The sequence below is a fragment of the Cryobacterium sp. Hz9 genome, assembly GCF_004402825.1.
Lineage (GTDB): Bacteria > Actinomycetota > Actinomycetes > Actinomycetales > Microbacteriaceae > Cryobacterium > Cryobacterium gelidum.
This window is the reverse complement of the sequence record NZ_SOFC01000011.1, coordinates 286,311-391,859: the sequence shown is the minus strand read 5'-3', so window position 1 is coordinate 391,859 and position 105,549 is coordinate 286,311. Positions and strand designations below refer to the sequence as shown.

General features: G+C 65.2%; 95 protein-coding genes, 2 tRNA genes and 1 riboswitch (1 of these 98 cut by a window edge). Of the genes, 51 read left to right on the top strand and 46 right to left on the bottom strand.

Translation table 11 applies throughout. The features are described 5' to 3' along the window. The 10 genes from E3N85_RS06095 to E3N85_RS06050 all read right to left on the bottom strand — a co-directional run. Positions 1–710, bottom strand: a 710-nt coding sequence (locus E3N85_RS06095) for a hypothetical protein (protein ID WP_134460705.1), incomplete at its 3' end; no start/stop codon positions are given. A gap of 237 nt (positions 711–947) precedes the next feature. Further along, complete coding sequence (locus tag E3N85_RS06090; RefSeq protein WP_134460702.1) at positions 948–1,964, bottom strand: glycosyltransferase; 1,017 nt, start codon at positions 1,962–1,964, stop codon at positions 948–950. Then, entirely contained in the window at positions 1,961–3,010 is a 1,050-nt protein-coding gene (locus tag E3N85_RS06085; RefSeq protein WP_134460699.1) for a polysaccharide pyruvyl transferase family protein, read from the bottom strand. Before E3N85_RS06085 ends, E3N85_RS06090 begins: the two co-directional genes overlap by 4 nt. Further along, positions 3,007–4,224: a glycosyltransferase gene (locus E3N85_RS06080; protein ID WP_134460696.1), complete on the bottom strand. Its 1,218-nt coding sequence runs from the start codon at positions 4,222–4,224 to the stop codon at positions 3,007–3,009. The genes E3N85_RS06085 and E3N85_RS06080 overlap by 4 nt, the downstream gene beginning before the upstream one ends. Beyond that, positions 4,221–7,148 (bottom strand): oligosaccharide flippase family protein, encoded by a 2,928-nt coding sequence (locus E3N85_RS06075; RefSeq protein WP_134460694.1) that lies wholly within the window; start codon positions 7,146–7,148, stop codon positions 4,221–4,223. Before E3N85_RS06075 ends, E3N85_RS06080 begins: the two co-directional genes overlap by 4 nt. Further along, complete coding sequence (locus tag E3N85_RS06070; protein WP_198412059.1) at positions 7,145–8,182, bottom strand: glycosyl transferase; 1,038 nt, start codon at positions 8,180–8,182, stop codon at positions 7,145–7,147. The genes E3N85_RS06075 and E3N85_RS06070 overlap by 4 nt, the downstream gene beginning before the upstream one ends. Positions 8,183–8,278: 96 nt before the next feature. Beyond that, positions 8,279–9,709, bottom strand: coding sequence for an O-antigen ligase (locus tag E3N85_RS06065; protein WP_134460688.1), 1,431 nt, complete (start codon positions 9,707–9,709; stop codon positions 8,279–8,281). Between the two features lie 214 nt (positions 9,710–9,923). Beyond that, the gene (locus tag E3N85_RS06060; RefSeq protein WP_166783876.1) at positions 9,924–10,505 is read right to left on the bottom strand and encodes a YdcF family protein; all 582 of its coding nucleotides are present in this window, start codon (positions 10,503–10,505) and stop codon (positions 9,924–9,926) included. Continuing rightward, positions 10,502–11,635 (bottom strand): acyltransferase family protein, encoded by a 1,134-nt coding sequence (locus E3N85_RS06055; protein ID WP_134460682.1) that lies wholly within the window; start codon positions 11,633–11,635, stop codon positions 10,502–10,504. The genes E3N85_RS06060 and E3N85_RS06055 overlap by 4 nt, the downstream gene beginning before the upstream one ends. Before the next feature lie 14 nt (positions 11,636–11,649). After that, positions 11,650–12,528, bottom strand: a complete 879-nt coding sequence (locus E3N85_RS06050) for a hypothetical protein (RefSeq protein ID WP_134460679.1) — start codon at positions 12,526–12,528, stop codon at positions 11,650–11,652. A gap of 240 nt (positions 12,529–12,768) precedes the next feature. On the opposite strand from E3N85_RS06050, the gene E3N85_RS06045 reads away from it, so the two are divergent. Further along, complete coding sequence (locus E3N85_RS06045; RefSeq protein WP_134460676.1) at positions 12,769–13,245, top strand: hypothetical protein; 477 nt, start codon at positions 12,769–12,771, stop codon at positions 13,243–13,245. Here E3N85_RS06045 and E3N85_RS06040 read toward each other — a convergent pair. The 4 genes from E3N85_RS06040 to E3N85_RS06025 form a co-directional block, all read right to left on the bottom strand. Further along, positions 13,229–14,770, bottom strand: coding sequence for an MFS transporter (locus E3N85_RS06040; protein ID WP_134460673.1), 1,542 nt, complete (start codon positions 14,768–14,770; stop codon positions 13,229–13,231). The two genes, E3N85_RS06045 and E3N85_RS06040, sit on opposite strands and share 17 nt — an antisense overlap. A gap of 126 nt (positions 14,771–14,896) precedes the next feature. Next, positions 14,897–14,970: transfer RNA gene (locus E3N85_RS06035), tRNA-Pro, on the bottom strand. Between the two features lie 63 nt (positions 14,971–15,033). Next, positions 15,034–16,023, bottom strand: coding sequence for a metallophosphoesterase (locus E3N85_RS06030; protein ID WP_134460670.1), 990 nt, complete (start codon positions 16,021–16,023; stop codon positions 15,034–15,036). Continuing rightward, the gene (locus tag E3N85_RS06025) at positions 16,020–18,611 is read right to left on the bottom strand and encodes a transglycosylase domain-containing protein (protein WP_241978325.1); all 2,592 of its coding nucleotides are present in this window, start codon (positions 18,609–18,611) and stop codon (positions 16,020–16,022) included. Before E3N85_RS06025 ends, E3N85_RS06030 begins: the two co-directional genes overlap by 4 nt. Positions 18,612–18,682: 71 nt before the next feature. Between E3N85_RS06025 and E3N85_RS16255 the strand changes: the two genes are divergently transcribed. After that, positions 18,683–18,850, top strand: coding sequence for a hypothetical protein (locus tag E3N85_RS16255; RefSeq protein ID WP_166783875.1), 168 nt, complete (start codon positions 18,683–18,685; stop codon positions 18,848–18,850). A gap of 2 nt (positions 18,851–18,852) precedes the next feature. Then, the gene (locus E3N85_RS06020; protein WP_134460665.1) at positions 18,853–19,323 is read left to right on the top strand and encodes a RidA family protein; all 471 of its coding nucleotides are present in this window, start codon (positions 18,853–18,855) and stop codon (positions 19,321–19,323) included. Positions 19,324–19,338: 15 nt separating this feature from the next. On the opposite strand, the gene E3N85_RS16250 is transcribed toward E3N85_RS06020, so the two are convergent. From E3N85_RS16250 to acs, 3 genes are all read right to left on the bottom strand, one after another. Next, positions 19,339–19,485 carry a hypothetical protein gene (locus E3N85_RS16250; RefSeq protein ID WP_166783874.1) on the bottom strand — a complete coding sequence of 49 codons (147 nt, stop codon included), beginning with the start codon at positions 19,483–19,485 and terminating at the stop codon, positions 19,339–19,341. A gap of 190 nt (positions 19,486–19,675) precedes the next feature. Next, positions 19,676–19,828 carry a hypothetical protein gene (locus tag E3N85_RS16245; protein ID WP_166783873.1) on the bottom strand — a complete coding sequence of 51 codons (153 nt, stop codon included), beginning with the start codon at positions 19,826–19,828 and terminating at the stop codon, positions 19,676–19,678. A gap of 102 nt (positions 19,829–19,930) precedes the next feature. Then, positions 19,931–21,904 (bottom strand): acetate--CoA ligase, encoded by a 1,974-nt coding sequence (acs, locus tag E3N85_RS06015; protein WP_134460662.1) that lies wholly within the window; start codon positions 21,902–21,904, stop codon positions 19,931–19,933. A 566-nt stretch (positions 21,905–22,470) separates the two neighbouring features. Here acs and E3N85_RS06010 point away from each other — a divergent pair. The 5 genes from E3N85_RS06010 (at position 22,471) to E3N85_RS05990 (ending at position 25,888) form a co-directional block, all read left to right on the top strand. After that, positions 22,471–23,556, top strand: a complete 1,086-nt coding sequence (locus E3N85_RS06010) for a TadA family conjugal transfer-associated ATPase (RefSeq protein ID WP_255453863.1) — start codon at positions 22,471–22,473, stop codon at positions 23,554–23,556. A 57-nt stretch (positions 23,557–23,613) separates the two neighbouring features. Further along, the gene (locus E3N85_RS06005; protein WP_241978324.1) at positions 23,614–24,720 is read left to right on the top strand and encodes a type II secretion system F family protein; all 1,107 of its coding nucleotides are present in this window, start codon (positions 23,614–23,616) and stop codon (positions 24,718–24,720) included. Between the two features lie 127 nt (positions 24,721–24,847). Beyond that, positions 24,848–25,045, top strand: coding sequence for a DUF4244 domain-containing protein (locus tag E3N85_RS06000; protein WP_241978334.1), 198 nt, complete (start codon positions 24,848–24,850; stop codon positions 25,043–25,045). Further along, positions 25,026–25,421, top strand: a complete 396-nt coding sequence (locus E3N85_RS16935; protein ID WP_255453862.1) for a TadE family type IV pilus minor pilin — start codon at positions 25,026–25,028, stop codon at positions 25,419–25,421. The genes E3N85_RS06000 and E3N85_RS16935 overlap by 20 nt, the downstream gene beginning before the upstream one ends. Then, positions 25,418–25,888: an Rv3654c family TadE-like protein gene (locus tag E3N85_RS05990; RefSeq protein WP_241978323.1), complete on the top strand. Its 471-nt coding sequence runs from the start codon at positions 25,418–25,420 to the stop codon at positions 25,886–25,888. The genes E3N85_RS16935 and E3N85_RS05990 overlap by 4 nt, the downstream gene beginning before the upstream one ends. Before the next feature lie 55 nt (positions 25,889–25,943). Here the strand turns inward: E3N85_RS05990 and E3N85_RS05985 are convergent, their stop codons facing one another. After that, on the bottom strand, positions 25,944–26,180 hold the full coding sequence (locus E3N85_RS05985) for a hypothetical protein (RefSeq protein WP_134460651.1): 237 nt from the start codon (positions 26,178–26,180) through the stop codon (positions 25,944–25,946). Between the two features lie 207 nt (positions 26,181–26,387). Here E3N85_RS05985 and topA point away from each other — a divergent pair, with 207 nt between their 5' ends. The 5 genes from topA (at position 26,388) to E3N85_RS05960 (ending at position 33,427) form a co-directional block, all read left to right on the top strand. Next, positions 26,388–29,444 (top strand): type I DNA topoisomerase, encoded by a 3,057-nt coding sequence (gene topA / locus E3N85_RS05980; RefSeq protein ID WP_134460648.1) that lies wholly within the window; start codon positions 26,388–26,390, stop codon positions 29,442–29,444. Beyond that, a complete protein-coding gene (gene tmk / locus E3N85_RS05975; protein ID WP_134460645.1) occupies positions 29,441–30,058 on the top strand; it encodes a dTMP kinase in 618 nt (205 codons plus the stop codon). The genes topA and tmk overlap by 4 nt, the downstream gene beginning before the upstream one ends. Positions 30,059–30,106: 48 nt before the next feature. Beyond that, positions 30,107–31,315: a DNA polymerase III subunit delta' gene (locus E3N85_RS05970; RefSeq protein WP_134460642.1), complete on the top strand. Its 1,209-nt coding sequence runs from the start codon at positions 30,107–30,109 to the stop codon at positions 31,313–31,315. A 63-nt stretch (positions 31,316–31,378) separates the two neighbouring features. Continuing rightward, a complete protein-coding gene (locus E3N85_RS05965; protein WP_134460638.1) occupies positions 31,379–32,914 on the top strand; it encodes an alpha/beta hydrolase in 1,536 nt (511 codons plus the stop codon). A 437-nt stretch (positions 32,915–33,351) separates the two neighbouring features. Further along, positions 33,352–33,427: transfer RNA gene (locus E3N85_RS05960), tRNA-Thr, on the top strand. Here the strand turns inward: E3N85_RS05960 and E3N85_RS05955 are convergent. Beyond that, positions 33,428–34,276 carry a site-specific integrase gene (locus tag E3N85_RS05955; protein WP_134460635.1) on the bottom strand — a complete coding sequence of 283 codons (849 nt, stop codon included), beginning with the start codon at positions 34,274–34,276 and terminating at the stop codon, positions 33,428–33,430. 606 nt (positions 34,277–34,882) lie between these two features. Between E3N85_RS05955 and E3N85_RS16930 the strand changes: the two genes are divergently transcribed. Beyond that, a complete protein-coding gene (locus E3N85_RS16930; protein WP_255453861.1) occupies positions 34,883–35,014 on the top strand; it encodes a hypothetical protein in 132 nt (43 codons plus the stop codon). Positions 35,015–35,295: 281 nt separating this feature from the next. Continuing rightward, positions 35,296–35,499, top strand: coding sequence for a hypothetical protein (locus tag E3N85_RS16525; protein WP_198412058.1), 204 nt, complete (start codon positions 35,296–35,298; stop codon positions 35,497–35,499). Between the two features lie 126 nt (positions 35,500–35,625). Here E3N85_RS16525 and E3N85_RS05940 read toward each other — a convergent pair whose 3' ends face one another. Together E3N85_RS05940 and E3N85_RS05935 are read right to left on the bottom strand one after the other, a co-directional pair. Next, complete coding sequence (locus E3N85_RS05940; RefSeq protein ID WP_166783872.1) at positions 35,626–36,027, bottom strand: AI-2E family transporter; 402 nt, start codon at positions 36,025–36,027, stop codon at positions 35,626–35,628. A 70-nt stretch (positions 36,028–36,097) separates the two neighbouring features. Further along, the gene (locus E3N85_RS05935) at positions 36,098–37,105 is read right to left on the bottom strand and encodes a universal stress protein (protein ID WP_134460626.1); all 1,008 of its coding nucleotides are present in this window, start codon (positions 37,103–37,105) and stop codon (positions 36,098–36,100) included. Between the two features lie 320 nt (positions 37,106–37,425). On the opposite strand from E3N85_RS05935, the gene E3N85_RS05930 reads away from it, so the two are divergent. The 4 genes from E3N85_RS05930 (at position 37,426) to istB (ending at position 43,791) form a co-directional block, all read left to right on the top strand. Continuing rightward, a complete protein-coding gene (locus E3N85_RS05930) occupies positions 37,426–38,307 on the top strand; it encodes a universal stress protein (protein ID WP_166783871.1) in 882 nt (293 codons plus the stop codon). Positions 38,308–38,397: 90 nt separating this feature from the next. Continuing rightward, the gene (locus tag E3N85_RS05925; RefSeq protein WP_134460620.1) at positions 38,398–41,115 is read left to right on the top strand and encodes an HAD-IC family P-type ATPase; all 2,718 of its coding nucleotides are present in this window, start codon (positions 38,398–38,400) and stop codon (positions 41,113–41,115) included. 673 nt (positions 41,116–41,788) lie between these two features. Next, positions 41,789–43,030 (top strand): helix-turn-helix domain-containing protein, encoded by a 1,242-nt coding sequence (locus tag E3N85_RS05920; protein ID WP_134460617.1) that lies wholly within the window; start codon positions 41,789–41,791, stop codon positions 43,028–43,030. Continuing rightward, on the top strand, positions 43,027–43,791 hold the full coding sequence (gene istB / locus E3N85_RS05915) for an IS21-like element helper ATPase IstB (RefSeq protein ID WP_134460614.1): 765 nt from the start codon (positions 43,027–43,029) through the stop codon (positions 43,789–43,791). Before E3N85_RS05920 ends, istB begins: the two co-directional genes overlap by 4 nt. Before the next feature lie 781 nt (positions 43,792–44,572). Here istB and E3N85_RS05910 read toward each other — a convergent pair. The 3 genes from E3N85_RS05910 to E3N85_RS05900 form a co-directional block, all read right to left on the bottom strand. Then, a complete protein-coding gene (locus E3N85_RS05910; RefSeq protein ID WP_134460612.1) occupies positions 44,573–44,833 on the bottom strand; it encodes a hypothetical protein in 261 nt (86 codons plus the stop codon). 135 nt (positions 44,834–44,968) lie between these two features. Further along, positions 44,969–45,373: a VOC family protein gene (locus E3N85_RS05905; RefSeq protein WP_134460610.1), complete on the bottom strand. Its 405-nt coding sequence runs from the start codon at positions 45,371–45,373 to the stop codon at positions 44,969–44,971. A 40-nt stretch (positions 45,374–45,413) separates the two neighbouring features. Then, entirely contained in the window at positions 45,414–47,315 is a 1,902-nt protein-coding gene (locus E3N85_RS05900; protein WP_134460608.1) for a transketolase, read from the bottom strand. Positions 47,316–48,178: 863 nt separating this feature from the next. Between E3N85_RS05900 and gap the strand changes: the two genes are divergently transcribed. Continuing rightward, positions 48,179–49,198 (top strand): type I glyceraldehyde-3-phosphate dehydrogenase, encoded by a 1,020-nt coding sequence (gap, locus tag E3N85_RS05895; RefSeq protein WP_134460605.1) that lies wholly within the window; start codon positions 48,179–48,181, stop codon positions 49,196–49,198. A 217-nt stretch (positions 49,199–49,415) separates the two neighbouring features. Here gap and E3N85_RS05890 read toward each other — a convergent pair whose 3' ends face one another. Next, positions 49,416–50,177, bottom strand: coding sequence for a dienelactone hydrolase family protein (locus E3N85_RS05890; protein ID WP_134460602.1), 762 nt, complete (start codon positions 50,175–50,177; stop codon positions 49,416–49,418). Positions 50,178–50,389: 212 nt separating this feature from the next. Here E3N85_RS05890 and E3N85_RS05885 point away from each other — a divergent pair, with 212 nt between their 5' ends. The 8 genes from E3N85_RS05885 to E3N85_RS05860 all read left to right on the top strand — a co-directional run bounded on the left by E3N85_RS05885 (position 50,390) and on the right by E3N85_RS05860 (position 55,422). Continuing rightward, a complete protein-coding gene (locus E3N85_RS05885; protein ID WP_370289095.1) occupies positions 50,390–50,956 on the top strand; it encodes a DUF488 family protein in 567 nt (188 codons plus the stop codon). Positions 50,957–51,049: 93 nt separating this feature from the next. After that, positions 51,050–51,259 (top strand): DUF2945 domain-containing protein, encoded by a 210-nt coding sequence (locus E3N85_RS05880; protein ID WP_134460596.1) that lies wholly within the window; start codon positions 51,050–51,052, stop codon positions 51,257–51,259. Positions 51,260–51,522: 263 nt separating this feature from the next. Then, on the top strand, positions 51,523–52,425 hold the full coding sequence (locus E3N85_RS05875; protein ID WP_134460593.1) for an alpha/beta fold hydrolase: 903 nt from the start codon (positions 51,523–51,525) through the stop codon (positions 52,423–52,425). Positions 52,426–52,894: 469 nt separating this feature from the next. Beyond that, positions 52,895–53,035 carry a hypothetical protein gene (locus tag E3N85_RS16235; RefSeq protein WP_166783869.1) on the top strand — a complete coding sequence of 47 codons (141 nt, stop codon included), beginning with the start codon at positions 52,895–52,897 and terminating at the stop codon, positions 53,033–53,035. A gap of 4 nt (positions 53,036–53,039) precedes the next feature. Continuing rightward, the gene (locus E3N85_RS05870) at positions 53,040–53,588 is read left to right on the top strand and encodes a hypothetical protein (protein WP_134460590.1); all 549 of its coding nucleotides are present in this window, start codon (positions 53,040–53,042) and stop codon (positions 53,586–53,588) included. A gap of 318 nt (positions 53,589–53,906) precedes the next feature. Continuing rightward, positions 53,907–54,038, top strand: coding sequence for a hypothetical protein (locus E3N85_RS16925; RefSeq protein ID WP_255453860.1), 132 nt, complete (start codon positions 53,907–53,909; stop codon positions 54,036–54,038). A gap of 253 nt (positions 54,039–54,291) precedes the next feature. Further along, positions 54,292–54,825 carry a DUF488 family protein gene (locus E3N85_RS05865; RefSeq protein WP_134460587.1) on the top strand — a complete coding sequence of 178 codons (534 nt, stop codon included), beginning with the start codon at positions 54,292–54,294 and terminating at the stop codon, positions 54,823–54,825. A 288-nt stretch (positions 54,826–55,113) separates the two neighbouring features. After that, complete coding sequence (locus E3N85_RS05860; protein ID WP_134460584.1) at positions 55,114–55,422, top strand: thioredoxin family protein; 309 nt, start codon at positions 55,114–55,116, stop codon at positions 55,420–55,422. 165 nt (positions 55,423–55,587) lie between these two features. Here the strand turns inward: E3N85_RS05860 and E3N85_RS05855 are convergent, their stop codons facing one another. Beyond that, on the bottom strand, positions 55,588–55,857 hold the full coding sequence (locus tag E3N85_RS05855; protein ID WP_134460581.1) for a hypothetical protein: 270 nt from the start codon (positions 55,855–55,857) through the stop codon (positions 55,588–55,590). 58 nt (positions 55,858–55,915) lie between these two features. Here E3N85_RS05855 and E3N85_RS05850 point away from each other — a divergent pair, with 58 nt between their 5' ends. Genes E3N85_RS05850 through E3N85_RS05830 form a run of 5 tightly spaced genes read left to right on the top strand, consistent with a single transcriptional unit; the run spans position 55,916 to position 61,207 of the window. Next, positions 55,916–57,298, top strand: a complete 1,383-nt coding sequence (locus tag E3N85_RS05850; RefSeq protein ID WP_134460578.1) for a DHA2 family efflux MFS transporter permease subunit — start codon at positions 55,916–55,918, stop codon at positions 57,296–57,298. Further along, positions 57,295–58,281, top strand: coding sequence for a Gfo/Idh/MocA family protein (locus E3N85_RS05845; RefSeq protein ID WP_134460575.1), 987 nt, complete (start codon positions 57,295–57,297; stop codon positions 58,279–58,281). The genes E3N85_RS05850 and E3N85_RS05845 overlap by 4 nt, the downstream gene beginning before the upstream one ends. Before the next feature lie 33 nt (positions 58,282–58,314). Beyond that, positions 58,315–59,787: a D-alanyl-D-alanine carboxypeptidase/D-alanyl-D-alanine-endopeptidase gene (locus tag E3N85_RS05840; protein ID WP_134460572.1), complete on the top strand. Its 1,473-nt coding sequence runs from the start codon at positions 58,315–58,317 to the stop codon at positions 59,785–59,787. A gap of 39 nt (positions 59,788–59,826) precedes the next feature. Next, on the top strand, positions 59,827–60,417 hold the full coding sequence (locus tag E3N85_RS05835; protein ID WP_134460569.1) for an isochorismatase family protein: 591 nt from the start codon (positions 59,827–59,829) through the stop codon (positions 60,415–60,417). A 58-nt stretch (positions 60,418–60,475) separates the two neighbouring features. Next, the gene (locus tag E3N85_RS05830) at positions 60,476–61,207 is read left to right on the top strand and encodes an alpha/beta fold hydrolase (RefSeq protein WP_241978321.1); all 732 of its coding nucleotides are present in this window, start codon (positions 60,476–60,478) and stop codon (positions 61,205–61,207) included. Between the two features lie 168 nt (positions 61,208–61,375). Here the strand turns inward: E3N85_RS05830 and hpaD are convergent, their stop codons facing one another. The 7 genes from hpaD to E3N85_RS05795 all read right to left on the bottom strand — a co-directional run bounded on the left by hpaD (position 61,376) and on the right by E3N85_RS05795 (position 69,557). Then, the gene (hpaD, locus tag E3N85_RS05825) at positions 61,376–62,449 is read right to left on the bottom strand and encodes a 3,4-dihydroxyphenylacetate 2,3-dioxygenase (protein ID WP_134460566.1); all 1,074 of its coding nucleotides are present in this window, start codon (positions 62,447–62,449) and stop codon (positions 61,376–61,378) included. Between the two features lie 43 nt (positions 62,450–62,492). Then, positions 62,493–64,016: a 5-carboxymethyl-2-hydroxymuconate semialdehyde dehydrogenase gene (gene hpaE / locus E3N85_RS05820; protein ID WP_134460564.1), complete on the bottom strand. Its 1,524-nt coding sequence runs from the start codon at positions 64,014–64,016 to the stop codon at positions 62,493–62,495. Further along, positions 64,013–64,963: a 4-hydroxy-tetrahydrodipicolinate synthase gene (dapA, locus tag E3N85_RS05815; protein ID WP_134460561.1), complete on the bottom strand. Its 951-nt coding sequence runs from the start codon at positions 64,961–64,963 to the stop codon at positions 64,013–64,015. Before dapA ends, hpaE begins: the two co-directional genes overlap by 4 nt. Then, entirely contained in the window at positions 64,960–65,685 is a 726-nt protein-coding gene (locus E3N85_RS05810) for a GntR family transcriptional regulator (protein WP_134460558.1), read from the bottom strand. Before E3N85_RS05810 ends, dapA begins: the two co-directional genes overlap by 4 nt. Further along, complete coding sequence (locus tag E3N85_RS05805; RefSeq protein WP_174722465.1) at positions 65,667–67,133, bottom strand: fumarylacetoacetate hydrolase family protein; 1,467 nt, start codon at positions 67,131–67,133, stop codon at positions 65,667–65,669. The genes E3N85_RS05810 and E3N85_RS05805 overlap by 19 nt, the downstream gene beginning before the upstream one ends. Positions 67,134–67,218: 85 nt before the next feature. Then, positions 67,219–68,565, bottom strand: coding sequence for an MFS transporter (locus E3N85_RS05800; RefSeq protein ID WP_134460555.1), 1,347 nt, complete (start codon positions 68,563–68,565; stop codon positions 67,219–67,221). Between the two features lie 224 nt (positions 68,566–68,789). Then, positions 68,790–69,557 (bottom strand): IclR family transcriptional regulator, encoded by a 768-nt coding sequence (locus tag E3N85_RS05795; RefSeq protein ID WP_370289091.1) that lies wholly within the window; start codon positions 69,555–69,557, stop codon positions 68,790–68,792. Between the two features lie 156 nt (positions 69,558–69,713). On the opposite strand from E3N85_RS05795, the gene E3N85_RS05790 reads away from it, so the two are divergent. The 8 genes from E3N85_RS05790 (at position 69,714) to E3N85_RS05755 (ending at position 77,749) form a co-directional block, all read left to right on the top strand. Next, on the top strand, positions 69,714–71,195 hold the full coding sequence (locus E3N85_RS05790; RefSeq protein WP_134460552.1) for an NAD-dependent succinate-semialdehyde dehydrogenase: 1,482 nt from the start codon (positions 69,714–69,716) through the stop codon (positions 71,193–71,195). 251 nt (positions 71,196–71,446) lie between these two features. Next, positions 71,447–72,001: an RNA polymerase sigma factor gene (locus E3N85_RS05785; RefSeq protein ID WP_241978320.1), complete on the top strand. Its 555-nt coding sequence runs from the start codon at positions 71,447–71,449 to the stop codon at positions 71,999–72,001. Next, entirely contained in the window at positions 71,988–72,869 is an 882-nt protein-coding gene (locus tag E3N85_RS05780; protein WP_134460547.1) for an anti-sigma factor, read from the top strand. The genes E3N85_RS05785 and E3N85_RS05780 overlap by 14 nt, the downstream gene beginning before the upstream one ends. Before the next feature lie 110 nt (positions 72,870–72,979). Further along, a complete protein-coding gene (locus E3N85_RS05775; RefSeq protein WP_134460544.1) occupies positions 72,980–74,290 on the top strand; it encodes a DUF4397 domain-containing protein in 1,311 nt (436 codons plus the stop codon). A 208-nt stretch (positions 74,291–74,498) separates the two neighbouring features. Next, positions 74,499–75,305: an RNA methyltransferase gene (locus E3N85_RS05770; RefSeq protein ID WP_134460541.1), complete on the top strand. Its 807-nt coding sequence runs from the start codon at positions 74,499–74,501 to the stop codon at positions 75,303–75,305. Positions 75,306–75,356: 51 nt separating this feature from the next. Further along, a complete protein-coding gene (locus E3N85_RS05765; protein ID WP_134460538.1) occupies positions 75,357–76,541 on the top strand; it encodes a thiolase family protein in 1,185 nt (394 codons plus the stop codon). Between the two features lie 82 nt (positions 76,542–76,623). Then, the gene (locus E3N85_RS05760) at positions 76,624–77,406 is read left to right on the top strand and encodes a 3-hydroxyacyl-CoA dehydrogenase (protein ID WP_134460535.1); all 783 of its coding nucleotides are present in this window, start codon (positions 76,624–76,626) and stop codon (positions 77,404–77,406) included. A gap of 43 nt (positions 77,407–77,449) precedes the next feature. Next, entirely contained in the window at positions 77,450–77,749 is a 300-nt protein-coding gene (locus E3N85_RS05755) for a hypothetical protein (protein WP_134460532.1), read from the top strand. A 4-nt stretch (positions 77,750–77,753) separates the two neighbouring features. Here the strand turns inward: E3N85_RS05755 and E3N85_RS05750 are convergent, their stop codons facing one another. Further along, positions 77,754–78,782 (bottom strand): agmatine/peptidylarginine deiminase, encoded by a 1,029-nt coding sequence (locus tag E3N85_RS05750; RefSeq protein WP_134460529.1) that lies wholly within the window; start codon positions 78,780–78,782, stop codon positions 77,754–77,756. After that, the gene (locus E3N85_RS05745) at positions 78,779–79,762 is read right to left on the bottom strand and encodes a nitrilase-related carbon-nitrogen hydrolase (RefSeq protein WP_134460526.1); all 984 of its coding nucleotides are present in this window, start codon (positions 79,760–79,762) and stop codon (positions 78,779–78,781) included. The genes E3N85_RS05750 and E3N85_RS05745 overlap by 4 nt, the downstream gene beginning before the upstream one ends. 72 nt (positions 79,763–79,834) lie before the next feature. Between E3N85_RS05745 and E3N85_RS05740 the strand changes: the two genes are divergently transcribed. Continuing rightward, positions 79,835–80,464, top strand: a complete 630-nt coding sequence (locus E3N85_RS05740; RefSeq protein ID WP_134460523.1) for a TetR/AcrR family transcriptional regulator — start codon at positions 79,835–79,837, stop codon at positions 80,462–80,464. Positions 80,465–80,555: 91 nt separating this feature from the next. Here E3N85_RS05740 and E3N85_RS05735 read toward each other — a convergent pair whose 3' ends face one another. Next, entirely contained in the window at positions 80,556–81,998 is a 1,443-nt protein-coding gene (locus tag E3N85_RS05735; RefSeq protein ID WP_134460520.1) for an XRE family transcriptional regulator, read from the bottom strand. A 194-nt stretch (positions 81,999–82,192) separates the two neighbouring features. On the opposite strand from E3N85_RS05735, the gene E3N85_RS05730 reads away from it, so the two are divergent. Then, positions 82,193–84,043 carry a phosphoenolpyruvate carboxykinase (GTP) gene (locus E3N85_RS05730; RefSeq protein ID WP_134460517.1) on the top strand — a complete coding sequence of 617 codons (1,851 nt, stop codon included), beginning with the start codon at positions 82,193–82,195 and terminating at the stop codon, positions 84,041–84,043. A gap of 87 nt (positions 84,044–84,130) precedes the next feature. Further along, a complete protein-coding gene (locus tag E3N85_RS05725; protein WP_134460514.1) occupies positions 84,131–87,295 on the top strand; it encodes a glycoside hydrolase family 38 C-terminal domain-containing protein in 3,165 nt (1,054 codons plus the stop codon). On the opposite strand, the gene E3N85_RS05720 is transcribed toward E3N85_RS05725, so the two are convergent. Then, positions 87,292–89,343, bottom strand: coding sequence for an ABC transporter ATP-binding protein (locus tag E3N85_RS05720; protein WP_134460808.1), 2,052 nt, complete (start codon positions 89,341–89,343; stop codon positions 87,292–87,294). The two genes, E3N85_RS05725 and E3N85_RS05720, sit on opposite strands and share 4 nt — an antisense overlap. A 126-nt stretch (positions 89,344–89,469) precedes the next feature. Between E3N85_RS05720 and E3N85_RS05715 the strand changes: the two genes are divergently transcribed. From E3N85_RS05715 to E3N85_RS05705, 3 genes are read left to right on the top strand one after another with little or no spacing between them, the layout of a single operon-like run. Continuing rightward, positions 89,470–90,396 carry an ABC transporter ATP-binding protein gene (locus E3N85_RS05715; protein WP_134460511.1) on the top strand — a complete coding sequence of 309 codons (927 nt, stop codon included), beginning with the start codon at positions 89,470–89,472 and terminating at the stop codon, positions 90,394–90,396. A gap of 25 nt (positions 90,397–90,421) precedes the next feature. Then, positions 90,422–91,306, top strand: coding sequence for an ABC transporter permease (locus E3N85_RS05710; protein ID WP_241978319.1), 885 nt, complete (start codon positions 90,422–90,424; stop codon positions 91,304–91,306). 28 nt (positions 91,307–91,334) lie between these two features. Then, positions 91,335–92,159 carry an ABC transporter permease gene (locus tag E3N85_RS05705; protein ID WP_241978332.1) on the top strand — a complete coding sequence of 275 codons (825 nt, stop codon included), beginning with the start codon at positions 91,335–91,337 and terminating at the stop codon, positions 92,157–92,159. A gap of 56 nt (positions 92,160–92,215) precedes the next feature. Here E3N85_RS05705 and E3N85_RS05700 read toward each other — a convergent pair whose 3' ends face one another. From E3N85_RS05700 to E3N85_RS05670, 7 genes are all read right to left on the bottom strand, one after another. Continuing rightward, positions 92,216–93,568, bottom strand: a complete 1,353-nt coding sequence (locus tag E3N85_RS05700; protein WP_134460508.1) for an MFS transporter — start codon at positions 93,566–93,568, stop codon at positions 92,216–92,218. Between the two features lie 219 nt (positions 93,569–93,787). Next, entirely contained in the window at positions 93,788–94,141 is a 354-nt protein-coding gene (locus E3N85_RS05695; RefSeq protein ID WP_134460505.1) for a hypothetical protein, read from the bottom strand. 32 nt (positions 94,142–94,173) lie between these two features. Then, positions 94,174–94,650, bottom strand: a complete 477-nt coding sequence (gene ribH, locus E3N85_RS05690) for a 6,7-dimethyl-8-ribityllumazine synthase (protein WP_134460502.1) — start codon at positions 94,648–94,650, stop codon at positions 94,174–94,176. Then, positions 94,650–95,909 carry a GTP cyclohydrolase II gene (gene ribA, locus E3N85_RS05685; protein ID WP_134460498.1) on the bottom strand — a complete coding sequence of 420 codons (1,260 nt, stop codon included), beginning with the start codon at positions 95,907–95,909 and terminating at the stop codon, positions 94,650–94,652. The genes ribH and ribA overlap by 1 nt, the downstream gene beginning before the upstream one ends. Then, positions 95,906–96,580: a riboflavin synthase gene (locus tag E3N85_RS05680; RefSeq protein WP_134460495.1), complete on the bottom strand. Its 675-nt coding sequence runs from the start codon at positions 96,578–96,580 to the stop codon at positions 95,906–95,908. The genes ribA and E3N85_RS05680 overlap by 4 nt, the downstream gene beginning before the upstream one ends. A gap of 9 nt (positions 96,581–96,589) precedes the next feature. Then, on the bottom strand, positions 96,590–97,645 hold the full coding sequence (gene ribD, locus E3N85_RS05675; RefSeq protein WP_241978318.1) for a bifunctional diaminohydroxyphosphoribosylaminopyrimidine deaminase/5-amino-6-(5-phosphoribosylamino)uracil reductase RibD: 1,056 nt from the start codon (positions 97,643–97,645) through the stop codon (positions 96,590–96,592). 99 nt (positions 97,646–97,744) lie between these two features. Continuing rightward, positions 97,745–97,888: riboswitch (FMN riboswitch) on the bottom strand. 84 nt (positions 97,889–97,972) lie between these two features. After that, on the bottom strand, positions 97,973–98,938 hold the full coding sequence (locus E3N85_RS05670; protein ID WP_134460796.1) for a sugar-binding transcriptional regulator: 966 nt from the start codon (positions 98,936–98,938) through the stop codon (positions 97,973–97,975). Between the two features lie 160 nt (positions 98,939–99,098). Here E3N85_RS05670 and E3N85_RS05665 point away from each other — a divergent pair, with 160 nt between their 5' ends. From E3N85_RS05665 to E3N85_RS05650, 4 genes are all read left to right on the top strand, one after another. Continuing rightward, on the top strand, positions 99,099–100,841 hold the full coding sequence (locus tag E3N85_RS05665; RefSeq protein ID WP_134460492.1) for a glycerol-3-phosphate dehydrogenase/oxidase: 1,743 nt from the start codon (positions 99,099–99,101) through the stop codon (positions 100,839–100,841). Between the two features lie 175 nt (positions 100,842–101,016). After that, a complete protein-coding gene (locus E3N85_RS05660) occupies positions 101,017–101,751 on the top strand; it encodes an MIP/aquaporin family protein (RefSeq protein ID WP_134460793.1) in 735 nt (244 codons plus the stop codon). Positions 101,752–101,828: 77 nt separating this feature from the next. Further along, complete coding sequence (gene glpK / locus E3N85_RS05655; protein ID WP_134460490.1) at positions 101,829–103,343, top strand: glycerol kinase GlpK; 1,515 nt, start codon at positions 101,829–101,831, stop codon at positions 103,341–103,343. 447 nt (positions 103,344–103,790) lie between these two features. Further along, positions 103,791–104,714, top strand: a complete 924-nt coding sequence (locus tag E3N85_RS05650) for an endonuclease domain-containing protein (protein ID WP_166783868.1) — start codon at positions 103,791–103,793, stop codon at positions 104,712–104,714. Positions 104,715–104,793: 79 nt separating this feature from the next. On the opposite strand, the gene E3N85_RS05645 is transcribed toward E3N85_RS05650, so the two are convergent. Continuing rightward, positions 104,794–105,543 carry an HAD family hydrolase gene (locus E3N85_RS05645; RefSeq protein WP_134460485.1) on the bottom strand — a complete coding sequence of 250 codons (750 nt, stop codon included), beginning with the start codon at positions 105,541–105,543 and terminating at the stop codon, positions 104,794–104,796. Beyond that, a protein-coding gene (locus E3N85_RS05640; RefSeq protein ID WP_134460482.1) for a GNAT family N-acetyltransferase crosses the window boundary here: on the bottom strand, positions 105,540–105,549 show its final stretch. The gene runs 596 nt beyond the window's last position; only the last 10 of its 606 coding nucleotides appear in the window; the start codon falls outside the window, past its right edge; its stop codon occupies positions 105,540–105,542. Before E3N85_RS05640 ends, E3N85_RS05645 begins: the two co-directional genes overlap by 4 nt.

Genomic DNA, 105,549 nt, shown 5'->3' with positions numbered 1-105,549 from the left:
ACGGTGCCGGGGCCGGACTGATCGACAGCCGCCATGAGCTCCCTGGCCGTCGTCACGGTGACCGTGGCGGCCGGGCAGTCAGCGTAGCGGTGGGTGTCGGATGCGGGTACGCGCACCGGTGCCGGGGGACGCGGGGACGCTGGAGCCGGAGCGGGGCTCGCCGCAGCATTCACGACGAAAGCGTCGACGATGCTGTTGGTACCGCTCGAGCGAACGTCTCGTTTGCCGGTGCGGCTGATCGTGATGGTGTGAGAGCCGCTCGTCAGGTTCGTCGTACTGAAGGCGGTCTTCTGATGCACGGAGGTGGCGGAATACCCGTTCACACTGGTGACCACCTTGCCATCGATGGAGACGTTGCTCTTGCCGGAGTCCTTCGTGGTGCGGGTGATATAGGCGACGCTGGTCCCTTCAAACGTCATCGACGCGCTGCCGGCACTGGATTGAAACCGCACAGATCCACCGCGATCGGCGGTGCTGCGCGTACTACGCCAGGTGCCGCTATAGCTGATCCTGGGCGAGGAACTGTCAATGACGGTGCGCGCGGTCACGGCGGCTGCCTCCGTACTGCCCGGGTTCGGCATGGTCGCGGGAGCGCCTACCGCGCTGATTATGGCGGCACAGGCCATGGCGGCGATCAGGGCGTGGCGGACGAATTTCCTGCGCCGACGGAGGATGATCTTGCGGGAAAGGGCTCTGCGGGGGATGGTCACGATGGAATCCTCCAGAGAGTCGGCTTCGCGGATGGCCAGCGGGTGAGCGGACCGGGGCGGGTGCTGGTGGAGCCGTGCCAGGCAATTCAACTGGCCGTTTGGTGCTGAGCCTACCGAGAGGCAAAGTCGAATCCGATTCACTTTCCTGTGAAAATGCTCAGAATGGCGGGCCCAGCAACATCGACAGCGGCATCCTCTTCTGCTGGTACCGCGGGTTAGATACGACTCACTACCGACTCAGGCTGCACCCTTCTCCGCTGCGAGCCGCAGCACACGGCGGTGCAGCCCGATGTTCACCTTCGCCGTACCGGCCAGCGCGAGCCGCTTCCAGTCGCGGCGGCGTGCCGCGAGCAGTACGAGGCGCCAGGTCAATCGGGATCGCAACTCGGCGACGATTGCGTCGCGTTCCTCGTCATCGTACGGGCCGTTCAGTGCGTCCTTCAGCCCGGAGAGCAGCACGTAGCGGAGCCGAAAGTAGCCGTACGAGTTTGAGCTGATGATGCGGGTGTCGAGGGTGATGGCTGCCGTCGTGATGGCCTGTTCAACCAGTAGCAGAGACTCGGCCCGGCGCGACCCCGAGCGGATGATCGACCCACCGCGCACGACATAGGAGTACAGCACGTCGCTGATGAATGCCACCCGATCCGCCGCAGCGATCAGCTGGGCGACCATGGCCAGGTCCGAGTGCACACGGGCCGGTGTGAACTCAATTTCTTGGGTGAGGGAATGCCGGAACAGCTTGTTCCAGAGGTGACCGGTGAGCTCGCCGTCGAGCAGCAGGCCGAATGCTTCCGCGCCGGTGATCGGACCGGTCAGGGCCGGCGCGGCCAGCGGGCGCCGCTGACCGGGGTAGACATACTCTGCACCGCAGACGACCACGTCGGCGCCGGTGGACCGGGCCGCCGCGACGAGTTTCTCGAGGGCGAAGTCAGCCCAGTCATCGTCACAATCAACGAACCACAGAAAGTCGCCCCGGCTCTCGGCCACCGCGCGGGCCCGGGCGAGCGCGACACCGCCGTTGCGCTCCTGCTGAAAAAAGTGCACGGAGGCGTGCTCGGTGGCCGCCCGCGCGCCGATCGTGGCCGTCGCATCCGTTGAACCGTCGTCGACCACGATAATCTCAATCGCCGCAGAATCCACGGCCAGGGTCTGTTGCAGCAGTCGCTCGATGGCACCGTGTAGAAACTCGGCGGCGTTGTAAGCCGGCACGATGACGCTCACGACCGGCCGGCCGGCGGCGTGCGCCCCGTTCATGCGGTGAGCTTTCGAATGGAGCCGGTCAGCTCGTGCAATGCGGCGCGGGCCTCGACGACGTGGCGCAGAATCGGCTCCCGGCGGCTGACGACATCATTTGCCCGGCGCTCCAGCGCCGCCGGGTCCGGCAGCGTCCAGCCGATCGTCGTGCCCTTGATTCCGACCGCGTCGAGCGTGCGGGCCGCCTTCGACGGCCCCGCGTCGGCGATCACGAGGGGGAGGGCGCCCTCGGTCAGTCCGATCACGGCGGCGTGCAGCCGGTCGCTCACCACGAGCAGCGAACGCTGGTAGATGCCGCGCAGTTTCTGTTCCTGCGCGAAATGGTCGGGACTGTCCCAGACAAGGGCCGTGCCGCCGACTTTCGCGGCTAATTCTTCGGCGAGCGGCCCGTCGCGTTCGATCTGCGACACGGCTACGATGTCGAGCCCGCGGCTGTCAGCCAGACCCCGCAGTGCTTCGAGCCACGCGTCGGCGGGACGGCGCCCGTTATAGCGCACCGAGACGGCGAGGAATGGCCGGTCGGGCGTTGACGCCAGCAGGTCGGCATCCGCTGCCCCGGTTGCGAAAGCCCAGTCGGGAGCGATACGGCCGAGCCCCATCGTGCCGCGGCTGTACGCGTCGCGCCAGGACACGAGGTCGCACAGGCGCAGCGTCGCCGCAACCGGAAAGCGCCATCCGCTCTTCTGCCGCACGCCGAACCCGGCGTGCACGGCGTGCCCGCCGCGCAGCCGGTTGAGAGCGAGGTGCGGAGCAATGCGCAGATAGCGCAGCGCGTAGGCGCGTTGCAGCTCCATCTCCCCGGCGTTGAAGGCATAAACGGATGCCTCCCGCAGCGTCGACCGCGCAATCTCACGTCGCCATTCGGCGCTGGTGCGGTACACCCGGTCTTCGTCGTGCAGGCCGAGCCCGCTCAGGTACGAATCCGCTCTGGCTCCGACGAACACCTGCAGTTCGCCGGCACCCCGCAGCGCATCCAGAAAGGCTCGCCGCAGCACGGTATCGCCGACATTGTCGATTTGGCCCATGGCCGATGTGAAGATTCTCATGCGCGCTCCGCGACCCGCAGGAGTACGCGTTCCAAGTCGCCGCCGCTCGCGTCCTCCGAGAACCGGGCGAGCCAGGGTTCGATGTGTTCGAGCGACAGGTCGGCTGCCCGCAGAATGGCATCGGCGAGGTCGACCGGATTCGCGGACAGCGCGAGCTCGCCCGTGATGCCGGGCACGATCGCATCGGCTACCCCGAGCGCCCCCGACACGGCGACCGCCGGATACCCGGCCGCGGCCGCCTCGACTAGTACGTTGCCAAAGCCCTCACGGCTGGATGTCAGCAGCGCCACAGCATTGTCACCACAGTGGTCGAACCAGTTCTCGACCCAGCCGCGATGGTGAAAGACCACGTCCTCCTGCCGGGCCGCGGCCTGCACGTCGCCCAGAAGCGGGCCGCCGCCGAACGACACGACCTCCACGGCGATGCCGCGACGGGCGAGCTCAGCGGCGGCCGCGATGGCGAGCAGCGGACGCTTCTGCGCCACCAGCCGGCAAGCCAACACAATCTGAATGCCGTTGGCCGATCCGGCGCGGCGTTCCGATCGCGTCACGATCGTGTCGATACCGCCCAGCTCACTGCCCCCCACCTGTGCGTGCGTCCCCGTCGTGCCCTGCCCGCGCGGCGTGCCACGCAGTTTCGCCGTCGCCGGGTTGGCCACGACAGTGATGCGGTCGCCGCGCACCCCAAAAGCGGCCACCATTTCGGCGGCCACCGGATGCGAAATGGCGATCACGTGGTCCGCCCACCGATACAGACGTTTGGCAAACCAGATTTTCACCCGGTGTGCACGATTCGATCCCGGCAGTCCGAGCGAAACCAGGTTGCGCTCGCTGACCAGGACACGGGGGCGCAGTCGGGCTGGCACCAGTCGGGCCGCGGTCAGCAGCACCAGATTCGGGTGCGCCTGCAGGGCGATCGCGACGTCGGGCTGCCAGTCGAGCAGGCGGCGGCGCAGCGTGGTGGCCTTCCGCACGTGGCCGTGCTGCCCGGCGAGGGAGTAGGCGTCGACCCCGTTTGGCAGGTATTCCGGTCGCACCTCGGCGGCGGTGAGCACGACGCTCACCTCGTAGCCGTGGTCGGCGAGCCAGCCCATCCAGGTGCGGGCCACGAATTCCGCCCCGCCACCGTGCAGCGAGGGAATCACAAAGAGGATGCGGCGCAGCGCGGGCCGCCCGCGCGTGAAGTCGGGCGGCGGTGCTGAGGAGGGTGTCATGCGGGGCCTTGTCTGTGAGAAGTCGGGCTCTGACGCTGAGCAGGGGGTCTGGAACGCGCTGCGCTTGGCAGCACCGAGAAGTTGAGGGCGGCCAGGCGTTGAATCTCGGGCAGTCGCGCGGCCAAACGGTGCCGATAGCTCTCTCGGTCGGCCAGCACCGCGAGCGCCACGGGAACCATGCGCTCCGCCAGTCCGACCCCCGGCTCGACACACAGCTCCGGCATGTCGAAGAGTCGCATCATGCCGGCGACCTTGCCCTGGGTCGATAGTGCAACGGCCGGCACTCGATGGAACATGGCCTGCACGGCGAGGTGCATGCGCCCGGACAGCACGACCTCGGCGCCGGCGCACAGCCCGCGCACTTCGGCCGGGCTGAGAAGTCGGTTCACCAGAACAACTCGGGAATCGGTGCCCTCACCCTCGGACAATCGTTCGTACACGGCCCGGCAGGCGGCCGCGTCATCGCCACTCGTGCGCACCACGTGCGGCAGCAAAACCACTCTGAGCCCCGCCTGCAGCAGCGCGGTGACGATGCGGACATACTCCAGGGTCTGGTCGAAACGGCGGCCGACCAGCGCGCTCGCGTTCACAACGGCATAGGGCGTTGGCGTGGGTCCGAGGTATTCCGTCGCGGCGACACCGGAGCTAGTGCGGGCTGCGAACACGGCGTCGGCGACATCGACGACGTTGTGAAAGCGATCGGCTCGGGCTCTGGCGCTTGAGATCGGGTCGCGCAGCTGCAACCGGGTCCCCAGCCGGCCGGCCCGGGCGAGCGACCGGCGCACCCCGACGTTGGCGTGGCCGTTCCAGCTGAAGCCGAGGATGCGCGCATCGACACCGACGCTGCGGGCCAGGCTGGCGACATCCGCTCGCCGCGAGGAAGCGCGCACGCTGTAGGCGCCGTCCATGATGTCGGCGCCGACGACGGTCAGCGACAGGGCGCCGTCGAGCACGGAGGCCAACGCGACCATGGCCTCCAGGTGCACTCGCCCCGTTCCGTAGATCAGGTGCGGAATCGGAACGAGCTGGGCTCGCCCGGCATGCTGTGACGGGATATGCAGGTCGCCCGCCCGCCGCACGAGCACCTGCACCGGTCCAGGAACGTTTTCGAGGAATGCTTCGACCATGGCCTGATCGCCGATATTACCCTCGCCGGGCGGGGCAACGAGCACGTGCCAGCGCTCGCTGCGCACATCGCACGGAGTCAGCTGATCGGTTGCTCGTTTTAGCGCGGCGCGATCGCGCAGATAGGGCAGAGCCGATGCCGCGGCGAACCCGTGCACGACCCGGTCCAGCCGGCGAATGAGGCGGAGCCGGATACGACCCACGGTTCGAGCGCGGGCGGGGGCACGGGAGGGCGCCAGCTGATCGGTACCCATGGCCGGGTTTGTCGTGCCCGACTTCGACGATCTCGACGACTTCGCGGAGCGCAGAAAGCTGCGGGCCTGGGTGATCGAGCGTAGATCGCGGCGAAAGCGCGGCCAGATCAGGGTGACGACACCGATCGCCGCGAGCAAGGCGACCCCGCCGAGGGCAACGCGTGCGAACGGCAGGTCGATGGGAATCCACTGCACGGCAGCCCAACTGACCGCCGCCGCGAAACCGTAACCGAGAATGGCGCGCACGCCGGCCAGGAACATGGCGCGGGCTGGGGCATTCGTTACCCGGCTGATCCACCATAGGCCCATCGGCCAGATCAGTGCGACACCGAGCGAGTACCCGGCGGCGACGCCGTAGACGCCCCAGAGGGAGCCGAGCAGCACGAACGCGACGAGCAGCGGCCGGGTCGTGAGGGCAAAATACAGGTTCTGCTTGGTGGCGCCCTTCGACAGGAACACCCAGTAGGTGGCGTAGGCGGCCGCTTCGAAGAACCCGGCGATGGCGAGAATCTGAAAAATCGGGGCCGAGCCGAGCCAGGTATTGCCGAGGGCGATGCTAATAATGGGCAGGGCCTGCGCGCAGGAGAATGCAAGCACAATGGTGACCGCATGCAGCATGATGGTCTGCCCCAGCAAAATGAATCGGTCGTATCTGGGTGGGTCGTCTTGCAGACGGGCCAGGACCGGCAGGGCCACCCGGGTGGACGGGCCGTTGATCTGGTTGAGCGGCAACAGCAGTAGCTGGAATGCCCGGTTGTACAGGCCGAGCGGGCCAGCGCCGAGCGTCGCGCCGATCACGATCGTGTCGGTATTGCGGCTGGCATAGCCGAGCAGCTGGGTGCCGGCGAGATTCGATCCGAACATGATCAGGTGCCGCATGGGCGCTTTGCGGTGGTACCAGCCGGGAAACCAGTGGGTGACCGGGATGAGAATGATGATGGTGAGAAGGCCCTGGCTGATCTGCTGTCCGGCCAGAGCCCAGTATCCGAAGCCGTTCAGCGCCATCGCGATGCCGATGACCAGGCTGCCGACCTGCGCTCCGATCTCCGACCCGGCCAGGGCGACGAAGTGAAAGTTGCGGTTGAGGTGCGCGCGAAACTGCGTCGCGAGGCCGTTGAGCAGAAATGAGCCGGCGAGCACCTGGGTGAGGAGGACGAGCCGATCGTCGCCGTACAGGGTCGCGATCAGCGGGCTGCAGAGCACCGCGAGAAGCATGAGCGCGAGCCCGATCAAACTGTTGATCCAGAACAGGTTGTCCTTCTGGTGGCGGCTCAAGTCACGCACCTGTATGGCGGCCGACGACAACCCGAAGTTGCGCAGCACCTCGCCGACGCCGATGATCGCGGCGACTGACGCGACCAGCCCGTAGTCGCTCGGAGTGAGCAGCCGCGCGAGCACGACGATACCGCCGAGCTGCACCCCGATGCGAATGAGCTGGCCGACCAGGGTGGTTGACGCGCCCCGCCCGGCAGTGCGGCCGAGGCCTGCCGTCGAGCGGGGTTTCTCGGGGATGTCGGGGGAGGGAGGCGGAATCGTCGCGGTCATCGGATACTCCGCACGGCGCGCACCGTGCGCCCGGTCAACTGCAGGGCCTGCAGGTAGGTTCGATAGCTCTGCAGGCCGAGCGTTTTCCAATCCCGCCCGGAGAGCCGCGGTTGCGGGTGGGAGCAGGCTGCGCGCGTCCGTTCGAGGGTGTCGCGCAGAATTTCGGCCGTGAGCTCGCCCTCGTAGAGATAGATCCAGTCGGCGCCGACCTCGTCGGCCAGGGCCCGGTTCGACGGTGTCGATGGCACGAGCGCCGGCCGATCAAGCGAGAGCGTTACGAGCAGAACGCCGGAATTGTGCATTTCGCGATACGGCAGCACGACCAGTTCGGCTTCGCCGACCTCGACCACCAGTTCGTCATCGGAAACGAAGCGCAGCACCGAGCTGATGCGTGCGTCCCGCGCGGCTTCGGTGGTGATGATCTCGCCGAGCCCGCTCGATGGTCGACCCACAATGCGCAGCGACAGGTCGTGGCCGGGCAGCGCCTGAAAAACCTGCAACAGCGTTTCGATACCCTTGTACGGCCGGATCAACCCGAAATAGAGGATGCGCCCTGGCACGGTATCCGGCCGGCGCATGCCACTGAAACGGTCACGATAGTGGCCATGCAAAATGGTGACCGCTCGGGACTCGGGTTCCACCGGTGTGGTCGGGTTGAGGCGAATGACGAGCGCCGTGTGGGCATCGAGCGCGTCGAGCGCACGGGTCTCGGCGTCGTGGCCGGCTTCGTGTGGAGTCAGGTTGTGTGCGGTGCGCACGATGGGAATGCGCTGCAGTCGGGCGCGCAGCAGCAGTGCGTAGAGCGCTCCGCGGCGCAGCCGGGCCTTCAGCGGTCGCGGCGCGCGAATGAGCAACTCGGGCCAGTGCACGTGAAAAATGTCATAGTGACCGAGCAGTGCCGTGCGCCAGGAGAAGAAACGCATGGTCACCGCATCGGGTGCGCCCTCGACCACCTGGTTGACGTACCGCGTGGTGCCGTCGGGCGCACTGAGTGATTGCAACACGGTGATACTTGTCGCGCTGATTTTCGTCACGCCAATACTCCTCACGGGCCGGTTGTAATGTTCGGCGAGAAACTGAGAATCTGTCGGTTTAGCGTAGCGTAGCGTAGCGTGCGAGCTGCGAACGCATTAGAGCCGCGCATGCCCCCGTTTGGGGCGTGCGGATAACGCGTGACGCACGGCCGGTTCGAGTGGCGGGGCGGCATCTTCTCGCGTCGGATTCAGGGCGAGAATGAGCAGGCAGCCGAGCAGCAGGTGCATCGGGCGTAGGGCGTCGATCGCGTTGAATCCGGCGATGCACACCGAGTATGCCACCAGGGCAGCTGCCGCTCCGACCACCCGACGTGACAGCGCGTGCGCGATGGCCGAGGCGATCATGAGCAAGAACAGCGCCAGTCCGGGCAAACCGATGCTGATGAGCAACTGCAGCATCGAGTTCTCGATGGTGACGTCGTCGAACAGGCGCCCGGTGATGCCCGAGGTGCCAGGGCCTGACCCGATCCAGCCAGTCAGATTCGCGGCCTGCAGCGACACCCAGACGCCCAGGTCGCGCGCTTGCGACGACAACTCGGCCTCGAGGGAGTTGTTGCGGGCGGTGAAGGCGTCGAATTGAAACAGCCCCAGGACGGCGGCGACGATGAATACGGCGAGCAGGGCGAATTTGCCCCAACGCTTGTCACCTCGCAAGACGAGCGACACCGTGTAGGCGAAGCCGATCGCGATGGCCGCGGAGAGAAGCGCCCCGCGGGAGACGGTAGCGACGAGGCCGAGCCCGCTGAACACGGCCGCGGCGAGGGCCGGTTTCGAGCTCTCCTGCAGCCAGATGCCAACGGCGAGGGCGCAGGCCACGGCAAAGAACAAAGCCGCGAAGAGCGGATGCCCAAATGACGCGTCCGCCCGATACACCGACCAGTGCTGATGGTCGGTGAGACCGAGCGCCGTGAAGAAGCCGCCCCAGATCGGGTTGAAGCGCAGTAAGCCCTCGAGGAGGGCATAGGCGCCGAGCCAGGCGCCGAGCAGTAGCCAGGCCCGGCGAATCCAGTAGGCCTCGCGGGTACTGGCACCGATACAGAGCGGCAGTAGCACGGCCGCGCTGAAACTGATCATCCAGCCGAGGCTCGCCTGCAGATCGGTCGTGCGCGCGATGGTGAACAGTGTCCAGATTAGAAAGAGCAGCGCAAAGTAGCGGGTGGCCGATCGGAAGGGGGCGGGTGGGGTCGCGGTGCGGGCATCCTTTTTCGCCGGCAGCAGTCGCCGCAATGCCCAGATGACGATGATCATGGTGGTGATCGGCAAGGCGCCGATCGGACCGTCCTGCGGTAGAAGACGGGACGGAATCAGCGCGAACGCGACGAGAGCGACCGCAGGAAGGATGTGCACCGGAAGCAGAAACAGAATCAGCACCGCGGCACCGCCGAGCAGCGCGAGCAAAATCACGGTGATGCCCAGAGTAGGAATAAATCGCGGCAGCACAGCGCTCGCCACAAGCACGAACATGGCGGCGAGCACGACAATAACGACCGGCGTGCTGCGCAATCGGCGCTGGGTAGAATCGAACATCGGCCGCCTCTTCGGGGGTGATGGCGCAGTCGGATGGTGCAGTGGATGAAGCGATAACGCAGCACGCTGCGAATAGCCGCAACGATAACACGTGATTTTTCCTCAGCGCCAGCCTGGCGCTGGAAAACGATTATTTGGGCGGATCGTTGCACAGCTGCAGGCAGTCGAAACGGGAATCTTCCATGCCGGTCGACTCGTTCGCCGCCGGGCAGGGTCAACAGGCGGGCGCGATCCGGGCCTTCACGAATCCGGCATCCTGGTAGACGAACTGGTAGGCCCACTTCAGCGGATCCATCGGCTGCCGGGCGCCGATCACTACGAGCGTGCCCGCGTAGCACTGGCCGATCTGCACCCGGGCCCGGCTCACGTGATAGCTCGAGGTGACCACGATCACCCGGTTCCAGCCGCGTTCGATCGCGAACGCGGCAATCGCTTCGCCCTCGCCGCTGGTCGACGTGGGGTGCGGGCGGAAGCACTCCACTTGGATCGCCGTGCCCGGCACCGGCACCGGGCGTGCACACAGATGCGCCGGGCGGGTATCGCTGCCGAAGGCGTCCGAGATCAGGATGCGCCCGCTGTAGCCGGCTTCGGCGAGAGCTACGGCTTTCTGCACAACAGCGGCGCTTCCGAGCCCACCGAGCACTACGATGACATCGACGGGGATCGGTTGGTCTTCCCGCGGAAACATGACGGTTCGAGTGGTGACGGCCAGCAGGCCGACGGTCAGCAGTACCAGGCCGGTGACCACCACGAGTGCGCGCTGCTGACGCCGGGCAGATCGGTGGGGCGATGTCACTCGTTGCGCGGCAGCATCGGCTCTGCTGTATCTGTTGACGCCGCTGAAACGGATGCTGCGGTCTCCGCCGCCACCTCCCTCGCCGGCGCACGACCAGAGAACCAGGTCGGCACGGCGAACCCGTAGCGCAGCACCGGCAGGTCGCGCACGAGGCGCCAGACCAGCAGCGAGGCGGCGACCGCGCCACCGGCCACGAGCAAGGGGAGCGCTGGGCCGAGGCGGTCGAGCCACGTCTGGCCGCGCGCGAGCAGCAGCAGGCTGGTCAGGGCAGAGACGAACAGAACATGAACGACGTAGATCGGCAGAGTGTTGCGGCCGACGTAGGACAGCCAGGTCATTGCCCGATAACCGACCAGAAATCGTGCCACAAGAAGGCCAGCGCCCAGGGCGAGCAGGCTCACCAGCACCAGTGTGCCGGTGATGAACGGCATCCCCGCGTCGACGGTGAGAATGACGCCGGCCAGCACGAGGAACGCCACGCCGAAACCGAGGCCGAGCCCGAGGGCGCCGAAGCGGCTGGGCCGGTTGATGAAGGAGAGGATCCACTCCCGCAGATAGCAGCCGAGCAGAAAGAACAAGAAGTAGCGACCGATACCGTTCCAGGCGATGTTGCCGGTGTCGGCGCGGGCGAAGAACAATACCGACAGCATGGCAGCGCCGCCGATTTGCACCCGCCAGTCGACGCGGTTGCTCATGAGTTTGGCGGCGACGAAGAACAGGGCGAGGGCGTAGAGAAACCAGAGGCCGTTGCTGGGCCGCACCGGGGCGAGCAGCAGGTCGATCGGGTTGGTCTCGTCGAAGCCGGCAGGGTTTGCGAACAGGGAGAAATAGCCGAAGCGGATGAGCGTCCAGAGGAGCAGCGCCCAGACCAGGAGGCTCAGCCGGGTGCGCCAGAGTGTGGGCCAGGTGCGTCTGATGATCGAGGCGGCGAACAGACCGGAGGCCAGGAAGAACAACGGCATGCGAAACACGATGAAGACCAGGTTGATCTTGTTCCACAGCTCAGGGGCGAGGCCGGAAAGCACCGTCCACTGCACCGCGTGCGCGAGGGCGACGAGCAGAATGGCGATGCCCTTCGCGCCGTCGACCCAATCGACCCGGGTTCGCTCGACCGCTGCCCCTGTGCTCACTCAGTACCTCCCGGCTAGACCGACCACTGCGAGAAGGTTTTGATCATGTCGGTGTGGGCAAAGCCCGGAGTCTCGTGTCCGAGCGTGTGGTACATGACCTGGGTGTCGGCGGCCACCGGCGCGATCTTGGCGATCAACGCCAGGCCGTTCTTGCTGGGCACGACAACGTCGTCGGGGTGGGCGCTATCGGAAACGAGCACCTTGACCCGGCTGTTGGTCCACGGTGTAGCGCTGATGCGTGCCGGGTTGGTGCCCTTGATCAAAGTGAGATCGTTGCCGTAGGCATCACCCACGCGCGCCTGGTTCTTGGTGTCGTAGGCGTAGAGCCACTCGTTGTCGTAGAGTCCGTTCACCATGTACAGGCCGCGAATGTACGGTATGAGCTTTTTGCCGTAGGTGTAGCAGCCGAGAGATCCGCCAAAGGAGGTGGCTCGGAGAAAGTTGCGGCGCACGGTGTAGAGCGAGTTCAGGTACGTCCAAGCGTTCTTCTGGGCGGTCGTGGCGATGGAATTTGTGTATTGGGTGCCGCCAGCGTTGATGCAGATGGCAATGGTGTTCTGGTCGACGACAAGTTCGCCGGGGTACTTGAAGCCGCCGTTGAGCGCGTTGTGCGAGCTGGAGGCCGCGTGATAGAACCACACCGCACCTACCGAGGCTGCCGACTTCATCGAGATCGACTGCGGGATGAACAGACGTGCTCGATCGCCGCCGATGTCCACTTCGACATTGTCGTAGAGGTTCCTGCCCTTCTGGGTGAGCACATTTGACAGGCGCGACACCTCTCCGGGTAGCTTCGGAGCGGTGGCAGCGAAAGCGGCGGGCGCACCGAACGCACCGAAACCGAGCGTGGCTGCGCCAGCAGTTGACAACGTGAGAAACCCTCGACGATCCATGCTGCAGAAGATAGCAGACAGAATCGATGACGTCCAACTCGGGTATTGTCTTGGCTCGATCGTGCGCGGGGAAGGCTACGGCGTGGGCCAGACTGCGCTCAGTCTGAGGATGACGACCTGCCAAGATTGTGCCGGCCAACTCCCGGTCTATGCCATCAGGGGGTGGACGGCGCCGGCGAGCGCATGTTTCATTACAACTCGACCGGGGGTTTTCTGCTCCTGTCCCGAAAGAGGGCTGTCGTGGTCAGAGCAGTGCACCGTGCATTTCAGCGTCGGCTCGTCGGCATCGTGGCGATAATCGGCCTCGCCGTCAGCACCGTGTTGTCGTTCGCGATCGTTGCTGGCATGCCCAGCATTACCGCGGCGGAGACGACCGGGGTGGCACCCGTCGACCACTCCGCGGTCGTCTGGACCGCCGGGTGGCAGGGCGAGATCGACGCCTGTCGGGGTGCGGTCGACGTTGGCCACCACTACGGAACCCCGGTCATTGCCGAGCATTGGTTCTGTGGTGGTTCCCTTTTTCCCGGGGAAGGCAGCACGATCACCCTCACCGGCGCCGTCACCGGGACTTTTCGGGTTGGGCCGGTCGCCGTCGTGCTGAACGCGGCCACCGATAACGCCGCGTCCATTCCGCACGGCTTCGATCTGCTCTACCAGACCTGTCGTGACGGCTCGAGTGCCACCATGTCGTTCACGGAGCTCAATCGGATCGGGTAGCCGGAATCGGGTCGCCTGCTCCCGGCATCCGCTCCTCGGCCGCTAGAACCGAACCGTTACCGGCGACGCGCCTGGGCAGGGCGAACACGAGCGCGAGAGCGAGAATGGCGAAACCGGCGCTCACCGCCATGGCCATCGTGGCGCTGTGCGTGAAGGCCGTGGCCAGGGCATCCGCTCCGGGGCCGGTCACGGTCAGCGTGCCGAAGAACACACTGCCGATCACGGCAATACCGACCGCGCTGCCGACGCGCTGCATCACGCCGACCACGCCGCTTGCGCCGCCGGCCTCGGATCGGTCGACGGTCGCGACGATGAACGACACGTTGGGGGCGATGAAGAATCCGCTGCCGAGGCCCGCGAGGAACAGCGGTGGAAGCAGATGCCAGTTGGTCAGGTCACCCGGAGTGGTCAGCAGCATGACCAGCCAGATCCAGATCAGGCCGATCGTGACGAGGGCCACGCCGACGACGAGGATGGTGCGTCCGAGGCGTTTGGCTAGTCGGTCGCTCTGCGACGCGCCAAGAATCGTGCCGATAGCGAAAGGAATGGAGACGAGGCCCGACTCGAGCGCACTGCGCCCAAGACCCGCCTGCCAGAGAATGGAAATCGTAAAGAAAATGCTGGTGAATGCTGCAAAATAGACCAGCGCGAGAACGACGCCGCCGGTGAATGCCGGGTGCGAGAAGAGGTGAGGGGGAACGAGCGGGTTGCCGTCACGTTTGGCCACGGACACTTCCCAAGCGCCGAAAGCAACCACGAGGAGCACTCCGGCCGCGAGAGTGAACACGGTCCAGAGTGGCCAGCCCTGGTCCTGGCCCTCGATCAGCGGTACCAAAAGCGCCACCAGGCCGGCCGAGATGAGCACGAGTCCGAGCCAGTCGACGCCCGTGCGCGAGACCTGCGTCGTTTGGGGGAGCGCCGCACCGCCGGGCAGGAGAAAGACCGTGGCGATCAGGGCGAGGATGCCGATTGGCAGGTTCACCCAGAACACCAGACGCCAGCCGTTCTCGACGCCGAAGGCCTCGATGATGAGGCCGCCGACGATCGGGCCGAGTGCGGTGGAGACACCGATGACCGAGCCCATGATCGCGTAGGCCTTGCCGCGGACTGCCGGCGGGAACATCAGCTGAATGACGGCGGTCACCGCGGGCACGAACATGCCCCCAGCCAAACCCTGCACAACGCGGGCGATGATGAGTTGCAGGTCGTTCTGGGAGAGGCCGCAGGCGAGGCTCGCGAGCGTGAACAGAGCCAGGCCGGTGAAGAACACCCATTTGTGGCCGAAACGATCGCCGACCCGGCCGGCCGGAATGAGCGCGAGGCCGAAGGCGAGGGCGTAGCCGGAGATGATCCACGACAGCGTCGCCTCGCTGGCGTCGAGGCTCGTGCGGATACTCGGCAGCGCCACGTTCACGATCGTGGTGTCGAGCAGTGCCATGAACATGCCGGCGAGTAGCACTATCAGTGCCTGCCAAGCCCGGCGTGGAGCGCCGGGAGAAGCGCCGGGAACGGGGGTAGAAGTCATGCGCGGGATCCATTCGCGCCGGTCTCCCGGCGATCCTCGGCAGGAGCAACGCTGATGCCGACAGGCGATCCTACAACACAACCCCCCACTCCAATGGAGTGGGGGGTTGTGTGATATCTACTGCTGTCGGGGTAACAGGATTTGAACCTGCGACCTCGTCGTCCCGAACGACGCGCGCTACCAAGCTGCGCCATACCCCGATGGCCCGTGGGCCTCAATCAGTATAGGCGCACTACGCCTCCCGCAACGAATTGAGGGAGCAGTTAGCTGGCAGTCAGGGTGAGCAGGGTCGCCTCGGGCGGACAGGCGAAGCGAACCGGCGCGTAAATCGAGGTGCCGAGGCCCGCCGAGACGTTCAGGAACGCAGTGCGCAAGCCGTGGTTCCAGGTGCTCAAACCCTTCACCTGGCGCCGCGGAATATCGCAATTGGTCACGAGCGCACCAAAACCGGGCACGCAAACTTGGCCGCCGTGGGTGTGGCCGGCCAGAATCAGCTGTGCGCCGTGATTCACGAAGGAGTTCAACACACGTTGGTACGGTGCGTGCGCGACACCAACCGTGAGCGTGGACCGCGGGGCCGCGGCTTCTTCCGGGTCGGGCCAGACGTCGTCGCCGAGCGGATCGTTGGCCCGAAGATCGTCGATCGCGCGCGTGATCAAATCGAGCCGGTCACGCCCGATGTGCGGGTCGTCGACGCCGAAGAACTCCACGTGGGTGTCTTTGAGATCAAGAGACTCAGCCGCATTATTGATGTCGGTCCAGCCGAGATCGGTAAACACCCGGCGTAAGGCGTCGGTGTCGAGCTCCTCCCGACGCACGCGCAGGCTCGACGGGCCGCCGAAGTAGGTAAACGGGTTCTTCAACTGCGGCGCGACGTAGTCGTTGGAACCGTTGACGAACACACCGGGGATGCCCCGGAACGGCGCGAGGGCATACTCGATGCCACTGACGCCGTCTTTATGCCCGAGATTGTCGCCGGTGTCGACTACGAGGTCGGGCTCCAGCGCGGCGAGGCTGCGCACCCACTCCTGCTTGTTTTTCTGCCACGGAGCCATGTGCAGGTCGGAGAGGTGCAGCACCCGGATGGGAGCCGAACCCGGTGCGAGCACCGGAACGCTCACCTCACGCAGCGTGAACCGGGTGCGCTCCACGAGCGCACCCCAGGCGAAGGCGGCGAGGCCGACGGCGCCAACAGCCGCGAGCGTCGCGCCGACGAGCTGTCCGCCGTCGCCGAGGCGACGATGCGCGGTCATCCGTTCTCGCCGTTGTTGTTGCCCTTGTCGGGCGCGGCCGGGGCGGGCGCGGTGAACTTGCCGATGACTATGGTCACGGTGTCCCCAGGGCGGCTGGCCGTTCCCGCTCCGGGCTGAATCGCAAGCACCTTGCCATCCTGGGCTTTGTCGGTGGTCGGCTGTTCGGTCTTGGCCACGGTGAAGGTGTACGGAGCCCCGGCGAGTGTGCCGCGGGCATCCGTTTCACTCTTACCGATGACGTCGGGAACGGTCACGCCGGTGCCGTCGCTCGAGAATGCCGTGACGGTGGCACCGCGAGTGGATGCCGAGCCGCCGGCCGGGTCCGTACTGGCCACCGTGCCGGCGGGCAATGCTGAGCTGGTCACGCCGCCGTTGACGAACAGGAATCCGGCCGCCTCGATGGTGCTCTTGGCTCGGGCCATTGACTCGCCGCGCACGTCGGGAACCGGAACGGCCACCGCGTTGATCACGCTGGACGAGGCTTCGGGAAAGGCCTCGCCGCCGTACTTGGCGTTGGCGACACTCATGACGTCGGGCCAGACGTAGTGGCGGATCTCGGACGCGCGGACGCCGTTGAGGGTAGTGAAGCGCTGATTCTTGAACGGGCCGCTCACGTTGACCACGCCGACGACGGTGGCAACCTTGCTGCTGGCACCGCTCATCCAAGTGTCTTTGGCCTTGTCGGTGGTTCCGGTCTTACCGATGATCGGTTCCCGGGGCGAGGTGCGCCGGCCCGAGGCGGCGGCTGTGCCATTGCCGGTTGTCGTGGTCTGCATGGCGTACTGCATTCCAGCGGCCACCTCCGGTGACACCGACTGCGTGCACGTCGACTTGGGGATCGGCAGCTCGGCTCCGTCGGAACTGATCATGCTGCGAATAACGACAGGGGTGCAGGTCATGCCGTTGTTGGCGATGCCGGCGAACGCGACCGCCATGGAAAGCGGGGCGATGTAGTTCGTGCCGATTACCGATGAGGCGTTCTGGCCGAGTTCGCCGCCACTTGCCGCGTGCACATCGAAGGCCTCAGCGGTCTTACGAATTCCGCAGAGGTCGAGCTTTTTAGCCATACCGATGAAGCCGGTGTTGATCGACCGGGTGGTCGAGTTCAGCGCCGATTCATTGGGGCCACCCTCGCCGCCGTCATTGCGCGGGCTGAACCCTTGGGCGTCATAGTTCTGCGGCCCGAGGCAGCTGTCCTGGAACGTTCCCCAGTTTGACTTGACTCGAGAGTTGACCCGTTCGGTGAGGGCATGCCCCTCCTTGAGCCACTCGGCCAGTGTGAAGACCTTGTAGGTTGAACCGGGTTGAAAGCCCCCGGAACCGCCCGTGGCGCGGTCTGTGTTGTAGTTGATGCTGGTGAAGGTGCTGCCGGCGGGCTGCTCCATCTGGCTGTAGTCCTTGTTCTGCGCCATGGCGAGCACCTCGCCGGTGCCCACCTTGACGCTCGAAACCACCCCGCCGACATCCCAGCCGGGAAACGTCTTGGGGACGTACTTGTTGAGGGAAGTCTCCGCGGCAGCCTGCAGGTCGAGGTCGAGCGTGGTGTACACGTCAAAGCCGCCGCGCTGGAAATTCGCGAGGCGCGTGTCAGCATCCTCGCCGAAGGTGGGATCGGACTTCAGGATCTTGGTGACGTAGTCACAGAAGTAGGCGCTGCCTCCGGCCGTCTGGCAGCCGGTGCTCGGCACGGTGATGACCGGCTCGATCGGCGCTGCGATGGCGGCGTCGTAGTCGACCTGGGCGATCTTGTCGTACTTGAGCATCTCATCGAGGATGTAGTCGCGACGCCCCTTATTGGCGGCATATCCGTTGGCCGCGCCGTTGGTTTCGCTATCCGGGCGATCGAGCTGGAACTTTACCGGGTTGTTCACGATCGCCACCAGGCTGGCCGCCTGCGGCAGCGTCAGGTTCAGCGCGGTGGTGTTGAAGTAATAGCTCGCGGCGGCTTCGATGCCGTAGACCGATCCGCCGAAGCCGGCGATGTTCAGGTAGCCGCGAAGGATGTCGGCCTTCTCGTACTTCTTCTCGATGCCGATGGCCAGACGCATCTCGCGCAACTTGCGGTCAGCCGTCGTTTTGGTGGCATCGTCATAGCAGGCCTTGGCCGCGTCGACATCGGTCATGACCTCGCACTTTTGAACGAGCACGTTCTTGACATATTGCTGGGTGATCGACGAGCCACCGCGGGTTCCGCCGCCGGCCAGGGTTTGCACGGCGCCGTTGAAGCTGGACTGAATGTCTACGCCGCCGTGCTCCATGAAACGGGGATCTTCGCCAGCAATCGCCGCATCCTTGGCGAACTGGCTGATCGCGTCGGACGCCACGTCGACCCGGTTCTGCTCGTAGAACGAGGCGAGGAGCACGCGAGAACCCACCGGATCCTCGGCGTTGGTCGACGCGTAGATGTTGCTTTTCTGAGAGAGCCGATCGATGGAGAGATACTCGGGCAGGCTGTCGAACACGTTGATGGTGTTCGTAGCAGCCATGCCAGAGAGGGCAACGGCTGGGGCGACGGCGGCGGTCACGAGAATGCCGGCGACGGCACTCATCCCGACGAGACCCAGGAAACCCCCCAGAGCCCCGCTCACGGTTCGATTTTTGGCAGACATAGAATTGAGCTTAAGCGACAAATCTGAATGCCCGCCTCAATAGGAGTCACATGCCCACCTGGGAATACCTCACAACGCCGTTGATGATCCACAATACGGCCGCCATTTTGAACAACTGGGGCTCTGATGGGTGGGAACTCGTACAGGTCGTAGCCGGCCCAGAGGGCGGCCTGGTTGCCTACCTGAAGCGCCCGCTGGCGCCCAGGCAAGAGGCATAAGCGTGTCACACATCGAAGCACGCCTGGCCGAATTGGGCATTGAGCTGCCGAGCGTCGTGCCTCCAGTGGCCGCCTACCTGCCCGCCGTGATCAGCAACGGGTTCGTCTACACCGCCGGTCAGTTGCCTATGGTCGCGGGGGCGTTGCCCGCCACCGGCAAGGTCGGCGACGGCCACGGCCTCGTTCCCGCCCCTGACGCACAGGACTATGCCCGCACCTGCGCGCTCAACGGCCTCGCCGCCATCAAGAGCGTGATCGGATCGCTCGACCGCATCACCCAGGTGGTCAAGGTCACCGGCTTCGTCGCCTCCGATCCGTCGTTCACCGGCCAGCCGACCGTCGTCAACGGCGCCTCCGATGTACTCGTCGAGATCTTCGGCGACATCGGTCGGCACGCGCGGTCCGCCGTCGGCGTTGCGGTGCTTCCGCTCGACGCCCCGGTCGAAGTCGAGCTCGTCGTCGCGTTCGCTTAACGCCTCAGGGGGCGTTTAGACGCGCGTCGGCCGCGCGGGCCGGGGCATCCGCCATGAAACGGATACCCCGGCCCGCGTGCCGTATTTCTGCGCCGGCTGTTCGACCCACATGGTGATCAGCTGGGCGAGCAGCGCGCCCGCCACCACGATGGGGAAATGCACGAGATACAGACTGAAGCTGACCGAGCCGAGCCAGGCTACTAGGTGCCCTCTCGCTGGATAGCTGGAAATTTGGGCGTGCGCGCACGCGGCCAGAAGGCGACCGTAGCCACAATCACAGAGGCGCCGGCCACCCGCAGCGACAGGCGAGCAGAACCTGCAACGGGGACAGCGTGGCCCACCAGCCAACGGATTACAGCCTCACGCCGCCACTCGACTCGTAGGCTGTGGCGATCTGCGGCACCGTCATAGACACGTGGTGTACCAGCACAATGATGGCGGCCACCCCGCGCAGAGTATCGAGCCGGCCGGGGCGACCTCGCACGGGTACCGCTGCTCGAGTCATGCCCGCACAGTAGGGCGGAAAGCTCAGTCTCGGGGGTGCGCCGCACGACTGAGGCCGCCGTCCGGGTGGATAGCGGCCTCAGTTTTTTGCGGGTGGTGCGCGCTACTTTCTAATCTGCGCTGCGATGGTGTTCATCACCATGGTGTCGGCGAGGGTCGTCGTGTCGCCGACCTCGCGGCCCTCGGCCACATCGCGCAGCAGGCGCCGCATGATCTTGCCCGACCGGGTCTTCGGCAGCTCGTCGACGATGAAGATGTCACGCGGGCGGGCGATCGCACCGATCTGTTGGGCGACGTGGGCCCGCAGAATGCCGGCGATGTCCTCGTGGGAAGCGATCTCAGCCTGGCTGAACTTGATCACGACGAACGCGACGACGGCTTGGCCGGTCGTCTCGTCGGCTGCACCGACCACGGCGGCTTCAGCCGTGAGCGAGTGCGCCACCAGGGACGACTCGATCTCGGCGGTGGACAGGCGGTGGCCCGACACGTTCATCACGTCGTCGACGCGGCCGAGCAACCAGATGTCACCGTCGTGGTCGAGACGGGCGCCGTCGCCGGCGAAGTACAGCGGGCCGTCCTTCGCGCCGGTCGTACCCTCGAATTTGTCCCAGTAGGTCTCCTTGAAGCGTTCCGGATCGCCCCAGATGCCGCGGAGCATGGCCGGCCAGGGCTGCGTGACCACCAGGAGCCCGCCATTGCCATGGCCAACATGCACGCCGTCATCATCGAGCACGTCAACGGTGATACCCGGAACTGGAACCTGGGCAGCGCCCGGCTTGGTCTGCGTGAGGCCCGCGAGAGCCGAGACCATGATCGATCCGGTCTCGGTCTGCCACCAGGTGTCCACGATCGGCGTGAGGTTGTTGCCGATGACTTCGCGGTACCACATCCAGGCCTCGGGGTTGATGGGCTCGCCCACCGAACCGAGCACGCGCAGGCTCGACAGGTCGAACTTCTGCGGAATCTGACGGCCGAGTTTCATGAACGTACGGATAGCCGTCGGCGCTGTATACAGAATCGAGACCTTGTACTTCTCAATGATTTCCCACCAACGGCCGGTGTGGGGGGAGTCGGGGGTCCCCTCATAGAGCACCTGGGTTGCGCCGTTGGCAAGTGGTCCGTAGACCACGTAGCTGTGTCCGGTGATCCAGCCGACGTCGGCGGTGCACCAGTAAATGTCTGTTTCGGGCTTGAGATCAAACACAGTCTGGTGGGTGAACGCGTTTTGCGTCAGGTAGCCGCCGCTGGTGTGCAGAATACCCTTGGGCGCGCCGGTCGTGCCGGATGTATACAGGATGAACAGCGGGTTCTCGGCCGGAAAGCTTTGCGCTTCATGGTCGGGGGAGGCGCTTTCCATGGCATCGGACCACCAGGTGTCGCGGTCGTTCCACTGCACGTCCTGGCCGGTGCGCTTGACGACGAGCACGTTCTTCACCGAGGAGTCATTGGTCTGCAGGGCGGCGTCGACGGCGGGTTTGAGCGCACTGATCTTGCCCTTGCGGTAGCCGCCATCGGCAGTGATGACGAGCACGGCGTTGGCGTCGTCGATGCGCGAGCGCAGGCTTTCGGCGCTGAATCCGCCGAAGATGACGGAGTGCACGGCGCCGATGCGGGCGACGGCGAGCATGGAGATGACGGCCTCGGGAATCATTGGAAGGTAGACGGCGACGCGGTCGCCAGCCGTGACGCCGAGCCCGAGCAGGACGTTCGCGGCCTTTTTGACCTCGGTGGTCAGCTCGGCGTAGGTGTAGCTGCGAGAATCGCCCGGCTCGCCCTCGAAATAGAGCGCGACACGATCGCCGTTGCCGGCGAGAACGTGACGGTCGAGGCAGTTATAGGCGACGTTGAGTTCGCCATCTTCAAACCACTTGGCGAACGGTGGGTTGGTCCAATCGAGGGTCTTGGTGAACGGCTTATGCCAGTGCAGCAGATTACGGGCCTGATCAGCCCAAAACATGGCAGGGTCCTTCTGTGCCTCGGTATACAGGTCTGGTGTCGCCGCTGTCTGTGCGGCGAACTCCGGGGTGGGCGCGAATCGACGCGTTTCGTGCAGAAGGGTATCAATTTTAACCGTCATATGTGTAGTTCGCTCCTTTGCGGTACGTGCATGCGGGACATTGCCAGCTCAACTGAACCCTACCGGTTCGCGGCCAATCTCTGTATACAGAGCAAAAAAAATGGGGAATCCGCCTTCGCGGGAAGGTGATTTCATACCCCCCAGGCGAGGGTCCTCTCAAATGAGGACATTGGACTTGCATTTTGTCGCGGGCTGCGTAAACTAATCAACGTCTGAACGAAAGTTTTGACCGGCATCGCGTACGGTTCCCCCCAATCTGCGCGGTGCTAGGCGGCACCTGTTCCCCCCAATAGGTGCCGCCCCTTCTGTTTAAGCGTGCGCTCACAAGGTCGCGCAGTCACGGCTCGCACACCGCATCTGTTTTGTCCCTCCCCAGTCCCATCGGGCGGCACGCTCTCCACAGATTCTGCAGGGCGAGTCGGTGCGGCGCTGGCTGGCTCTAGCGTCGGAGCATGGGTCAGCCCTTCGTCGCCGTTCCGTCTTACACAGTTGATTCCCCTTCCCCTTTCCCTTCGGCTTCGGCAGGAGCGGTAGCACCGTGGGTTGCGCCGTCGGTGCGACCGGCTGTGGCGCGTCCGTTCGATGCCCGGCCGGTATCGACACCATTGCCGCAGAAGTTCCCTCGGCATCGCACGGTCACAACGGATGCCGCTGGCGCCGTGCCGCACACCGGAGCACCGGGCGCAGTCCCGGCCGCAGGCGGGAGCGTGCGCCTCGACGTACGCGCGCTCGGCCCACTGGCCGGCTATGCCGCGAACCCTGAAACCACAGACCTGTTCGTCAATGGGGGGTCCGGGCTCTGGATCGATGCCGGGCACGGCCTCACCTTCGCGCCGGCCTGGCGGGTCGGTGAATCCGAGGTGCGCGAGTTGGCGGTGCGGCTGATCGCGCTGGGTGGGCGGCACATCGACGAGGCGAGCCCCTGCGTCGACGTGCGTCTGGCCGACGGCATCAGAGTGCACGCCGTGCTACCGCCAGTGTCGAGCACGGGAACGCTGCTCTCCATTCGGCTGCCGCACGCGGCGAATCGAAGTCTCGGTGCGCTCGCTGACGCCGGTCTATTCGGCGTGGGGGAGGCATCCGCTGCCCGCGTGAATCGACTGCGTGCTGCGGTGCTCGGGCGCCAGAATCTGCTCATCACCGGTGCCGCCGGCAGCGGAAAGACCACCTTGCTAGCCGCGTTGCTCGGCGAGGCGCCGGCCGACGAGCGCATTGTCGCGATCGAAGACGTCGCGGAGCTGCGCATTCGGCATCCGCACGTGGTCGCCCTGGAGGCCCGGCAGGCCAATCTGGAGGGGGCCGGCCGCATCGGCCTCGAGGCGCTGCTGCGGGAGGCGTTGCGCATGCGCCCGGACCGGCTTGTGCTCGGCGAGTGCCGCGGGTCGGAGATTCGGGAGCTGCTTGCCGCCCTCAATACCGGGCACGACGGGGGAGCTGGCACGCTGCACGCCAATTCGCTCGATGATGTGCCCGCCAGGCTGGAGGCGCTCGGAGCTCTCGCTGGAATGAGCGCCGCGGCCGTGGCTCGGCAGACGGTGAGCGCGATTGGGCTCGTGCTGCATCTGGAGCGTACCGCCGGGGTGCGCCGGCTCGAGGCGGTCGGACGGTTCACCCTCAGCGACCGAGACCGACTCTCGATCGAGGAGGTCTGATGCGACCCGGGTCGACAGCCTCGATCGGCCACTATTTTGCGGGGGGAGCCTCCGGCCATGCGGCGCGGTGACGTGGTGCCGCCGATCGAGGAGGTCGCGGCGGTGACGCAGCGACTTGCCGTGCTGCTCTCGGCCGGCGTCTCCCCGGTGTCGGCGTGGGGGTATCTCATGCCGGCGCGGGCCGTGGCGGTGATGCCGGCTGTTGCGCCGAGCGCCGCTGGAAGCGGAGTCGGGTCGCCGCAGGCTTCGGCGACGACCCGAATTCTGCGGGCTGCGGCCAGGGCTGCGGCCCGTGGTGACAGCGTGGCCGACGCGATCGCTGGGCAGGCACATCGACAGGCTCGAGAGAAGCAGGTGGCGGGCGGCTCCGCGCGCGCGGCAGTTGCAGGCCGCGCCCGGCGGCGGGGCGACGCGGCCGTTCAGGCCGAGCGCGCCTGGCTCGGACTTGCCGCGGCCTGGCAGGTGGCCACTCAGGCCGGTGCACCGTTGGCCGGGTGCTTGCGTGAGCTTGCCGCGTCGCTGCGCGAACTCGCCCAGGTACAGCGTGATCTCGAGGTGGCGCTGGCCGCCCCGCGGGCGACGGCCCGACTGGTTATGGTGCTGCCGGTGATCGGAGTCGTCTTCGGCAGCCTCATGGGATTCGATTCCCTACACACCCTGTTCGCAACCCTGCCGGGACTGGTCTGCCTGGGCGGTGGCGCACTGTTGATGCTCGCCGCCGCAAGCTGGAACCGCGCGCTGGTGCGCCGAGCGGCCCCGACCGACCTGACCCCGGGGCTGCGACTCGAACTCATGGCTATTGCCATGTCCGGCGGCGGGTCCATCGACCGTTCGCGAGCCCTGGTGCGTGCAGCAACCGAGCGCTTTGGTATTGCGCCCGGTGCAGATGCAGATGCAGATGCAGCCGCCCGTGCCGACGGCGACGACCCGGTTGACCGGGTGCTTGACCTGTCGTCACGGGCGGGCGTTCCGGCGGCGGAACTGCTCCGCAGCGAGGCTGAACAGTTGCGGCGCGATGCTCGCAGTGCCGGGCAGCGCCGTGCCGCGACGCTGTCGGTGACGCTGATGCTACCGCTCGGGCTGTGTGTGCTGCCCGCGTTCATGCTCGTCGGCGTGGTGCCGCTGCTGATCAGCGTGCTCTCCTCCACACTGACGACCTTCTGAATCTATCGACTGATGAGCGGTTGCCGCGGCGTGCGCCGCCAGGTCCGGGCAGAGTGAACCTGCTCGTGCCGCCCAACCCGCGTCAATGGACGCAGAAGGAGACGAGTCTGTGAATACAAAGATCTCGGTGACCACGAAAACTGAAGTACCAAAAACAACTGCACTGCGACGGCTGGCGGACGAGGCCGGAGCGGCGACGGCGGAATATGTGGTGGCCACGATGGCCGCGGTCGGGTTCGCCGGACTGCTCATCGTCATTCTGCGCAGCGACGAGGTGCGCGGAATGCTCACCGATCTGGTGCGACGTGCCCTCAGCGTGGGGTAACCGGGCGGACCGATCGTTTTTTGCGAATTGGACGAGTGCGCGGCGTCTCGGCAGCAGGGGGAGCACGACCGCCGAATTCGCCACGGCGCTGCCAGCGGTCGTACTCATTCTGGCCTGTTGCCTAGGTGCCGTGCAGGTCGTCGGAGTTCAGGTGCGGTTGACGGATGCTGCCGCAACCGCCGCGCGGGCGCTCGCCCGCGGCGACAACGCGGGGCGTGCCGCGATGCTCGTGCAGCAGGCGGTATCGGGGGCCAGCCTGTCCCCGGAAGGGCGCGGCGAGTTCGTCTGTGCCCGAGTCACTGCCCCCGGCCTGACCGGCATATTCGCGGGTCTGACCCTCGAAGCGCGCTCCTGCGCCCTGGCCGGTGGATTGTGAGCGCGCACGACGATAATCCCGCGATCGGGGCTACCGCGATCGGAACCGCCGTTATCGGAACCGCCGCTATCGGGGCTACCGCTATCGGGGCTTCCGGGATCGGGGCCGCCGGGATCGGAACCGCCGAGACCAGGCGCAGCGAGCGGGGAGCGGGGTCGATCCTCGCCCTGGCGGTGCTCGCTGCGACCGTGCTGTTGACGAGCCTCGTCGTGTCGGTCCTCGCCCTGTTTGCCGATGCACGGTCTGTTGCAAACGCGGCCGACGCCGCCGCCCTCGCTGCTGCCGATACCGCCTCCGGCGCAATCGCCGGCTTCCCCTGCGAAGCGGCGGAAGCCGTGGCGACGCTGAACGAGACGGCCGTCACGCAGTGCACGGTGATCGGGCTGGTCGCATCCGTTTCGGTCCGGCGCCGGGTGCACGGCATCGATATCTCCGCGAGTGCCCGGGCCGGGCCGCCGGCCGGTTAGCGCGAGCCCGAGCGCGGTCGGTTGACGCACCGCAGCGAACTCGTGGACGAACGATTTAGGGGAGGAGCGCCTCGAGGTAGCGGTACTCGACCGCGCTCGGACGACCGGGGGAATCGGAACCCTCGAACTCCAGGCCGGCTCCGCGCGCATAGAGATAGCGCTTGCCGGAGTCGGCCGGAATCTCGATTCGGGGCTGAGGATCACCCGAGTCGAGGAAAGTCGTCGTGATTGTCTTGCCCTGAAGGGGCCCGTCCGTCAACTTCGCGGTGTATGTGGCCGTCATTGTACCCATAGGACTATTCTGCACTCGGTCAGGCAAACATCAAGGGTTTGGGATTGTGGTGGTGAGCACCGAAAGCGAACTGAGCAATGGCTGGGAGTGACGTGTATGCGAGCGGGACGCGCCGAGACGCGCCCGTCGATTAGGCGGGCACTCCATTCCGGTGTGTATGGTGTGCCTTGGCCCATGATTCGGTCACTACGTATAAAGAGGAGTCTGGTGCCAGGCACTAAGAAGCTGGTCATTGTTGAATCACCGACCAAGATGAAGTCGATCGCCGCGTATCTCGGCGACGGCTACGAGGTTTTGTCTTCGGTCGGTCACATTCGCGATCTGATCGAGCCGAAAAACCTGCCCCCCGAGCTGAAAAAGGGCGCACTCGGCCGCTTTTCGGTCGACGTCGAAAACGGCTTTGAACCGTACTACGTGGTGAGCGACGCCAAGAAGAAGACCGTCAGCGAACTCAAGCGGGCACTCAAGAATGCGAACGAACTCTTGCTCGCAACTGATGAGGACCGCGAGGGCGAGGCAATCGCCTGGCACCTGCTGCAGGTGCTGCAGCCCAAGGTTCCGGTGAAGCGGATGGTGTTTCACGAGATCACCAAGGACGCCATCCTCGCCGCCAAGGACAACACCCGCGAACTCGACACCGCCCTCGTCGACGCGCAGGAGACCCGGCGCATCCTGGACCGCATCTACGGCTACGAGATTTCCCCGGTGCTCTGGCGCAAGGTCGGCCCCGGCCTGTCCGCCGGACGCGTGCAGAGCGCCGCGACCCGCCTCGTCGTCGACCGGGAGAAGGAGCGCCTCGCATTCGTCTCCGCCGGCTACTGGGACCTGCTGGCGCGACTGGCAGCATCCGCTTCAGAAACTGACCAGGCGTTCGACGCGAAGCTCGTGCGTCTGAACGGTGAGCGCATTGCCACCGGTGGCGACTTCGATGACTCCGGTGCACTCAAACCCGCCGTGAAGGCCGTCACCCTCGACGCTTCCGCTGCCCAGGCGTTGACGATCGCGCTGCGGACCCCCGGCGTCAAGCTCGAGGTCAGCAAGGTCACCTCGAAGCCCTACCGGCGCAGCCCGGCCGCACCGTTTACCACCTCGACCCTGCAGCAGGAAGCGGCGCGCAAGCTGCGCTTCACCGCCCGGCAGACCATGAGCGTCGCCCAGTCGCTGTACGAAAATGGGTACATCACATATATGCGTACCGACTCCCCGTCGCTCGGTCAGCAGGCCCTCACAGCCGCCCGCACCCAGGCGGCTGCGCTGTACGGCGCCGAGACCGTTCCGGATGCTCCGCGCGCCTACAAGGGCAAGAGCAAGAATGCGCAGGAGGCGCACGAAGCCATTCGCCCCTCCGGCGACACCTTCCGCACCCCGGCTTCACTCGCCTCGAGCCTGCGCGGCAACGACTTCAAGCTCTACGACCTGATCTGGAAGCGCACCGTCGCTTCACAGATGAAGGACGCCACCGGCTCGACCGCTTCAGTGACTATCGCGGCCGGTCCGACCGGCACGACGGAGCACCCCTCCGCGTCGGGTGCGCTCGCCGAATTCGGAGCCAGCGGAACGGTCATCACCTTCCGCGGCTTCATGCTCGCCTACGAGGAGTCGAAGGACGAGGAACGCAACGCGTCGACCGACGCGACCGAGTCGAAGCTGCCGCCGCTCGAAGAGGGCCAGACGCTGACCCTGCTCGATCTTGAGGCCAAGGGCCACGAGACGACCCCGGCTGCTCGCTACACCGAGGCCAGCCTGGTCAAGAAGCTCGAAGAGCTCGGCATCGGCCGCCCCTCGACGTTTGCGTCGATCATCTCGACCATCACCGAGCGCGGCTATGTCACGCCGCGCGGCCAGTCGCTCGTTCCCAACTGGATCGCCTTCTCGGTGGTGCGCCTGCTCGAAGAGTTCTTTAGCGACCTGGTCGAATACGACTTCACCGCCGAGATGGAGGACGACCTCGACCGCATCGCCGGCGGCGAAGCCAACCGCCTCGACTGGCTCAACAGCTTCTATTTCGGCAGCGACAAGCATCGCGGCCTGCGACAGGTCATCGACAACCTCGGTGAGATCGACCCGCGCGTGATCAACTCGGTCACCATCAGCGACGACATCACCCTGCGCATCGGCAAGTACGGTCCCTACCTCGAGGTCGTCGACCCCGACGCCGCAGCGGATGCCCCGCCTCGCCGCGTAAACATTCCGCCGGAACTCGCCCCCGACGAACTGACGGCGACCAAAGCCCGCGAGCTCATCGACGCCCCGATCGTCACCGATCGCGTCATCGGACTCAACCCGGAGAACGGTAAGGAGATCGTTGCGAAGGACGGCCGGTTCGGACCGTACATCACCGAGCTCGCGCCAGCTCCGGCCGAGCCCGATGTTCCGGCCATCGCCGCACCGGTCGAAACTATCGATCCCTCCACCGGCGAGGTCACCGTGCCCAAGCCGAAGCGCAAGCCGGCCGCGAAAAAGGTGGCTGCCGCGGACAAACCGCGTACAGCATCCATTTTCAAATCGATGGATCTGGCCACGGTCGACCTGGACACGGCCTTGCGGCTGCTGGCCCTGCCGCGCACGGTCGGGCTCGACCCGGAAACCGGCACCGAGATTCTGGCCCAGAACGGCAAGTTCGGTCCGTACCTGAAGAAGGGGATCGACACCCGGTCGCTCACGAGCGAAGACCAGATCTTCGAAATCGACCTGCCGGGCGCGATCGAGCTCTACGCCCAGCCCAAGTACGGCGCACGCCGTGCGTCGAGCGCCCTAAAGGAATTCGAAGCGCCTGATCCCGAGAGCGGCAAGGCGATCAAGATCAAGGACGGTCGGTTCGGTGCCTATGTGACCGATGGAGTCACCAACGCGACCATTCCCAAGTCGGAGGACATCGAGGAGATCGACTTCGACCGGGCCGTGGAGCTGCTCGCCGACAAGCGGGCCAAGGGTCCGGCCGCGCCGCGCACGAAAGCACCGGCCAAGAAGGCCACGGTCAAGAAGCCAGCCGTGAAGAAGCCGGCCGTGAAGAAGGCGCCGACTGCGGCCGCAAAGGCGGCTACCGCCAAGAAGGCGGCCGCTACCCGAGCCGCGAACGCGGCGGCCAAGGCCGCGTTGAACGGCACGGTCGCACCTGTGACCGCGGCCAAAAAGACTGCGGTCAAGAAGCCCGCTGCCAAGAAGACACCGGTAAAGAAGGCACCGGTGAAAACGGCAGCCAGTTCGGTCGCTGAATCCGCCGCGACGACGACGGTCGCGTCAAAGGCTGCGCGCCCGGAGTGACCGGCCTTTTCATCACCCTCGAGGGCGGCGACGGATCCGGAAAGACCACGCAGGCGCAGTTGCTCACCGACTGGCTCAAGGAACGGGGGCGCACCGTCGTGCGCACCCGCGAGCCCGGGGGAACAGATGTCGGGGTGGAGATTCGGCAGATCGTGCTGCACCACCGCGGGGAGGTCGACCCGCGCGCCGAGGCTCTGCTGTACGCCGCCGACCGTGCCCAGCACGTGGGTACCAAGCTGCGGCCGGCGCTCGCCCGCGGGGATGTGATCGTGCAGGACCGCTACCTGGACTCCTCCGTCGCCTACCAGGGTGCCGGGCGTGTGCTCGGCGCCACCGAGGTGCGCAACCTGTCACTGTGGGCGGCGGAAGGATTGCTGCCCGACCTGACCGTGCTGCTCGATCTGGACGAGGTAATCGCGCGGGCTCGGCTCGACGCCGATGACAAGGTCTTCGACCGGCTCGAAGCCGAGAAGAACGACTTCCATGCCCGGGTGCGCGCTGCGTTCCTCGAGCTCGCCGAGGCAGAACCCGACCGTTTTCTCGTCGTCGACGCCGCCGCCCCCGCCGCCGAGATCGCGGCCACCATCCGAGCCCGAGTGTCCCCCCTCCTGTAGCGGCCCCGGAGCGCATGCGGTGTCGGTGGCGCGGGTTACCCTTGACTCATGGCAGTGTGGGACAACCTAACGGGACAGGCCGACGCGATCGCCATCTTCCGGGCAGCGGCGCAACGGGTACCCTCCGGCGTCGATACCGGCAAGGCGGATACCGGCGCGATTGGTAGCAGCGCCTCCACCGTCGAGTCGACCTCGATGACGCATGCCTGGCTCATCACCGGGCCACCCGGTTCCGGCCGCTCCAACCTCGCCTTCGCCTTCGCGGCGGCCCTGCTCAGCCCGGGCACTCCCGACGGTGACCGCGCGGCCGCTCGTCAGGTCGACGCGCGCACCCACCCCGACCTCAGCGTGCTCACCACCGAGGGCGTCATCATCAAGATGGAATCCGTCAAGGAGGCCGTCGCCCGCTCGCAGTATTCGCCGTCGGTCGGTCGCTACCGGGTCGTCGTCGTGGAAGACGCCGACCGCATGGTCGAGCGCACCTCCAACGTGCTGCTCAAAGCCCTTGAAGAACCGCCGGAACGCACCGTGTGGATACTGTGCGCGCCGAGCGAAGCCGACCTGCTCCCCACCATCCGCTCGCGCGTACGGACCGTGCGCCTGCGCGTACCGAGCGTCGCCGATGTCGCCGACCTGCTCGTGCGGCGCAACGGCGTCGACCCGATCATCGCCGAACTGAGCGCCCGCCTGGCCCAAAGCCACATCGGTATGGCCCGGCGGCTCGCGACCAGTGCCGAGGCGCGGGCACGGCGCGAGGAGACCCTGCGCACGGCCCTCGGCATCCGTTCGGTATCATCGGCCGTCAACGCGGCGGCGCGACTGCTCGCGATCGCCGGCGACGACGCCAAGGCGATCACCCTCGAACTCGACGCAGCGGAGCGCGACGGCATGCTGCGCTCACTCGGCGTCGAGGCCGGGCAGTCCGTGCCGCCGGGGCTGCGCAGCCAGATCAAGGCCCTCGAAGATGACCAGAAACGCCGGGCCGTGCGCAGCCTGCGCGACGGGATCGACCGAATCCTGGTCGACCTCGCATCGCTCTACCGCGACGTGATCATGGTGCAGCTCGGGCGCGAACGGACCGTGATCAACCTCGAACTGCTCGCCGAACTGCGCGCCGCGAGTGCGGCCGGCCCGCCCGCCGCGACGGTCGCCACGATAGACGCGATTGCCGTTGCCCGCCAGCGCATCCAATCCAACGTGGCACCGGCGCTCGCCCTCGAGGCGATGCTCGTGTCGGCGATCCGTCGTCCACAGTGATTCCCAGCCGCTGTCGGTAGCCTGAAGCGCAGCATCCGCTTCGCGCCATGAAAGAGGAACCCGTTGAATCGAAGCATTCGCGCCACTAGCCTCACTGCCGCCGCTGTGGCCCTCACGCTCGCTCTCAGCGGATGCGCGACCTGGTTCGCGACGGACGCTGGCCCCACCGAGTCCACCCCCACCGGCGAACAGGTGTCTGCTGGCCTCGACCCGTTCTACAGTCAGGTGCTGCAGTGGGAGGACTGCGGGGACGGCCTGCAATGCACAAAGGCCACCGCGCCGCTCGACTACACCGACCCGGCTGCCGGCAACGTGTCGCTGGCCCTGATTCGCCACTTCGCCACCGGTGGCGACCGGATCGGCTCGCTGCTCGTCAACCCCGGCGGACCGGGTGGTTCCGGGTACGACTTCATCAAGGATTCCCTCGACTACGCCACCGACGACACCCTGCAGGCGAGCTTCGACGTCGTCGGTTTCGACCCCCGGGGCGTCGGGCGTTCCTCGGCAGTCGCCTGCTATGACTCGTCCCAGATGGACGAGTACGTCTACGGACTGACCACGGCCGACCGTGGCACGGACGCCTGGATCGCCGAGCTCTCGGCCTCCTCCGATGCCTTCGCGGCGGCCTGTGCCGAGCAGACCGGGCCGCTGCTCGGCACGGTCGATACCAAGAGCGCGGCCCGTGACCTCGACCTGCTGCGCGCTGTGCTTGGCGACACCCACTTGAACTACCTGGGTTTCTCCTACGGCACCTACCTCGGTGCCACCTACGCCGAGCTCTTTCCTGAAAAGGTCGGCCGTCTCGTGCTCGACGGCGCCGTCGACCCGTCGACCAGTAACTTCGAGGTGACCAAGACCCAGGCGGTGGGCTTCGAAAATGCCCTGCGCGCTTATCTCACGGACTGTCTTGCTGGGAAGGACTGTCCGTTCCGCGGCAGCGTCGACGGCGCGATGACGACCATTGGCGCGCTGTTGAGATCCGTCGACGCGAGCCCCATCACGGCCACGGATGGCCGCCAGCTCGGCGGAAACGCGCTGCTCACCGCGATCATCTACCCGCTCTACCAGGCCACCGCGTGGCCGCAACTGAGCATCATGTTTGACACCGTACTGAAGGGCAGCGCCGACGATGCTTTCCAATTCGCGGATGCCTACAACGGCCGCGACGCCGACGGGAACTACACCGATAACTCGACCGAGTCGTTCGTGGCCATCAACTGCATCGACTACGCCTACAACGCCGACCCGGCCTCGATGCGGGCCGAGGCCGCCGAGCTCGAGGCTGCTGCGCCCGTGATCGGCCTGTTCATGAGCTTCGGCGACATCGGCTGTGCCAACTGGCCGTACAAATTCACCGGAGAGCGCACGGAGATCCACGCGGACGGAGCGGCACCGATTCTCGTTGTCGGCACCACCAACGACCCGGCCACCCCGTACGTCTGGGCGCAGCAGCTGGCCGCGCAACTCACCAGCGGCACCCTCGTGACCTACGCCGGCGAAGGGCACACGGCGTACAACAAGTCGAATTCGTGTGTGAACGACGCCGTCGATTCCTATCTTGTTGACGGAGTAGTGCCGGCTGCCGACCCACAGTGCTAGTCGAAGGGGCAGGTCTGTGAGGTGTGACAAGGCGCAGTGAAATATTTGGAGCATTTCGATCGAAACCGAAGTGCCCGGACGGCGTGAGTTCAAGCCTCGCCACGGGGTCATGCAGGAAAACGCCTATCCGTTCGGCCTGCGCATCGCCACTCTGCGCGACTTCGAAGATCAGCTGCAGCAGATCACCGCGCGACGCTTTTAGCCGATGCGCCCACTCTCGTCGACGACCCGGCCGAGGTGAACCAGCGCGCACTCCTGTTCAGGCTCCTGGCCGTGGCCGCGCCTGGCAGGCCTGGCGGCGTGGGCTGAAGGTGAAGGTGTGAGCCCCCTGGCGGCGTGTGTCAATGCCTCATTCGCCGAGGTGTACAGAATCACTCGGAGAAACGACTAGGCTTGGCTGCTGTGTCACCGAGTGCCTCATGGGGCGCTCTGGTAACGCCGCCTTAGCTCAGTTGGTAGAGCATCTCACTCGTAATGAGAAGGTCGTCAGTTCGATTCTGACAGGCGGCTCCACTAAAGATCATGGTTAGATAGTGTTTCTAAAACAGGCTCCGCGGTATTTTTGTCCGGATTTGCCCACAATTTGCCCACATTCGTTTTAAGTGCGCGGTTATTGAGGGCGTCTGCAACGGCGTCTAGATCCTCTTCGAAGAGGTCGCTGTAGACGTCCAAAGTCATCGCTGCTGAGGCGTGTCCGAGCATCCGCTGCACCGACAGAACGCTCGCGCCTGACGAAATCGCCAACGACGCCGCGGTGTGCCGCAGCGAGTGCGGGGTGATCGCGGGCAGGTTTGGATGACGACTCCTGAGCTCGGTGACGGCCGCCGTGAAGGTACGACGTCGGAAGTTTCCGCTTCGGAGTACGTCGCCATCCGGGGAGGTGAACAGCAGGTCTTCGCGAGACTTGCCTGCGCACTGGGCCCGGAGCATATCGGTCAAGAACGCCGGAAACGGTACTGATCGTCGCTCGTGATTCTTCGGCGTGCCCCAGAGGATGGCGCCCGTTGGCTCTGTAACGGCTTCAGCTACGTCCAGGCGGCGGCGTCCCAAGTCGAGGCGCTTGACTTTCAAGGCGGCCATCTCGCCCCAACGGAGGCCCGTATAGGCCAGCAGGTAGATCACTGTCGAGGTGGGCGCGCAGAGCGCGGCCAGCTCATCGACTTGTTCGGGTGTCAGATAGCCCCGGTCACTCTCAGCGACGCGAGGAAGGCGTACGCCGTCACACGGATTGCGTGGGATGCGACGATCCCGGACGGCGTATTTCATTACGCCGGACAGTACGACGTGAATCTTGCACACGCTCGAGGGGGCGAGAGAATCGCTGAGCTCGGTGACCCAAGCCTGCACTGCGGTGTGGGTCACATCGATGAGGGCGACCCTGCCCCATCGGGGAAGAATGTGCTTCTTGAGAATCCACGCATACGCGCCGATTTCGGGAGGGTCGGCGAAGCCATATGGTCGTAGCAACGCTTCAATGAATGAAGCGTTTCATGGTCAAGTTGTTTTGTGCTGGTAATCGGACTGAGTTCGTCGATTTGGTGCGTGGAGCAGTGTTAGTGCAGCTCGCAGCCTGGCGTGTAGCACCGTCCAGCCGTCGTAGAGCAGACCGGATTTGCTGCTCACCTCTCACCTCTCACCTCTCACCTCTCACCTCTCACCTCTCACCTCTCACCTCTCACCTCTCACCGGACACCCCGGTACCAGCTGCGCGTATCCGGATTGAGCGGCGACTTGCCGAAGAGACGGGCGGTGGCGGCCCGATGGTACGCCGGGACTGCCGCCGCACAGATTTGCGCAGGACAGCGTATGGAGGGATGTGCTCCACCCGAGCGATTCATTTCGCAACGGTAGGGTACCTGCCGTGCGTTGCCGCTCATGGTGTTCCCCGTCGTCGAGGCTTCGACCTTGTTATGGTGAGTAGCGCCACCGTCGGTCATCGCGAGCACATGTTCTGTGAAAGCGAACCGCATGGCCTTGTCGATCGGGCACGTTTGTCAGAATTTTGGCGCGGGTGCGGTAGTCCTTGATGCCGAGGATTGTCCGTCTCTGGAGAACGCATTTCTGGCGCTTCGCATTAAGCAGCAGGTCGATATTCTGTGACGTCTTCTGCTCTTGTGTGTAGAGAACTTTTGGCCGAGTCGGGTTCTCTTGGTCCGGCCAACGCACTGCCGGTCGCTTCGTAGGAGACGGATACTGGTCGGTGAGGTCCGGCGTGGGCGTCGCGATAATTGCGGCGGTGAGGCGGTGTTCATGGAACGGTGGACCTAAATTATGCGCAATCCGCGGGCAGCTCAAGGTTGCCCGGGCATCAATTTCGTACACCTCCGGAAGTGACGACGGACCATCCGTCTTTCACGGTCACAAATTTAGGGAGTGAAAAAATGAAGGCAGTCCTTTATCAGGGCCCCAATGAGGTCAACGTTGAAGAAGTTCCAGATGCCAAGATCGAACGTCCCACTGATGTTCTCGTACGCATTACGGCGACAAATACCGCGTCCGTCAAGGCGCACGTGCCTGTTCCTGACCACCTCGACTGTGCCAGCCCCACTCGGGCGATCAACAACTTCTCCAGAGGGCTCGCGTAGCAGAGCGCATCTTTGTCGTCGGCGACGCGTTAAACGTCAATGGCGGCATGGTCACCCCGTGGCCCTCAATCACCTCCGTTATGGCAGAGACGCCGGCGATCGCATCAATTCCGAATTGACTGCTCGTCAGAAAGTCGACGGCGACATCGCGTACAGCGTCGATCTCTCCTGATCAATCGGAATCGGCCCTTCGACCAACAGAGCCTGCAGTTCATCCAAGACTTGGGATGCGGCCACCGCCAGTTTATTCCACTGGTTGCGCACGGCAAGAACGATGAGCGTGATGATGCCGCCGAAAACGACGGCACCCCCAAGCAGGGTGATCCAAGTGGCAAGCATCACCGCGACATTGTGTCTTCGCAGCCAGATGATGACCGGGCGGAGCGCTGCCCCCAGTGTGCGGGCTATGAGCCCCGGAATAATCACGATTTTCACCTGCACGAGCGCTAACGCAATCACCGATACGAGTGCGATCACGACAAGGTTTTGATCGCTGCGGATGCCCAGACGACCGAGATTGTCAGTCATCAGTGTGCGAATGGATGGCCGACCGCTCTGGTCTTCTGCTCTCATCCTCCAACCCTAAACAGGCTCGGTGCTAACTCACCGTGTTCGCTCCGGGGGCTACCATCATTGGCGATCGTCCGTGGTGCAGCACGGCTTGGCTAACGGAGCCTAAGAGTAGTCCGGGGAAGCCGCCGAGGCCCCGGGTCCCGAGCACCACCAAGTCGGCGGTTTGCGTCGTTTGAACAAGAACTTCTGCTGGCTTTCCCACGAAGAGATGCCGACTGAGTTTCACGTCGGGGTACCGTGTTGTTACCGCAGTGACGACGTGGGTCAACTTTGCTAGTTCCTTTTCGTAGTCCGGATCCAAATCTTCCACGGATGGCGACCAACCCAGGTCACTGACGGTTATACCTATCACGGACACCAGTGCAAGCGGTTTGCCGTGGATGCGCGCCATCTCTGCGGCTTCCCATAAGGCGGGCCCCTGCGTACCGGAGTCAACCGCGATCACGATTTGACCGTTAAAGGAAAGACCATTAATCGCGTTTTCCTGCTGCCGCGGCGGGTCTCCTGCACTAACTGCATCGAAGAAGGTTGGGTGCGTCGTGCTCTGTTCGCCACTTTCGCTGCGGGGAGTACCACGAGTGCCTTGACCGTCTTCCAACTCGGTGGTAGCGCTGTCGTGCGCCTGCGGAACCACGACAGTGGGACAGTGTGAGTGGGCTGCCAGGCCCGATGAGACGCTACCTAACAGTCGTCCGACAAAGCCTCCTCTGCCGCGCTTGCCGACTACGGCCAGTTTGGTGGTTTCGGAATGTTCGATAAGAACCTTAGTGGCATCGCCGCATTCAACATGCGTTTCGGTGCGAACGCTTTGAGCTTCTGCGCGTTTCGTCGCATGGTCAAGGACGGTTTGGGCTTCTTGTCTTGCGGCCAGTGCATAGCTCGCTCCGACAATGGGATCCGCGACAAACGCTGGGGAAAACGTGCTCACCAATCGCAGTGGCCAATTGCGAATGTTAGCCTCGACAGTTGCCCATTCCAGAGCTCTATCGCTGTTCGACGAGCCATCAACGCCAACCAGAATCACATTGCGCATACTCACAGCCTTGCATATTCGAAGTAAAGGGGCAACGTTTGTTGCACTATTTCAGGGTCACCCGTCGGACCCGATCTCAGTTCTGGCGAGTCGTGTCCGTTACACTGGAGGCCTGTTCAGGCAGGCTGCTTGTCAGCCCGTCGGCGACAGACCTCGACACCGCATGTTCACGCAGCGACGGCGCCGTTATCGGATTGATTTGCCATGCCGCAGATCGGGTTACGCGAATTTTTCGACTCTTTCGGTAACTCCTTTTTAGTGAGACCGTGGGGTGATAGCCCAGGCACTAATGCTCCATGAGATCGAGGAGAGGAAACGGTATGGCCGAGAGAATTATTCTCGCGCTGAACGGCGGCACGGGAAGCCGTGCTGCGCTCGACTGGGTGATCGGGCGCGCCCGCACGATTCGCATATCCCTAGAACTCACCACTGTCATTGATCTGGCAAGGTTGCCGACGACGATCACGAAGGACTGGGTCCTTCCGGCTTACGAGCAGTTGTTGATGGATGCTGCGAGTCGGGTGAGAGGCGACGCGCCCACGGTGCAGGTGATGACGTCGGTACGACGAGGCGCGCCGCTCCAGGAGTTGTTGATTTCCGCCGCGGATGCCGATCTGCTGGTTATCGGTACTCGTGAGGCCGCGGGCTCCCTCTATGGAACATTGCGCCACCAGATTGCAGCGGGGGTGAGCTGCCCTCTCGTTATCGTGCCCACAGACTGGACGCCTTGTAATGGTTCCGTCGTCGTCGGCGTGGATGACGACGAAACCTCTCAGTTTGCGGTGGACTTCGCCGCTCGGGAAGCCGAGCGGCTCGGCCGTGAACTGTCGGTCGTGCATGCGTGGCGCATCCCCACCCTGCTCGCTCTCGGATGGTTGAGTGCTGGTGCTAGTCCTTATGACGAGATACGGATGGCACACGCCGAGGTTCTGGCAGGAGTGGTCGAACGGGTCCGCGCCGAGCATGTGACCGTGGTGGTGCGAGACACCCTCGAACACGGATCTGCGGCGTTGGTCCTCACCGACGCGGCGGAGCACGCTGAAATGGTCGTGGTGGGCACCCACGGACGCGGGGTGATGGCTGGGCTGTTTCTCGGCTCGGTCGCTCATGACTTGCTGATCAGTATGCCGTGCCCGGTCGTGGTCGTGCCGCACCCAGCCGACAGGCCTCTGCTCATACCCAACGCCGCGCAGGATAAATAAGGACTCTGGTGGAGCGGCCGGGTTGACATATCGAGTTCCTCAATCAACCACGCGGGTTTCGACGTGAGGCCCCGACGAGACGGTGCTTTCATGAGCGTTACTTCCCAGACGGAGGCGCTCTTACGTGCGCACGATCCCTACGCGCGCCCGGTAGAGGAGGTGCTGGCGGATCTTGAATCGAATCCGCAGGGCTTGAGCGTTAGCGCTGCAGAGCAACGGTTGGCCGTCTATGGTCCGAACCTGCTGGCTGCCCCGCTGCCGAAGAACCCGGTGGTGCGGTTTCTGGCTCACTTCAACGACGTGCTCATTTACGTGTTGCTGGCCGCTGCCGTGCTGAAGTCGATCTTTGGTGATTGGATTGATGCCGCGGTCATTTTTGCCGTGGCGGTGATCAATGCGGTGATTGGTTTCTTGCAGGAGGGCCGGGCTGAGAAGGCGCTGGACGGTATCCGCCGGATGCTGTCCTTGCACGCGTATGTTCGCCGCGATGGTGTGTGGGTTGACGTCGATGCGGAAGCGCTCGTGCCTGGCGATATTGTTCGGGTTAAATCCGGGGACAAGGTGCCGGCCGATGTTCGATTGATCGAGGCAACCACACTGCGTGTGGAGGAGTCGGCGCTCACGGGCGAGTCGGTTCCTACTGCAAAGAAGACCAGCCCGGTTCTTGCTGATTCGGGAATTGGTGACCGGCACAGCATGCTCTACTCGGGCACAATCGTTACCACCGGTCGCGGCGTCGGCGTCGTCACCGGCACCGGTGTTGACACGGAGATCGGCCGTATCCAGTCCATGCTCACCGGGGTGCAGAACCTCGCTACGCCGCTCACCCGACAGTTGGACTCGTTCGGTAAGAAGATAACACTGCTTATTTTGGGCGTAGCTGCGATCATGCTCGTGATCGGGCGTCTTCTGCACGATCAAAATGCTAATGATCTGCTGTCGGCAGCTATCGGGTTCGCGGTCGCGGCTATTCCCGAGGGCCTGCCGGCTCTTGTCACCATCACCTTGGCCCTCGGGGTACAGCAGATGGCCAAACGTCGAGCCATCGTGCGCAAACTCACCGCGGTTGAGACGCTCGGCTCGGTCACCACCGTCTGCTCCGACAAGACCGGCACGCTCACCCGCAACGAGATGACGGTGCGAAGCGCCGTCACCCGAGCAGCTCACTACTGCGTCACCGGCATTGGTTACGAGCCCGTTGGCACGGTCAGCCTTGATAACGAACCCGCCTCACTCGATACCCGCCCCGACTTGACCGCACTCGTCACGGTCATGGCTCTCTGCAACGATGCCCGTGTTACCGAAGAGGACGGCCACTGGCGCGTTGTCGGTGAACCGACCGAGGGTGCCCTGCGAACTCTCGCCCTCAAGACCAACTTTGATGCCGCCAGCTGGAAACGGATGGCGGTCATACCGTTTGAGTCCGACAACAAATTCATGGCCACGCTCGATAAGGACCCCGACGGGAAGGCGCAGATTCTAATCAAGGGAGCCCCGGGAGAAGTACTCAAGCGAAGTAGTCTGCAGCTCGGCGCCGACGGAAGCCCTGAACCGATCGATGCGGCCTTCTGGGATACGTGTGTCGATGATCTCAGCGCGCAAGGCCTGCGGGTGCTTGCCGCCGCACGCGCCGTCGCAGCCGACGGGATGGTCGACCTGAACATCGAAGATATTGGCAACGGAATGCTGTTTCTTGGTTTGGTGGGCATTGTCGATCCGCCCCGGCCGGAGGCGATCAAAGCGATTGATACCATGCATGCCGCCGGTATTCGGGTAAAGATGATCACCGGCGACCATGCGGGCACCGCGCGCGCAATCAGCCGTGAAATGGGCATCACACACGACGCGAACGCGCATGTGATTACCGGCGCCGAACTGCAAGCGATGAGCCAAGACCAACTCATTCGGGTCGTGCGAGAGGTCGACGTGTTTGCGCGCACCAGTCCCGGACACAAGCTACGCATCGTCAAGGCTTTGCAAGCCCACAAGGAGGTCGTCGCGATGACGGGCGACGGCGTCAACGATGCCCCCGCGCTCACCCGTTCCGACGTTGGGGTCGCAATGGGGATCAAGGGAACGGAGGCGACTAAAGAGGCCGCTGACATCGTTCTCGCCGACGACAACTTCGCTACCATCGAGCGGGCCATTGAAGAAGGGCGCCGCATCCGTGACAACCTGCAGAAGTCGATCGTCTTTTTGTTGCCGACCACTGCCGCACAATCATTGGTCATCCTCGTCGCCGTGCTCTTCGGATTTACCTTGCCCCTTCAGCCAGCGCAAATCCTCTGGGTAAACTTGATCACTGCCGTCACCCTTTCGCTCGCCCTCGCTTATGAACCCGCCGAGCCCGGCATAATGCTGCGCCAGCCCCGCAAGCCGGGCGGATCCCTCATTGGCCAGGCCTACCTTGGCCGCATCCTCTGGGTGGCTTTGCTAATCAGTGGTGCCACCATCGCAGTTTTCTTCCTGGAGCTTGCTGTTGGGTCCGCTCTTGCGCAAGCGCAAACCACCGCGGTGACCATGCTGACTATTAGCCAGGTCGCTTTTCTTTTCAACTCGCGTTTTTTGCAAGCGTCAAGCCTGAAGTTTGCCGTGTTACGCGGTAACCCGGCGATCTGGATCTCCACTGGCGCGCTTCTCATACTGCAACTCGTGTTCGTATATACCCCCTTCATGAACCTCTGGTTCCGCTCCGCGCCAATCGGTATGCGCGAGTGGGGGTACACCCTCGGCTTGTCTGCTGCGATATTCCTGTTCGTCGAACTGGGCAAGGCGATCGAACGGGTGCAGGCCCGGCGACAGAAGTGACCGTGTCCACGGACCGGCAGGGTCGGTGACCAGGGCGAATGCTGGGAGCGGTGTCAAAGTATCGCCGCGACCTCATGTGTGGCGGCTTGGCCGGCGTCCGGAATGGCGAGGGCTCACTGCGTTAGCGGTGGGCTCTCGCTCACAGACTATTCGACGCCACTGATAACGCCACCTCAAAAGCAGGTCAAACGGATTGCGCCCGGGGATTGAGCCTGGCATTGGCTGGTCTGATTGCAGGTTAGAGGGCCACGTGCGCGCGTTCCCGGGTGGATAAGAGTTTTCGACGAGTTCAGTGATAGCCGCGAAAAAGCCCCGGCTTCACTGCACCTGGGGGAGGTGAGGAATCTGTCGGGGCTAATTCGTTTGGAGTGGGGGACTCCGTTGCCAACGGTACGGGGATGGGCTGGATGCCGGCTGGGCAATCCCCGCGTCGTGAAAAAGATAACAGGAACATCCCCTGGGATACGAGACGCTGGGTCGTTCTTGAGTCTCGCGGCCTTAGCTCGATGCGTCACTTAGTGATCACAGTATGCCGCCAAAGAGCGCTACAAGTCACTTGTCTGCACTGCTCGTTCGAGCCATCGACGGCTCTGCTCCAATCCCGGTGTTAACGTCAACTGAAAACAGGGCCAGAAACGCCAACTGAAAATAGAGCCACCAACCATCATGGAAGGTGATCAAATTGGATGATTGGGCAGAGATTCGCCACCTGCATTCGGCGGGGAAGCATTCGAAACGGGAGATAGCCCGGCTGGTTGGGGTGTCCCGGGGCACGGTGGATCGGGCGTTGGCAGTGGATCGGTCGCCGACGTATCAGCGGGAGCCGACGGGGTCGAGTTTCGACGCGTTTGCCGGCCAGGTGCGGGTGTTGCTCGCGGTGACGCCAACGATGCCGGCAGCGACCGCGGCCGAGCGGGTGGGCTGGTCGGGGTCTCCGTCGCTCTTCCGGGCCAAGATCGCCCAGCTGCGGCCGGAGTATGCGGTGCCGGATCCCGCGGATCGGCTGGTGCACCCGCCCGGGTTCCAGGTCCAATGTGATCTCTGGTTCCCGCACGAAGACCTTCCGTTGGGCCATGACCGGGCTGCTGCACCGCCGGTTTTGGTGATGACGTCAACGTTCTCCGGGTTCATCCAGGCCCGCATGTTGCCCTCGCGGACGACGCCGGATCTGCTCGGCGGGATGTGGTCGTTGCTGCAGGAGGCCGAGGCCGTTCCCGCCCGGCTGACGTGGGATAACGAGACCGGCATCGGGCGTGGGAAGCTCACCGAGCCGGCCGCCGCGTTCGCCGGTACTCTCGGCACGCAGATCAAGCTGCTCAAGGCCCGCGATCCTGAGTCCAAGGGCATGGTCGAGCGGATGAATCGCTTCTTCCGGAGCCGCTTCATGTCGGGGCGCGCCTTCACATCTCCCGACGACTTCAATCAGCAGCTGGCCGGCTGGCTGCCCCTCGCGAACAACCGTCTCTCCCGGTCGCGACGAGGGCGGCCGGGAGACCTGGTCAGCATCGACCGGGCGGCGATGTGCGGACTTCCGCCGATGGCGCCGGAGGTGATGTTCCGCAACAGCGTACGGCTCCCAAGGGATTGCTACGTTCGCGCGTTCAGCAACGACTACTCTGTCGACCCAGCCATGATCGGCCGGGTCGTTGACGTGGCCGCGAGCCTGGAGCGCGTGACCGTCCATCACGACGGGGTACTCATCGCCGAGCATCGCCGGAAATGGGCCCGGCAACTGACCGTCACCGACCCGGCACATGTCCTCCGCGCGGCCGAGCTGCGCGCCCAGTTCCAAGCCCAACGCGCGCGCCGGCCCACGGTCACGGGCGTCGTCGAAATGGCCTCACTGGTCCGCTACGACGAGCTCTTCAGCGTTGACATCGACGCCGCGCCGACCGTGTTGGCGGTCGCGTCATGACCGGCTCGGAAGCGGCCTCGCAGATCGAGTACTACGCCCGCGCATTGCGGGCACCGCGGATCAGTGAAGCGTTCCGGCGCCTGGGCGACCAGGCCCGCGACGCGGGTTGGTCCCATGAGGAATACCTCGCCGCAGTGCTCTCCAAGGAGGTCTCCGAACGCGAGGCATCCGGGGCCGCGCTGCGGATCAAGGCCGCCCGGTTCCCAGGTCACAAGACCCTCGAGGACTTTAACTTCGATCATCAGCCCTCCGCCGATCGGAACCTGATCGCGCACCTGGGCACGAGCGTGTTCCTCACCGAAGCGAAGAATGTCGTCCTCCTCGGGGCCCCCGGGAGCGGGAAAACACACCTCGCCGCCGGCATCGGGATCAAGGCCGCCAAAGCGGGCCACCGGGTCATCTTCGACACCGCGACGGGCTGGGTGACTCGACTCCAAGAGGCCCACTCGAGGGGAAAACTCGCCGCCGAACTCATCCGGCTGCGCCGTTACAGCCTGCTAATCGTTGACGAGGTCGGCTACATCCCGTTCGACCAGGATGCCGCGAACTTGTTCTTCCAACTCGTGTCTTCCCGCTACGAACACGCCGCGCTCATCATGACGAGCAACCTGCCCTTCGCCCGCTGGGGCGATTTGTTCGGCGACCTCACGATCGCCTCCGCGATGATCGACCGCATCGTTCACCACGCCGACGTAATCAGCCTCAAAGGCAACAGTTACCGGCTCAAGCAACACCAACCCGCCGAGACTACGGCACACTAGAACCACACAAGAGTGGCCCTGTTTTCAGTTGGCAGAAGTGGCCCTGTTTTCAGTCGGCGTTGACACATTCGAGCAGATCTATTTTCGGCTCGAGTCAGCGCCCGCGCTATGAACACTTTCCTCGTCAGCGGACGGCATGAAATGTTTGTCCGTCCACCGTGCGGGAGTTACGCACCCGCTGCTGATCGTTTGAGACCTGACACGAAATGGACCTTTCGTCCGGGAGCGTCAATGGGATTGCTCCTCGGCACAATGCTCGACCCCTTGCCCTAGATGTCTCTAAGAATCGACCCCCGGTAGGGCTCATTCTTGGTCATTTTTTTGGAAGCGTACGCCACAAGTCTTTCATCTGCACTGCTCAGTCGGGCCATCGACGGCTCTGCTCCGGCTCCGTAGGCGCCGAAGGCGGCATACCCTCGCGGGGGTCCCACTCTGCGTGGTGCGACCGCGCGAGCTAGGGCCGTGGCCTTCGGCCCCAGGTCAGTGGTTTGGGAGCCAGCGACTGTTCGTTGATGCGGCCTTATTGACAACACACCGGGGGAGCGGGATCAGTCTGGTAGCTCGGTGTCACCAGATGGAGGCAGGTTGATGTCCGCCTCGCCTACATTTGCATCGACATCTCCGGGATCATCCGGTTCCTGCGGCAACCTTGACGTGGTCCGCGGCGTCCGTATCGATCGTTGATGGAACGGATTGCGTCTGCTTGGCTTCTGTCTCGGCTTCGCTTGCCGGGCAGTAGCTTATGTCTTTGTGCTTTTGATCGCCAACTTTGGATATTTGCTTATTTTTTTGAGAAGTCATTCGGTTTGAGGGTGGCGATGCGGTGCGCATGATCTTGAAGAGTGTCCTCGCTGATGAGCATTCCGATGTCAGTAAAGCGCTGACGTAGAGCGCTTAAAACGTGCGCTTCGTCATGACCCGCCAGGTCAGATTCCTCCTGCACCAGGATCCCTGCCACTTTGGCGTCATCCAGTTGGGAGTGTTGGTCTTGAATCGGTTCGTCTTGAATCGGTTCGTCTTGAGTGCCTCTTTTGCCGGTCATTATTACCTTCTCTTCATCAGATACGTCAAGAGCATTGAGCTTGAGTACGTCAACCGACCGACTCAACCTGCCGGGCGTGAACCGCGACGTGCCCGACCGACCGGGTCGTAATCGACTTTTACGCCGGATGTGTGGTTACCACCCGTAGATGCGTGGGATTATCTCGTGCCGCGGTACCTGCTCGGGTCCCGGATAGGTGACCACTATCGGCACGTCGTCGGGGCCACGGCCCTCGACCATCCTGAATCTATCGATGGTTTGGCTTGTCACGTGTGGTGACTGCGCGCGGAGTACCCGTTCACATCGTCGAAGTTCTTCTTCGTCCTCCGCTGTCCAAATCAGGTACTGGATCCCGACGGGACCAAGAGGATGCTCGGCGCACGCTCCTATCTCACGCAGATACAGCTCGCCGCCGTCGCCGCCGACCAGCAGCGCAGCGCTGTTATTTCGAACTGTGACGTCGAAGCCGAGTAGTTCCTTGTAGAACAGCACTGATCGGTCGAGTTCACGCACGAACATTACCGCTGACGCCAGCCTCACTCTGCTCGCCTCCGGAAGTTGACCGTGGCTGCGGTGCGCATTATCGAATCTCGATTAGTTCTCGGGCAGCGGCGACGATATGTCGGGCTGAGATCCCCGCCGCGTCGAGGAGTTCGGCCGGCTCACCCGACGTCGGTAGTCCGGTGACGCCGAGGAGTTTGACGCGCAGTTGCGGCACCTCCGCCTCAGCCAGAGCTTCCATCACCGCACCCCCGATACCACCCTGCGGATAATGGTCCTCCACCACAACCAACCGTCCCTTCGTGATGCGGCAGGTGTCGACCAGGGTGCCCCGGTCGAGCGGTTTGATCGAGTACAGGTCGATCACCCGTGCGGCGATGCCGGACTGAGCGAGCTCCTCGGCGGCGGCTAAGCATTCGTGCAGGGTGACGCCCGCCCCGATGAGTGCCACGGTGTCGTCGGCCCCGGCCCGATGGACCTTACACCCGCCGAGGGGAAACTGCTCCTCTGGTCCGTAGATGACCGGATAGGCGCCCCGGGTCGCGCGTAGGTAACTGATGCCGTCCAGGTCGGCCATTATCTTCACCAGCGCTGCGGTCGAGGGTGCGTCGCTTGGATATACGACAATTGAGGTGTGTATAGCGCGCATCGCCGCGATGTCTTCCAGAGCCATCTGGGAGGGCCCATCCTGGCCGATTTCAACGCCGGCGTGAGTGCCGACCAGGCGAATGTTCGCCTCCGACACACCGGCCATCCGGATGAAGTCGTAGGGTCGGGCGATCAAGAAAGCGGCGAAGCTTGACGCGAAGGGGATGTATCCGCGCACCGACAAACCCACCGCGGAAGCGATGAGTTGTTGTTCAGAAGTGAACATTTCAAAGAATCGTTCCGGACAGACCTCTCGAAACTCGCCGGCATGCGTGGAGTTGCCGACCTCTCCGTCAAGGACAACTACCTCCGGTCGTACTGCTAGCGCGGAAATCGCGGCACCGAAAGCCGCCCGGGTGGCGACTTTCTGGCCGATCTCCCACGCAGGGAGGGTGACTGTGGCGCCAGGGTCGGGGACGATCGCAGATGTCCCGGCATCGGGAACAGCGGTGGTGATAGTCAGCCCGGTCACGCCACCGAGGGCGGCGATAGCACGGTCCGCTATTTCCGGCGGGAGGACCTTGCCGTGCCAGCCGTTTTTGTTTTCAATCTCGGGCACACCTTTGCCTTTGATGGTGCGGGCCAATATCACTGTCGGCTGGTCCGGATGAGACCGGGCTTCGGTCAATGCCGCATCGATCGCGACGACATCATGTCCGTCAAGCACGAGGGCGTGTGCGCCGAACGCTTCGACTCGTTTGGCGTACTTGTCCATGTCCCATTGCAGCTCGGTAGGCCCGTCCTGGCCGAGCCTGTTGATGTCGACGATGGCCGTCAAGTTGCCGAGTTTGTAATAGCTTGCCTTGTCGATCGCCTCCCACATGGAACCTTCTGCCAGCTCGCTGTCTCCGCAGAGCACCCACGTCTGGTAGGGAAGCTTGTCCAGGTATCTTGCGGCCAGGCACACGCCAACCGCGTCTGGTAGGCCCTGGCCGAGAGAACCAGTCGCAACATCCACCCAGGGCAGGATAGGCATCGGATGCCCCTCGAGTCGGGAACCGAACTGGCGGTAGGTATTCACCAACTCGTCCTCATCGACGACGCCCACAGCACGGTACATCGAATACAACAACGGCGAGGCGTGACCTTTAGAGAAGATCAGATGGTCATTGGTCGCCTGCTGGGCGTTGGCCCAGTCATACCGTAGGTGCCCAACCAGAAGAACCGACATCAGATCCGCCGCCGACAGCGATGAGGTCGGATGACCAGAACCGGCTTGCGTACTGCAACGGATGGAATCCACCCTCAGCTGGGTCGCCAACCGGTGTACGAGATGCAGGTGTTCACCGGTCAGTTTCGCGGTATCCGACGTTGGAGTGGGGTTTATTGTCATGTCGTCATCTTCCTTCGCGATGAGAAATGGATTTGTTCCCGCGGCGAAACAGGCTGGGTCGCGTCCCTGCCCAAACGTACTCCGCTGACCATGGATCTGGTAGAGGCTCGGTCTAAGGTGAAAAAACGACACGTCGGATGAACGGATTGTCGTAACCATCGCAATGCTCGCTGAGGCAGCGTTGGTAGACACCGATGACGGTGTCGAGGGGCGATTGGATGTGCGTTACGAGCTGCACCCGCTGCCGCCAACACGTTTTAGGGGCGACCATCGTAAGATTGAAGAATTTCAACGCACGGCCGAGTCGGGAGATCCACTGGCAGCGGATGCTGGCCGACGCGGGACTTGTGTTTGAGATACCCGGCGACTGTCCTTGGGGACTTGCGGACTTCGACAACAAAATATTGCGTGTCGTCGGCTGTGATCGATTGGTGCGGAGGTAGCCCGACTGGGCAGCACGCTCGGCATACGCGTCGCCGGCATGAACCGCACCGATCGCGGCACCATACCAGGAGTGGGTCGGCGTCAACCTGATTGCCGTCAACTAATCTCACCCTGGTGGCACGCGGGGAGTCACCCTCGATAATTTCGGCCCCCAGCACGCTCTGGTGCAGGTCCACGCCGTGGTGACGATGTACTCCTGCAAATACTTCGGCGAGTTCTCGGCCGAGGACCCGGAGTAGCGGAAGTTCTTCCCTCTCCAACATCGTCACCTCGAGCCCAGCCTGTACCGACACGTGATTTCGGTAATGTGCTCTCGCTTGTTGACGGCAGCTGATGGAGGGGCGCAGCATGAAGGGGTACCTATCTTGTCGTGCAAACCGACGACTGGAAAACGACGACTGGAAATCAGAGGATCTCAGATGCCGAAAGTGGCGATCAATGGGTTGGGCCGAATCGGGCGGGCTGCATTGAAAATTCTGCTCGAGTCGGAGGATTTGGAACTTGTTGCGGTCAACGATGTGGCGTCAATTGAGAATCTTGCCTACCTGCTGCGATACGACACGGTCTACGGCCGGTACCACCGTCAGATTGTTGTGGAGGCTGATGCGCTTGTCATCGACGGCCACCGGGTGGTGGTCCTTGCCGAACGAGACCCAGCGGCGCTGCCGTGGCGGGAACTCGCAGTCGACCTAGTGTTGGAATGTACTGGTGCTTTCACCCAGGCGGAGGATCTGACCAAACATATTCAGGCGGGCGCGTCGTTCGTCATCTTGTCTGCCCCGACGAAGTCCGACTCCATCCCGACGGTTGTGCACGGGGTGAACCAGGCGGATGGGCAGCCGCAGATCATCTCTTGTGCCAGTTGCACGACGAACTGCATCACACCGGTCATCGAGATCGCGACAAGGCGTCTGGGGCTGGAGCGTGCGATTATGACCACAATTCACGCCTACACCGCCACCCAGCGCCTAGTCGACTCGCCGAACAGTAATTTCCGGCGTGGGCGGGCAGGTGGGGCTAACTTGGTGCCCGCTCCGACCGGTGCTGCGCGGGCGACAATCCGGGCATTGCCGGAGTTGACTGGGCTGTTCGACGGGGTTGCGATCCGCGCTCCAATCGAGGTTGGTTCCATTGCCGACATTGTCATTGTCACCTCCCACCCAACCAGCGTAGAGGAGGTCAACGCCGTGTTCATCGAGGAGGCGAAGACGCCCAGGTATCAGGGCATCCTCGGCGTTTCGGCGGACCCGATGGTCTCCTCCGACATCATCGGCGATTCACGCGCGTCCGTGGTGAACCTCGATCTGACGCAGGTAGTGGACGGCACCCTGGTCAAGATCATGGCCTGGTACGACAACGAGTGGGGCTTCACCCACCAAATGATCCGCGAAGCTAGGGCCACCCTCGGGTTAACGCCCAGTGGAAAAACATCTCTGTGATAAGAAATTCAGTGAGGTTTCGATGTCACCTTCCACAGGCAGAATAGATAAACTGATCAGCGATATTGGGACTCTAGAGCAGAGTAGTTTGGCTCGGGTCAATCCGACGTAGCCTGCTCACCTCCAGTGAGTTCGAACGGCGTGTACTATCTGTCGCTCGGCGTCGTGGGTCGTGGGCTCGGAGTTCTGTGGCGGATGCCCGATCCGAGATATCCTGTTACACCGTTTGCGGAAGCGGCCGGCTGGCTTCGCGTAAATGGGTTTTCAGGAAGAGAGCTGTTCGCTCGAATGCGTCTGTTGTTTCGTCTGCGGCGTGACGTGGAAGGTCTAGGTCTAGCGCGAAGCCGTGGCGGACTTTGGGGTAAATAACCACCGCGGATTGCGTGGTGTTGTGGGTGAGGATCTCGCGCATCTGTTGGATGTCGCGGGCGGGGGTGCTGACGTCTTTGCCGGCATATATTCCCAGCCAGGGTGCCTTGAGCATGCGTGCGGCATCGATTCCGCTGAGGATGCCCGGCCAGCGTGGTGAAGCTAGGCTGGCGCCGTAGAAGGTGACTGCGGCATCGATGTGTAGTGTTGCTGCCGCCCACAATGCGAGGGTGCCTCCCATGGAGAAGCCTATTATCGCTACTTTTTGTGCTCCTTGGGCGCGGATCCAGGCCAGGGCACTCTCGATGTCGAATGTGAGCCCTTCCGTCGTGAGGGTGTCGTGGTAACGGCGGGCTTGTGTGTATTTCCCATCGGTGACGACGGGGTCTGCGATGCGGTGGTAGAGGTGCGGCGCGGCGGTGATGTAACCACAGCTGGCCAGGCGGACGACGAGATCGGCAACTGGTGCGGAGAGGCCCCAGACTTCGTGGAGCACAATGACTCCAGCCCGGGCTACGCCCGCCGGCGGTGACACTGTCAGTGGGACACCACCAGCCCCTACAGTTTTAGTCGCGTGCGAATTGTCGGAACGGTTCGGAATCGGTTGCATGCTTTCTCCGTTCGTTCAAGGACTACCTATGGCAGCGGTGTTATCGGGGATATCCGCGCCTTGCTCGTGTGAAGCGGTGGGCTGGAACGAGGAAGCTTCGTCACTGATCAGGTTACCGACGGCTTCAGGACGGCGACAGGATGATGCCACCATACGAGGTCTCGCTCGTTATTGCGGAGCCGAGTGTCGGGCGCACAAATCTAACATTCCTGATGCGGGCTTCATGCGTGCGGTTGAATGGGAGCATGGCTGGAATCTGTGTGTACACGATCGGGCATTCGACTCATCCGATTGATGAGTTCGTTGGAATCTTGGAGGCAAATGGTGTCGAACGACTCATGGACGTGCGCACCGTTCCGGGGTCTCGTCACAATCCGCAATTCGGGGAACACGAACTCGTCACAAGCATGCCGGAGGCAGGTATTGATTATCAGCGACTCCCCGAGCTCGGCGGGTTACGGCACACTCCGGCGGCTGAAACATCTATCAACGGAGCGTGGCGTAACAGGAGCTTTCGCAACTACGCCGACTACATGCAATCTTCCGAGTTCGTTGCCGGCGTCGACGAGTTGATGGCGCTGGCGAAGAAGCAGACGGTGGCGATCATGTGTGCCGAGGCCGTGCCCTGGCGTTGTCACCGATCGCTGATTGGAGACGCGTTGCTGGCGCGGGGCGTCCAAGTTGCCGACATTATGAGCTTGACCTCGACCAAACCGCACACCATGACCAGCTTTGCCAAGGTCGAGGGTGACCGCCTCTGGTACCCGCCGGAAGATTAATCACCGAGGGTGCAAATCCAGATCTCGGGCAAGGTAGTGCAGGGAATACGTTAGAAAAATTGGGCACCATTGTGAAAGGTGAAAGGCATACTCATGACGAAAAAATTTTCAGTCGGCGATCACGTGCGCTGGAACTCCGAGGCCGGCCATGTGCACGGCACCATCGCAAAGGTCCATACGAAAGACGTGGAATACAAAGGCCACATTCGCCGATGCAGTATCGACGATCCGCAGTACGAGATCACGAGCGACACGACTGACCACGTGGCGATGCATAAGGGCGAGGCCCTGACGAAGATCTAGCCATGCGCGGCCACCAATTGGAGACCAACGCGAACGTGCAAACGTCCTGTGCCTGCGGGCAGCGGTGATGGCGGCCACGATCGGAGGGCGACGGTCGACAGTGTGTGCCGCAGCCCGCTTAAAAGTGAGTCGGGGCGTAGACGTGGTCATCTTCCATCTCGTCAGGGACGAGCGAAAATAGCATCACTTTGTGGGCGTGTTGACATGAGCTACCGCGAGTGAAAGCCTGATTTGTAGGCATAAGCGGGCGAAACGAGGACAGTATGGCCGAATTTAACACGGAAACTGATCAGCTCACGGGGGTGCGGCATCGCACCGTTTCCGTCGACGGGCTGGAGATCTTCTATCGGGAAGCGGGTCCGGCGGATGGGCCGACGCTCGTGCTGCTGCATGGTTTCCCTGCTGCGTCGCACCAGTATGCAGACCTGATGGATCGGCTCAGCGATCGGGTGCATCTCATCGCACCGGATTACCCGGGGTTTGGTTACAGTGGCGCTCCCACCTCGAGTAGTGGCGGCGGAGACTTCGTTTACTCTTTCGATCACATCGCCGAGGTTATCGAAGCGTTTCTAGTCACCCTCGGCATCGACAAGTTCTTCATGTACGTTTTCGACTTTGGGGCTCCTATCGGGTATCGCATCGCGGCGCGACATCCGAATTGGATACAGGGGGTCATCGCACAAAATGGCAACGCCTACGAGTCCGGACTGGGACCGAATATGCAGCCTGTGGTCCAGTACTGGATAAATCAAGAGGAGATGGAGCCTGTTATCCGCGGAGCGCTTACAGCTGAGGCAACGCGCTCCCAACATCTCGAGGGGGCCGCGCATCCAGAGTTCGTCGATCCGGACGCATGGACTTTGGATCAACACTGGCTCGATCAAGCCGGACGAGACCAGATCATGCTCGACCTGCTCTATGACTACCAGTCCAATGTCGTGCTGTATTCCGCGTGGCACGCGTGGATGCGCGAGCATCAGCCCCCCATGCTTTTGCCTTGGGGGCGTAACGATCAGTTCTTTTCTGAAGCAGGCGCGCGCGCGTACCTCGATGATCTTCCGTCTGCTGAATTGCACCTGCTCGACACCGGGCACTTCGTCTTGGACGAGCAGCTGGACACCGTTGTGCATCTGATCGATGACTTCATCGGGCGACATACGCAATAGGAGCCACTCGAAGTACACGCACCGCCACTTTCGCCGGGCGCCAGGTTCTCTTCGGTCACAATGACACCGTACTGGGTGCGTCCTGGGCCAGCTCTACGCTCGGCTCAATGCCGACTGGAAGCTTGACCACCAAGCGCGCTCCGACGCCTAAAATCGAGCGGAATTCGCACAACTGTCAATGCCGCCCATCTAGCCGCGCGACTTGGGCAGTCTTCTCCGAGTGGGCGGATCATTTTCTTGCCCATAATTTGCCCACATTTGAACGTGAATGACGCTGTTTTCGGTGATCACGTTGAGCCCAAGAAGCCCGCAAAATCAACGATTTTGACGCAGCGAGGCGTGTTTCCCGGCACCTATCGGTCACTCGTAATGAGAAGGTCGTCAGTTCGATTCTGACAGGCGGCTCCACTAAAACTCTTGGTCAGAGTTATTTTTCAAAGCCGTCTCAGCGGCGGAGCGGGACTTCGCCATGAAGCTCGACGAAGACACTGGTATTGACACAGTCGAATGGCACTTCTTCACGAGTCGCAACAGCACCGTCGGGCCCGACGTCGCTCTGCTCGAGCGGTTTGAGCGCCTCGGCATCCCTTTCACCCTTTGGGTAGCCTGAGATCATGTTGGACACCATGAGCGCCAGCCGCGAAAAGTGCGAGGAATTACACGAGGCATATGTCCGGGAATTGAAACCGGCGCAGGCGCATCTTCGGAATTGGTTGAGCGGGCCGGGCGATCCGCAAGTGGACGGCAGCGTCGAAAGCCTGGACGCCGTGAACGAATGGTTCCTGACGCACATCAAGGAACCAAAAGAGACGGAAACGGCGAACCTACCGTCCTGGTGGGACCCGGGAAGACCCACAGCCGAGAAAGGTGTTCCGGGGAGCGGTCCATTCACGTCAAGTCAGCTTGAACTGATCGATGAGGTGCAAGCGTATCTCGGTGAAGTGTTGATTACCGCTATCCCTGATGCGCACTGGGTGATTTATAAGGGCCACAAGCGTGATTTCAGGAATGGGTTGACGATGCTTGATGTGGGGAAAGGGCGACCTCTTCCCGTGCGTGATGTCGTATATAAGGAAGCGCTCGGCATTGTTCTCTCAGGGCGCGACGTGGCGGTGGACACCTTGTCCCGCTGGGTGCGGGAAGAGTCAGCCGCTCGGGGATGAGCCCGTGCGGGACACAATGAGCGCCAGCCCCGAGAAGGCCGCGGAGCTGCACAACGCGAACCTCTAGAACTAAATCCGCCACCTCAGCGGTTTCGGGCCCGCTTGCCCGGGCCGAACGACCCGCGGCTCGACGGCAGCGTTGAAAGCCTGGACACCATGAATGACCGGGTTCCTGACCTGCATCCTGTAACAACCAAGACCCCTCAACTGTGAACAAACTCTCAGTAGTTGGTGCCCGTTGAGGGTTCGGCGTTGGCGGTTCAAGGCCAGGACGTGACGTGCCTGGCTCGCGGCGAATCTGGAGCAGTCCCACCCGGCGTGAGATTCGTCCGCTCCGACCAACGATCACCCGGGGCATACGACCTTGTCTCTGGTAACGCCTGGGACGACATCATCGAGCTCAGCTATGACGCGGACCTCGTCACCGGAGCACTTGAGGCTGTGATGTAGCTCGACGCACTCAAGGTTCCACCCCGAGTCCGGTGGCGGCGGCGCCACCGGGGAAGTCCGCATCGGTTCGGGTGAATCGGTGGACTCGAATGAGTAAGCCTCGTCACCGATCAGGTTACCCACAGCTTCAGGATGTCAACACGGTGTCGGCCAGCATGCGAGGCCCTCCCGCACGTTATTGAGGAGCATGGTGTGGGGCGCGCAAATCTGACATTCCTGATGCGGGCTCGAGCATGTGCGGTTCAATGAGAGCATGGCCGAAACCTGGGTGTACACGATCGGGCATTCGACTCATCCGATTGATGAGTTCGTTGGAATGTTGAAAGCACACGGTGTCGAACGTCTCATCGACGTGCGCACCGTTCCAGGGTCTCGTCACAACCCGCAATTCGGGGAACACGAACTCGTCAAAAGCATGCCGGAGCACGGAATCGACTATCAGCGGCTCCCAAAGCTCGGAGGCTTACGGCACACTCCGGTGGCGGAAGCATCGATCAACCGAGCGTGGCGTAACAGGAGCTTCCGCAACTACGCCGACTACATGCAAACCTCCGAGTTCGTTGCCGGCGTCGAGGAGTTGACGGCGCTGGCGAAGAAGCAGATGGTGGCGATCATGTGTGCCGAGGCTGTGCCCTGGCGTTGTCACCGGTCGCTGATCGGAGACGCGTTGCTGGCTCGGGGCCTTCAGGTTGCCGACATCATGAGCCCGACCTCGACCAAGCCGCACACCATGACCAGCTTCGCAAAGGTCGATGGTGACCGCGTTTGGTACCCACCAGACGATTGATTGATGAGGGTACGAATCCGCATCTCGTTTTAAAAGTAGTTCGATCCTTTCGATACCCACTCGCCTCAAAATGGCGACTGGCGGCCCTGCCACCGGACATTCTCAAGCTCAAGGCTGCAATATGAGGGGCCACCGGCACTCTGCACCCTGTTCCAGACCGATACAGACGGTGCGGTGCCAGCGCACACTCCGGGCAGGACGCCGGATGCTGCGCTCGCCGCGCTGGCGCCGCACCCAGCCTGATTTGATCTCGCCGGCAGTCAGGGACGTGTGCGTATTCTGGAGACTATGCAGGCGGAAATTTTGCACATCGTCGATTGTGCGGGCGGGCGTGAAGCGGCACGTTTGCTTCGGGCAGCACTGGACGCGACTGGCCACCAGACCGCCGCCATCACCCACACGCTGATCGACTCACCCGCCGCGGCGGCGGAGGTGCGGTTTGCCGGGTCGCCGACCATCCTGATCGACGGCACCGATTTGTTTCCGTCGGCGGGGCGCATCGAGCAGCTGGCCTGCCGGGTCTACTCGACGCCCGGCGGGCTTTCCGGATGGCCGACGGGGGAACAACTTCGTGAGGCCATTGCCGCTCGTGGCTGAGGTCCTCCACTGCTCCCGTTGCGACTATCCGCTCCCGCACCGCCTGCACGCATTCGGGGACTCCGACGCCTGGATCTGCCGCCGGTGCGGGCTGTGCGTTGCGCTGGGGCGCCACCGGGACAGACGCTGACCGGTGCCGTCAGGGGTTGCCGTGAGCCGGCGGGGCTAGCTAGCCATTCCGGGGCGCACCTTGACGAAGGTGATGTTCTTCGTGGGCTGCACGGTTTTCGCGGGCGCACGGGAGAATCCCTTCGCTCCCTCGAGGCGGTTCTGCCCGCGAAACTCGGCCAGTGCGTCGTCGAAGACGGCGTTCAGCTGGGCTCCGGTAAATTGCTCCGCAGCCCCTGCGGTGAAGCTGATGCTAATGAGCGAGTTGTGGGGAAAGTGGCGGTTCATGCGGATGAAGCCATCGGCATCCTGCTGCAGGGTGATCATTGGTCTAGTTTGACCTATTATTTGCACGACGCGGCGGCCTGTGCGGTTAACTCAAGTCATGACTCGTCCACCGACCGCGACCCAACGGCTCGTTCTTGTGGTCGCGGTGCTTGCCTCGTTCATCGCCTTTCTCGACGGCACCGTCATCAATGTGGCCCTCCCGGCGATCACCCGCGAGCTCGGCGGGGGCATAGCGACCCAGCAGTGGGTCGTCGATGCCTACCTCATCACGCTCGGTGGCATTATTTTGCTCGCGGGCTCCCTGTCCGACGCGTTCGGGCGCAAGCGGGTCTTGTTCTGGGGTCTGCTGGGGTTCGCCGCGGCATCCGTTCTCTGTGCTGTGGCTCCGAGCGCTCCCTTTCTGATTGGCGCGCGTGCGCTGCAGGGTGTGGCTGGCGCCCTGCTGGTACCGAGCTCCCTCGCCCTCATCTTCAGTACCTTTTCCGGCGCTGGCCAGGCCCGAGCGATCGGCACCTGGACTGCCTGGACCAGCACCGCCTTCATCGCCGGCCCGCTCATCGGCGGTCTCCTGGTCGATCTGTCTTCCTGGCGACTGGTGTTCGCTATCAACCTCGTGCCCATCGCGGCGACGCTGTTTCTGCTGGCGCGGCTGCCGAGTGATCAGACGGCGGATGCCGCGACCCGCGTCGACGTCGTGGGCGCGGTGCTCGGAGTATTCGGCCTGGCCCTGCCCGTCTTCGCGCTGATCGAACAGGCCAACTTCGGGTGGGGCAGCCCGGTTATCCTGGTTCCGCTCGTCGTGGGTTTTCTGAGTTTCGCCGCGTTCCTCTGGCACGAGAATCGCACGAAAGCGCCGATGATGCCGCTCAGCCTGTTTCGGGTGCGCAACTTCTGGGTGGGAAACGTGGCGACGACCTTCATCTACGCTGCCCTGTCGCTCGGCACGTTCCTGCTTGCTGTCTTCTTGCAACAGGTCGGCGGGTACAGTGCGACGTTCGCCGGTTTGGCCCTGCTGCCCGTGAGCATCCTGAGCATCGCGCTGTCCACCGTCATCGGTCGTCTGGCCGGCCGGTTCGGTCCGCGCCTGTTCATGTGCGTCGGGCCGATCATCGCCGGAATCGGGTTCTTCGTCATGCTGCGCATCGACTCGAGTGTCACCTATTCCAGTCAGGTCCTGCCCGGCGTCATCATCTTCGGCCTGGGCCTGACGATCACGGTCGCGCCGCTGACCTCCGCGATTCTCGGTGCAATCGAACCCGACCGGGCGGGTATCGCCTCCGCCGTCAACAACGCGCTCTCTCGTGTCGCCGGCCTCGTCGCCATCGCGGCGGCAAGTATCATCGTGGGCCCGGTGCTCGACCTCGACGGGTTCCATCGCGCCGCGATCGTCACCGGAATCCTGCTGGTCGGAGGCGGAATCATCTCGGGCCTCGGCATCCAGAATTCACGGGTGGTGCCGGCAGATAAGCTGCAGGGATGACTGCTCTCATTCGCTGGGGAATTCTGGCCACCGGCGGTATCGCCCACCTGTTCACCAACGATCTCGTGCAGAACGGCCATACGGTGCAGGCCGTCGGGTCACGCAGCCAGGCGTCAGCGGATGCCTTCGCCGCCGAATTCGGCATCCCTACCGCGCATGCCAGCTACGAAGCGCTGGTCGACGACCCCGAGGTCGACGTCATCTACGTATCGTCGCCGCACCCGTTCCACGCCGAGCACGCCACGCTCGCGCTGAACGCCGGCAAGCACGTGCTGGTCGAGAAGCCGATCGCGGTCAACGCCCGGGAAGCCCAACAGATCGTCGACCTCGCCGCGAGCAAGAACCTGCTCGTGCTCGAAGCCATGTGGACCCGGTTTCTGCCGCACATGGCGCGCATCCGCGAGATTCTCGCCGCCGGCACGCTCGGCGACGTGCGCAGCGTGCACGCCGACCACACCCAGGACCTGCCAGACGATCCGACACACCGACTGAACGCGCTCGCCCTCGGCGGTGGCGCGTTGCTGGATCTCGGCGTCTACCCGGTGAACTTCGCGCACGCCGTCTTTGGAACCCCCGAGACGATTCTGGCCAGCGCGTCCTTCAAAGCGACCGGAGCGGATGCCCAGGTCGCGACCATTTTTCGTTATGCGGGCGGGCAGATTGCCACGACGTTCTCGGCCAGCGACACCCTCGGCCCCACCACTGCGTCGATCATCGGCACACACGGGCGCATCGACCTCGACGCCGTCTGGTACTCACCGACTGGATTTCGGGTGCTCGACAATCTCGGTGCCGTGCTGGAAACCTTCGTTGCGGCCGAATTCACCGGCCGCGGCATGCAGTTCGAGGCGGTCGAAGCCGAGACGCTGATCCGTGCTGGCAAGGTCTCGAGCGATATCATGCCGGCCGAGGAGTCGGTTGCCATCATGCACACCCTCGACGCGGTGCGGGCGCAGATCGGCTTGCGCTACCCGGGCGAATAGCCTGCCCGATGGCGCGTCGGATAGCATACGGAGGTGGACCAAGCAGAGCAGTCACCCGTGGACGCTGACGCCGACCGCGCCCCCCGGGGCGGAACTGCAGCCGTGTTCGCCCAGCACCGCCGGGCCGCCCTGATCGCGGCCCTCGTCTTCGTGCTGCTGTGCAGCGGAGCCGTCTTCGCCGGCACCCAGACCGGCACGAATGAGCCGGCGGCGGCATCCGTTGCGGTCACACCCACAGCGACGCCGAGCCCAACGACCACCGTCGACCCTGCCCGGCCGGTGCCCGCCGAGCCGACGACAGCCAGGGGGCTGCGCAGCTGCTCGGTGGCCGGGCTCGCCGCCGACACCCGCCTCGCCGAATTTCAGGCGCGGGTTGTCAACGCCACCACCGGCGAGGTGTTGTTCGACCGGGGTGGAACGTCCGCCTCACGCACGGCCAGCGTCATGAAGGTGCTCACCTCTGCCGCCGCGCTGAACGTGCTCGGTAGCGACTACCGGGCGACGACCCGCGTCGTGAAGGGTGCCGAACCCGGCCAGGTCGTGCTCGTCGGCGGCGGAGACCTCACCCTGTCACGGCTGCCCACCGGCCAGGAACCGTTCTATACCGGCGCTGCCCACCTGGACGACCTCGCCACTCAGACCAGGGCCGCCTGGGCCGCCGATCCGGCCAACCCGCCGATCACCTCGCTCGTGCTCGACTCCTCGTACTTCTCCGGCCCCGACTGGGACGAGGGCTGGGCCCGCACCGAACTCGGCCTCGGCACCATGCCCGAGATCACCGCTCTCATGGTGGACGGCGACCGCAACGACCCCACCCGCAGCACCTCCGCTCGCAGCGAAGACCCGGTTGCTCGGGCCGGCCAGGCCTTTGCCGATGCGCTCGGCGGCGAGCTCGCCCTCAGTCGGGCCACCGCCCCGGCCGGTGCCGCCCAACTCGGTGCCGTGCAGTCCGCGACGGTGTCGACCCTCATCGAGCAGTCCCTCATCGTGAGCGACAACACCGTCGCCGAGATGCTCGCCCGCCTCGTGGCCATTGAAAACGGCGCCGGAAACTCCTTCTCCGCACTGCAACAGGGCATCGTTGGCGGCCTGGCCGCCTACGGCATCGACACAACCGGCATGATCATCAAGGACGGATCGGGCCTCAGCCCCCACAATGCCGTGTCGCCGGCTTATCTGACCGCCCTGTTCCTCAAGGTCAACGCTCGCGAGGGCAATCTGGGCGTACTGTTCGACGGCCTGCCGATTGCCGGCGGACCGCGTGGCTCCCTCTCCTACAGCGACCGCTTCGCCGGTGCCAACGCCGCTGCCGACGGTGCCGTCTTCGCCAAGACCGGCTGGATCGACACCGGCTATACGCTTGCCGGCATCATCCATGCCGCCGACGGCACCCCGCTCACCTTCGCCATCTATGCCATCGGCACCGTGAGCTCAAATGCGAAAATCGCCATCGACTCGCTGGCCACCGGGTTTTTCCACTGCGGCGATAACCTGTCCAATAACTGACTGTCCAATAACTGACACTCGAATATCGGAGGAGACCTCGTGACCCGTGCACTGTTCATCATCGACGTTCAAAATGACTTCACCGAGGGCGGCGCGCTCGGCGTCGACGGCGGGGCGGCCGTCGCGGCGGGCGTGAGCGCGCTGCTCGCGCAGCATCCGCTCGCCTACAAGTACGTGTTCGCCTCGCGCGACTGGCACGATATCGGCAACGACAACGGGGGCCACTTCGCCCGTGACACGGCCCCCGACTATGTCACGACCTGGCCGGTGCACTGTGTGGCCGGCACTGCGGGCGCCGAATACCACCCCGCCCTGAAAACGGATGCCGTGACCTTCCACATTCGCAAGGGTCAGGGCCAGCCCGCGTACTCCATCTTCGAGGGCACCACCGAAGCTGGCCAGACCGTGGCGGCGCTGCTGAGCGAGCACGGGGTGACGAACATCGATATCGTCGGTGTGGCGACGGACTACTGCGTGCGGGCCTCCACCCTCGACGCCCTCGAACACGGCCAGCACGTGCGCGTGCTGACCGATCTGGTTGCCGGTGTCGCCGCCGAATCCACCGCGACCTCCCTTGCTGAGATGGCCCATGCCGGCGCGGTATTCGCCGCGAGCGACGCCGTCGAGTGATCCGTGTCACCGGGGTCACCCACGCGTTTCTTAGCGTCGCAGCGACCGGGGAGGTGTCGTGACCGAGTTCGCCCGGCGCCTCGACGGCGTGCGCATCGCTTTTGACGCCGCACCGGGGGAGCGACCGGTGGTGCTCGTGCACGGTTTCGCGTCGACCGCCGCGCTCACCTGGGTTGATTCCGGCTGGGTGCGCGCGCTCGGCGAGGCCGGGCGCGGCGCGATCACGCCCGACCTGCGCGGCCACGGCCGCAGCGACAAACCGCATCGCGCCGCCGACTACGCACCGAGGCAGCTTGCCGCCGACCTGGTGGCCGTACTCGACACCCTCGGACTCGAGCAGGTCGACCTGATCGGGTACTCCATGGGGTCGCGAGTCGTGGCCGCCCTGGCCCAGCTTGCTCCGGAACGCGTGCGACGCCTCGTGCTCGGCGGGGCGGGCCCGCTTGAACTTTTCGATACCTGGGATCTCAACGCCATCAACCGCTTCGTGGGATCTGGCGATCATCCGGCCGACCCGACCATCGCCGCGGTGCTCGGACCGGCGATCTTGGCGGGTGCCGACCGGGAGGCGCTGGTGGCGTGCGTGCAAGGCGTCGCGGGCTGCACGCTCGACGTACCGGCGGGCATCCCGCAGCTGTTTGTGGCGGGTGGGGCGGACTCGATTCCGGCGGGGGTGGCCGCTCTGGCGGCCGAGCGCGGCGCCCGGTACCTCGAGCTGCCCGGCCGCACCCACCTCACCGCGCTCACCGCGCGGGAGTTCAAGCAGGCGGCGTTGGAGTTTCTGGCCTGAGCCTCCGAGGCGGCGGGCGAGAGCGGAGGGGCGAGCGTGTGCTGCAGCCCAGTTCTCGTTTCGGGATGCCTGTGCGGCACTGAAACCTGTAGCGCGGACGGCGATATCTGCGGTACCCGGCCGCCGGGCGATTGCGGGCCCAGCCGCAAATCGGCCCGCTGCAGAGAACTAGAGGGTGGTACCGAGTTTGAAGCCGGCAAGCTCGTCGTTCTTGCGGGTGTAGGAGAATCCGTCAGCGCCGACGGTCACGGCCATTTCACTCGACTCGGTGCGTTCGAGCACGGGCTGGGGCTTGCCATCGAGGTCGAGCACGAGCGACGCGTCCGCATACCAGCTGGGTACGACGGGGTTGCCCCACCAGTCCCGGCGCTGGTTGTCGTGCACGTCCCAGGTGACGACGGGGTTGTCGGGGTCGCCGGTGTAATAGTCCTGCGTGTAGATCTCGACGCGGTGGCCGTCGGGGTCACGAAGGTAGAGGTAGAACGCGTTCGAGACGCCGTGCCGACCAGGTCCGCGCTCGATCAGGTCGCTCTTGCGCAGCGCGCCGAGCTTGTCGCAGATATAGATGATGTTGTGCTTCTCGTGGGTGGCGAAGGCGATGTGGTGCATACGCGGGCCGTTGCCGCCGGTGAGGGCGGTGTCGTGCACGGTGTCCTTGCGGCGCAGCCAGGCTGCGTAGGTGACGCCGTCGGAATCCTGGATGTCTTCGGTGACGCGGAAGCCTAGATCTTCGAGGTATTTACGGCCGCGGCCGACGTCGGGGGTGACCTGGTTGAAGTGGTCCAGCCGCACGAGCGCGCCGGGGCCCTGCAGGTCATAGCGCCAGGCGAGGCGCTCGACGTGGGTGGTTGCGTAAAAGAATTCATAGGGAAACCCGAGCGGGTCTTCGACGCGCACACTGTCGCCGATGCCCCTGACGAAGCCCTCGGTGCGGCGTTCGGTGCGGCAGCCGAGTTCCCGGTAGTAGGCCTCGGCCAGGTCGACATCTTCGGGGCCGCGCACCCGAAAGGCCATCGCGGCGACGGCGGCAATGGGCCCCCGGCGCAGCACGAGGTTGTGGTGGATGAATTCCTCGAAGCTGCGCAGGTAGATCTCGGTGTCGCTCTCCTCGGTGACGACGAGGCCGAGAATGTCGACGTAGAACGCGCGCGACGTGGCGAGGTCGGTCACGACGATGTCCATGTAGGCGCAGCGCAGAATATCCGGCGGGGCCTGGGTGGGGGTGGGGATCCGAATTGTCATGGGGTTCTCCTGGCTGATCGGTGGCCGCGGGACTGAAAACGAGCTACTTGCCGCCGAAACGGGGCGTGTGCACGGGAGCGAGCGTGATGTGCACGGCCTGCGAATCGGTGTAGAAGTCGATGGACCGGTAGCCGCCCTCGTGGCCGAGGCCGGAGGCCTTGACGCCGCCGAAGGGGGTGCGCAGGTCACGCACGTTGTGCGAGTTCAACCAGACCATTCCAGCATCGACCGACTGCGCGAAGTTGTGCGCGCGGGTGAGGTCTGTGGTCCAGATGTACGCAGCCAACCCGTACTTCACGCCGTTGGCCAGGGTGAGCGCTTCGGCATCCGTTTCGAAGGGCGTGATGGTCACGACCGGGCCGAAGATCTCCTCCTGAAAGATGCGGGCGGTCGGCGCGACGTCGGCAAACACCGTGGGGGAGACGTAGTTGCCCTGTGCCAACCACTCGGGTAGCCCGGCCGGGCGACCGCCGCCGGCGAGCAGACGTCCCTCGGTCTTGCCGATCTCGACGTAGCTCATGACCTTGGCGTAGTGCTCTGGGTGCACGAGAGCACCGACCTCGGTTGTCGGGTCGTGCGGGTCGCCGACCACGATGCTTTGAGCGCGGGCAGCGTAGCGGGCGCAGAATTCGTCGTAGATGGAGCGCTCGACCAGGATGCGGCTCGACGCCGTGCAGCGCTCGCCGTTGAGGCTGAACACGCCGAACAGGGTCGAGTCGATCGCGGCGTCGAGGTCGGCGTCGGCGAAGACGACGGCGGGCGACTTGCCGCCGAGCTCCATCGACATGCCCTTGAGGTGCGCGGCGCAATTGCGGTAGATGGTCTGGCCGGTGGTCGTCTCGCCGGTGAACGAGATGAGCGGCACATCCGGATGCTTGACCAACGCATCGCCGGCCTCCTCGCCGAGACCATTGACCAGGTTGAACACGCCGTCGGGCACCCCGGCGGCGGCGAAGATCTCCGCCCACAGGCTCGCCGACAGCGGCGTGAATTCGGCCGGTTTCAGCACGACGGTGCAGCCGGAGGCGAGCGCGGGCGCGAGCTTCCAGCTTTCCAGCATGAACGGGGTGTTCCACGGGGTGATCAGCCCGGCGACACCGACCGGCTTGCGGTTGACGTAGTTGATCTGCTTGCCCGGCACCTTGTAGGTGTCGTCGGCCTGCGCCACGATCAGGTCGGCGAAGAAGCGAAAGTTCTCGCTCGCGCGCTGCGCCTGGCCGAGCGCCTGCGTGATGGGCAGCCCGGTGTCGAACGTTTCGAGTTCGGCGAGCCGGGCATCCTGCTCCTCGACGGCGTCGGCGATGCGGTGCAGCACCCTGGCGCGGACGCGGGGGAGCATGCGCGGCCAGGGTCCGGTATCGAAGGCGTGCTTGGCGGCGGCGACGGCCAGGTCGACGTCGGCCTGCTGGCCGGCCGCCGCGGTGGCGTAGGTCTGGTTCGAGACCGGGTCGAGCACGTCGAAAGTCTCGCCGCCGACGCTGTCAACGAATTCGCCACCGATGAAATGACGGAGGCTGGTGGGCAGGTCAGCGGGTACGTAGTGCGCCTGCGTGCTGGATTCGATCATTTGGAGGCACCGGTCAGGGTGAAGCCGGCGGTCGACGTGAGGTACTCGGAGCCGGCGTCCAGGAGCACGCGCATTTTGGCCAGGCCGCCGGGGGTCGGTTCGATCAGCGGCGGGCGCACGAAGCCACTCTCGATCAGGCCGCGCTGGGCCATGACCCACTTGCCCGGTGCCGGGTTGGTTTCCACGAACAGCACGTCGACGAGCGGGTGCAGGCCGTAGTGAATCGTGCGGGCGGTGACGAAATCGCCGGCTTCCCAGGCCTCGAACATCTGGGCGACGGCGGCCGGCGCGATGTTGCTCGTGGCGCTGACGAACCCGGCACCGCCGAGGGCCATGAGTGGCAGGCAGAGCAGTTCGAGGCCGCTCCAGACCAGCAGATCGGGGCCGCACAGGTGCAACACGCGGGAAAAGTGCTCGAAGTCCTTGGTGGTCTCCTTGACTCCGACGAAGTTATCGAGATCGCGAAAGAGGCGGTAGACCGTCTCGGGCGCGATGTCGACGGCGGTGCGGCTCGGCACGTTGTAGGCCACGATCGGCAGGTCGGGAAATTCTTCGCAGACGGTTTTGTACCAGACGTAGAGCGCCTCCTGGGTGGGGCGGGCGTAGTACGGCGTGATGATGAGCGCGGCGTCGATGCCGGCATCGCGGCCGGCCGCGGTCAGTTCGAGGGTCTCGTCGAGCCTGGTGGAGCCGGTTCCGGCCATGAAGTGCACGCGCTCGCCGATCGCCGTCGCGACGGTGCGGATGGCGGCGGCGCGCTCGGCGATGGTCTGCGAGCTCGGTTCACCGGTCGACCCGCCGATCGAGATGCCGTGCGAGCCGGAGGCGATCTGCCAGTTGACCAAGTTGGTCAGCCCGGCATGGTCGATGGTTCCGCGGGCGGTGAACGGGGTCATCAGCGCGGCGATGGACCCGCGAATCTGGTTCGGATTACCGCGGAACTTCATGAGGTGCCTTCCTGGGGGCCAACGTGATGGGTCGGTGCGCGAGACGAGAGAAATGCGTTCAGGGTGGCCAGCCGATGGTCGCGCGCAGCATGTTCGATGTCATGAGCGGATGCTCGCTGCTCAACCAGGTCGAGAATCTGGTCGTGCTCGGCCACCGATTCGGCCGCGCGCCCCGGTACGAAGCCGAAGGTCGATTCGCGCAGCACCGATAAACGGTTCCACCCGCGGTGCACGAGGTCGAGAATGTGCGGGTTGGGGCAGGTGCTGTAGAGCGCGGAATGAAAGTCGCGGTTGAGCGTCGTGAAGCGTGTCGGGTCGAAGTGGCGCAGTGTGTCGCGCATCTGCGCGTTGATCTGCCGGGCCCGGGCGATGGCTTCCACGCTCAGGGTCGGCGCCGACAGCGCTGTCGCGGCGCCCTCGACCAGGCCGAGTGTCTGCATGGTGTGCCGATATTCGGTGGGGTCGAGCATGGCCACCTGCGCCCCGACATTGCGGACGAAGGTCACGAGTCCCTCCGCTTCGAGGCGGCGGATCGCTTCCCGCACGGGAACCGGGCTCATCGAGGTGTCCCGGGCGATCTGGTCGAGGACCAGTCGAAAACCGGGGCCGAAGGTGCCATCGTCGATGCGGGTTTTCAGCCAGTCGTAGGCGAACTGGGCCTTGCCGATGGCGGGAGGCGCGGCATCCGTCTGCGCTGCTGAATTTACTGCTGGGTGAGCCATGCGCGATACCTTTCCTTCCACGCGGCATTCATCGGATAGAGGCCGTCGACGACCTCGCCGGCGCCGACCATCTCGGCAATGAAGGTCTCTTCGCGCTCCTGCTCGATGCTGTCGGTGACGAGCTGTTCAATGAGGTGCGGCGGAATGACGAGTAAGCCGTCGGCGTCGCCGACGATGATGTCGCCGGGCTGAACGGATGCCCCGCCACAGGCGATCGTCAGGTCTACGTCCCACGGAACGTGGCGGCGGCCGAGCACGGCCGGATGGCCGCCGCGGTGGTAGGTGGGCAGCTCGAGCGCGCTGACCGCGGCGAGGTCGCGCACACCGCCGTCGGTGACGATTCCGGCGGCGCCCTGCACCTGGGCGCGCAGGGCGAGGATATCGCCGACCGTTCCGGTGCCGGTTTCGCCGCGGGCTTCGATCACGAGCACGTCATCAACGCCGAGGCCGTCGAACGCACGCTTCTGGGCGTTGTAGCCGCCACCGTGCGCCGTGAACAGGTCTTCTCGGTTGGGAATGAAACGCAGGGTACGGGCGCGCCCGACCAGCCGGGTGCTCGGGCGGGTGGACTGCAGGCCGTCGATCGACACGTTGTCGAGTCCGCGCTTGCGCAGCTGTGAGCTGAGCGTGGCGGTGCCGACGCTGTTGATGCGTGCCTTGAGTTCAGTGGTCAGCAGGAACGTCGTTTCGGGCGTCAGGCCGGCCTCCTCGGCTGAGCCCCAGGCCTCGGCCCGCTGCAGGTCGTCGAGCCTTGGACCGGCGCCGAACGCGCCGAGCGGTGTCGTGCCCGCGGCCACCGTCGTGACCAGGCGGCCGGTGCTCGGTGCGCCGGGCATGGTCGGCGCGTCAACCTCGACCTCCACCACATCGCCCGGCACCACGACGGAGGCGCCGGCCGGGGTTCCGGTGAGAATGACATCGCCGCGTTCGAGCGTGATCAGCTGGGACAGATCGGCGACGAGGCGACCGAAGCTGAAGAGCAGGTCGGCGGTGGTGTCGCTCTGCACGAGCTCACCATTGACCCAGGTGCGAATGCGCAGTTGGGCGGGGTTGATGGTCTCAGCCACGATCACGCGCGGACCAAGGGGGGTGAACCCGTCTCCGCCCTTGGACCGCAGGTTGGAGCCCTTGTCGGCATACCGCAGGTCGTAGACGCCGAAGTCGTTGGCCGCCGTGACCCCGGCGACGCCGCTCCAGCCGTCTTCGACGCTCACACCGCGCAGGGAGCGACCGATGACCAACGCGATTTCGCCTTCGAAGGCGAGCAATTCGCATCCGTTCGGGCGAACGATGGTGGCGCCGCTGGCCGCGACGCTCGTCGAGGGTTTCAAGAAGTACGACGGCTGCTCGGGGGTGCGCCCGCGCTGCGCGGCCCGGGAAGGGTAGTTGATGTGCACGGCGATCACCTTGCCGGGACGACCCAGATCTGGCAGGGGTGCAAGGGTCATGGTGTCCAATCGCGTCGGTGCGTACGGTCAGGCGAGTCGTGATATCGGAAAACATATACGATCCACGGGTGGGAGTCACCGGAAATTACTCGTGCGTGCTGATGCCCAACGGAAGTCCGCGGGTCTCCTTCACGAGGGTGACCGCCACAAAGGAGACCGTGGCGAGACCCATGAGGTAGATGCCGATGGAAAAGGAGTGGCCGGTCTTATCGAGCAGCAGTTGCGCGATCAACGGGGCGAAGGCGCCACCGAGGATCGCTCCGAGGGCGTAGCCGATCGAAACTCCCGAGTAGCGCACCTGGGCCGGGAACATCTCGGCGTAGAGCGCCGCCTGCGGGCCGTAGGAGAAGCCGAGCCCGCTCGCCAGAACAATGAGGGAGAGCGCAAACCAGGCGATGTCGCCGGTGTCGATGAGTAGGAACATCGGGATGGCCCAGATGAACAGAAAGGCGTAGCCGAACTGGAACGTGCGCACGCGGCCGATCTTGTCGGAGAGGATGCCGCCGAGCATGGTCGACGCGAGCCAGAATACGGCCGCGATGGTGCTCGCGATGAGCACCGGAGTGCGCTCCATGCCGAGTCCGCCGGCTTCAGCGGGCTTGGTGGCATAGGAGTTGAAGAACGCGATGAGCATGTAGCCGGCCGCGTTGTTGGCGATGAAGATGAGCGCGGTGAGGATGACCTGACGCGAGTGGTTCTGGAACAGCTGCTTGAGCGGGGCGGCAGATTCCTTCTTGCGGGTCTGCATCTCCTTGAAGACCGGGCTTTCGGCGACCGCGCGACGGATGACCCAGCCGACGACGATGAGCAGCACGGAGACCAGGAACGGGATGCGCCAGCCCCAGCTGAGAAAGGCTTCTTCACTCATCGAGGCGGTCACCAGGATCATGACGCCGGTGGCGAGGATGAGGCCGACCGGAACGCCGATCTGCGGGTAGGCGCCGAAGAAGCCGCGCTTGTTCACCGGCGCGTGCTCGACGGACATGAGGGCGGCACCGCCCCACTCGCCGCCGGCGGAGAAGCCCTGCAGGATGCGCAGCACGATGAGCAGGATGGGCGCCCAGACGCCGATCTGGTCGAAGGTCGGCAGCAGACCGATGAGTGCGGTGGCCGCGCCCATCATGACGAGGGTGAAGACCAGCATCGCCTTCCGACCGATCCGGTCGCCGAGGTGCCCGGCGATAATGGCGCCGAGCGGGCGGAACAGAAAGCTGATGCCCAGCGAGGCCCAGGCGATGAGCTGGGCGAGCGGTTCGTTCTCCCCGGCCAGCGGCGCGAAGAACAGCCCGGCCAGTACGAGACCGGCGGCTTGGGCATAGATGAAGAAGTCGTACCACTCGATGGTGGTACCCACCATGGTGCCGGCGAGAACCCGCCGTTCTTCGCTGCGTTTAGCGCTTTTGGCCTGCCTGCGATCGGTCGTCAATGCCATGGAATACTCCCTTGTATCTCACTGCGGTGCTAAGTCGGGTGCTGCTGCAAAGTGTGTGCATCGTGCGAAGAAACCAGCACGGGGGCAGTATGGCATCAAAAGTGAAGATTACCTACCTATTGGTCAGTATTGTGCGGGGTCATGACTCGTCAACGTTTCGGGGTGCGAAATTGCGCCCTATGTGGGGCCCGGGTGAGCTGCAGAGCCTGGGTATGACCGGGTAGTCAGCTGAGTTCGGCGATGATGGCGCGCGCAGCCGCGGTGAGCGCGGCGCCGATGTCGGCGGGGGAGTGCAGACTCGAGATGTACACGACCGCGAGGGCAGCGGGTGATTCCCCGGGCACGAGCAGCGGCACGGCGATCGACGACAGGCCGGGAATGACCTCGTCGTGACTCGAGGCGTAGCCGATGCCAGCGACCTCACCGGCCTCGCTCCGGCGGGCGTCGGCGTGCCCGAGCGCGGCCCACTCTGATGCGTTCAGGCCGGACTGGATGGCGATTCCGGGTGCGCCCCACTGCAGTGGATGGCGCGTGCCCGGCCGCTGCGCGACCGTCGCGTGGGCCTGCCGCGACTCGATGCTCACGAGCGTGACCACCTCGCCCCGGTCGAGCACGGCGACAAACGCTGTCATGCCGAGCTCGTTGGCGATGCGCGTGAGCACGGGCAGGGCAGCGGCCTGCAGGTCGCGAGACACCGCGCGAGCCAGCGCGGCCAGGCGCGGGCCCAGCCGCACGAGTCCGGCCGAATCGCGAATAACGAGGCCGTGATCTTCGAGGGTACGCAGGATGCGATAGGCGATCGAGCGGTGCACGACGAGCGCGGCGGCGAGTTCGACGATGGTCATCGGTTCGTCGGTTTCGGCGAGAATCTCCAATAGGCGGATGCCGCGTGACAAGGTTTGCGAGTGGGCTGCGGGCGCGTGAGGCTCCGGCGCCGCGGCTTCCGCGGTCGCATCCTCGTCGGTCGCGGCGGCGAACTCAGGAATCGACACCTTGGTATTCTCGCATCCGTTCTCGCCGTCGCCCACGTCGGACACAACGATCGGGTCGACCGGTCGGGCACGAGCAACCGTCGGGCGGCGAGAGCGGTGCGCGCAGCTAGGCTGTTACCGTCCGATCGATGGGTAGACGAACTATTGGGAGATGCAATGACAGCTGTTACCGACGCAGGCACAAATGAATCCGAGCTCCTCGCTCGGGTGCCGGGCCAGCTCTACATCAACGGGAAGTGGGTTGCCGCCACCGGCGAGCGCACCCTCGATGTCATCGACCCGGCCACCGGCCGTGTCATCAAGACCATCGCCGACGCGAGCGTGGCCGATGGCGCTGCAGCCCTCGACGCCGCCGACGCCGCGCAGGCCGACTGGGCAGCGACTCCGGCCCGCGTACGCGGAGAAATTCTGCGCCGCACCTTCGACCTGCTGCAGGAACGCAAGCAGGAGTTCGCCCTGCTCATGACTATCGAAATGGGCAAGCCGCTGCTCGAGGCGCTCGGCGAGGTCGCCTACGGCGGCGAGTTTTTGCGCTGGTTCAGCGAAGAGGCCGTGCGCATCAGTGGTCGCTACGGCACCAATCCTGAGGGCACCGGTCGCACGATCGTCACCCAACACCCGGTAGGACCCTGTCTCTTGATCACCCCGTGGAACTTTCCGCTGGCCATGGCGACCCGCAAGATCGCCCCGGCGCTCGCCGCCGGCTGCACCGTCGTCGTCAAGCCGGCCGCTCTCACGCCGCTGACCACCCTGCACTTCGTGGCCCTGCTCGAAGAGGCCGGCCTGCCCGCCGGTGTCGTCAACGTCATCACGACGTCACAGTCCGGCGCGGTGACCGAGCCGATCATCGCCGACCGACGCCTCCGCAAGCTCAGCTTCACCGGGTCGACCGAGGTTGGTAAGTCGCTCATCAAGCTCTCCGCCGAAAACGTGCTTCGCACGTCGATGGAGCTCGGCGGCAACGCCCCCTTCGTCGTCTTCGCCGACGCCGACCTCGATAAAGCCGTCGATGGTGCACTCCTCGCGAAGTTCCGCAACATCGGCCAGGCCTGTACCGCGGCCAACCGTTTCATCGTGCACGAGTCCGTCGCCGCCGAATTCGCCCGCCGGGTCACCGAACGCGTCGAAGCGTTCCAGATCGGGCGTGGCACCGAGACCGGAATCACGATTGGCCCGCTGATCGATAAAAAAGCAGTCGACAAGGCCGACGCCCTGGTGCAGGATGCGATCACCCGGGGCGCGAACCTGCTCACCGGCGGCGCGGCGATCGAACGCGAAGGAACGTTCTACTCGCCGACCGTGCTCACCAATGTGCAGCCGGGCAGTGACATTCTCCGCGACGAAATCTTCGGCCCGGTGCTGGCGATCAGCACGTTCAGTGACGAAGCGGATGCCGTGCGCCTCGCCAACGACACCGAGTTCGGCCTGATCAGCTACGTATACACGACCGACCTCGCTCGTGGCCAGCGCATGATCGATAAATTGCAGACCGGCATGATGGGCCTGAACACCGGCGTCGTATCGAACGCGGCCGCACCCTTCGGCGGCGTGAAGCAGTCCGGTCTCGGGCGTGAAGGTGGGCTCGAGGGTATCCAGGAATACCTCTCGACGAAGTACACGCTCACGCCGACGCCATAACGGGCGCGCGAAATCGCGGCCGGGTGCATCCGTTTCGCCCGCGCTGAGAGAAGTAATAATTGAGTCGGTTCCTGCTTCGGGGGCCACGGTATGCGACGTCGGGTGTGCTGCTGTGGCCCCTCGCCGCCCGGCGAGCGCACGCAAGTCGAAGGAAACTCACTATGCTGGTGCGCGCGGAGGTCGGCGCCCGAGGTGCCCGGTCGACGCGTTTTTGCCCAATTCGTGTTTCGGCCCGAAGGACCCACACCGACGTGAGTGCACCCACCGACGATGACGAGGCCCTGGCCCGCGCCTTTCGCGGCGGCGACGAGCGCGCTTTAGCCGCAGCCTACGCGCGCTGGTCTCCGCTGGTCTTCACGATCGCCGTGCGCTCGCTCGCCAATGCGGCCGACGCTGAAGACGTCACCCAGAAAGTGTTCATCGCGGCGTGGCGCGGACGGGCCGGGTTCGACCCGGCCCGATCTCGGGTGCCGGCCTGGCTGATCGGCATCACCCGGCACGTGGTCGCCGACACCCATGAGGCACGCAGCCGGCAGCGGCGGCTTGAGGAATCGCTTGCCCTGACCATGCCGCCGCACCGCTCCGACGACAGCGTCGGCGTCGTCAACCGGGTGCTGGTCGGCGACGAAATCGACCGGCTCGAGCCCGTCCCGCGGCAGGTGATGCGCCTGGCCTTCTTCGGCGATCTCACCCAGGTGCAGATCGCCGATAGCCTCGGGCTGCCTCTCGGTACCGTCAAGAGCCACATGCGGCGCAGTCTGACCCGCCTACGCACCCGGCTGGAGGTATCCGATGACTCCCATTGATGCCGCCCGCATCGGTACCCCCCGCATTGATGCCGTGCACATCGGTGGCGACGACCTGCACTTGCTCGCCCTCGCCGAGATAGAAGCGAGTGCCCGGGAGCGCGCCCACTTCGCGGTCTGCTGTGCGTGCGCCGGCGAATACCTGGACCTATGGCGGGTCGTGCAACTCGGGCGCGCTGCCGGGGTCGACCGCGTGCTGACGCCGCCCGCGGGAATCTGGGCGAGCATCCACGCTGAACTCGGGTTGAGCGACGCGGTGCGCACGCCGCGACGCTTTGGGCCGATCAAGGCCCGGACGGATATTGCGGCCCCGTCGGACGTATCGGCTGGGCCGCTTGACGGCCGGGCATCAGCCGCACCCGCCGATCTTCTGGCGCGTCCGGGCGCGATGGGCGCATCCATAATCGCACCGGCTCGCTCGCTGCCCCGCCGCCGCCCCTGGGCATCATTCGCGGCGGCTGCCGGCGTGATCGGGCTGCTCGGCGGCATCGCCAGCGGCGTGGGAAGCAGCATGGGCCCGCCCCGCGAGCAGGTCGTGGCCGAAGCTGTCCTCGACGCGCTACCCGGCTGGACCGCGAGCGGATCGGCGCGAGTCGAGGAATCTGCGGACGGCCGTCGCTCGGTCGTCGTCGACCTCGAGGAGCAGACCTCCCCGACCACGAGCCTGCGCGAGGTAAGGCTGCTGAAAGCGGATGCGTCCGGCCTGGTCGGCATCGGATTCTTCGAGGGAAAGTCTGGTCGCTTCACCATCCCCGCCAACGTCGACCTCACCCAGTACCCGCTCGTGGATGTGTCGGCCGAGCCCGCCGACGGCGACCCGGCACACTCTGGAGATTCGATCGTGCGCGGCCGGTTACACGCGCTCTGAGCGGAGAGTCGCGAAATAGTTTGTGACAGTGCATCCGAAACGCCCCAGGCCGGGGAAGTTGTAACCAGGGAGGCACCGCTGCCTTCCGCAACGACCCACTGGAGGAAGCAATGCGCAAGTTCATAGCCGTCGGAATCTCCGCCGGCCTTCTCGTCGCTTTCGCCGGGCTCGCGCCGGCGCAGGCGGCTGTTCCCGCGGCATCCGCGGCACCGGGCACCGCCTCGGTGTCGGTGCTACACGCCATTCCCGGCCTGACCCTCGACATTTCGGTGGACGGCCGTGTCGTTGTCGACGACTTCAAGCCGGGAACACTGCTCGGCCCGCTGAAACTGGCGGCCGGCACGCACACCGTCAAGATCTCTCCCACTGACCCCCTCGTGCTCGGCGGCAGCGCCAACGGCTCGCCGATGGTCGACATCGCACTCAGCGGCTCGACCACCGTGACCCTCACGGCTGGCCGCAGCTTCACGGCCGTCGCCCACCTGGGCGACACCGGCATTCCCACCGCCACCCTGTTCAACGACGACACCACGCCGCTGGCTGCCGGGCAGGGCCGTCTCACGGTGCGCCACGTTGCGGCCGCTCCCGCGGTCGACGTGCTCGCGAACGGTGCAGTGGCCGTCGCCGGCTTGACCAACCCTGCGCAGGCCATGCTCGACCTGCCGGTCGGCACGATCAGTGCCGTGGTCGCCGCCGCCGGAACCACGGCGCCGCTGCTCGGCCCAGCCGATGTCACGATCGCCCCGCGTACCAACACCATCGTGTACGCCTGGGGTAGCCTCGCCAAGGGAAACCTCGCCCTGTTCGTGCAGACGGTACGCACACGGGCCGCAGCGCCGGCATCCGTTTCAGTGCTGCACGCGATCCCCGGCGTCGTGGTTGACGTGTACGTCGACAACAAGCGGGTCATCGACAACTTCGAACCCGGCACCCTCACGAAGACGTTCCGTATTGCGGCTGGCACCTACACCCTCGCCATCACCGCAGCGGATGCCGCTGACGCGAGTGCTCCCGTGATCGGCCCGGTCGACCTCACGGTCGCGTCCGGGATGAACTACACGGCTGTGGCTCACCTGAGCGAGGCTGGAGATCCGACCGCGGCCCTCTTCACGAACGATACCTCCGCACCCGGATACGGACAGGGCCGACTGACGGTGCGCCACGTCGCTGCTGCACCCGCCGTTGACGTGCTCGCCAACGGCGTCCCGGCCATTACCGGCCTGACCAACCCGAACGAGTCTGTACTCGTACTGCCGGTCGGCACGATCTCGGCTGCGGTCGCGGCGGCCGGTACCACCGCAGCGCTCATCGGTCCGGCCGACGTGCACATCGCCGCGCGCACGAATACCATCGTGTATGCCTGGGGCAGCCTCGCCGACGGCAACCTCGCCCTGGCCGTGCAGTCGGTGCGCACGAAGTAGCTCCGCCTCCGCTGCGCCAGCCCGAGCCACCGTGGCGCATAACTCCTGCAATCCGCGGCGGGTGGTCGTTCGACCCCCGGAAATTCCGGGGGTCGAACGGCCTCGGCCGGCAAATTGCAGGAGTTATGCGCAGAATGGCGCGGGCCGATAGGGGCACCCGCCCGGGCGCGGGCCGGAGCCCGTCCGGGCGGCTGGTTAGACTTTGCGGATGCCTGTGATCGCGATCGACGACCTGAACGACCTGCGACTGGTCGACTATGCCCACCTAACCGACGTGGCCCTCAAGAAGGCCCGCGGCACCGGGCACGGACTCTATATCGCCGAATCGGCGCTCGTGCTCGAACGGGCTGTGCGAGCCGGGCATGTTCCGCGGTCTGTGCTTGCGCTCGGCAACACGGCCGACGAGGCTCTCGCCGTGCTCGGCGACTACGCGGCCGAGGTTCCAGTGTTCGTGGGCCCCGGGGAAATGCTCGCTGAACTCACCGGGTACATTTTGCACCGCGGCCTGATCGCCTCGATGCACCGGCCCGAGCTGCCCTCCGCCGACACAATACTGGCCGGTGCGCGTCGCATCGTCATTCTCGAAAACGTGTCGGATCCGACCAACGTCGGCGCCATCTTTCGCTCGGCGGGCGCAATCGGAGCGGATGCCATTCTGGTCACGCCCCGCTGCTCCGACCCGTTCTACCGTCGGGCCATCCGCGTCTCGATGGGCACCGTGCTGCAGGTACCGTGGACCCGCGTGGGTGACTGGACCGAAACCCGCGCCCTGCTCACCCGGCACGGGTTCCATGTGGCCGCCCTCGCCCTGACCGCCGATGCGGTCAGCCTGCGCGATTTCGATGGCACCGGGCATGAGCATCTGGCCCTGCTGCTCGGCGCCGAGGGAGAGGGGCTCACGCCCGAGGCGCTCGCAGCGTCCGACAGCGTCGTGCAGATTCCGATGAAGCACGGCATCGACTCGCTCAACGTCGCCGCGGCGAGTGCCGTTGCCATGTGGGCGCTCTCCGGCTGACCGGGCACCGCCGGGCCGCTGCTGTCGCCCCTGCGGGCCTAGGCTGGGGGTATGAGCAATGAGGCTGTCATCGTGGACGTTCTGCGCACCCCGTCGGGCCGGGGTAAGCCCGGGGGAGCCCTCGACGGCGTCCACCCGGCCGACCTGCTGGCTACCGTGCTGCGCGAACTGGTCAGCCGCAACAACCTCGACCCGACACTGATCGACGACGTCATCGGCGGCTGCGTCAGCCAGAGCGGCGAGCAGACTAGCAACGTCACGCGCACCGCCCTGCTCAGCGCCGGCTTTCCCGACACCGTGCCCGGCACCACGATCGACCGCCAGTGCGGGTCGAGCCAGCAGGCCGCCGCCTTCGCCGCCCAGGCCGTGATGAGCGGCAGCGCCGACGTGGTCATCGCCTGTGGCGTCGAGTCGATGAGCCGGGTTCCGCTTGGGTCCTCCGCCGGCGGGCAGGACCCCTTCGGCACCCTCATGCACGCGCGTTATCCCGACGGCCTCGTCAGCCAGGGAGTCTCTGCCGAACTCATCAACCAGAAATGGAACCTCGGCCGCGACGCCCTCGACAGCTATGCGGCCCGCTCCCACCGGCTCGCTGCGGCGGCCGCCGAACGGGGCGACTTCTCCGGGGAGATCGTGGCCGTGACCCGGCCGGACGGCAGCGTTATCGACGAGGACGAAACCATTCGCCCCGGCACCTCGCATGCCTCGCTCGCCGGCCTGCGCCCGGCCTTTCGCACCGACGCGCTCGCGGCACGCTTTCCGAAACTCGGCTGGCACGTTACGGCCGGCAATTCCTCGCCGCTCACCGACGGCGCCTCGGCGACCCTGATCATGAGCGCCAAGCGGGCCGCGCAGCTCGGGTTGAACCCGCGCGCCCGCTTTCACAGTTTCACCGTCGTGGGCAGCGACCCACTGCTCATGCTCACCGGCGTGATTCCGGCGACCCAGCGCATCCTCTCGCGGGCCGGCCTGAGCATCGACGACATCGACGCCTACGAGATCAACGAAGCCTTCGCGAGCGTGCCGCTGGCGTGGCTGCGCGAGACGGGCGCAGACCCCGACTGTCTGAACCCGCGCGGCGGCGCCATCGCCCTCGGCCACGCACTCGGTTCCTCGGGCACCCGCCTGCTCGGCACCCTGGTCAACCACCTCGAGATGACCGGCGGCCGCTGGGGCCTGCAGGCCATGTGCGAGGGCGGTGGCATGGCCAACGCCACCCTGATCGAGAGATTCTGATGCAGACGCGGATTCTGTTCCGAGGCGGATGCTCCGCCCGGCCGAGCACGACCACCGCAACTCACCGGATCGGAAGGATCTAATGCAGATAAACGGATGTTCCGCCCTGATCACCGGCGGCGCCTCCGGCCTCGGCCTGGCCTGCGTTCGCTCGCTGCACGAGGCCGGCGCATCCGTGGTGCTCCTGGACCTGCCCGGCGCCCCCGGAGGGGAGATCGCCGCCGCGCTCGGTCTCCGGGCCCGATTCGTGGCCGGAGACGTGACACGTGCCGGCGACGTGCAGACCGCCGTCGACGCTGCGGTGGCTCTAGCGCCGCTGCGCATCGTGATCAATTGCGCCGGCATCGCGCCCGGCGCTCGCACGGTCGGTCGCGACGGCCCGCTGCCGCTTGAGGAGTTCGAACGCGCGATTCGTATCAACCTTGTGGGCACGTTCAACGTCGTACGGCTGGCCGCCGCTGCGATGCAGAGCAACGAACCCCTGGGTGCCCGTGACCGTCAGGGCGGCGCCGAACGTGGCGTCATCGTCAATACGGCCTCGGTCGCCGCGTTCGACGGGCAGATCGGGCAGGCGGCCTACGCTGCGTCCAAGGGCGGCGTCGCCGCGATGACCCTGCCCCTCGCCCGCGAATTCGCGCAGAGCCTGATTCGGGTGATGTCGATCGCGCCCGGCATCTTCGACACGCCGATGTTGCAGGGGCTGCCGCAGCCGGTACGAGACTCCCTCGGAGCCCAGGTGCCGCATCCGTCCCGGCTCGGCGACCCGGACGAGTTCGCTTTCCTGGTGCGGCATATCGTTGAAAATCCCATGCTCAATGGGGAAACTATCCGTCTGGACGGCGCGATTCGGATGCAGCCGAAGTAGGACTGTAGGGTCGAAGGAACGACCGACCAGGGAGCACCATCGCATGGCAGTGATTTTCGGCACGATTCTCGTTCTAGCCGGCTTCGTCTGCGGAATCTTCTACGTTCTGCGCCTCGCCTGGGCGAACCCGACGACGCCATTGCCCCTGTTCGCCAACCCGCCGAGCCGGCCGCGGGCCTCCGTTCTCCTAAACGTCGGAGCCATCGCCCTGGTCATCTGGGGCGCGAATATCATGACGCCCCAAATTGGAGCCTGGGCCTTTGCGCTGCTCATCGCGGCCGTTCTCGTGCCGTTCATCGTGATTCGGGCCTGGCACAATCGGCGGGTCGCCGCCGCGAGCTGAGTGGTCAGGCCGGCGTTGACGGCTGCTGCTGGGTGATGCAGTGGATGCCGCCCCCACGCGCGAACAGCGCTCGCGCGTCGACCGAGACCACGCGGCGCCCCGGGTAGGCGGCAGTGAGCACGTCGCGAGCCAGGGAATCAGCCCGTTCCTCGCCGAAGCTGCCGGTGATGACGCCGCCGTTGACGACGAGATGGTTGACGTAGTTGTAGTCCACGAACCCCTCGTCATCGCGCAGAGTCGCGGGCGCCGGCAGATCGATGATCGCAAACGATCGCCCGGCCGCATCGTGTGCCTGGGCCAGCAGCGCGCGAAATTCGCGGGTGAGCGGGTAGTCGGGATGCCCCGGATCGTTCTGCGCGTGCAGCAAGATCGTGCCCGGCGACGGTAGCGCGGCGACCATGTCGATGTGCCCACGCGTGCCGAACCGGTCGTGGTCGCGGGTGAGGCCGCGTGGCAGCCACACAACGTGTTCCGCACCGATCGTGCGTCGCAGTTCCGCCTCGACCGAAGCCGGCGAGGCGCCGGGATTGCGTCCGGGGTCGAGCTGCACGCTGCGCGTCGCCAACACGGTGCCCTCACCGTCGACGTGGATCCCGCCGCCCTCGTTCACGAGCGCCGACGAGACCCCGGCCGCCCCGGCGGCATCCGCTACCAAGCAGCCGACCGCGGCGTCCTTCTCCCACGCGGCCCAGTCCTGGGCGCCCCAGCCGTTGAAGGTCCAATCGACGGCGCCGAGGCGGCCCGCGTCGTCGTGCACGAAGCTTGGGCCGATGTCCCGCATCCAGCTGTCGTTCAGTGGCGCCGACAGGACCTCGATCTCGTTGCCCAGGTAGCGGGCGGCATCGGCGCGGGCAGCCGGGTCGACGACCATCGTCACCGGCTCGAAGTCGGCGATGGCGTGCGCGACGGCGGCCCAGGTGCGGCGCGCCTCGTGCGCCGACCCTATGGTGTTGCCGAGGGTGTAGCCGCCCGCCGGGAACGCCATCCAAACTCGGTCTTGCGGCGCGGTTTCGGCCGGCATCCGCCAGGTCATGCGATCGCCCCGGCCGCGGCCTCGCCAAACGGATGCCCCGGGTCGACCGCCGCCGTCAGCCCAGCGTAGCTGTCGGGCCGGCGAGTCAGCAGGAATGGAAAGAGGCTGAGCCACTCGTCACGCTGGGCCAGATCGAGATCGGCCACGAGCGCCACGGACTCGCCGCGCGGGGCCTGCACGAGCACGCGTCCGAACGGATCGGAGATGAACGATGAACCGTAGAAGGTGAGGTCGCCCTCGTCGCCGTGCCGGTTCGGCACGACCATGAACAGTCCGCTCGTGATGCCGTTGGCCACCACGACCTGCTGCCAGATCGGCTGGGTGTCAAAATCGGGAAACAGCGGTTCCGAACCGATGGCGGTGGGGTAGGCCAGAATTTCGGCGCCGCCGAGCCCGTACAGCCGGGAAACCTCGGGAAACCACTCGTCCCAGCAGGTCGGGAGGCCGAGGCGTGCGCCAGCGACGGTGTAGACCGGGTAGGCGTCCTCGGCGGGACCCGGCCGAAAGTAGGTGTCTTCGTAGTATCCGGCGCTGATGGGAATGTGGGTCTTGCGGGTGCGGCCGAGCAGTATGCCGGTGGGCGACACCAGAATGGCCGTGTTGTAGCCGCGGCCATCGAGCGGAGCGTCATCGTCGTCCGGCTTCTCGAACAGCGAGGCGTGCACGATGACGTTGTGCAGCCGGGCCTGAATGGCCGCGAACGCGAAGGTTGGGCCGGTCGTCAGCGGCTCGGCATCCGCTTTGGGCGTGCCGGTGGCAGGCACGTGACCCGGGTATTTGCTGAGGGTCAATTCGGGCAGAAACACCAGGCGGGCGCCCGCCTCTGCCGCCAAACGGATGCCCTCGCCCAGCTCCGCCTCCAGTGTCTCCGCGTGCGCGTGCCAGCGATGCTGCACGAGGCCGACGCGCAGGGGAAGACGGGTGGTTTCGCGCACGCGGGTGGGTGACGCCGGACTGGACGGGGCCTCGATCAGGCGCATGCTGCTCTCCCGGTAACTCTTATTGATCAAATGATCAACAACTTGACATCAAACTATATACACTGGGGTCCCATGTCAACGCTTTCCGCCCGTAACCGGCGCAAAACCCCCGCCGAGCGGGCCGCGGAGATTGCGCTCGCCGCCCGCCAGATTGCCCTGACCGACGGGCTGGCTGCCCTCACGGTGCGCGCCGTCGCCGCCCGCGTCGGGGTGGCCCCTGCCCTCGTCGCGCACTACCAGCCCAACATGAATGTGCTGGTCGCGAGCGCCTTTGGCGCGATCGTAGCGGCCGAGATCCACGAGGTGGCTGCCGAACTCGCGGCCTGCCCCACGTCGGTGCACGCCCTTGGCACCCTGATCGACACCCTGCTCAGCCCGGAACGCAGCGCGGTCACCGCAATCTGGCTCGATGCCTGGAGCCTCGGTCGACGCAATCCGGCCCTCGCAGCGGAGGTGGGCCGTCAAATGGATGCCTGGCAGGGCTTTCTGGTTGCCCTGCTGCGAGGCGGCGTGGGCCGCGGCGAATTCGTCGTCGACGACGCGCCCGCCCTGGCCTGGCAGCTGCTCGGAATCATTGACGGCCTCACGGCCCATGCCACCGTGCGCTACGGCGACGCCCGCACGCAGCAACCCCTTGTGCGCACCATCGTCGAGCACGAGCTCGCCCTGGCAGCCGGCGCGCTGAATCCTGCGGCGACCTAGCCAGGATCGGCGCCCCGGGCGTCGGACTTCTCGGCGTGCCCGGCCGACACCCCCATCGCCGCGTCGTTGCCGTCGCGCTGAACCCTGACGACTACTCGGCCGCGTGTGCCTCCAGGAACGCGTACACCTCCGAGTCGTCCACGCCCGGGAAGGTTCCCGACGGCAGCGGCGACAGTACGTGCGCGTGCAGCCGGGCGCTCGGCCACGCGCGGCCGGCCCACCGCGCGGCGGCGTCCGAATCGGGCCGACGGCAGCACGATTCATCGGGGCAGCGCGACACCGTGCGCTGGGTCGTCTCCCGCCCGCGAAACCACTTGGCCTGGGCAAAGGGAACGCCGACGCTGATCGAGAACTCACCGGCATCCGTTGACCCGGTCTGGGTCGCCGACCAAAAGGTGCCGGCCGGGGTGTCGGTGTACTGGAAATACTCGGTGGTGCGGTTGGTGTGCGTGAAGGCGCTGCGCGCACTCCACTGTTTGCAAACGTACTGGCCCTCGATCGACCCCGTGACGTCCACCGGAAACGGCAGGTCGTCGTTCTCATACCCTTTTTGCAGGGCGCCGTTGCCGTTGACCCGCAGAAAGTGCAGCGTCATGTCGAGGTGTGAGGTGGCGAGGTTGGTCAGCCGCAGTGCGGCCGCCTCGTGGGTCACGCCGAAGGCGTCGCGAAAGTCTTCCACGGCCAGTTCGCGCTCCTGCTTGGCATGGGACAGAAAGGCGACGGATGCCTCGCGCGGCATCAAACAGGCCGCCGCGAAATAATTGATCTCGAGCCGTTGCCAGAGAAACTCGGCGTAACTGCCTGGCCGTTCGTGCCCGAGGAGGCGGTGGCCCATCGCCTGCAATGCCATCGAGCGCAGGCCGTGCCCGCCGGGAATGGAGGCCGGCGGCAGATAGATGCGACCGTTGGCGAGGTCGGTGACCGACCGGGTGGAGTCAGGCAGGTCGTTCACGTAGATCAGGCTGAATCCGAGCTGATCGGCCATGACGCTCACCTCACGGTGGGTGAGGGCGCCCGAGACATGCCCGCTCGCGCGCACCCGCTCCTCGACGAGTTCTTCGATCTCGGGCATGTAGTTGCCTTGCTCCCGCATCCGCTCGCGCAGCTCGGTGTTCGCGCGGCGCGCTTCCTCGGGGGTCGCGCTGGCTTCGCTGGCCCGGCGAGACAGTTCGCGGTGCAGGCCGAGCAGCGATTCAATGGCCGGCAGCGGCATTCCCTTGGTCACCTTCACCATCGGCAATCCAAGCGCTCGGTAGAGCGGATTCTTCTGGGCTCGATCCAGTTCGATCTCCAGCGCCGCCCGATTGTTCGGTGCCTCTCGACGCAGCAGCTCGGCCAGGTCGACCGACAGTGCGATCGCGAGGTCCTGCAGGGTCGAGAGTTTCGGCTCGCGGCGGCCATTCTCGATCAGCGACAGCTGGCTGCCGGCGAGGCTCACGCGTGCACCCAGCTGGTCGAGGGTGAGGCCGCGCTCGCTTCGAAAGTGGCGGACGCGATGGCCGAGGGTGATCAGATCGGAAGCTTGAGGCGACATTCCTTAAGAATATCTAAAGAACGGTGATTCTTAATACAGAAAATTGCACATCTATGAGCAAAACGGGGCCATTCTGTATTTATAGGCGAAATCACGGCGTCCACAACGTCTGACAGCAAGGACGCGCCACGCATCCACCGTGACGACACCTCCTCAGCAACGTTTCAACTACGTCTCGGCGGAAAGGCCAGCATATGACCCTCATCAAATCTTCATTCCAGACCGATGGGGACGCGTACCCGACGCGTACGGGGAGCACCGACCCCAATCTGCAGGCGTGGGTCGATGAGATCGCCCGCCTGACCGAACCCGACGCTATCGTCTGGTGCGACGGCTCCCAGCGCGAAGCCAACGTGCTCTCCAAGTTGCTCGTCGCCTCCGGCCAGCTCATTCGCCTCAATCCGGAATGGCGCCCCAACAGCTTCCTCGCGCGCACCAACCCGAAAGACGTCGCCCGCGTCGAGAATCGCACGTTCATCTGCTCCAACGATGAAGCGGATGCCGGCCCCACCAATAACTGGGCCGAACCGTCCGCCATGCGCGCCGAACTACGCGGCGTCTTCGCTGGCAGCATGCGCGGGCGCACCATGTACATCGTGCCGTTCTCGATGGGCCCGCTCGGTGGCCCCATCTCGCAGCTCGGCGTCGAGATCACCGATTCTCCCTACGTCGTGCTCAACATGGGCATCATGACACGCATGGGCGAAACCGTGCTGACCATGATCGAGGCCGGCGACCCGTGGGTGCACACCGTGCACAGTGTCGGATACCCGTTGGTTGACGCCTCGGGCATCACCCGTCCCGACGTCGAATGGCCCTGCAACGATGAGAAGTACATCGTGCAGTTCCCCGACAGCCGTGAAGTCTGGTCCTTCGGCTCCGGCTACGGCGGCAACGCCCTGCTCTCAAAGAAGTCCTTCGCGCTGCGCATCGCCTCCGTCATGGGTCGCGACGAGGGCTGGCTGGCCGAGCACATGCTGCTCATCAAGTTGATCTCGCCCACCGGCGGCGTGTTCCACGTCGCCGCCGCGTTCCCGTCGGCGTGTGGCAAGACGAACCTGTCGATGCTGCGCCCGACCATCCCGGGCTGGAAGGTCGAAACCATCGGCGACGACATTGCCTGGCTGCGCCAGGGCGAAGATGGCCGTCTCTGGGCGATCAATCCCGAGGCCGGCTTCTTCGGAGTCGCCCCCGGAACCGGAGAAACCACCAACCCGACCGCCGTCTCCACCATGTGGGGCAATACCATCTTCACCAACGTCGCCCTGCGCGACGACGGAGATGTCTGGTGGGAGGGCCTCACCGACAAGGCCCCCGACCACCTGATCGACTGGCAGGGCAAGGACTGGACGCCCACCTCCGGCCGTACCGCCGCGCACCCCAACTCCCGCTTCACCGTTGCGGCCGCCCAGTGCCCATCGATCGCCGACGACTGGGAGGCCGCCGGCGGCGTGCCGATCGACGCCATCGTCTTCGGTGGCCGTCGGGCGACCAACGTTCCGCTGGTGGCGCAGGCCCGCAGCTGGAAGCACGGCGTCTTCATGGGCGCCACGATCTCGTCGGAGAAGACCGCCGCCGCTGACGGCATCGTCGGCGAGCTGCGCCGCGACCCGTTTGCGATGCTCCCCTTCTGCGGGTACAACATGGCCGACTACTGGGGTCACTGGCTCAAGGTCGGCAAGGAACTCGGCACCAACGCCCCGGCGATCTTCCAGGTGAACTGGTTCCGCAAGGGTCCGGATGGTAGCTTCATCTGGCCCGGATTCGGCGAGAACTCGCGCGTGCTCGAATGGATGATTCGCCGCATCGAGGGCACCGTCGACGCCGTCGACTCCCCGATCGGCCTGCTCCCGGCCGAAGACGGCTTGAACCTCGACGGTCTCGACCTGTCGGAGGAAGCCGTGCAGCAGCTGTTCGCGATCGACCAGACCAGCTGGCTCGCCGAGTGCGACCTGACCGAGGAATACTTCGACAAGTTCGGTGACAAGGTACCGGCGGCGCTCCGCGCCGAGCTCGCAAGCGTGCGCTACCACCTCAAGGACTAGTTCCTGCAGCAGACGACCCCGGTACCTCGGTGCCGGGGACGTCTGTTCTTCCCTGCGCGGTGAACGGTGCGGCCATAGGATGCCAGCATGCATGACGACAGCGCACTCGTTGAGGCTCGGCTGCACCGGTTCGTTCGCGAACGGCTGCAGCCGGCGATCTACCGGGCCACCGCGCCGCTCACGGTCACCGCCTGGGCGGCGGAGGGGGAGCCAGTATCGTTTGCCGAGGCGGTCTCGCATCCGTTTACGCCGTTCGTGGTGGGCGAGGCGTGGGGCCGGCCGTGGGGCACCGTATGGTTTCACCTCACGGGAACGGTGCCGCTGGAATGGGTGGGCATGGCCGACATGCGCATCGAGGTCGTCGTCGACCTGGGCTTCACTGCGGCCGTGCCGGGGTTTCAAGCCGAGGGCACCGCGTACGGCTCCGACGGTCGTCTCATCAAGGGCATCGAATCCTTGAACCGCACGGTCACCGTGACCGGTGGCGCCATCGATATCTACGTCGAGGCCGCCGCCAACCCCAACATCGCCGCCGACTTCAGCTTCGCCCCCACCCCGCTCGGTGACCTCGCGACCGCCGGCAGCGCGCCGCTCTACGTGCTACGCCAAGCGGATGTCGCCCAGCGCGACACGCAGGTCTGGCACCTCGCGCAAGACGTGTGCACGCTCGACGGCCTGCGCCAGCAACTTCCGGCCGCGTCGCCGCGGCGGGCGAACATACTGCGCGCCCTCGAACGCTGCGTCGACGTGCTCGACCCCGACGATGTGGGCGGCACCGCCGCAGCCGGTCGAGCCGCCCTCGCCAGCGTGCTCAGAAGCCCGGCCGCCGCGAGCGCCCACCGGGTGCACGCGGTGGGGCACGCGCACATCGACAGCGCCTGGCTCTGGCCGGTGCGCGAGACCGTGCGCAAGGTCGCGCGCACCTTCTCCAACGTGCTCGACCTGATCGACCGGCACCCCGATTTCGTGTTCGCCGCCTCGTCGGCGCAGCAGTACGCCTGGCTGAAAGACCACTATCCGCAGCTGTTTGCGCGTGTAAAGCGGGCCGTCGCGGCCGGCAACTTCGTGCCGGTCGGCGGAATGTGGGTCGAATCCGACACGAACATGCCCGGCGGCGAGGCGCTGGCACGACAGTTCGTGGCCGGCAAGAATTTCTTCCTGACCGAATTCGGCGTGGAACCGCTCGAGGTCTGGCTGCCCGATTCGTTCGGCTACTCGGCGGCGCTGCCGCAGATCGTGCGGGCGGCCGGCAGCCGCTGGTTCCTCACGCAGAAGCTTTCCTGGAACGACACGAACGTCTTTCCGCACCATAGCTTTCTCTGGGAGGGCCTCGACGGCAGCCGCATCTTCACGCACTTTCCGCCGGTCGCCGACTACAACGGGCAGCTCTCCGGGCTCGAACTGGCCAGGGCCGAGCGCCTGTTCGCGGAGAAGGGCGCGGCGAACACGTCGCTGGCGCCGTTCGGCTGGGGTGATGGCGGCGGCGGGCCGACCGAGGAGATGATCGCCGCCGCCCGCCGCACCGCGTCGCTCGAGGGGTCGCCCACGGTCGAGTTGTCGAGTCCACGGCGGTTCTTCGAGGCGGCGGAGGCCGAGTATGCGGCGCCGCCGGTGTGGTCGGGCGAGCTGTACCTCGAGTTTCACCGCGGCACGCTCACCTCGCAGGCCCGCACCAAGCAGGGCAACCGGCGCAGCGAGCACCTGCTGCGGGAGGCGGAACTGTGGGCGACGACGGCCGCGGTGCGGGTGGGGACGCAGTATCCGCGTGCGGCCCTCGACACGGCCTGGCAGTCCGTGCTGCTGCACCAATTTCACGACATTCTTCCCGGGTCGTCGATCGCCTGGGTGCACCAACAGGCGGAGCGCGAGTATGCGCGGGTCGCCGGGGTGCTCGAGGGGGTGATCGAGGCATCCGTTCGTGCGCTCTGCGGACCCGGTGACGGAGGGGTGCTGCTCAACGCCGGGCCGTACGCGCGAGGCGACGTGCCAGCGCTCGGCGGGGTGCATCTTCCGCTCCACCGGGCAGCGCCCGCGGTCGACGACACGCCCGTTGACGGTCTGGCCCGGGCCGCCCGCACCCCCGCCGGCTGGGTGCTGAGCAACACGCACGTGTCCGTCACGATCAACGACGACGGACTTTTCAGTTCGGTGCGCGATCGGAACGCCGACCGCGAGGTCGTGCCCATCGGCGCCGCTGGCAACCTGCTCACGTTGCACCGCGATACGCCCACCCAATGGGACGCCTGGGACATCGATACCCCGCACGCGCGCACGTTCACCGCGCTCACCGACGCCGAGTCGATCGAGACAATCGACGGGCTGCCGGCCGGTCGGGTCGGCGTGCGCATCACCCGGCGGTTCGGCGCGTCCTCGCTGATCGAGGACGTGACCCTGGCGGGCGAGTCGAGCGCCATCGACCTCGCGTTCAGCATCAACTGGCAGGAACGGCAGAAGCTGCTCCGGCTGAACTTCGCGCTCGATCTGCAGGCGGACCGGGCCGCCTCCGAGATTCAATTCGGCCATATATTCCGCCCGACGCACGCGAACACCTCGTGGGACGTGGCCCGCTTCGAAACCGTTGCGCACCGCTGGGTGCACGTCGGCGAGCCCGGCTTCGGCGTGGCCGTCGCCAACGATTCCACCTATGGCCACGCGATCAGCCGCACCGTCTTTTCGTCGTCAGCACCCGATGCTGCCACGTCACTCGACACCGGCGCCAGCGCCAGCGGGGCAGCGGATGCTCCGGGGAACGTCGAAATTACCGCCCACGTCGGTAGCACCGTGTCACTGTCCCTGCTCCGGGCGCCGATCTATCCCGACCCGACCGCCGATCAGGGCCAGCACCACCTGCGGGTGTCGCTGCGCGTGGGGGCGGATATCCCCGATGCGGTATCTGAAGGCTATCGATTGAACCTGCCGGTGCGCACCGTGACCGGCGTCAGCTCCCGGCCAATCGAGCCGCTGGTCACGGTCGACAACCCGGCGGTCGTGATCGAGGCGGTCAAACTCGCCGAAGACGGCAGCGGGGACGTGATCGTGCGGCTCTACGAGGCGCACGGAACCCGGGCCCGCGCCCGGGTCATCCGCTCGTTCGAGGCGGCGGCGGCCGGCGAGACTGATCTGCTGGAGCGTTCCCTCGCCCCGGCCGCCATTATCGCCGCTGACGGCCCGGCCCTGACGCTCGAGTTACGCCCCTTCCAGCTGGTGACTCTGCGCTACGTCGACTCGCGCAATGGAAAGGCAGCCGGTTAGACCAGGAGCTGGTGCTTGGCGAGGTCGCGGTAGAGCGGCGTCGAGACGACCAACTCGGAGTGGGTGCCCACACCGACGACCTGGCCGTGGTCGAGTACCACGATTTGGTCGGAATCCACCACGGTCGACAGGCGGTGCGCGATCACGATGAGAGTACGGTCGGCCGCGACGGCGTCAATGGCCTCTCTCATCATCTGCTCATTCTTGCCGTCGAGGCTCGAGGTCGACTCGTCGAGCAACAGAATCGGCGGGGCCGCGAGCAGCGCCCGCGCGATCGCGAGCCGTTGGCGTTCCCCACCGGAGAGCTTCACGCCCGACTCGCCGACCGCGGCATCGAGCCCGGCCGGGTCGCGGTCAAGCACCTCGCCGAGATTGACCGCGTGCAGCACGGCGATGCACTCGTCGTCGGTGGCGTCAGGAGTCGCGAGGGTGAGGTTGTCGCGCAGTGACCCGGCGAGCACCGGGGCGTCCTGCTCGACATAGCCGATCTGGGCGCGCAGCGCGGTGCGATCCAGCGAGCGGATGTCCAGCCCGCCGAGCCGCACGGTGCCCGCCGAGACATCGTAAAACCGTTCGATCAGGGCCAGGATCGTGCTCTTTCCGGCGCCGCTCGGCCCCACGAGCGCCGTGCGCAGCCCGCGCGGAGCGCTGAACGAGACGCCGGTGAGCACCGGACGGGGCTCTGTGGACGCGGGGGAGACGGCGGAGTCGGCACCGGCGGTGGAGGTGGCGGCGGTGGCGGTGGCGGTGGCGGTACCGGGGGAGTCGGCCGAGTCGGCACCGGCACCGGCGGTGGTGGTGGAGTCGGCCGAGTCGGCACCGGCGGTGGTGGTGGTGGTGGATGGGGCGGGTGTAGCAGCGGCGGAACCCGCTGGGCCGGCAGCATCCGTTACCACGGCAGTCTCGGCTTCTGCCTCAGCGTCAACCGCCACCGGCGTCACCGCGTAGCCGAAGTGCACGTTCTCGAAGCTGATCGCGGCGGCTTCGGGGTTGACCTTCTCGTTGGCGGCGCCGACCGTCATGGCCAGCGGGGCGATATCGCGGTCGAACTGGTCTTCGGCGGGCAGGTCGATGATCTCCTGAATCCGGCCGAGCGCGCCGAGCGCCGCGTTGACCGAGGTGATGGCGCCGAAGAACTGGCCGAGCGGCATGATCATCAGGAACAGGAACAGAATGAACGCGACCAGGTCGGCGATCGTGATGGCGTTGCTGGCGACCCGAAAACCGCCAACGCCGAGCACCACGAGAAACGACACCTGCATGGCGATACCGGCGATCGGCACGACGAGGGCGCTGATCTTGGCGACCTTGATCCCCATGCGCCAGGCGCCGCGGGCGTCTTCTTCGATCACGGCGACTTCGCGCTCGGTCGCATTGGAAGCACGCACGGTGCGAATGGCACTGATGGCACGCTCAACGCTCGCGGCGAGGTCACCGACCTTCGCCTGGGCCGCTTGGCTCGCCGTGCGGATCCGTCGTGACAACAGGATGACGGTGACCACCGACACCGCGATGACGAGCACGGTCAGCCCGAGCAGCACCGGGTCGATGATGAGCATCGCCACGAGGGCGCCGATGAATGTGAGCGATCCGCCGATCGCTTCGACCAGCCCCTGGGTGAGTACCGCGCGGAGCAGGGTGGTGTCGCTGCCGACGCGGGAGACGAGGTCTCCGGTGCGACGGGCATCGAACTCGCTGATCGGCAGGCGCAGCAGGCGCCCCACCAGTTTGCGGCGACTCGAGAGCACGACACCCTCGCCGGTGCGCTGCAACAGGTAATGCTGGTAGCCGCTGATCAGGCCCGAAATTACTACCAGGGCGATCAACAAGCCTACGAGCGACCCCAGCGGGTTCCCAGCCTGCACGATCGTGATGACCTGGCTCACCAGCAGCGGCTGGGCCAGGCTTGCAGCGGCGCCGAGCACGCTCAGCACGATGACGACGGCGAGCACCTTTTTGTGCTCGCCCAGGTAGGGCAGCAGCTGGCTGAACTTCGCGCGTGGCCCGGTGGGGGCTGGACGGCCGCGTCGGCCGCGCGAGGACTTCACAGCGGCCGGGAAAGCGGATGCAGGGGTGGTTTCGGGCGCACGGGTAGCGGTATTCACTCATGAATCTTAACCGTCAAAGATGCGAACAATCCCCAATGTCACCCGTGCGGTCTACAGTGGGGAACTGTGCCAGAGCCTGTCATCGCCACCCAGAATCTCGTCAAGAGATACCAGGATTTCGTCGCCGTCGACGGCATCAGTTTCGAGGTGGCGCCGGGGGAATCCTTCGGGTTGCTGGGCCCCAACGGCGCGGGAAAATCCACGACGATGCGCATGATCGGCGCGGTCTCCACCCGCACGAGCGGCGGCCTCAACGTACTCGGGCTCGACCCCAATCGGTACGGTCCGGAGATTCGCTCGCAGCTCGGCGTGGTGCCGCAAGAGAACAATCTCGACATGGAACTCAAGGTGCGAGAGAACCTGCTGGTCTACGGCCGCTACTTCGGGCTCCCGCGCGCCCGGGTGGCTCGCCGCGCCGACGAACTGCTGGAGTTCGCGCAGCTCGCGGACAAGGCGAGCGCCAAGGTCGATGACCTCTCCGGCGGAATGAAACGTCGCCTCACCATCGCCAGGGCGCTCATCAACGACCCGCGCCTGCTGCTGCTCGACGAGCCCACGACGGGCCTCGACCCGCAGGCACGTCACATCCTCTGGGACCGGCTGTTTCGCCTCAAGGAGCAGGGCACGACCCTGCTTTTGACCACGCACTACATGGATGAAGCCGAACAGCTCTGCGACCGCCTGGTCGTCGTTGACAAGGGCCGCATCATGGCCGAGGGTTCCCCGGCCGACCTCATTCGCCGGTATTCCTCGCGCGAAGTGCTCGAGGTGCGCTTCGGCTCCACCCAGAACGCCGCCGTCGCCGACCGCATCCAAGGCTTCGGCGAACGGGTCGATGTGCTGCCCGACCGCATCCTGGTCTACAGCGACAGCGGCGAGAATGAATTAGAGCAGATGACCGCGGCGGGCCTCCGCCCGATCACCAGCCTGGTACGCCGCTCCAGCCTCGAAGACGTGTTCCTGCGTCTCACCGGCAGGAATCTGATCGAATGAGTGGCCTGTCTGAGAGCTTGCGCCCGTGAGCGCGGGCGATGCGGGTAGCGTTCGGGATGCGGATGGCGCGGGCGATGGCATCCGTTCACAGACCCTGGCCGCGGCCGTCGCGGCGGCGGCGCGCACCCGGCGCTACGGCTCCTGGTACGTGGCCGACCACCGGTTTCGGGTCATGCGGTCGTACGCCCAGACCGTGCTGTTCACCGCGGTCGGCAGCCCCCTCATTTACCTGTACGCGATGGGGGTGGGCCTCGCCAGCCTCGTCGACGGTAATCTTGGCGGCAACGCCGTCAATGGGGTCAGCTACCTGGCGTTTTTGGCCCCGGCGCTGCTTTCGAGCAGCGCGATCGCGGTGGCGTCCGAGGAGTTCACGTACCCGATCATGCTCGGCTTCAAATGGAACCCCACCTTCTTCGGCATGAACGCGAGTTCGATTCAACCCGGCCAGATCGTCAACGGCATCCTCATCTCGGTCGCGGCGCGCATGGTGCTCACCTGCGCCATCTTCTATGTCTTCATGCTGGTCTTCGGGGCGGTGCCCGGGGCGCTCGGGTTCATCGCCGTGCCGGTGGCGCTGCTCACCGGCCTCGCCTTCGGCGCGCTCGTGATGGCCTACACGGCCACCCTCAAAGACGACACCGGTCAGCTCGCCATGCTGCAGCGCTTCGTGGTCCTGCCGATGACCCTGTTCTCTGGCACGTTCTTTCCGCTCGATCTGCTGCCGCCCTACCTGCAGTGGATCGGCTGGATCTCGCCGCTCTGGCACGGCACCGAGCTATCCCGTGTCTTCGCCTACGGCAGGCCGGAGCCGATCTGGCTGAGCGTCGTGCACGTGCTCTACCTGACGGCGTTGTTGGCTATCGGCTGGTTCTGGGCCCGCCGTCTCACCCTGCGGCGCCTGAACAAATGAGAAGGGTGAACGAGTGACCGGACCACACCTGTCTCCCTCGACGCTCACAGCCGGCGCTCGCGCACCGCGCACGTTCGGTAGCCTCTATGCCGGCAACGCGCGCAGCGTGATGGCGCGCGGCTGGCGGGCGACACGCAGCTCCAACTCGCTCGCCATTCTGAGCGGGTTCGTCGAACCCATCTTTTACCTGCTGTCGATGGGCCTCGGGCTCGGGGCACTGATCGGGCAGGTGCACACGGCTGACGGGGTGAACGTGCCGTACGCGGCGTTCATCGCCCCGGCCCTGCTCGCCGTCGCCGCGATGAACGGCGCGATCTACGACTCGACCTGGAACGTGTTCTTCAAGATGCAGTTCGCCAAGCTCTACGAGGGCATGCTGTCGACCTCACTCGGCCCGCTCGACGTGGCGCTCGGCGAAATCTCGCTCGCCCTGGTGCGCGGGCTGCTGTACGCGACCGGATTCCTGCTCGTGATGCAGGCGCTCGGGCTCAACCTGTCCTGGTGGGCGCTGCTGGCCCTGCCGGCGGTCGTGCTCATCGCATTCGGCTTCGCGAGCATCGGGATGGCGGTGACGAGCTACATGAAGACCTTCCAGCAGATGGACTGGATCAACTTTGTACTGCTACCGATGTTTCTGTTCTCGGCCACGTTCTACCCGCTCAGCGTCTACCCGCAGGGCATCCAATACGTGATCCAGGCGTTGCCGCTCTGGCACGGTGTCGAGCTCGTACGCGGCCTGACCACCGGGCAGATCGACCCCGGAATGCTCTGGCACGTGCTCTACTACGCCGTGATGATCATGATCGGCCTGATCTTCACCACTCGCCGCCTCAAGGCCCTCTTCTTGAACTGAAGCAACGCACCCCCCTCGCAATCGCGAGAGGGGTGCGGATGCTGCGCGGCGACAGCCTAGCGGTGCAGGTCGAGGTCCTTCGTCTCGCGGCTGAGGACCAGCGCGATCAGGGTGATCACGGCCATGATCGAGAGGTAGATGCCAACCCAGAACGGGCTGCCTTCGCCGAGCGTCCACAGCCAGATGGCGATGAACGGGGCGACGGCCGCGCCGAGAATCGAGCTCATGTTGTAGGCGAACGCGGAGCCGGTGTAGCGCACGCTCGTCGGGAACAGCTCGGGCAGCAGCGCGCCCATCGGGCCGAAGGTCATCCCCATCAGCGAGAAGCCGACGATGAGAAACAGCATCACGCCGGGGAAGCCGGCGCCGAGCAGCGGCACGAACAGCAAACCGAACACGATGATGGCCAGGGTCACGATGATGAGTGTCTTGCGGCGGCCATGCTTGTCAGCCCAGGGGCCAGAGGCGAGGGTGAAGATCCCGAAGAACACGACGCCGAGAATCATCATGAGGATGAAGTTGTTGTAGCTGAAGCCGAGTCCCGGAACCGGGGCATCCGTCGCGGCCCGGCCGTAGCCGAGCGTGAACGTGGTCATCAGGTAGAACAGCACGTAGGTCGCGAGCATGATGAACGTACCGAGGATGAGTTCACGCCAGTTGGACTTGAACACCGCCGCGAGCGGCAGCTTCTCGACCCGGTCGGCCTTGACGACCTTGGTGAAGACCTCGCTTTCGACCAAGCGCAGACGCACCCAGAGACCGACGATGACCATCACGGCCGAGAACAGGAACGGGATGCGCCAGGCCCACTCGAGGAACGCCTCGGACGGACGGGTCGGGTCGGTTGACGGCAGGGCCAGGGCCAGGCCGAGGAACAGGCCGTTGGCGATGATGAAGCCGAGTGGGGCGCCGACCTGCGGGAAGGTGCCGTACCAGGCGCGCTTGCCGACGGGTGCGTTTTCGGTCGCCACGAGGGCCGCGCCACTCCACTCGCCGCCGAGGGCAAAGCCCTGGGCGAGGCGGAGGATGACGAGCATGAACGGTGCCCACCAGCCGATCATGTCGTAGGTCGGCAGCAGGCCGATCAAGAAGGTCGCGATGCCCATCGTGAGCAAGGCGCCAACCAGGGTGGCCTTGCGTCCCTTGCGGTCACCGAAGTGGCCGAAGAACAGTGCGCCGATCGGGCGGGCGACCATGGCGGCGCCGAAGACGGCGAAGGAAGCGAGGAGAGCGGTGGTCTCGTTTCCGGTGGGAAAGAACAGGTGCGGAAAGACCAGCACGGCGGCCGTGGCGTAGACGTAGAAGTCGTAGAACTCGATGGTCGTGCCGATGAGGCTCGCCATGATGACGCGGCCCTTTGGATTCAAAGGCGTGGTCGGCGTCGAAACTGACGCTGTGGTTGTAGACATGAGGGTGGAACGCTCCGGTCGGGATGGCTGAGCGGCGACGAAACCCGCAAGTCGATCTGACTTCCCGCGGTAGCGCTGACGCACGAATGGGGGCGTGGCCGCGTTTAGAGGGCACGGTAGAGTTTACCGCGAAGCCCGCAGCAACGAGCGAAAGCGGGCTCCTGGTCGCCGGGAGTGAACCGGAGCACCCCGTTATCCGCTTCCGCCACACTGCTGCTGTTACCAGAGCACCGCGATCACGACGTCGGTGAAGGTCAGGGCGCCGATGGCCCACAGCACGAGCGACGGCACGCTCGGCTTCTTGCGGTTCACGATCACGAGCACGGTGATCACGATGAGTAGGAGCAGCTTGAGGCCGATTTTAATGTTGTCGATATGGCCGAGCGAGCCCATCTCGATGATGCCGACGAGCAGCAGGCCGGTGACCAGTTGGGTCAGCGCACCGTGGAACATTGCGGCGACAATCGTGCCCTTGCCGGCAATGATCGGCTTGATCTGCACGAGAAATCCGCCGAGCAGCGAGGCGAGGCCGACGAAGTGCAGAATGAGCAGAATATTGCGTAGAAGGTCCATGCCTTCAGCCTAGGGACCATCCACGCCGCACGTTACCCGATCTGTCCGCGCAACTGCCGCAGCACCAGGGCGGTGGCCAGGGCAGCGGATGCCGCCTCCTCACCCTTGTCTTCTTTCGAACCGGGAAGCCCGGCGCGGTCGAGGCCCTGCTGTTCGTCGTCGATGGTCAGCACGCCGAAGCCGACGGGCTTGCCGGTGTCGAGGGCGACGCGGGTGAGGCCATCCGTTGCCGCATTCGAGACGAACTCGAAGTGGGGGGTGCCGCCGCGAATGATCACGCCGAGGGCGATGACCGCGTCGGCCCCGTTTTCGAGTGCGACCTTGCAGGCAACGGGCAGTTCGAAGCTGCCCGGAACACGCACGAGTGAGAATGCGGCGTGGCTCGCCTGCAGTACCCGGGTGGCGCCGGCGATGAGACCGTCGGTGATCACGTCGTGCCACTGTCCGGCCACGATCACGACCCGCAAGCCCCGTCCGTCAACAGTGATGCTGGGTCCTGTTCCGGCCATTAGGCGATTCCATTCATGATTTCGGTGTTCGTGATGTGGTGACCCATCCGGTCACGCTTGGTCGCGAGGTACTCCTCGTTGAATTCGCCGATACCGACGACGAGTGGCACCCGTTCGGTCACGGTGATGCCGTGCAGCTCGAGCTGACGCACCTTCTCGGGATTGTTGGTGAGCAGTCGCACCGACGTCAATCCCAGATCGTGCAGGATGCTTGTGGCCGCGCCGTAATCGCGACTGTCAACGGGAAGACCCAGCGCCAAGTTGGCGTCCAGGGTGTCGAGGCCGTCTTCCTGAAGCGCATAGGCCCGCAGCTTGTTGGTAAGGCCGATGCCGCGCCCCTCCTGACCGCGCAGGTAGACGACCACTCCGCCTTCCTCCTGGATGATGTCGAGCGAGGCATCGAGCTGCGGTCCACACTCGCACTTGAGCGAGCCGAAGGCTTCGCCGGTGAGGCACTCGGAGTGCACCCGCACGATGGCGCCATCCACCGGGGTTCCCGCCACGATCGCAACGTGGTCGGCGCCGGTGGAGCGGTCCCGGTAGGCGCGCACGCGAAAGGCACCGTGCCGCGTGGGTACCGTCGTCTCCACCTCGAAGTCGACCCGCGGTACCTCGATGAGTGGGGCACGCGTCTGAAGGACCTCGTCGGGATGAAACTCGTTGAGGTAGCTGATCAGGTCTTTGATGGTGATGACGAGCAGGCCCTCGCGCTCGCCGAGTTCGAGCAGGCCGGGGAGGCGCATCATCTCGCCGTCTTCGGCGACGATCTCGGCAATCGCGGCGACCGGAAACAGACCGGCCAGTTTCATCAGGTCGACGCCGGCTTCGGTGTGACCACCGCGCTCGCGCACGCCACCGTCGCGGGCGCGCAGCGGCAGGATGTGGCCGGGGCGGTGCAGACTCGCCGGAGCCGATGCCGGGTCGGCGAGCACCCGCAGGGTGTGGGCACGGTCGGCGGCGCTGATCCCGGTCGACAGGCGGTCGGCGGCGTCGACGCTCACCGTGTAATTGGTGCCGAGTGGGTCTTCGTTGTTCACGACCATCACCGGCAGGTCGAGCTGGTCGGCGATCTCGTTGGTCATCGGCGCGCAGATGAACCCGGACGAGTAGCGCACGGTCCAGGCAATCCATTCCTGGGTGGCGAGCTGGGCCGAGATGATGACGTCGCCCTCATTTTCGCGGCCCTCGTCGTCGGCGACGATGACCGGTCGGCCGAGGCGCAGGGCGTCCAGTGCGGAGGGGATATCGGCGAGACTCATGATGCGCTCCTTGGTGCGGTTGCGTGCTGGGGTTCTGGGGGTGAAGCTTGCGACGGCAGTGCGGCGGCGGAAAGAGCCAGCATCCGTTCAATGTGGCGGGCCAGAATGTCGGTTTCGATATTGACTCGGTCGCCAACGGCGAGGCCGCCCAGGGTGGTCGCGGCGAGGGTTTCGGGGATGAGGGAGACCTCGAACCACTGGCTCGCCTCGGTGGCGGGGCTGATGTTGCTCACGGTCAGGGAGACGCCGTCGATGGCGATCGAGCCCTTGTCAACGACGAGCTTGGCAAGCCGGGCGCTGACGCTGAATCGCAGTACCCGCCAGGCCTCGCCGGGCGTGATGACCAGCACGGTGCTGGTGCCGTCGATGTGGCCCTGCACGATGTGACCGCCGAGGCGTCCACCGACGAGGGCGGCGCGTTCGAGGTTGACCGGGGAGCCGATGCGGGCGTCGGACAGCGTTGACATGGTCAGGGTCTGCTTCATGACGTCGGCGGTGAAGGTGTCGGGCGTGCGCTCGACCACCGTGAGACAGACGCCCTGTACGGCAATGGAGTCGCCGTGACCGACTCCGTCGACGACGAGCGGGCCGCGGATGGTGAGGCGGGCGGCATCCGCTGTGTGGTCGATACGCTCGATCTGGCCGAGCTCCTCGATGATTCCGGTAAACATGGGTGGTCCTTAGATCGAAGTGGGTTGGGGCCGGGCCACGATGAGAACGTCGTCGCCGAGCCGGTCGAGAGACTGAATAGAGAGGCGGCGTTGCTCGCCGATGGCGCTCACGCCGATGTCGCCGAGCACCAGTCGGGGCCCGCCGATCAGTGTGGGCGCGAGGTAGATGAGGTATTCGTCGACCAGCGCCGCGGCGACGAAGGCGCTCGCCAGGGTCGGTCCGCCCTCGATGAACACGCTGCGCAGGCCCCGGCCGTGCAGATCGGCCAGCAGGCCTGGCAGATCGAGGCCGTCGAAGAACAACGGTTGCTTCGGGTGCGCGAACAGGGCAGCGGATGTCGGCAGCGCACGACGGCCGACGATCACGGGCACGGGCTGCTGGGCGAGCAGCCCGCCGTCTTCGCCCCGTGCGGTCAGCGCCGGGTCGTCGGCGAGCACGGTGCCGGTACCGACCAGAATCGTGTCGCGGGCCGCGCGGCGTCGGTGCACGTCGAGGCGGGCCGCGGCGCCGGTGATCCACCGGCTGGAGCCGTCGGTCGCGGCCGCGCGACCGTCGAGACTCGAGGCCCATTTGAGCGTGACGAATGGGCGGCCGAGGCGGGCGGCAACGAGCCAGTCACCGAGAAATGCTTCGCCTTGCTCGACGATCACGCCGCCCTGCACCTCGATACCGGCGGCGCGTAGCCGGGCGGCCCCGCCGCAGGAGTGCTTGCCGGGGTCGCTCACAGAGTAGATGACGCGGGCGACGCCGGCGTCGATCAGGGCCAGCGCGCACGGACCGGTACGGCCGACATGGTTGCATGGTTCGAGGGTGACGACGGCGGTGCTGCCGCGAGCCGCGCCGGGGGCGAGCTTCGCAAGGGCGTCGACCTCGGCGTGCCGGCTTCCGGCACCGCGGTGCCAGCCTTCGGCGAGGGTCTCGCCGTGCCCGTTCAGGATGAGGCAGCCGACCTGCGGGTTCACGCCGGTGGCCGGGCCGTGGGCGGCGAGTTCGAACGCGCGGCGCATGGCACCCTCGACGGCTGGACCGGTCAGGCCCGTGCCGACTGCCGTGTTCTCGATCATCCCGCCCTCATCCGTATTGGACGAGCTCCGGGGGTGTGGATCTGCGCACGGAAAATACCGCACGCAAAATTCCGTTGGTCGGCTGTAGCAGCCAACCAACTCGTGCGCCTCCCGTCCGGACTGTGACCGTCGGTGCTGGAGTTTCACCAGCTCAACCGCTTCGTCCCTCAAACGTTCTCGAGGGACTAACGGGTCGCGGACTTTAACCGCCGGTTCGGAATTACACCGACCCCGGAGCACGTGTACTGCAAGTACTACTTCTAGTTATAGTGCAACAGGCTGCACGCCGCGTTATTCCCGCCGACATCCGCTGTCACGGGTACGAGTTCAGGGGGCTCCGACCAGGGCGCGGGCGGTGCTCTCGTCGACGAACAGGTCGGTGATGAGCCGCGCGGCGAGGGCCCCGCGCAGGCTGGCGAGCTTGGAGCGGCCGGCTACAACGCAGATGCGGCGTGGGGTGCGGCGTAGCACGGTGAAGTCCGGGCCGGTCGAGCGTTCATTCAGGGCGATGCCGTCGGTCGAGCCGTCGGCGCGGTAGAACACGGTCGCCACATCGCCCACGACGCTGGCCGCGCTGAGCTCATCGAATTCGGCCTGTTCGAGGTATCCGCCGGCGTACACGCGGCTGACCACGCCGGAAAAGGGGGAACCGAGACCGAATAAGGCGATGTCCATGATGGCTTGCATCTCGAGCAGGCGGCTGACGCTGCGCTCCCGCCACAACGCCTGCTTGGTCGCCGGGTCGTCGAAGAATGCGGGTACCGGGAACTGCTGCACGTGCGCGCCGAACGCCGTGCCGAAACGTCCGAGGATTTCGCTCGCATAGCCCAGGCCGGTCGTGCGCATGTTTCCGGCTCCGTTGAGCTGCACGATCTGCGAGTTGTGCGTTTGTTTCGGGGTAACGTGCCGACTGATCGCGTTCATGGTGGAACCCCACGCGATGCCCATGGTCATGTTGGAGTCGAAATACTGACCGAGAATTCGTGCAACGGATAGGGCCACCCGCTCGAGCCGATCGACGTCGGTAGCACTGTCGGGCACCGGGACCACGTGCGCGGTGATCTGAAACCGAGCCTCGAGCTGCTGCTCGAGGTGACTCGGGGCATCCAGGGGAGACTTGATCTGGATGTCGACCAAACCCGTCTCCCTGGCATGGCTGAGCAGGCGGGAGATCGAGGAGCGGGAGGTGTGGAGCTCGTGAGCGATGGCATCCATCGTGAGGTCCTGCATGTAATACAGGTGCGCCGCGGTAAGTGCGTCGCGGCTGCGATCGGATTGCACGGGATCGGGCATCGGATCAATAGCGTAGGTCACAGCGGCTCCTTGCACGTATGTTCAATCCGGTTGAGAAATTGTGTCGTCCTGTCAGACTGAATCTATTCACATGGCTTGCCCCGCGCAAATCCACTGCGCAGATTCACACCGGGCCCGCCCCGAGACAGAGGTGACAACAATGTCGTTCCAACACGAACAGACGCCGTCCGCGATCTCCGACCGTCCCCGCGCCCAGGTGCTCATCATCGGCGCCGGCATCAATGGCATCGCGACCTTCCGCGACCTGGCCCTGCAGGGCGTTGACGTGGTCCTCGTGGAGAAGAACGACTATGTTTCGGGTGCCTCGTCGGCGAGTTCGCACATGATTCACGGTGGGGTGCGCTACCTCGAAAACGGCGAATTCCGCCTCGTCAAGGAATCGGTCGAGGAGCGCAACAGCCTTCTCAAGATCGCGCCGCACTACGTCAAGCCGCTACAGACGACCATTCCCATCTTCTCCACCTTCTCCGGTGTGATGGCAGCGCCGCTGCGGTTCCTCACCCACAAACAAGGTGCCAAGCACGTAGAGCGCGGTGCCCTGCTCATCAAAATCGGCATGATGATCTACGACGCTTTCTCCCGCGATGGCGGTACGGTGCCGCGCCACGAGTTCAAGGGCCGCACGAAGGCCCTTGCCGCGCTGCCCATGCTCAACCCCGGCCTCAAGTACACGGCCACCTACTATGACGCCGCCATGCACGACCCGGAACGCCTCGCCCTCGACGTGCTGCGCGACGGCCTCGAGGCCGGCCCGCACGCCCGCGCCGCAAACTACGTTGAGGCTGCCGGTATGAACGACACCGGCGTGCTCCTGCGCAACACGATCACCGGCGAGGAATTTCGATTCGAGGCGGATGTCGTCGTGAATACGAGCGGGCCGTGGACCGACCTGACCAACGAGGTGCTCGGCCAGCCGAGCACATTCATGGGCGGTACCAAGGGCTCCCACGTCGTACTCGACAACCCGGAGCTGCTCGCGGCGACCGGGGGCCGGGAAATCTTCTTCGAACACGAAGACGGCCGCATTGTGCTGATCTACCCGCTCAAGGGCCGTGTCCTGGTCGGCACCACCGACCTCGAGCACGACATGACCCAGCCGATTCGCTGTACCGAAGAGGAGATCGACTACTTCTTCGACCTGGTCGCGCACGTTTTCCCAACCGTTACGGTAAACCGATCCCACATCGTGTTCCGCTTCGCCGGAGTGCGCCCATTGCCGCGCCACGACGATGAAGCCCCCGGTTTCGTCTCCCGCGACTACCGCATCGAGTCGCGGCCGTTGCCGCGCACGGGCGCTGCGAACGGCACCCTGCTCAGCCTGGTCGGCGGCAAGTGGACCACCTTCCGCGCCCTCGCCGAGAATCTCAGCACGGACATTCTGAAACTTCTCGGCCTGCCGCGCACAGCCTCCACCGAGGGCCTCGCCATCGGCGGCGGGCGCGACTGGCCTGCTACGGAAGCCGCCACCCTGGTCTGGGTCACCGCCCACGGTGACGAGGTCGGGGCCGACCGTGCAGCGGCACTGCTCGCCCGCTATGGTACCCGGGCGAGCGAGGTCATCGACTTCCTGACGGATCCGGCCGGTGAAGCGGATGCTCCTCTGGCGCACAACGCCGCATACACCCGGCGCGAAATTGAGTTTCTGGCCTCGACCGAGGACGTCGTTCGCCTGCTCGACGTACTCCTGCGCCGCACCAGCATGGCCTTCGTCGGCGACGTGACCACGCCGTTGATCGAGGAGTTGACGCTCGTGGTCGCCCCCGTTCTCGGCTGGGATGCCGGGCGCCGGGCCGAGGAGATCGAGTTGACTCGCCGAATCCTGAGCGACGTGCACGGGGTCGAGCTCGGCCCGGTCAGCCACAACACCGCCCTGGTCTCGTAGCCGCAGCACCCGGCCGGCAATCTGCACGAACGTGCAGTGGAAATCGGCCGGGGCTGGCGCGCGCGCCGATACCTTTTAGACAAGGTGCTCGACTGCCGCACTCGACAACAAGGTCGATCGGCGAACAGCACTCCCCATCTGAAAGGTCAATGTGGACAATATCGATGTCGTCTTTATGTCAGAGGTCGTGGGAACGGCCATCCTCGTGCTCCTCGGCTGTGGTGTGGTCGCCAACGTGGCGCTCGCCAAGAACAAGGGCTTGGGCGGTGGGTTCCTCATGGTCACGATCGGGTGGGGCCTCGCGGTCTACGCCGGTGTGATCGCCGCCTACAACTCCGGTGCCCACCTGAACCCGGCCGTCACGCTCGGCCTCGTCGCGAGCGGGGCCGAGACCTTCGGGTCCGGTGTACCGGTCAACGTCGCGTCGACGCTCACCTACATCGGTGCGCAGATGATCGGTGCCATTCTCGGTGCCGTCGTCGTTTGGCTCGCCTACAAGCAGCACTTCGACCTGGAACCGGATGCCGCCAACAAGCTCGGTGTCTTCTCGACCGGGCCGGCCATCCGCTCCTACGGCTGGAACCTCGTCACCGAGATCATCGGCACCTTCCTGCTCGTCTTCGTGGTCATCGGCTTCGGCCGGAACGGGGACGCCGGCGGCCTCGCCGCCCTGGGTGCACTGCCGGTGGCCCTGCTCGTGATCGCCATCGGCGCCTCGCTCGGTGGGCCGACCGGGTACGCGATCAACCCGGCGCGTGACCTCGGCCCTCGCATCGCGCACTTCCTCCTGCCGATCAAGGGCAAGCGGGGCAGCGACTGGTCCTATGCCTGGGTGCCGGTCGTGGGTCCCATCATCGGCGGGGTCCTTGCCGGAGCTTCATCGGGGGTGCTGCTGCCCATCCTGGGCTAAGCCCGCCCACATATTTTGCAGCATGCGCTGTCGTCGTAAAACTTGCTTTCTCACCTGGAACAACAAAGGAGTTACACATGGCCAAATACATTCTCGCCATCGACCAGGGAACCACCAGCTCCCGCGCGATCGTCTTCGACAAGGCCGGCTCGATCATCTCGACCGGCCAGCTCGAGCACAAACAGATTCTGCCGCAGGCCGGCTGGGTCGAGCATGACCCGAAGGAAATCTGGGACAACACCCGTGAGGCCATCGGCCAGGCGCTATCGAAGGCGAACATCACCCGCCACGACATCGAAGCCGTCGGCATCACCAACCAGCGCGAAACCGCTGTCGTCTGGGACAAAAACACCGGCGTGCCCGTCTACAACGCCATCGTCTGGCAGGACACCCGGACCCAGCCCATCGTCGACCGGTTGGCAGCGGATGGTGGCGTCGACCGGTTCAAAGCGAAGGTCGGTCTACCACTGGCCACCTACTTCTCCGGAACCAAGATCGTCTGGATCCTGGAAAACGTTGAGGGAGCACGCGCGAGAGCGGATGCCGGCGACCTCCTGTTTGGCACCACGGATTCCTGGGTTCTCTGGAACCTGACCGGCGGCATCGAGGGCGGCGTCCACGCGACCGACGTCACCAACGCCAGCCGCACCATGTTCATGGACCTCGAAACCCTGCAGTGGGACGACGAGATTCTCAGCATCTTCGACGTGCCGAAGTCGATGCTGCCCGAGATCAAGTCGTCCTCCGAGGTGTACGGCACTGCGAGCGGGCACAGCCTGCTGCGCGAGGTGCCGATATCCGGAATCCTCGGCGACCAGCAGGCGGCGACTTTTGGCCAGGCCGCCTTCGACCAGGGCGAGGCGAAGAACACCTACGGCACCGGAAACTTTCTGATCTTCAACACCGGTACCGAGATCATCCACTCGAAGAACGGCTTGCTCACCACCGTGGGGTACAAGCTCGGCGACGCCCCGGTGCACTATGCCCTGGAGGGGTCGATCGCTGTCACCGGCTCGCTCGTGCAGTGGATGCGCGACCAGATCGGCATCATCAAGAACGCCAACGAGATCGAAGACCTGGCCAAGACGGTCACGGACAACGGCGGGGCGTACTTCGTGCCGGCTTTCTCCGGCCTGTTCGCGCCGTACTGGCGGTCGGACGCCCGCGGCGCCCTGGTCGGCCTCACCCGCTACGTGAACAAGGGTCACATCGCCCGTGCAGCACTCGAGGCCATCGCCTATCAGACCCGGGAGGTGCTCGACGCGGTCAACGCGGACTCCGGGGTGCCGCTGACCGAGCTCAAGGTCGACGGCGGTGCCACGGTGAACGACCTGCTCATGCAGTTCCAGGCCGACATCATCGGCGTGCCCGTCGTGCGCCCGGTCGTCGCCGAGACCACCGCGCTTGGCGCCGCCTACGCGGCCGGCCTCGCCGTGGGCTTCTGGAGCGGCCTCGACGACCTGCGCTCCAACTGGCAGGAAGACGCACGCTGGGAGCCCTCCATGGAGCCGGAGGAAGCCGCCCGCCTGCTGCGCAACTGGAAAAAAGCAGTCACGAAAACCCTGGACTGGGTAGACGAAGACGTGCGTTAGCCTCACCTCTCCACCGGCCCGGCCGCTCCCCCTCTCCCGGGGCGCATAACTCCTGCAAATTGCCGTGTCAAATTTTCGGAGGTCCGTGTTTTCGCGGTCCGTAGACACAGCGCGTGCAATCTGCAGGAGTTATGCCTTGGTGACTGCCCGGTGATCCATCAATTCGGCTCGACCGCCCTTCTGGGTGACCGTTGTCACTCCGGGATGGCCCAATCGCGTAACTCCTGCAATTTGATATCTCGGTCCGGCCGACCCGAGTGCTTCCGGGTCAGATTGCGGACTTGTGGGGAGATTGCAGGAGTTATGCGCTCTCGCGAGAGGTGTGACACGGAAGAATAAGCTCGGAAGAGTAAGTACGGAAGAGTTATGCACAGGCGGCTGGAAGTGCTGTCCCCAGATTGGTTGCGGGGAGGTCACAGCCACTGGAGAATGACGACGATCGTCTGCATGAACCCATTCCTGACCTCCCTCGTTGGCCAATGCCGCATCGTCAGCCGACAAGACCTATTGAACAGCGGCATGCGACCCAAGCACATCACTGCTGCAGTGCGTAGCAATACGCTCATCCGAGTCCGCCGCGATCACTACGCCCTGCCGGGAACCGATCGCCACACCCTCGAGGCGGTTCGCGTCGGCGGGCGCGAAGCCTGCGTTTCGGCGGCCCGGGAGATCGGCTTCTTTGCCTTCGATTCGCAATTCACCCACGTGCATATCCCGCGGGAGGGCTCCCGTCTGCGCAGTCCCCGAAGTCGGCACGTTCCGTTGGCGGCCGCCCCGCGGGACGGCGTCGAGCTACACTGGTGGCCGCTCATCGACAGAACCGATGGCACCGAGTACTGCGTCGGGCCCCGCGACGTCCTCGCCCAGATTATCCAGTGCCAGGAACCTCGCTTTGCTCTCGCGGCGCTCGACACAGCCCTGCACGAGCACAAGATTCGGGCAGCCGACCTCGATGACATCTTCGCCCATGTCCCCGAGAAGCATGGCGGGCTGCGGTCCCGCATCGATGCGCGAGTGGATGCCGGCCAGGAGTCCATCGTGCGCGACCTGTTTCGTTCCGCCGGGTACCGCTGCGACATCCAGGTGTACATCGACCGGGTCGGCCGGGTCGATCTACTGGTCGAGGGCTGTGTGGTCGTTGAGGCGGACAGCCAGAGTCACCACAAAGCCTGGGACGAGCACATTCGCGACCGCACCCGAGACCGTTTGCTGGCAGCCCTCGGCTATGTCACACTCCGCGTGCTCTATCAAGACATCATGTTCGATCCGGAGGGCGTGCTTCGGGCAATTCAGAAGCTCGTCGACATTTGCCGGTATGGGAGTCCCCGAGTTTTCACTGCCGCCCAGACAACGGGCATCCGTGGCGCGTAACTCCTGCAGATTTTGCATAAGCCGGAAGAGAAGCCCGCAATGTGAGGCCTCACCGAGCGAAGGTGGCAATTTGCAGGAGTTATGCCTTAGGGAGGGCGGCAAACAGGCCCGGCAGGCGGGTGAGGGTGTCGATGCGGAGAACTCCGAGGCGTGCGGCATCATCTGTGTCGGCAGGGCCCACAGCGGATGCGCCGGCTCGGTCGAGCCAGACACCGGTCAGCCCCGCAGCGGCCGCGCCCAGCGCATCCGTGCGTAATCGATCTCCGACGTAGACCGCCGACTCCACGGGCACGTCGAACAGCGCGCAGGCGTGCTCAAAGATGCGCGCGTCGGGCTTGGCAAAACCGAGCGCGCCCGAGGTGACGACATGCTCGAACCGGTCGGCCAGGCCGACGCGACGAATCTTCTCGCCCTGAAAAACCGGGTCGCCGTTCGTGATGAGGCCAAAACGCACCCCGGGAATCATCTCGGCCAGCTCATCGATGCAGGGGAGCGCGTCGTCGTGCAGCCGCCAACTGGACCGGTAGCTCTCGAAATACTCGTCAAACCACAGATCCGCCTCGGCGTCGGTCAGTGCGATGCGGAATGACGCCGCGAAATCCTGGGCCCGGGCGCGGCGCTGACCGGCAAAGTCCAAATCGCCGGCGAGGTAGGAGTGATAATGCTCCTCCTCGAGCGCGTTCCACAGCACGGTCGCCGCCGTTCGGTCGCCGGACGCAAAGGCGCCGCCGACCCGGTCGAGGTGCAGCAGAATGCCCGCAGCGACTGCGTCCCGGTGCGAGAACAGGGTGTCGTCGAGGTCAAACAACACAACCCGCGGCACGGTCATCGGGCG

Bases quoted from the DNA above. Each gene is read 5' to 3' on its own strand.
- E3N85_RS06090 (WP_134460702.1), bottom strand. From the start codon at position 1,964: ATGAACGGGGCGCACGCCGCCGGCCGGCCGGTCGTGAGCGTCATCGTG.
- E3N85_RS06085 (WP_134460699.1), bottom strand. From the start codon at position 3,010: ATGAGAATCTTCACATCGGCCATGGGCCAAATCGACAATGTCGGCGAT.
- E3N85_RS06080 (WP_134460696.1), bottom strand. From the start codon at position 4,224: ATGACACCCTCCTCAGCACCGCCGCCCGACTTCACGCGCGGGCGGCCC.
- E3N85_RS06075 (WP_134460694.1), bottom strand. From the start codon at position 7,148: ATGACCGCGACGATTCCGCCTCCCTCCCCCGACATCCCCGAGAAACCC.
- E3N85_RS06065 (WP_134460688.1), bottom strand. From the start codon at position 9,709: ATGTTCGATTCTACCCAGCGCCGATTGCGCAGCACGCCGGTCGTTATT.
- E3N85_RS06050 (WP_134460679.1), bottom strand. From the start codon at position 12,528: ATGGATCGTCGAGGGTTTCTCACGTTGTCAACTGCTGGCGCAGCCACG.
- E3N85_RS06040 (WP_134460673.1), bottom strand. From the start codon at position 14,770: ATGACTTCTACCCCCGTTCCCGGCGCTTCTCCCGGCGCTCCACGCCGG.
- E3N85_RS06030 (WP_134460670.1), bottom strand. From the start codon at position 16,023: ATGACCGCGCATCGTCGCCTCGGCGACGGCGGACAGCTCGTCGGCGCG.
- E3N85_RS16255 (WP_166783875.1), top strand. From the start codon at position 18,683: ATGCCCACCTGGGAATACCTCACAACGCCGTTGATGATCCACAATACG.
- E3N85_RS16245 (WP_166783873.1), bottom strand. From the start codon at position 19,828: ATGACTCGAGCAGCGGTACCCGTGCGAGGTCGCCCCGGCCGGCTCGAT.
- acs (WP_134460662.1), bottom strand. From the start codon at position 21,904: ATGACGGTTAAAATTGATACCCTTCTGCACGAAACGCGTCGATTCGCG.
- E3N85_RS06005 (WP_241978324.1), top strand. From the start codon at position 23,614: ATGCGGCGCGGTGACGTGGTGCCGCCGATCGAGGAGGTCGCGGCGGTG.
- E3N85_RS05985 (WP_134460651.1), bottom strand. From the start codon at position 26,180: ATGGGTACAATGACGGCCACATACACCGCGAAGTTGACGGACGGGCCC.
- E3N85_RS05970 (WP_134460642.1), top strand. From the start codon at position 30,107: ATGGCAGTGTGGGACAACCTAACGGGACAGGCCGACGCGATCGCCATC.
- E3N85_RS16930 (WP_255453861.1), top strand. From the start codon at position 34,883: ATGGCCTTGTCGATCGGGCACGTTTGTCAGAATTTTGGCGCGGGTGCG.
- E3N85_RS16525 (WP_198412058.1), top strand. From the start codon at position 35,296: ATGAAGGCAGTCCTTTATCAGGGCCCCAATGAGGTCAACGTTGAAGAA.
- E3N85_RS05940 (WP_166783872.1), bottom strand. From the start codon at position 36,027: ATGACTGACAATCTCGGTCGTCTGGGCATCCGCAGCGATCAAAACCTT.
- E3N85_RS05935 (WP_134460626.1), bottom strand. From the start codon at position 37,105: ATGCGCAATGTGATTCTGGTTGGCGTTGATGGCTCGTCGAACAGCGAT.
- E3N85_RS05930 (WP_166783871.1), top strand. From the start codon at position 37,426: ATGGCCGAGAGAATTATTCTCGCGCTGAACGGCGGCACGGGAAGCCGT.
- E3N85_RS05925 (WP_134460620.1), top strand. From the start codon at position 38,398: ATGAGCGTTACTTCCCAGACGGAGGCGCTCTTACGTGCGCACGATCCC.
- istB (WP_134460614.1), top strand. From the start codon at position 43,027: ATGACCGGCTCGGAAGCGGCCTCGCAGATCGAGTACTACGCCCGCGCA.
- E3N85_RS05910 (WP_134460612.1), bottom strand. From the start codon at position 44,833: ATGACCGGCAAAAGAGGCACTCAAGACGAACCGATTCAAGACGAACCG.
- E3N85_RS05900 (WP_134460608.1), bottom strand. From the start codon at position 47,315: ATGACAATAAACCCCACTCCAACGTCGGATACCGCGAAACTGACCGGT.
- gap (WP_134460605.1), top strand. From the start codon at position 48,179: ATGCCGAAAGTGGCGATCAATGGGTTGGGCCGAATCGGGCGGGCTGCA.
- E3N85_RS05890 (WP_134460602.1), bottom strand. From the start codon at position 50,177: ATGCAACCGATTCCGAACCGTTCCGACAATTCGCACGCGACTAAAACT.
- E3N85_RS05885 (WP_370289095.1), top strand. From the start codon at position 50,390: ATGCGGGCTTCATGCGTGCGGTTGAATGGGAGCATGGCTGGAATCTGT.
- E3N85_RS05880 (WP_134460596.1), top strand. From the start codon at position 51,050: ATGACGAAAAAATTTTCAGTCGGCGATCACGTGCGCTGGAACTCCGAG.
- E3N85_RS05875 (WP_134460593.1), top strand. From the start codon at position 51,523: ATGGCCGAATTTAACACGGAAACTGATCAGCTCACGGGGGTGCGGCAT.
- E3N85_RS16235 (WP_166783869.1), top strand. From the start codon at position 52,895: ATGAAGCTCGACGAAGACACTGGTATTGACACAGTCGAATGGCACTTC.
- E3N85_RS05870 (WP_134460590.1), top strand. From the start codon at position 53,040: ATGTTGGACACCATGAGCGCCAGCCGCGAAAAGTGCGAGGAATTACAC.
- E3N85_RS05865 (WP_134460587.1), top strand. From the start codon at position 54,292: ATGGCCGAAACCTGGGTGTACACGATCGGGCATTCGACTCATCCGATT.
- E3N85_RS05860 (WP_134460584.1), top strand. From the start codon at position 55,114: ATGCAGGCGGAAATTTTGCACATCGTCGATTGTGCGGGCGGGCGTGAA.
- E3N85_RS05855 (WP_134460581.1), bottom strand. From the start codon at position 55,857: ATGATCACCCTGCAGCAGGATGCCGATGGCTTCATCCGCATGAACCGC.
- E3N85_RS05850 (WP_134460578.1), top strand. From the start codon at position 55,916: ATGACTCGTCCACCGACCGCGACCCAACGGCTCGTTCTTGTGGTCGCG.
- E3N85_RS05845 (WP_134460575.1), top strand. From the start codon at position 57,295: ATGACTGCTCTCATTCGCTGGGGAATTCTGGCCACCGGCGGTATCGCC.
- hpaD (WP_134460566.1), bottom strand. From the start codon at position 62,449: ATGACAATTCGGATCCCCACCCCCACCCAGGCCCCGCCGGATATTCTG.
- hpaE (WP_134460564.1), bottom strand. From the start codon at position 64,016: ATGATCGAATCCAGCACGCAGGCGCACTACGTACCCGCTGACCTGCCC.
- dapA (WP_134460561.1), bottom strand. From the start codon at position 64,963: ATGAAGTTCCGCGGTAATCCGAACCAGATTCGCGGGTCCATCGCCGCG.
- E3N85_RS05810 (WP_134460558.1), bottom strand. From the start codon at position 65,685: ATGGCTCACCCAGCAGTAAATTCAGCAGCGCAGACGGATGCCGCGCCT.
- E3N85_RS05805 (WP_174722465.1), bottom strand. From the start codon at position 67,133: ATGACCCTTGCACCCCTGCCAGATCTGGGTCGTCCCGGCAAGGTGATC.
- E3N85_RS05800 (WP_134460555.1), bottom strand. From the start codon at position 68,565: ATGGCATTGACGACCGATCGCAGGCAGGCCAAAAGCGCTAAACGCAGC.
- E3N85_RS05790 (WP_134460552.1), top strand. From the start codon at position 69,714: ATGACAGCTGTTACCGACGCAGGCACAAATGAATCCGAGCTCCTCGCT.
- E3N85_RS05780 (WP_134460547.1), top strand. From the start codon at position 71,988: ATGACTCCCATTGATGCCGCCCGCATCGGTACCCCCCGCATTGATGCC.
- E3N85_RS05775 (WP_134460544.1), top strand. From the start codon at position 72,980: ATGCGCAAGTTCATAGCCGTCGGAATCTCCGCCGGCCTTCTCGTCGCT.
- E3N85_RS05770 (WP_134460541.1), top strand. From the start codon at position 74,499: ATGCCTGTGATCGCGATCGACGACCTGAACGACCTGCGACTGGTCGAC.
- E3N85_RS05765 (WP_134460538.1), top strand. From the start codon at position 75,357: ATGAGCAATGAGGCTGTCATCGTGGACGTTCTGCGCACCCCGTCGGGC.
- E3N85_RS05760 (WP_134460535.1), top strand. From the start codon at position 76,624: ATGCAGATAAACGGATGTTCCGCCCTGATCACCGGCGGCGCCTCCGGC.
- E3N85_RS05755 (WP_134460532.1), top strand. From the start codon at position 77,450: ATGGCAGTGATTTTCGGCACGATTCTCGTTCTAGCCGGCTTCGTCTGC.
- E3N85_RS05750 (WP_134460529.1), bottom strand. From the start codon at position 78,782: ATGACCTGGCGGATGCCGGCCGAAACCGCGCCGCAAGACCGAGTTTGG.
- E3N85_RS05745 (WP_134460526.1), bottom strand. From the start codon at position 79,762: ATGCGCCTGATCGAGGCCCCGTCCAGTCCGGCGTCACCCACCCGCGTG.
- E3N85_RS05740 (WP_134460523.1), top strand. From the start codon at position 79,835: ATGTCAACGCTTTCCGCCCGTAACCGGCGCAAAACCCCCGCCGAGCGG.
- E3N85_RS05735 (WP_134460520.1), bottom strand. From the start codon at position 81,998: ATGTCGCCTCAAGCTTCCGATCTGATCACCCTCGGCCATCGCGTCCGC.
- E3N85_RS05730 (WP_134460517.1), top strand. From the start codon at position 82,193: ATGACCCTCATCAAATCTTCATTCCAGACCGATGGGGACGCGTACCCG.
- E3N85_RS05725 (WP_134460514.1), top strand. From the start codon at position 84,131: ATGCATGACGACAGCGCACTCGTTGAGGCTCGGCTGCACCGGTTCGTT.
- E3N85_RS05700 (WP_134460508.1), bottom strand. From the start codon at position 93,568: ATGTCTACAACCACAGCGTCAGTTTCGACGCCGACCACGCCTTTGAAT.
- E3N85_RS05695 (WP_134460505.1), bottom strand. From the start codon at position 94,141: ATGGACCTTCTACGCAATATTCTGCTCATTCTGCACTTCGTCGGCCTC.
- ribH (WP_134460502.1), bottom strand. From the start codon at position 94,650: ATGGCCGGAACAGGACCCAGCATCACTGTTGACGGACGGGGCTTGCGG.
- ribA (WP_134460498.1), bottom strand. From the start codon at position 95,909: ATGAGTCTCGCCGATATCCCCTCCGCACTGGACGCCCTGCGCCTCGGC.
- E3N85_RS05680 (WP_134460495.1), bottom strand. From the start codon at position 96,580: ATGTTTACCGGAATCATCGAGGAGCTCGGCCAGATCGAGCGTATCGAC.
- ribD (WP_241978318.1), bottom strand. From the start codon at position 97,645: ATGATCGAGAACACGGCAGTCGGCACGGGCCTGACCGGTCCAGCCGTC.
- E3N85_RS05670 (WP_134460796.1), bottom strand. From the start codon at position 98,938: ATGCCCGATCCCGTGCAATCCGATCGCAGCCGCGACGCACTTACCGCG.
- E3N85_RS05665 (WP_134460492.1), top strand. From the start codon at position 99,099: ATGTCGTTCCAACACGAACAGACGCCGTCCGCGATCTCCGACCGTCCC.
- E3N85_RS05660 (WP_134460793.1), top strand. From the start codon at position 101,017: ATGTCAGAGGTCGTGGGAACGGCCATCCTCGTGCTCCTCGGCTGTGGT.
- glpK (WP_134460490.1), top strand. From the start codon at position 101,829: ATGGCCAAATACATTCTCGCCATCGACCAGGGAACCACCAGCTCCCGC.
- E3N85_RS05650 (WP_166783868.1), top strand. From the start codon at position 103,791: ATGAACCCATTCCTGACCTCCCTCGTTGGCCAATGCCGCATCGTCAGC.
- E3N85_RS05645 (WP_134460485.1), bottom strand. From the start codon at position 105,543: ATGACCGTGCCGCGGGTTGTGTTGTTTGACCTCGACGACACCCTGTTC.